This window comes from Pseudomonas sp. B424 (genome assembly GCF_055408345.1).
The window spans coordinates 1-115343 of sequence record NZ_JBUZTL010000006.1 but is presented as its reverse complement, the minus strand read 5'-3'; the positions used below and the strand labels follow the sequence as shown (position 1 = coordinate 115343).

Here is a 115343-nt window from a genome sequence, read left to right as displayed (position 1 = left end):
TCCAGCGCTGCCGTCCTTTGCTGCCCGTAGTAACAGCCAAAGCTGTAGTTGCACGAGGATACGTACTCGCGATCAAACAGGTTCTGAACGTTCAACTGAGTACTGACCCCTTTAAAACTCGGATCCAGAGCTGCCAGGTCGTAGCTGAGCGTGGCGTCGTACACGACAAATGACGGGGTTTTGAAAGTGTTGGCCGAATCGCCGAAGTTCTTGCCCGTGTAACGCGCACCGCCACCGAGGGTCACACCCTTCAACGCTTGCGCCGTAAAGTGATAATCCGCCCACACACTGGCCGCCCACGGTGCTTGCGCCTCACTGCGGTTGTCCTCGTTGCCGTAGTTGGATTTGCTGTAGAACACGTCCAGATACGACAGCGAAGCAATCAGGTCGATATTGCCCAGGCGGCTTTTACCCTCCAGTTCAATCCCCCGCGAGCTGACCTCACCTTCCTGAACTTGATACTCCAGATACACCAGGTCGCCAGTCAGGACGTTTTGCTGCTTGATCTCAAACACCGAGGCCGTGAGCAAGGTCGTGTCGTTCGGCTGGTACTTGACCCCTACTTCGTACTGCTTGCCGGTCATGGGCGCAAACGCCTTGCCCCCGCGGGCCGGCGCGCTGGTGCCCACCGAAGGCAGGAACGATTCGGTGTAGCTGATATACGGCGCCAGACCGAACGAGGTGACATAGGTCAGGCCTACCCGCCCGGTGAACTTGTTGTCGTTTTGCGTCTCCCGCGAATGGGCGAGCAAGTCATTGTTTTCAACTTTCGCCCAATCCTGGCGACCGCCAATGGTCAGGATAAAATTGTCCAGTTTGATCTGGTCCTGCACATAAAAACCGGTTTGCTTGACCCGGTTGTCCCATTTTGTGGTCAGGGTCGGTACACCCGTGGTGCGGTAGTTACTCGGGTTGTAGAGGTCGATGACCTCGCTGCCGCTCAAGTTGTAGCCCTGGTATTTGCGTATGAAGCTTCGGTAGTCCAAACCCACCAGCAAGGTGTGCTGCAACGGCCCGGTCACGAAGTCGCTTTGCAGGTGGTTGTCGAAGCTGTACGAGCTGTTCTGCTGGCGCCAGTCAAGCTTGGTGCGGCTGGCGTGGGTGTCGGTCGCGCCGTCCGGCGCCGTGACAAAGCGGTTCAGGTAAAAGCCCTTGTAGCGGTCGTCGACGTCGATGTAACTCAGGCTCTGACGGTAGGTCATGGCCTCGTTGAAGGCATGGGTAAACTGATAGCCCAGTACATATTGGTCGCGTTTGTAGTCATTCCATTTCGAGTCACCCAAAAACGTGTCTCGATCAATCTTGTTGCCCTGGGAGTTGCGGTACAGGCTGCCCACCGCCGGCAAGGCCTGGTAGTCGGCCAGGGCATCATCGCGCTGCAGTTGCGCATACAACGTCAGTTCGGTGTCGTCATTGGGTGCCCAGGTGAAGCTGGGCGCCAGCAGCATGCGCGAGTCTTCGGTGTAATCCACTTGTTCGCTGCCGGTGTTACCTACCCCGATCAGGCGATAGCCCAGGGTTTTGGCATCATCCAGCGGCCCGGTGAAATCAAAGCCCAGGTTGTAGCGGTCAAAACTGCCGGTGCCAACCTTGATCTGATGCCGCTCCTGCATGCTCGGACGCTTGGACACCATGTTGATCATGCCCCCCGGCTGGTTCTGGCCATACAGCACCGAGGACGGCCCCTTGAGCACTTCGATGCGCTCCAGGGTGTACGGGTCGATTTGCGGGGTGCCACCCAGGCTGCCCGCCGACGGCAGATATGCGCCATCGAGGTAGAGCAGGGTCGGTGCAAACCCGCGGCTGGTGATTTCGTCCGCGATGCTGTTGCGATCGGTGTAGCCATTGGTACTCAGGCCCGGCGTGTAACGCAACGCCTGGGTCAGGTCGCGGGCGCCCTGCACCTCCACTTGATCGGTGGTCACCACGTTGATGGTTTGCGGGATTTCCAGGATCGGCGTATCGGTTTTGGTGGCCGTCGCCGAACGGGTCGCGACAAAACCGTCAACATGACCACGGCCATCTTCGGCCACAAGCGCCGAGACCGTGGTCGCCCCCAGATTCAACGCGCCCGCTCCGGCCTGCGGGTAAACACTCAAGGCCCCGCTGTCGGTCACGCTCAGGCCCAGACCACTGCCCACCAGCGCGCGCTCGGCTGCCTGTTGCGGGGTGTACATGCCGTTTACCGCAGCAGAGGTTTTGCCCTGCAACAAGGCCGGCGCAATGGACAGGGTCAGGTTGCTGTCACGGGCGATGCGGCTCAGGGTCACGCCCAAAGGTGCGGGCGGCAGATCAAAAAAACGGACGGCACCCTGTTCAGTGTGCATTGCCTCGGCCACCGCGCATGGCAGGTGGCCGGCAATGCCCAGGGTGATCGTCAGTGCCAGCAGGCAGGGTTTTAGCGGGGCGTACGGCATGGGGCGTCCTTTCTCGTTGCAAGGTAGGCAGTTGTAACCTTGACCAACGAGCAAGGGTTTCCCCTCACGCTATTTGTAATTAATTCGCATTCGTTGAATTTTTACCGACGCACATCAATCAGGGTCAGCCAGGGCCCGTAACGCGTGACCTTGATCGGCAAGGTCTGCGCCAGCGCACTCAAGGTTTGCGGGGTATTGTCCAGCGGGAACACCCCGAACACCCGTACCCTGGCGGCTTCGGGGCTGATGCGCAGCACACCGCTCTGGTACGGGCGCAGCGCCTCGACCAGCGCCTGCAATGGCTCATCGTGCAACTCGACCCGGCCCTGCAACCATTCGGCCCGGGTGCGCGAGGTCGGGGTTTGCGGGTCAATCTGACTGGCCGTAAATGACACCGCCTGACCTGTGTCTATGCGCCGTTGCTGGCCGCCCAGGGTGTCCAGTTGCACGCTGTGCTGCTGCACGCTGGCCAGACTTTCGTCCGTTCCCTGACGCACCATGAAGCGCGTCCCCAGTGCCTGCACCTGGCCCTGGGCGGTGGTGACCACAAACGGGCGCCCGGGATCGGCAGCCACATCCACCTGCAACTCGCCTTCACGCAAGTGCACGCGCCGCTGGCCGTGGCTGAATTCGATATCCACCGCGCTGCGGGCGTTGAGCGTCAAACGGCTGCCATCGTCCAGCTGGATGGTTTTGCGCTCACCGGTGCCGGTGTGCTGGTCGGCCATCAGGCCTGTCAGAGGGGTAACGCGGTCAACCAGCCCCGCAGCTCCCAGCCCGAGCAGCAACAGTAACAAGCCGCCTTGCAGGCTTTTTTTGCGCGAACCTGAACTGCCGGCCAGCAGTGCCCGGCGTGCCGCCTGCAATTGCCCCGGGCTGCGCCGCTCGACCGATTGCAGGTCTGCCATCGGGGCTTGCAGCACCCCGGCCACTCGCTGCCAGGCGGCCATGTGGTCGGGATTTTCAGCCAGCCAGGCTTTGAACACCTGACGCTCCGAGGGGCAGGCATGCCCGGACTCAAGGCGCAGCATCCAGTCAATGGCGGCACGGGTGATCGGATCGACCTTGGCGGGGCTCATAGGGGCGGTACCTTGTGCGTCAGGCAATGAACAAAGGCGCGGCGCAAATCGCGTTCCACGGTCGCCAGCGAAACCCTCAAAAGGTCAGCGATGGCCTGCTGGGGCATGCCTTCGAGACGATTGAGCAAAAAGGCCCGCTTGACCCGCGACGGCAATCCATCGAGCACGCGATCAATGGCTTCAATCGCCTCGCGCACCAGCGCAATGTCTTCGGCAGAAGGTGCATGGGCCGGCGGCAATTCGGCCAGCTGGTCCAGATAGGTTTGCTCCAGCTTGCGCCGGCGCCACAGCGAACACAGCAGGCGGCGGGCAACGGTGCTCAGATAGGCGCGGGGTTCCTGGATGCGGTCCAGTTGTTGGGCGTCGTATGCGCGCAGAAAAGTGTCCTGGGCCAGATCGGCCGCGTCCTGCGGGCAACGCACCTGCCGCGACAGCCAGCCGCGCAACCACGCATGATTGTCCTGATACAGGCTGGCCAGCAGGCTTTTTGGATCCACAGGAGTAGGCACGATAGATAACCGGACTTAAATAGCAATAAGTCGCATTATCGTCGGATAAGAAGTAATTGCAAGTTACATGTTCGGGGGAAATGCACGGGTACAAGCTTGTGGGAGCCAGCTTGCCAGCCCCCGCAAAAGACCAGGTTGTATCAGCGCCCGCCGGCCAGATCCAGCAAGGTGCCGGTGGCATACGAAGCCTTGTCCGACAGCAGCCAGATAATCGCTTCGGCCACTTCTTCCGGGCGCCCGCCACGGCCCATTGGGATGATCGGTTCAAGTTTGCTGACCCGCCCGGGGTCGCCGCTCAAGGCGTGGAAATCGGTAAAAATATAGCCCGGGCGCACAGCGTTGACCCGGATGCCCTCGCCCGCCAGTTCCTTGGACAAGCCCAGGGTGAACGTATCCACCGCGCCCTTGGAGGCGGCGTAGTCGACATACTCGCCGGGCGCGCCCAGACGGGACGCCGCCGACGACACGTTGACGATATTGCCGCCCTGCCCGCCGTAACGTGGCGACATGCGCAGCACGGCATGCTTGGCGCACAGGATAGGGCCCAGCACGTTGGTTTTCAGGGTGTGCATGATGCGCAGTTCGGACAGCTCGTCCACCCGTGACTTGAGGCCCACGGTGCCTGCGTTGTTGACCAGCGCCGTGACCGGCCCCAACTGCTCGTCAACCTCGATGAACAGACGGATGATTTCCTCTTCGTCGCTCACATCCGCACGCACGGCGATGGCCTGCGCACCCACAGCGCGAACCTGTGCCAGCACCTCATGGGCCGCGGCATCATCGGTCAGGTAGTTGATGCAGATCCTGTATCCCTGTTGCGCCGCCAGCACGGCAGTGGCGGCACCGATGCCACGACTGCCACCGGTGATCACGATGACTTTATCCATAAAAACCTGCTCCCCTTCAACGATCCAAGTCTGGCGGCCAGAATAACCGCGAAGGGCCGGTCTTGTCAGGTCGGTGTCTGATTGCGATCCATACCGGGCCCGACGCGCTGTATATCGTGCATGAACTGCTCGGCAGGCAGGGGCTGGCCCAGCAGAAAACCTTGCAGGGCATCACAGCCCAGTGTGGTCAGAAAGCTTTGCTGGGTATCGGTTTCGACCCCTTCGGCTACGATGCGCAACCCCAGTGCCTGACCCAGCGCCACAATCGCCGAGACAATCGCCGCATCGTCGCTGTCATGCTCCAGATCACGCACAAAACCACGGTCGATTTTCAGCTCGTTGGCCGGCAGGCGCTTGAGGTACATCAGGCTGGAATAGCCGGTGCCGAAATCATCAATGGACAGGTCCACGCCCATCTGCGACAGGCGTTGCAGCACCACCATGCTCGCATCGGCATCGCTCATGGCAGTGGTTTCGGTGATTTCCAGGGTCAGGCTGTTGGCAGGCAAACGGTGGCGTTCCAGGGCTGCGACAACGCTGTCAACCAGCCCCGAATAGCAGAACTGCAAGGCCGACAGGTTGACCGCAATGCGCCAGTGGCTATAGCCCTCATCGAACCAGACACGCATCTGGCGGCACGCTTCGTTGAGCACCCACTCGCCGATGGGGATGATCAGGCCGGTTTTTTCTGCCAGGTCTATGAAGTTTTCCGGCAACAACAAACCCTGCTGCGGATGCTCCCAGCGCAACAGGGCTTCGGCACCCACCGGCTGGTTGTTGCTGGCGTCGAACTTGGGCTGGTAAAACAAGCGGAACTGTTGCAGCTCCAGTGCCTGACGCAAGTCTTGCAGCAGCTGCAATTGCTTGCGGGCGTTGGTGTTCATCGACGCATCGAAAAAGCTGTAGCCGTTTTTGCCCGCACCCTTGGCGTGGTACATGGCCGCATCGGCATTCATCAGCAACTCTTCGGCGGTCTGGCCGTTGCCGGGGTACAGGGCGATACCGACACTGGCAGAAATCAGCAGGTCATGGTCATCCACCCGGAACGCCTTGGACAGCAGGCCGACCTGGCGCGCCGCCACTTGCGGTGCATCGTCCGGTTCAAGCAAGCGCACCAGCAGCACAAACTCGTCGCCACCAATGCGCGCCAGGGTGTCCTGGCTGCGCAACTGCTCACGCAAGCGCAGGGCCACCTCACGCAGCAAGCGGTCGCCCAGGTGATGACCGAAGGCGTCATTCACCGGTTTAAAGCCGTCCAGGTCGATAAACATCAACGAGAAACACCCGCCCTGCTCCTGCACCTTATTCATCGCCTGGGCGATGCGGTCTGCCAGCAAAATCCGGTTGGGCAAGCCGGTCAGGGTGTCGTGCAGCGCCAGTTGTGTCAGCTCTTCATTGGCCAGGGTCAGTGAGTCCGCCAGGGCCGAGGTGCGGGCATCCAGTCGGGCATCGAAAATCGAGGTCAACAATGCGATGACCAGCACCGCCAGGCTGGACACCAGCACCAGATTATCCAGGCCATTGCCACTCAAACCGTCCACGGCGGCACCGCAAAAACTGCCGACGGGGAAGTTGGCCGCCGCCATGCCGGTGTAGTGCATGCCGACGATCGCCAGGCCCATGATGACCGCAGCTGCGCCCCGCGCCAGACGGACGTATGGGGTTTGCCGGCGAAGGTGGAAGGCGATCGACAGCGCGGCAGCCGAAGCCCCCACCGCTATCAGCAACGACAGGCCAAACAGCGTCGGGTCGTAATCGATTCCCGGCTGCATGCGCAACGCCGCCATGCCGCTGTAGTGCATGGCGCTGATGCCCGCGCCCATGATCAAGGCGCCGAACAGTAATTGCAGCCAGGGCAGGCGCGGCTGGCTGACCAGCCACAAGGCAAAGCCTGACGACAAAATGGCCACCAGCAACGACCACAGGGTCAGCCCCAGGTCATAACCCAGTGCCAGCGGCAGCTCCAGCGCAAGCATCCCGATAAAGTGCATCGACCACACGCCAAACCCCATGGCCAGGGCACCGCCACCGATCCACAGGTACACGCTCCGGCCTCGCGCCGTGGCAATACGCCCGCTCAGATCAAGGGCGGTGTACGACGCCAGAATCGCGACACACAGGGAAATAAAAACCAGTGAGGGAGAGTAACTTGCAGAAACCATGGGTCTTCTCGTGAGCGTGTGCCGAAAGCATCCATGCCCGGTAAAAAGTGCGCGATTGTACTGCTTCCAGGCTTGAACGCACGTATATGGCCGACTAAATCCTGCAGTCTTTCAGCACTATTTCGCGTCCGGCGCGGCTGTACGCGCATCACGTTTGACCTGCTCGATGTAACGGGTCACAACGGCTGACTTTTCAAATCGGCGGTAGATCAAGGACAGCCACGATTGCGCCTCACAGCCCTCGATCGGGCGGTAAAGCACATTGGGCAGGCTGATATGCCCCACCACCGACGCTGGCACCACCGCCACCCCCTGACGCAGCGAAACCAGCGCAATCACCGCCACCAGCCCGCCGGGCTGGGCCCCCAGTTTCGGAGCGTAGCCACCCTGGGCCGCCACGTGCAGGGTGCCGCTGATTTGCTCGGGGAGGATGAAGGTCTCGTTTTGCAAATGCTCGGCGCTGATGTTTTTCAGACGCGCCAGCCAAGTATCGGCGGCCAGCGCCAGTACAAAACCCTCGGCATTCAGCCCAATTGCCTCCAGCCCCTCGTGCAGGGTCATGGGCGAGCGCACATAGCCCAAGTCGAACCGGCCTTCAATGATCCGCTCCGGCAGGCTGGCCATCGGTGCTTCACGCACACTCAGACTGACTTCGCCATAGTCGCGGGCAAACTCCTGCACCTGGCGCTGCAACACCCCCGAGTACACCGCCGAGGCGACGTAGCCCAACTCGATGTGCCCTGTCTCACCGCGCCCGGCGCGCTGGGCATTGCGTTGCGCCAGCTCGAACTGGCGCACCGTGGCTTCGGCATCGGGCAACAACGCCAGCCCCGCCTCGGTCAAGCTCACTTGCCGTTGCTCGCGCACAAACAGGCGCACCCCCAGGGCGTGCTCAAGGTCCTGGATTTGCCGGCTCAGGGTCGGTGGCGCAATCCCCAGCGTTTCAGCCGCGCGGGTGAAATTGCGTTGCTGTGCAACGGCCAGAAAATAACGGAAATGGCGTATATCCATAGCAGTATTAGCTCAAAGGTAATGAAGTGCGGGCTGCCAGCTAACAAACCCCGGGTTGCGCGGCGATACCCTGTGACCACCGCCACACTAGAGAGCCGCGAGCATGCCCGTCAAATTGATTGCCTGCAAAGTAATGCGCGAGGTGCAACGATGAAAAGCGTCAGCCCGCGCCTGACCCTGCTCACCGCCAGCGGGGTGTGCTCACTTATCGTGCTCGACACCAATATCGTCGCGGTCACCCTGCCCAGCATCGCCCGTGACCTGGGGGCCAGCTTTGTCGATATCGAATGGGTGGTCAGCGCTTATATGCTGGCGTTTGCCGCCCTGCTGCTGCCGGCCGGCAGCATTGCCGACCGCTTCGGCCGCAAAAAGACCCTGCTCTGGGGTTTGAGCATTTTTATCCTTGCGTCCCTGGGATGCGGTGCGGCGCCCACCAGCCTGCTGCTGGAGATCGCCCGTGCCGTCAAAGGCGTGGGCGCGGCCCTGCTGTTGACGTCTGCACTGGCTTCCATCGGGCACGCCTTCCACGACGAAGTGGAACGGGCCAAGGCCTGGGCCTTCTGGGGCGCCTGCATGGGCGTGGCCATGACCGCCGCACCGACCCTTGGCGGGCTGATCACCGAGTACCTGGGCTGGCGCTGGATTTTCTACCTCAACCTGCCAGTGGGCCTGCTGCTGATGGTGCTGGTCAGGCATGCCATTGGCGAATCCCGCGACCCGCAATCCGCGCGGCTCGACCCCTGGGGCAGCCTGGCTTTCAGCGCCAGCTTGCTGTGTCTGATCTGGGGCCTGATCGAAGCCAACCGCATTGGCTGGAACAATCCGCTGACCTATGCCCGGGTCTGTGCCGGGGTGCTGTTGCTGGGCCTGTTCGTGCTGATCGAAGCCTTGCAGCGCCGGCCCATGATTGACCTTCAATTGTTCCGCCATCCGCGTTTTATCGGCGCTCTGCTGGGCATGTTCGCCTACGCGGGGTGCGCTCAGGTGATGATGACCCTGTTGCCGTTTTATCTGCAGAACGGCCTGGGTTTCAGCGCAGTCGCATCAGGCCTGGGAATGTTGCCGTTTGCCCTGACCATGCTGATTTGCCCGCGTATCGGCGCTCGCCTGGCGTCGCGCTTCAGCCCCGCCAGCATGATGGCCGCGGGCTTGACCCTGGTGGGTTGCGGCAACCTGCTCAGCGCCTGGGCGGTGGAGCATGGCGGCTATTTGAGTTTTGCGCTGACCACGGCGGTGACGGGAGCCGGGGCCGGACTGCTCAATGGTGACACCCAGAAAAACATCATGGCCTGCGTGCCCCGCGACCGCGTGGGAATGGCGTCCGGCATGAGCACGACCATGCGCTTCAGTGCCATTGTGCTGGCCATCGGTGTGTTCGGCGCCTTGCTGGGCAGCCATACCGAGCAGAATCTGCAGGCCAGCCTCAACGGGCAATGGCTGGAGCAGAGTCATTTTATTGCTTCGCGGGTGGTGGCCGGGGATATGCAGGGAGCGCTGAGCCAATTGCCCGAAGCGGTGCAGGCGCAGGTTCAGCCGCTGGCGACCCGGGCCTTTGTGACGGGGTTTAGCGTGGTGTTGTGGGTGGCGGGAGTGCTGGGGTTGATCGGTGCACTTGTGGTGGGGACGTTGATGCGCAAGCCTGTTCCGCCATCACGATTGGCCATAACCCCATAAGCCCTGTGGGAGCGGCGGCAGGCCTTGCTCGCGATAGCATCTCTGCGGTCAATCTGAAAGACCGCGTTGTTTGCATCGCGAGCAAGGCGTACCGCCGCTCCCACAACATCAAAATCCGAGGGGCTTTTGATCTTCAGAGCTTCAATTGAGCTCAAACAACCCCGCCGCCCCCATACCGCCGCCGATGCACATGGCAACCACCACAAACCGTGCGCCACGACGGCGGCCTTCCAGCAAGCTGTGGCCCACCATCCGGGCACCCGACATGCCGAACGGGTGACCAATGGAAATCGCCCCGCCGTTAACGTTCAAGCGGTCATTGGGGATCTGCAGGAAATCTCGGCAGTACACCACCTGGCACGCGAACGCTTCGTTGATCTCCCACAGGTCGATGTCCGAAACAGTCAGGCCAAACCGCTTGAGCAATTTGGGAATCGCGAACACCGGGCCAATGCCCATTTCTTCCGGCGCACAACCGCTCACGGCAATCCCGCGGTACACGCCCAGCGCTTCGATGCCGCGCTGTTTGGCTTCGGCACGGCTCATCAGCAGCACCGCCGATGCGCCATCGGAGAACTGCGAGGCATTACCGGCAGTGATGAACTCGCCCTGCTGCACCCATTTGCCGTCTTTCCACACCGGCTTGAGTGCGGACAGATCCTCAAGGGTGGTGGACGGCCGATTGCATTCGTCGCGATCGGCAATCACGTCCTGATAACCACTGGGCTTGCCTTCCTTGTCGAACAGCAGCTTGCGCGCTGCCAAAGGCACGATCTCGTCAGCGAACAAACCGCCAGCCTGGGCGGCAGCGGTACGCTGCTGGCTTTGCAGGGAATACTGGTCCTGCACTTCACGGCTGATGTTGTAACGCCGGGCCACGATCTCTGCGGTTTCGAGCATCGGGATATAGGCCGTGGGCATGCATGCAAGCACCGCCTCGGACTGGGCGCGGTAGGTGTTTTTATACTTGTTCTGGGTCAGTGACAGCGACTCCACGCCACCGGCCACGGCAATCGACATTTCGCCGGTCATGATGCCTTTGGCGGCCACACCGATACTCATCAGGCCCGAGGCGCACATGCGGTCAATCGCCATGCCCGGCACAGTGTCGGGCAGGCCGCCGGTGTTGGCGCACAAACGCCCGATGTTGTAGCCCTGGCTACCTTGCTGGGCGGCGGCACCCATGATCACGTCTTCCACTGAACCCGGCTCGATGCCTGCGCGCTCAACCACCGCACGCACTACGTGCCCGCCCAGTACCGGCGCTTCCGTGTCGTTGAATGAACCACGGAAGGATTTGGTCAGGGCGGTTCGGGCGGTGGATACGATCACTACGTCATTCAGATTCATGCTCAGGCTCACTTCTCAAGAGGGTTGAAGGTGTAGCGGCTGATGGTGTCCACCACGCAGCCCGGGCGATCGCTGCCCTCGATTTCGACACTGATGCGCACCACCACCTGCAATGCCTGGCCCTGTGCCTCGACCTGCATGATCTGGCCATGCCCGCGCACCCGCGAACCGACCTTGACCGCTGCCGGAAAGCGCACCCGGTCACTGCCGTAGTTGACGCCCATGGCCAGGTTTTCGAACTGCATCAGTTGCGGCATAAACAGATTGGCCAGTGACAGGGTCAGGTAACCGTGGGCGATACAGGCACCGAACGGCCCCTTTGCGGCACGTTCAGGGTCGACATGAATCCACTGATGATCGCCAGTGGCCTCGGCAAACAGGTTGATCCGCTCCTGGGTCAGCAACAGCCAGTCCGTGCGGCCCAGGTCTTGCCCTTGTGCCGCGAGCATCTGCCCGGCACTGCGAAATAGTGTACTCATGCCTGTTGCGAGCTGACGGGCAGCACTTCGCCGACCATGTACGAGGCGTAGTCGCTGGCCAGGAACACCATCACGTTGGCCACTTCCCATACTTCGGCCGCACGGCCAAAGGCTTCGCGGCTGGTCAGTTGTTCCAGCAGTTCGCTGCTGGAGGCTTTTTTCAGGAAGTCATGCAAGGCAATGGACGGCGCCACGGCATTGATGCGCACGCCGCTCTCGGCAGCTTCCAGCGCACTGCAACGGGTCAGGGCCATGACCCCGGCCTTGGCGGCAGCGTAATGGGCCTGCTCTTTCTGTGCGCGCCAACCCAGCACCGAGGCGTTGTTGACGATGGCACCGGCGCCACGGCGCTCCATGTGCGGGAGCATGGCGCGGGTCATGCGCATGGTGCCGGTCAGGGTGATATCCAGCACCGAGGACCATTGCTGATCGGTCATTTCAGTGAGGCGTACCTGACCGCCAAGCCCTGCGTTATTGATCAACACGTCGACCCCGCCCAATGCGTCTTCGGCGGCGGCGACCAGCGCCTGTACATCGGCTTCGACGGTGACGTTGCACAACTGCCCGAACACCGCCTGCAACCCGGTTTCGGCCTTGAGACGCTCCACCGCTTCTTCGAGGCGGCGCGGGTGGATATCAGAAATCATCAGGGCGCGGCAGCCCTCTTCGGCGCAGCGCTTGGCGGCGGCATAACCGATGCCGGCACCGGCAGCGGCGGTGATCAAAATCGACTTGCCGGCCAGCAACTGGTGGCCTGGCACGTAGGGGGGAGCTTGTCTCATGGTTGAATTCTCCAGTTAAAACAAAATTCCACTGTGGGAGCTGGCTTGCCAGCGATGGGATCAACCCGGTCTGGCAGGCATGCCGCGTCGCTTGAATCGCTGGCAAGCCAGCTCCAACAGGTCATTTCCATCAGTGCTCAGCTACCCCAAACCCTTTGCGGCGCGGGGGCTTCGGCCAGGATCTGACCCATGGCCACACCCACTTCTTCGGGCTGCCATTGCGCGCCCTTGTCGCGGGTCACCCCGGTGCGCCAGCCATCGCCCAGGGAAAGGCGTCCGCCCTGGCTTTCGATGATCTGCCCGGTCACATGGCCCGACAGTTCGCTGCCCAGCCACACCACCAGCGGTGCTACGTTTTCCGGAGCCCAGGCATCGAAGCCGCCGTCTTCGGGTTTCTTCACCACGTCCGGCATTGCGCTTTCCGTCATCGAGGTTCGCGCTGCCGGGGCCAGCGCATTGGCCGTCACGCCATAGCGCGCCAGCTCTGCCGCCTGCACCAGGGTCAAGGCGGCAATCCCGCCCTTGGCCGCGCTGTAGTTGGATTGCCCCACCGAGCCCTGCAAGCCGGCGCCGGAACTGGTGTTGATGATGCGTGCTGCTACCGGTTGCCCGGCCTTGGCCAGATCACGCCAGCGCTTGCCCAGAATATTGGCCAGGCAGAAGTGCCCCTTCAGATGCACGCGCATCACCGCATCCCAATCGTCTTCACTCAGGCTGATAAACATCCGGTCGCGCAAGATGCCCGCGTTGTTCACCAGCACATGCACTTCGCCAAATGCAGCCAGGGCCGCATCGACGATGTTTTGCGCCGTGGCAACGGTGGTGATGTCATCGGCATTGGCGATCGCCTGACCGCCCAGTTCGCGTATTTCGTCCACCACTTCTTCAGCGGCGTCACGGCGAATATCGTTAACCACCACGTTGGCGCCCTGCCCGGCAAAAGCCAATGCATAGGCCCGGCCCAAACCGCCGCCGGCGCCAGTAATGATGACGGTACGTCCTGCACAAATTGCCATGTCAATGCTCCTAGAGGCGCTCAATTATCGTCACGTTGGCTTGCCCGCCGCCTTCGCACATGGTCTGCAAGCCATAACGGCCGCCGGTACGCTCCAGCTGGTTGAGCAGGCTGGTCATCAAGCGTGCGCCGCTGGCGCCCAATGGATGGCCGAGAGCAATTGCACCGCCATTGGCGTTGGTTTTGGCCGGGTCGTAATCCAGTTCTTGGGCCCAGGCCATGACCACCGAGGCAAAGGCTTCGTTGATCTCCACCAGGTCGATGTCGTTCATGCTCATGCCGGCTTTCTTCAGTGCGGCACGGGTCGCGGCAATCGGTGCGGTGAGGTGCCAGATCGGGTCGTCGCCCATCACCGACAGGTGATGAATCCGCGCGCGAGGCGTAAGGTTGTAGCGTTTGAGCGCCGCTTCCGAGACCACCAGCAACGCCGCCGAGGCATCGCAGGTCTGGCTGGAAACAGCGGCGGTGATCGACGGAAATTCGGCGGCCACAGGCTCCAGCTCAGCCATTTTGGCCAGGCTGGTGTGACGCGGGGTCTCGTCGTCCCACACCCCTTCGCAGGGCACGATTTCGTTGACGAAACGGCGCCCGGCAATGGCATCCAGTGCCCGACGATGGCTTTCCAGGGCGTAGGCTTCCATCTGCTGACGGCTGATGTTCCAGTGATCGGCAATGCGCTGGGCAGCGTAGAACTGGTTCACCGGCTGGTCGCCGAAACGCGCTTTCCAGCCTTTGCTGCCGGAAAACGGATCGCTGAAACCCAGTGGCTGACCGGCCAGCATCGCGGAAGAAATCGGGATCTGGGTCATGGTTTGCACACCGCCAACCGCGATCACATCCTGGGTGCCGCTCATTACGGCTTGCGCGGCAAAGTGCAGCGCCTGCTGCGAGGAGCCGCACTGGCGATCAATCGTGGTGCCGGGCACGTTGAGCGGCAAACCGGCGGCCAGCCAACTGGTGCGGGCGATATCACCGGCCTGCGAGCCGATGGTGTCGACGCAGCCGAAAATCACGTCATCGTATTCGTCGGCCGGGATCTGGTTGCGCTCGACCAGCGCCTTGAGCACATGGGCGCCCAGGTCGATCGCATGGACATGGGCCAGGCCGCCCTTGCGCTTGCCGGTGGGGCTGCGCAGGGCATCAACAATATAGGCTTGGGGCATCAATCAATCCTCGAAGGTATGGCCAGGGCCCAAAGGCGCCGCACCGCTGAGTACATGTTCGGCCACACGATTTTTATGCAGCGCGCGATCTCCCCAGGCGTTATCCAGTGCCCAGGCGCGTTTCATGAACATTTGCAGGTCGACTTCCCACGTGTAGCCCATGGCACCGTGAACCTGAATGCCGTGGCGCGCCGCCAGCCAGCTGGCTTCGCAGCACGCCAGGCGTGCTTGCGACACCCACACCGAGGCGTTTTTCTCGCCGTGAGCCAGGGCATAAGCGGCGCGGTACAGCACCGGTTTGGCAAATTCGAGCTGGGTGGCGACGTCGGCCAGGTGATGCTTGACCGCCTGGAAGCTGCCGATCGGCTTGCCGAACTGCTTGCGCTGGGCGGCGTAGTCCACCGACAAATCCAGCATGCGCTGGGCAAGGCCAATCAGTTGCCCGGCCACCGACAGCGCGCCCCGGTCCAGGGTTTGCGCCCACAAGGCCCGGCCCTGCTCGCCCTGGGCCACCAAGGTGGCAACGCCCGGTTGCCAACTGACCTGGGCCAGACGCCGCGAGGCATCGATGCTGCTGTGCCCTTGCACATCCACCTGGCTGCGCGGCACGGCGTGAACTTCATCGCCATGGGCCAGCAGCAGCAAATTGGCGTGGGCGGCATCGGCCACCAACGGGTTCACCGGATGGCCGATGGCAATCCGCAGGCTGCCGTCGGCGATGCCTTCCAGCCATTCGCCGCGACGGACAACGCTGTCGGGCAACCCGGCGATCAGGGCGCTGGCCACATAGGCGGTATCGGCCAGGGAGTCCGGGATGGCGTAGTAACCCAGCTCCTGAGTCATCAGGGCCCAGGCCACATCGTCCATGCCCAGGCCACCGAAGGCTTCGGGCACCGACAGCGCCGTGAGGCCCTGTTCGGCAATTTTGTTGCGCAGGTCCGGGGAGCGACCCGCGTCGGTTTCCCAGATTTCACGAAGCATTTCCGGCGCCGCTTCGGTCATCAAAAAGCGGCTGATGGCTTCGCGGAAGGTTTGCTGGTCGTCAGTAAAGGTAAAGTCCATCCCCGGCCTCACTTCGGCAGGCCGAGCATGCGCTCGGCGATGATATTGCGCTGGATCTCGTTGGTTCCGGCGTAGATGGGCCCGGCCTGGGCAAACAGGAAGCCCTCCATCCAGTCGTGGCCATCCGCCGATTTTCCGGTCAGTTCGCCGCTGGCTCCGAGGATGCGCATGGCGGTTTCATGCATGCGCAAATCCAGTTCCGACCAGATGATTTTGTTGGTGCTCGATTCGGCACCAATCTGCGCCCCTCGACTCAGGCGGCCCACTGTGTGGTAGGCGGACAAGGCGTAGGCTTGCGCGTCCATCCAGGCTTTGCACACCGCCTCACCCAGGCTCGGGTCGCGGGCGGCGCTGGCGCGGTTGGCCTGGTACAGCTCGACCAACTTGCGGGCGGTGTACTGAAAGCGCGCCGGGGAACGCAGCAGCAAGCCACGCTCGAAACCGGCGGTGGCCATCGCCACGTGCCAGCCCTGCCCTTCATCACCGATGCGGTTTTCCAGGGGGATGCGCACGTCGTCGAAAAATACTTCGGCAAACGCATCCTTGCCATTGAGAGCCTTGATCGGACGCACGGTCACGCCCGGTGCATTGAGCGGCACCATGACGAACGACAGGCCGTGATGGCGGCTCGACGTGGGGTCGCTGCGAAACAGGCCGAACAGCCAGTCAGCAAAAATGGCCCGGGTCGACCAGGTTTTCTGGCCGTTGAGCACGTAGCTGTCGCCGTCGCGGGTGGCCTTGCTGGTGATCGCGGCCATGTCCGAACCGGCATTCGGCTCGGACCAGCCCTGGGCCCACATATCGGCACTGGCAGCCATGCGTGGCAGAAAGCGTTTTTTCTGTGCTTCGGTGCCGAACTCCATCAGGGTGGGACCAAGCAGTAACTGGCCGTTCTGGTTGACCCGCATCGGCGCGCCGGCCCCGTAATATTCTTCTTCGAAAATCAGCCACTCGATCAGGTCGCAACCGCGACCGCCCAGCGCCGTGGGCCACATCACCATCGACAGACGGCTGTCGAACAATTTGGCTTCCCACTGGCGGTGCTGTTCAAAACCTTCGCGGGTGTCGTAGCTGGCCAAGGGTTCGGCCGGCAGGTTGGCCGCCAACCAGTGGCGTACCTCCTGGCGAAAGGCCTTTTGTTTGGGGGAGTAAGTCAGGTCCATCGTCAGCTCCTCAGAAGGTGGCGTCGCGTTTTTCGACGAACGCGCGGCGGGTTTCAGCGGAGTCCGCGCTGGTGTACGCCTGGAGCGTGAAACCTTGCTCCCAGCGGTATTTGTCTTCCAGGTTGCCGTCTTCGATACCGTTCAACGCCTCTTTGGCGATGCGGATCATGTCCGGGCTTTTGCTGGCAATCTTGTGGGCGATCTGCAACGCGGTTTCGCGCAACTGCTCCCGCGGCACTACGCGCTCGATAAAGCCGTATTGCTGGGCCTCGACCGCACCGATCTTGTCGCCGGTAAAGAACAGGTAACGGACTTTTTGCACCGGGAACAGACGCTGCAAATGCGCACCGCCGCCCATGGCACCGCGATCGACTTCCGGCAGGGCAAAGGTGGCGCAATCCGAGGCGACCACGATGTCGGCGGCACCGGTAATACCGATCCCGCCGCCCAGCACATAACCGTGAACCGCGACGATCACCGGCACCGGATTGCGATGCACCGCCTTGAAGGTGGCGTAGTTGCCCGCGTTGACCTTGACGATGAGCTCCGGGTGGGCGTCCAGTTCCTTGATATCGACACCGGCGCAAAAACCGCGGCCTTCGGCGCGAATCACGATGACCCGCACCTGCGGGTCCTGACCCAGGGCTTCGAGGGTGTGCGCCAGATCCAGCCATTCCTGACTGTTGAGGGCATTGACAGGTGGCCTGTCGATCACCAGCTCAGCGACGCCTGCGTCGATACTGGTGTGAAATGCGGTATGAGTTGCGCTGTTCACAGGTGCTCCCGGGTTGGCAAAGGCATGGGGGCAGTATGGGAAGGCGCTGGGGGCGGATCATCGTCCGTTGAGACTAAACAAAGGCCTGTGGGAGCCGGCTTGCCAGCGACGGCATGCGCAGTGCGTCAGGCACGCAGCGGCGTCTGTATCGCTGGCAAACCAGCTCCCACAACATCACCCGTGTTTTTTGAAAAGAGTCGCCGAATCGCTCCCTGCCGGCCCGTCGACTATGGCTTTGGCGGTGTTGTTGAGCAGGTTGTGCACCCGCTCGATCTCGGTCGGGCTCCAGAGGCCACTGTGCAGTTGCAAGGCATGACGCAAGTTGTGCACCGCCTCGTGAATCTCTGCCGGCCGGTCCAGGCTGCACAACGAGCGCCTGCTGACCTCGATGCGCATGCGCACACCATCGAGGGCGACCTCTTGCTGAGCCAGGGCCGAACGCCCCGTTTCAGTGATGCTGTAGCACTTCTTGTCGCCCTGAACACAGACGTCAATCAGGTTCGCCGCTTCAAGACAGGCCAAAGTCGGATAGATGATCCCGGGGCTGGGGCTGTAAGCGCCGTCAAACAAGGCCTCGATATACTGGATCAGGCCATAGCCGTGACGCGGCTGCTCACCGATCAACTCCAGTAACAGCAGCTTCAAGTCACCGGCCGCGAACACCCGGGGGCTGCGGCTGCTGCGTTCCCGACTCTGACGTTTATCTACCCCGTCACGCCCGTCCGTTTCATACAGATAACTGTGTTGATTCATCATTTTTTATATCTTCCACATTGCAATAAAACACAACTTAAAACACAACCTAATAATCAACTCAAGCCACGTACCCCACACCATCAAAAAGATATAATGTTTTTAATTCAAAACGATATAACCCGGCCAACCATCAAGATATAACTTTTATCCGCAGCATTAAAAAAAACCATTCAATCCAACCAAGCAACACGCAAAATCATCGACCGCCCATCAAACCGACAAACTATAACCATCCAATTGATATTCTTGTGTTTTTGCTCGCGAGACCCTACAAATTGACGCGATATATGCAATTTCATCCGACACTCAACAGCCTTAGACTACACAAATAGGAGAAAAGGACTACTAGAGTTATATAGGCACAGAAAACAACTTGATGGATACTTTTGGCCGCTGAAAGTTTGCACATTTTATGCATCAATTTAATGATCAGCGCACACTCGCACTAAACTTCTTAAACAGCTCGATAAACAACACAGGTTCATATTGAGTGAGCCTGTTCAATTCAATTACACAACAGAAAAATATCATGCTCAAAAAACGGTTTATCTCATCGCAGGTTCCGTGTTGACTGTGGCCGCTGGCGCCTCCAGCGCATGGGCGGCAGGCGAATCCAGAAGTGTCATCAACATCAGCGCTTAAGTCCCTTCCCTGATATTCAATGTCCCGCGTCAACCCGGAGTCTGGCCGGGATGAAACCATGAACGACAACCCGGTCACCCTCTCTCTGAGCGGCGTGAACCAGATCTATAACGTCAAAAATACCGATGGCTCGGTCCATCCCTATATCGAATGCCGCCCTTACCCGGCGGTAATACCGTAATCATGCAAATTATTTTTGACAGCCCGCTTGCCGGGCAATCCCCAGGCACGCACCCTGCCCGAACGGACTAGTCCGGCTCAGGGATTGCACCCGTGCGGCACTCTTACATGCTCGTGCCTGACCCACCTGACAACGACGAGAGCCGCCCCATGGAGTTTGCCCTGACTGACGAGCAGCGAATGATTCAGCAGTCTGCTGAACGCTTTTTGGCCCAAGTGGCCAGCTCAAGTGCCGTGCGCGCGGCAATGGCCAGTATAAGCGGGCACGACCCGCAGACCTGGGCCCAGATCGCCGGTGAGCTCTGTTGGCCGGCCCTGGCGATTCCCGAAGCCTATGGCGGGCTGGGGCTGGGCTTTGTCGAGGTCAGTCTGCTGCAGGAACAGTTGGGCCGCTGCCTGCTGCCCACACCTTTTTTTGCCACCTGCTGCCTGGCCATCCCCGCACTGCTGCTCAGCCGCAACACCGCCCTCAAGGCCCAATGGTTGCCTCGGATTGCCGCCGGTGAAGTGACCGCCAGCCTGGCCTACACCAGCACCGCTCACTGGGATGACAGCGCGATCATGGTGTATGCCCAAAGCTGTGACGGTGGTTACCGGCTCAACGGTCATTACCAGTATGTAATTGATGGCGCTGACTGCGACCTGTTGATCATCGCCGCGCGCACCCCGGGCAGCGTCGGGGAGGCAGGCATCCGCCTGTTTGCATTGCCCGCCGATACACCGGGCATCAGTCGCCAGCATCTGCCGAGTCTGGATCAGACCCGACGCCTGGCCCGCGTGACCCTCAAGGACGTTGAACTGGGCGAAGAGCAATTGCTCAGCGAGCCGGGCCTTGGCTGGCCGCTGCTGCGCGACGTCCTGCACATCGCCTGCATTGGCCTGGCCGCCGAGCAAACCGGCGGCGCGCAACACACCCTGGACATGACCCTGGCCTACATCACCGGGCGCGAGCAGTTCGGACGCAGCATTGCCAGCTTTCAGGCGATCAAGCACCGCTGCGCCGACTTGATGCTGGCAGTTGAATGCGCCCGTTCGGCCAGTTACTACGCGGCGTGCATCGCCGATCAATGCCTGAATATCGATGGCGATCCCGGTGCCCGGCGGCAATTGGCCGAAGTGGCGGCAGTGGCAAAGATCCACGCCAGCGAAGGGTTTTACCACTGCGCGGCCGAGTCGATTCAGCTGCACGGCGGTGTTGGTTTCACCTGGGAATACGACCCGCACTTGTATTTCAAACGCGCCAGGGCCAGCGAACATCTGTTCGGTACGCCGGCCTTTCACCGCGAACAACTGGCCAGACAGATTTTCGGGGATCGCTCATGAATATTGGCTTCAGCGCAGCAGACGAGCAGTTTCGCAAACAGGTCGCGCAGTGGATGCAGCAACACCTGACAGGGGAATTTGAGGTACTGCGGTTCAGGGGCGGGCCCGGTGATGAAGACTTTGCTCCCCACCTGCGCAAGGCCTGGGAACAGGTGCTGGCCAAGGGTCGCTGGATTGGTGCTGGCTGGGCCGTGGAGCATGGTGGCCGGGGGCTGAGCATCAACCAGCAAGTGATCTTCTTCGAGGAATACGCCCGCGCCGGTGGCCCGGGACGCATGGGTCATATCGGCGAAGGGCTGGTCGGCCCGACTCTCGCGGCGTTTGGTACGCCAGAACAGCAACAGCGGTTTTTGCCACCGATTCTGGCCGGGCAACACTTTTGGTGTCAGGGCTACTCCGAGCCCGGCGCCGGGTCGGACCTGGCCAACATCAAAACCCGCGCCAGCCTGGATACCGGGACTGGGCAGTGGCAGATCAACGGGCAAAAAGTCTGGACTTCACTGGCCCACGAATCGGACTGGTGCTTTGTGCTGGCACGCACCGAGCCTGGCAGTTCGGGGCATCGCGGGCTGTCTTTCTTGCTGGTGCCGATGGATCAGCCCGGGGTTCGGGTACAGCCGATCCGGCAACTGACCGGCACCTGCGAATTCAATGAAGTGTTTTTTGACGGGGCGCTGACCTCGGCACACAACCTGATCGGCGAACCGGGTGATGGCTGGAAGATCGCCATGGCCTTGCTGGGTTTTGAGCGCGGTGTATCGACGCTGGGGCAGCAGATGCAGTTCCAGAATGAACTGGACGAGGTGGTGCGCATTGCCAGGGCCAACGGCGCCGCGCAAGACCCGATCCTGCGCCAGCGCATTGCCCAGGCCTGGAGCGGGTTGAGAGTGTTGCGCTACAACTCGTTGCGCATGCTCTCCGGCCCACAGGATGGCAGCCTGCGCCCCGAAGCCACGATCTACAAGCTGGCGTGGTCTAACTGGCATGTGGAGCTGGGCAAATTGGCGATGGACGTACTGGGCCCGGAAGCGGAGTTACTGGCCGGGGCACCGTATCAACTGACGCGGTTGCAAGCGCTGTTCCTGTTCACCCGTGCCGATACCATCTACGGTGGCAGCAGCGAGATACAGCGCAACATCATTGCCGAACGGGCCTTGGGGATGCCGCGGGAAGCGCGGTAATACCCGACTCCGCAGCGCAAGCCTGCTGGCGAAGACACTCCTGAGGTCATCCAGCCAGACCTCACCGCCTGCATCGCTGGCAAGCCAGCTCCCACACATTCAGCCTTTGCTTTCAAAACGTGTACTTGCCGTTGAACGACAGGTAATCCCTGTCCGCCATGGTCCGCCCCTGGGCGATATCTGCCGAGCTCAGGTACGCCACATAGGTCAGCCCCAATTGAAAGTTGCCCAGGTATTTGAAATCCCCGCCCAATGTCAGGCGCTTTTCCGCACGACCCAGTCCCGAGTAGGCACTGCCGTCAATGTTCTGGGTCCAGGTGGCCTTGGTGGTCAGGTCCCAGCCATTGAATACGTTGGGGTGATCAAAGTAGGCGCCGATCCCCAGCAGGCTGGAGCCCCGCGTCTGGCCGTCGTACACGTATTTGTTGAACGTGCCGTCTGTGCCCGCCCCGCCACCGGTAATGGTCAGGTCATCCACGCCCTGGATCCGCTGGTGCACGACTTCGGTCATCAACGTGGTTTGTTGGGCCATGAACGTCGGCCCGATCATGTACACCGCGTTCAGGTTGCCTTGCCACACCTGGCCACGGGCCGGAGCGCCATTGCTCAGGTACACCGCCGCACCGTCGCGGTAACTCAGGTCGCCGGCAAACTGCACCGAATCCCCCGCTTTGGTGGTGAAGCTCATGCCGGTCAGTTTGATGTTGTCAAAGTAGCCCAGCTGGTAACTCGGGCCGTTGCCATTGCCGCCCACCTTGTTCAGCGAGGAATAGTGGGTCTGCCCGGTAAAGTCGAAAAACAGCGCCGGCACACGGTCGTGGTAACGGTAATGGAACAGGCCGATTTCGGTGTTTTGCGTCACCCGGTAACGGGTACCAAGGCCCCACTCGCCACTGTTTCCCGGTTTGACCGAGCCGCCATACCCCACGGCGGATGCGTCCGGCAGGTTGTCGATGATGCCCGGTGCCAGACGAAAGAACTCGGCGCCCGGGCCAAATGTGTCGCTGCCAAAGTAGTCGCCCACAGGGTTGAGTTGGGTCTCTTCCCACTTGTATTGGTAGAAGCCAAGCAAGGCCAGGTCTTCATTCACCGACCACGAGCCCGAAACCTGCCCCACCGGCAGGTAGGCATCCTTGGCTTCTGTGCCCGGTACGTTGAATTTGGTCGAGTCCACAGGTGCCTGGCCCTGGCTGATGTTGGGCCAGAACAGGCTCTCGCCCCAGGCCACCAGATGCCGCCCCGCCTTGAGGGACACATACTGATCGTCATTGACGGTGAAGTCGCCGTACACGTAGGCGTCCAGCAGGCGCGCCTTGCTGCCGCTGAGTTTGCGCGTGTCCCGGCTGAAGTCGTTGTAGCGACCGGTCTTGTTCACCGTGTCCGGTGAGTCGTTGTCGTTGCGCTGGTGGTAGACCTCGTCATAGAAATGACTGCCGCGCATCACCGCGCCGAGGTTGTCGTGCTTGAGCATTAATTCGCCAAACACACTGACCCGGTTGTTGATCAACGAACCGCGCTTGAAGTTGCGTGTGGCATCGTCGTAGTTGATGTTGTTGAGGTATTCATGATCCGGCTTTTCGGTCCGCATCGAGGCGGTGTAGTTGACGGTCAGCGACGAATCGAGGGTGGTGTTTTCACCCAGTTCGAGAGTCGGCGCCCCCACCGCCAGTGTGCTCAGCACCGACAGCAAACCGGTGCCCACAAAACGTGTGTAGTGCTTGAACATGCCTTGCTCCTTTTTATTGTTTTTTTTGCTTCGCCCAGCCCTCTGCACACAGGCAGGGCCTGTGGCAGTTGGCGTAGGGCAAAGTCAGGGAGTTACAGGATTACTTGCCGGCCCGGCGTGCCGCTTCGGGGCCAAAATCCCCCGGAGCAAAACCGCCCTTGTTCAGGACATAGCCGTTGCGCTGCTCGTTGATCAGGTTGAAGGCCAGGTAGCTGCCGGCGTTCAAGTCGTGATACAGCCCGACACCGGCCTGCCAGCTCTGGGTTTCCGGGGCGTAGAAGTAGTTGACCATGGAGGTGCGCCACAGCTCGCCACGGTTGTCGTAGTTGTCGCCCATGATCGGGAACCAGCTGTCTTCGTCGATGTACATCGTGCGCTTGCCATACAGGTGGCGGTTGCCGGGCTTGAGTACGCCTTCAAGCACCCACACACGGTGCAGCTCGTAACGCATGCTGTCCGGGTTGATATGGCCGGGGGTCAGCAGGTTGGCGTATTTCAGGTCGTTGGCGTGCAGGCGCGCGGTGTTGTAGGGGATATACAGCTCTTTTTTACCGACGATGTTCCAGTTGTAGCGCTGGGCAGAGCCGTTGAAGATCCGGACTTCGTCGACAGTGATCGAGCCGCCGGAGCCCGGGAATGCCATATCAAAACCATAACCGGGGGACTGGCGCACGCGGCGTGTGCCCGGGTCGTAGCGCCAGCTCTGGCGCGGCTCGGTCTTGTCGTTCCAGTATTCGGTACCGGTGTTGATTTCGCCCTTGTCACGTTGTGGCAGCAGGGTTTCGTTGAGGTAGAACGAGGAGTTGCCGGTAGTGTCGCCAATCTTGCCCGGTTCCAGCCCCGGCGCCATGTTGCGTGAGTGCACGCGGCCCCAGTTGATATTGCCGTCCTTGAGCACATAGGCGTTGTCGGAGGTGTATTCCTCGGTCCAGGCGCGCACGGTAAACAGCGAGGCGTTTTTCAGCAGTTCAATGCCGTTTTGCGGGATCGGGAATGCCACACCACCGGTGCGCGCGACCACGCCTTCGCCGTCGTCAACCAGCTTGGCGACCGATGCGTTTTCAAGGGTGGCCTTGCACACCGTGTCAGAGAAGCGGAAGTCACGGTGCGACGGGTAAATCGGCATGCGGAAGCTTTGCGGGTAGAGCTTGAACAGGGCTTTTTGCCCCTCGGACAGATGCGCGGCGTACTGGTCAAGATTTTGCGCAGTGATCACAAACAACGGTTTTTCGCCGGGGTAAGGATCAATCGGGTGCTTGCCCGTACCCTCGAACTTCATCCCCGGCGCCGCGCCCAGCCATTGCCCGCCAAACGCCGGGATGGTGCCTTCGGCATTGCCTTCCTTTTGCGCCCCGACGCAGGTCAGGTCCTTGCCCAGCCGGGCGATCTGGTCGGCGGGAGCCTGGGCTGCTGCCAGCCCGCTGTAACCGTGCAAAACGAGAGCAACTGACAGCCAGCCGCCCATCTGTGTGATACGTCGCATGCGGGGGTTCTCCTTCTTATTGTATGAATCCAAAACCTCGTAGCCGCTGCCGAAGGCTGCGCTGGAGCGCGAACCGGTCCTGACAGGGGCCACTCAATCTGTCTGAACAGTTGCATCAAGGGGTTTACGACCGCTTCGCGGCCGGACGCAACCTTCGGCAGCTGCTACAGGGGATCTGTCAGCCACCAACGGTTTGCCCAGGTTGAACCAGGCGGCCAGCGCCGGCAGCAGGAAGATCGCGCCCAGCACGTTGACCATAAACATGAAGGCCAGCAGCAGGCCCATGTCGGCCTGGAACTTGAGGGGCGCAAACACCCAGGTGCACACCCCCAGCGACATGGTGACCGCAGTAAAGACCGCCGCCGTGCCGCGCTGGCACATGGCGCGGTAAAAGGCTTCGCGCAGGTCTTGCCCTGCTGCCATTTCATGTTCGATGCGCTCGTACAGGTAGATGCCGTAATCCACCCCCACCCCGACACCCAGCGCCATCACCGGCAGGGTCGCGACTTTGAGGCCTATGCCCAGCAGCGCCATGAGTGCATTGCACAGCACCGCGACTATCGCCAGCGGCACCAGAATGCACAGCACCGCACGCACTGAACGGAAGGTCAGCAGACAGAACAGCGCGACCGAGAAGAACAGCGCCGCGAGCATCACCACCTCGGCGTGCTTGACCGCTTCGTTGGACGCGGCCATGACGCCGATATTGCCGCCCGCCAGTTTGAACTCCACCCCCGGCACCTGAATCCCGGCGATGATGCGTTTGGCCTCGTCCAATACATGGGCCACGGTGGAGCCTTCGTGATCGGTCAGAAACACCAGGATTTGCATCTGCTGGCAGCCGTCAGTCACCAGCCCCGAATCCGGCGAATAGGCGTAGGCGCCCTGCTGCAAACCCTGGGCAGAACCGGGGATGGCCGCCCAGCGCGGGTTGCCTTCGTTGTTGCCGGCAATCACTTGCTTGCTCATGCCTGCCACGCTTTGCACCGACTGCACGCCGGGCACTTCGCGCATCTTGAAGTCGAAGGTTTCCACCGCCCGCATCACGGCCGGGTCGAGGCAGGCCTCACTTCGGTCGCGAATGGTCAGGAACACCGAAAGCACATCGAGGCCGATGGAGTAGTTGCCGATGATCTTCTGGTTGTCCTGGTTGTAGCGCGAGTCGGCGCGCAGTTCCGGGGCGCCGGAGCCGATGTCGCCGATCGCCAGCTCTCGGGCCTTGATCGCTCCCACTGCCAAGAGCACCAGGCTGATGGCGAACACCCAGAGGGCCGGCCCCGGCGTGGCGAGCGCGGACAGCCGCCACCACAGCGGGTGGCGGGCATCATCGGCACGGGCCTTGACCGTCATCAGTCGTGGTTCAAGTTGCAGGTGCGCGATGATCAGGGGCAGCATGATTTTGTTGGTGATGATCATCAGCATGACGCCAATGCAGGCCGTAACCCCCAGCTCGTGAACGATGGGGATATCGATCAGCATGATCACCCCGAACCCCAGGGCGTTCATCAGCAGCGCCAGGGCGCCGGGGATAAAAATCTTGCTGAACGCCGCCTTGGCGGCACTGACCGAATCACTGCCGGCCAGCACTTCCTGCTTCCAGGCATTGGTCATTTGCACGGCGTGGGATACGCCAATGGAGAAAATCAGGAACGGTACCAGAATCGACATCGGGTCGATCCCCAGGCCCAGCAATGGCAACAGGCCCAGCAGCCAGACCACCGGCAGCAAGGCGACAAACAGCGCCACCAGGGTCAGGCGCAACGAGCGTGAGTACACCCACAGCAAGGCACCGGTGATCAGGAACGCGATGGCGAAAAAGCCCATCACCGTGTTCAGCCCCTCCACCACGTCGCCCACCAGTTTGGCGAAGCCGACGATGTTGATTTCGATGTTGGCGTTGCTGTATTTGGTGCGGATAGTTTCCAGGCGCTGGGCGATTTGCACATAGCTCACCGGCTGCCCGGTCTTGGGGTCCACGTCCTGTAGATCGGCACGAACCATGGCCGATTTCAGGTCGTTGGCCAGCAAGCGGCCGATCTGCCCGGACCGTGCGGCATTGCTGCGCACTTGCTGTAAATCTTCGGGGGTGGCGGCGTATTGAGGCGGCACCACCAGATCACCGACATACCCGTCTTCGGTGATTTCGATGTAGCGCACATTGGGGGTAAACAGCGAGGTCACACTGGGGCGGCTGACCCCGGAGATAAAGAACACATCATCCGTGACCTGTTGCAGGGTCTGGAGGAACTCGGGGTTGTAGATATCGCCATCGCCCTTCCAGTGCACGCTCACCAGCAGACGATTGGCGCCGGTAAACACCCGGCTGAAATCCAGAAAGTTGAGCATGTAGGCATGACGCACCGGGATCTGTTTGTTGAACCCCGGGTCCAGCCGTACCTGGGTGGCGCTATAGCCCAGCGCCAGGGTGACCAGCAGAAAAAAGCCGAGCAGGACCTTGCGCCGGGCCATCAATTGCCCGGCACAGCGGTTGACAAAGCGCTGCATGGCGGTGAGTTCAGATGCGTTGGTCATTACGACCTCGCACAGCAACAGTAATGACGATAACGCCCATGCTGACGATCCCTCGCACACTTGTTGTAAGTGATCGCGATAATCAAACGCCCCCGCCCCCTGAACATCGTCCATTGGGGTTAGGCTGTTTGAGGGATAGACACCTGTTGAACCTTTAGCCGCTGCCGAGGCGCGAGGCTGCGCCGGGCAGCGTAGCGCCCCCCGATCTTCTGAAGGCCCTTGGGCCCTTATCGCAGCCCCGTGCCGCGGCAGCGATTACAGGGGCTGGCTGGCCTGCAACATTTGCAGTTCGCGGCGCACCATGCCGGCGTATTCGGCGGGGCGCAAGCTGTACAGCTGCCCCGCGCACCAGTTGAGCCAAGCGCCTTGCAGGACTGCCTTGTGTGCAAACAGCTCAGCCGCCTGAGCCCGGGCCTGCTCAAGGTGCTGCTGGTGAAACGCGTGGCGCGTCAGGGTCACTCTTTGCTGGCCTTGAACGTCAGCTCGCCCTTGGGCCATTTGGCGGCTTTGGCGGTGACGGCCTTCAGGGTTTTGCTCAGGCCTTCTTTCAACTGTTCCTGGGCCGCGAAGATCAGCATCACGGTCTGGCCTTCCTTGAACACGATGCCTTCGCCCAGAGGCGAGCTGACATAGGCGTACTCGCCAATGCCGTAGATGGTCATTTTGATATCGCGGAACTTTATTTCGAGCTTGCCGCCTTCACGGCTGGGCAAGACAGCGGCACGAAAATGATCGCCGACCTTGAGCCCAAGGCCCGGTTTGTCATCTACCACCATCGCTGTTTCTGTATCGATCTCAGCGATGTAAATACCTTCTGAGGTCTGCTCTGTGATGTACACAAAACGGGACTGGAACAACTTGACCAAGCGTGCCCGCAAGTCACCCAGAACAAACAACGCATGCATCTCCAAATTGCTGACTGCCAACGAAAAACCCTCGAAAACTTGAAGTGGGACTGCCAGAAAAAAGACAGGCAGCTGAAAAAGGCCGCAGCCACTTGTTGAAGTAAAAAACCGAGTACAACAAGGCCTCCTGACTGTTCGAGTCAGAAGTGACATATGACATCAGGACTAACGAGTCACGCCATGATTAACCCGGCGAACAGGTACCCGCAATTGAAGGGCATCAACCTGGGCCCGCAACAGCGAAAACTGGCTAAAAAATACTGCCGGGGCGCCATTCTACCGGCTCAAACCTGAACTTGGGTATACACAACCGCCCCTCTATCAGGCAATACCTGTATTTTTTGCTGCATTTGGGCCCCGTTCGGCAGGGCTTTCGTCGCACGAATGCGTTAACTGCGCCGCTGGCAGTCAACAACTGCCATACTGACGAAAAATCGACCTGGCCCATGCCGCCGGGTTGTCTGGCTCCATTACCTCGAAGGGAAAGTGACACGTGACGGAATTTGATATTGGCGAATTTTTTATCCGCGGCGAGTCCAAAGAAGTCGACGGTGAGTTTCAGGCAGTGATTGTGATGCGGGCCAAACCACCGCTAAAAACCGTGACCTACCACCAGGTCGAGAAAGACCGCTGGTTCAAGACAGCCGAACAGGCAGAAATCGCGGCCAAGGGTTCGGCTCAGGAACTGAAGCTCGCCGTGGACGCTGGTGCCCTCAACGCCTGAACCGCAGCCCCGCAACATCCCCCCCTGATCCCGTCTCAAGCACGCTGAGCCCGAACCTGCATTGCGCAATGGTTGGCGCTCAGCTGCGCCAGCCAGGCTGCGCGGCACTCTTCAGCTTCCAGACGACTGGAAAACGCCGTACCGCGCTGTTCGCCATTGACCAGCACCACCCAGCACACCTTTTGCCCTGTGGCTCGCAAGCCCTTGGGTACACCGCTACCGATCATTACGGCGACATCAACCTGATTGGACATGATGGTCATTCCACCTATTTAGTTAGTCACCTAACGATGTCCGCCATATTAGAGAGTAAACACAACCGGAAAAAGCTATGTACTGCATAGATCCATTGCATCAGCGGTAACAATGCCCGGAGTTATGCCGGGGCCTTCTGATCGTACACAGAGCGCCCGCCCTCTTGCGGTATGTTGAAAAAAGCCTTGTCCAGCATGCCAAGACCCTCGCCCACATTGGCATTCCAGTTGGCCGACTGGTGAACGTAGCGCTGGCGCAACAGGCGCTCTTCGGCAACGCTCAACCGGATGCTCCCCTGGCGCACCTGTTCCTGTAGCCGGGCCGCAACGGGCAGCAACTCATCGGGCAACCCGGCCTGTGCATCGCTCAACCCGCCCAAAGGCACACCGTTCTCACACGCCAACCCGTGCATGATGCGCAAGTACACCCGTGAAAGCTGACCCTGTACCCGGCGCTGCATAAAGACGGCAGCCTGCACGCGCTTCATCGGGTCTTCGCGGCTACCCTCGGGTTGCTCGCGGGTGCGAATTTCCATCACGGCATCCGGGTCCAGGGGGTCGATCAAGTCTTCGGCCTGCCATGCCAGCAGCTGCGCGTGAGTAAACTTCCAGGCCCGGGTGTGCTTGATCGAGGTGGAGGTGCTGACCAGATTGCTTTGCCAGCGGGTAAGGAACACCTGCTCCTGCATTTCGTCGGGATAGCCGCCGCCCACATCGGCATGGGCTCCGGGCACCGCCACATCCATCGGCCATTGCGGGGCGATACGGTTCAACGAGAAATTGCGCCGCAGCTCATCACGGGCATTCAACTGCACGACCTGCCGTGCGCACTTGGGCCCCAGGTACAGATTGAGCCCCGGGTTGATCTCGTCGCCGACATCCCCAAGATCCTCCAGCCCGCCCATTGCCGCGACGGTATCGAACAGGCCCACAAACTGGATGACGCATTCAAAATCCGGGGCCAGCTCAAATTGCGTTTTGAAGGGGATGCGGGCGACCTGATTGACGAAATGCCGGGCCGCCGCTGCGCCGCGACTGAAACCGAAAATATCCAGTTGCACGCGGGTAATGGGATGAGCTGCATCCAGGCTCACAAAGTGGCGCAGGCACTCAATCAACTGCGCCCGGGCCTGATCGGCCTTGCCCAGTACGCCCGTGCGGCCACGGCCGTAGGTCAGGCCGGGGAAAGGCGTGTCGACCGCCCCGGTGGTGGTGCCGATGCCGCTGACATAGAGCGAGGCCAGCGCCCGGCCGGCGCCGTCAAACCCTGCCTGCGTCGGGTAGCACTGGTACAGCTTGGCGATATTGGTCGCAACGCCGGCATAGCTGCTGCCAGCATCCACTCTAAGGCCCTGGGCCTGACGCACTTGTCCGGTGAGGGTATTGAACGCGTTATTGGCTGTGCCATCGAAAAAAATGCCGACACGCAATACGCGCGCCGTCTTGCTTGAGTGACTCATGACACTGGCCCTCGATAAATTCCGCTTCGCGCAAAAACGCCGTGCCGAATATAAGGGGACACAACCGAAACACTCAGCTCAACGTCTACATTAAATTTTAGCGGGGATTACAACAGGCTGTATGGCCGGCAGTGCGAATGACTGCGGGGCCCGGCAAGCTGCCGGAGCCGCATGGTGCGGCCCCGGCAAGGTCAAACGCTTAGGCTTGACGCTGATGCTTGTCGATTTGCTCGTGACGCTCTTGAGCTTCGATGCAGTACTTGGTGGTCGGGCTGATCAGCAGGCGCTTAAGGCCGATTGCGTCGCCACTGTCATCACACCAGCCGAAGCTGTCGTCCTTGATACGTTCCAGAGCCTGTTCCAGCTGAGGCAACATGCGCTGATCACGATCAATTGCGTTCACCAGCCAGGTGCGCTCTTCTTCAACCGAAGCGGCGTCCGCAGGGTCGGCAGGAGTATCCAGGCTCTCGATCGCGATGCGGTTCTGCTCAATACGCTCGTGGGTTTCGACCTTCATGTTTTGCAACAGCTCACTGAAAAAAGCATGTTGCTCGGCATTCATGTAGTCATCCGCCGGCATGGCCAGCAACTTATCCTTTGTCATTGATTTCTCTATAAAAAATACGTGCATTAAGGCGAATTAGGGAGCGTCCTGACCGTTCTTCATCCCAACCAGTTAGGTGCCATCTATTTCAAGCGCCACCCGGCACTCAATTTACGAGGGGCGGCAGTCTAAGGCCGACTTATCGACTCAGCAACCGAAAAGACAGCTATTTGTCCAGCAAAACCTGGAAAGTGACGAAAAACGTGCTCAGCAGGGGCTAATGGAGTGCGTTTATAGCAAGAAATTCCATGACGGGGCTGAAAATGAAACACCACGCCCTAGGGCGTGGTGTGGTGAACGATTAAAACGCGGGCTGGATTCGCCCGTTGAACAACGCTCAGGGGCGCCGAATGACCGTCAGCAGCCAAGTCCCCGCTACATAGGCCGCACCTGTGGCGACCAGCCCCGCCACAGCGTTCCAGTTACTGAAAAAAGTGTTCAAGGCGCTGATCGTAGCCGGAATGTCGCTGGTACTGGCCGTGAGAGTGATGTTGGCCGTAATGGTCGGATCAGCCTTCAGATTGCCGCTGGCCTCCCCTGCCACCGTGCCAACTTGCACTAACCAGTAACCGGGAGCCGACTCTTTTGCCTGCGCTTGCACCCGCTGCTTCTTCAAGACATCGACGATACCCAGAGAAATGTCTTTGGCATTTTTATTGACGGTCGTGCAGAACAGTTTGACGTCCGCGGCGCTGACGTTATTGGCCGGTGTAAAAGCCAAAGAGCCCGTTTGGGTCAGGGTTTCAGCATTCACATGCGTATTCATAAAGAAATGTCCTTTTCTAGCGGGCATGCCGCGACAGGCACCCCCAATGATAAAAACCTGCGTACCACTATCTCCCGCCGGGAGAAGAGCGCCGGGCAAACAGGCCGGACTGATCAGCACCTGTTTGCCCGGCGAACAGGGCTTGGCGGTTAGCTGCGTTCGAGCAGAATGCCGGAGCGTTCATGCTGAATGGACAGCAACCGGTCGAGCACTTCACGAGAGACCTGAGAGACCTGGGAGTAGGTCACAGCCACCCTGATATTGTTGCCGCTCATGGTGGCGTTCAACGTGGCGCAGTTCATGCCGTCCGGAAATACAATTTTCTGCGGCCCCACCGCCACGTTGCTGGAGATCACCTCGCCGAGCACCAGGTTATTGAACAGACCTGCAAAGTAGGTCGGCGTGACCTGGAACTGGGCGCTGGCGCCACTGACGACACCTTTTTTGAAGATCGAACCTTGACCGCTCATGCCAATCCCCAGATTGGCCAGTTGGTTGGAGGTATTCTTGATGATGATCGAATCGCCCGGTGCCGACCCGCTACTGCGCACCAATTGCTGTACGTTGTCTTTAAACACACACTCCCACACCGTACCCAATTCAGAACCCAGGGTCTGACTTGACTTGTATACGCCAATGCCGCCGACCTGCTGGTAATTGGCGATTGCAACGTTGTAATCCACTTCCCACTCAACACCGCTATTACCACTTATGGGAACAGTCGTCTGCTTCCAGGAAACACTCTCCAACCCGATTGAGTTAGGCAGTTGTTGAAAAACGCCCATTGTCCAGGTGGCCTCGGTGTTGTTATTGAAGTCGATGTAATAAGCACTCATCTGTCATTGCTCCATTAGTTGCGTAGATGTTGCGTAGGTACCGCACTCAGACCGTCAAGGTACGAAGTATCAGATCGACCTCATGTACAACTCCCGCCAGGAGAGTTCAGCCTGCGCACTGGAGATAGCAACCTCCGTGCCAGGCAAAAAACTTGTTATTTATCAACATGAAAGTGTTTTTCCAGAGGATCTGGCCGGGCGTTATCGGCCAACTCGGTGAAACCGGGTGGACGAATTCGTCCGGCGCAAAATCAACAGGCGACCACCCACAGCAAAACTGCCGGATCGCAATGATCCGGCAGCAGTTATCGTCGACATGAGGGGTATGAGGGACGCAGCGGGCATACCGTCACTGCTGCCCTCCTTTCACGCTACGCGCCGGGTAGCGCGACCTTGCTGTAACACAGCCGGCTGGGGCGCAAACGCATCCGCACCAGTGAGACCAGAAAGCTGAACCCGCACTGGTTCGGGTCGAGCACCGGCACGTAGCAGCCCAATGACGCTTCAAGCAATGCGCCAACGCGCTCAGCCACACCGACAAAGCCGGTACAACCCAACAGGATTGATTGCGCACCATCCTGCTCGACAGCTTGCAGCGCTACCTCAAATGCCCTGGCGACCACGACATCCAGGTTCGACAATTGCTCCACCGGGCAATCCACCGAGCGGATCGAGGCGAATGACTGTGACAAACCATAGGTGGCCACATGTTCGCGCTGCATGGCCAACGTGCTGGGCATGATCGTGATGATGGAAAAGCGCTGGCAGAGGTTCAAGGCGCTGAAGGCAGAGGTCGGGAAACCACCCACAATGGGGATGTCGATCACTTCGCGGGCGGCCTCCACCCCGCACATATCGAAATCGCTGAGCCAGATACCGTCAAAGCCTTCCTGCTCCAGTGCGTGCGCCGCCGTCACAACGGCCATGGCATTTTCGGTCAGGTTGAATCGACTCTCGATATACGGGTTGCCCTCACGGATATTGCGCACTTCGACCTGCACGTCCGCGGGTATCACCGGCCTCACAGCGTCCATCAGCAGCGCGTTATAGGCATCGGTATTGACGGGCGCCAGGATGCAGACACGAAGAGCGCTCATCGCCCACCTTCCAGGCGATCCAACTGGCCAGGCCCCACTGATCGGTAGGGTCCGGTGTAGCCTGACGCCTGCAACCGTTGCATGAAGCTCCAGAGAATCAGCCCGTTCTCCTCAAGCAATGGCGCTTCGGCCTGCCAGGCGAGCAGCGTGACTTTGCGTTGCCGCAACTCGGGGCTGATGCCTCCTTGTTCTTGCACCACATCGCCATTGGAAAAGACCGCGGTACCCGGCCCCTCGACGAAGTAGGCAATACTGTCCGGTGCCATGGCCAGAGGCTCAGGCAACCGGCTGTCGTACACCAGCAACGATTCATTTTCATAGATCACGCTGATGCGGGCGTCCCCATCGCTGATACAAACCTTGCCAACATCGAAGCCGCCGCCGGTACTGGTTTCAGCCGAGACAAAGCGGCCGGGGCCTGCAATGGCATAAGCGGTCAGGCCCAATTGCTGCAAAAAGACGATCATGGCCTCGGCTGTTTCGATCTTGCCGTCTTGCAAAGCCCTGCCCACGGTCAGCGCACGGGACAAGGTGCCGCGAATGGGCAGCGCCCGGGCCAATTCGTCCGGTGTCATGACCCACATGGCCAAACCACCGAACTGGCCAAATTGGGGCTGGGAAACAATCGGGCGCATCATCTGTTCGATGATGACTGCGGCATTGTTTGAGTGCCCCGCGGCCTCGTCCAGGTCTGGTTGCGGCGTGACATTGAGCTCCACGCCAAGGCCCGAATGGCTGACCAGAAATGCCGGGCGCGCAATCACCCCAGCGGCGGCAAATGTCAGCATGGGCAATGACGGCACTGCCCGGCCGGCACCGTCGCCATCAATCACCGCCAGCCCCAGCCGTGCGGCCACCAGGCAGGCCACCAAGAAACCCAGGGCACCACTCTCGGGGGGCACCACATAGGCCAGCTCACGCCCCTGAGCGGCCAGGCGTTCCTGTACCAGCTGCACAGCCCGAACCGGCCCGTGCGGATACTTGCAACCCGCAATGGCCGCTGGAGACCCCAGATAAGCCAGCATGACGCACTCGCCGTTCACCGCCTCGGCGACAGTGACCACCCGGATCTTGTCGCTGGGGTAGTAATCGCCCCGATGAAAATGCGCCACCATATTGCGTGCCGAAAGCAACGTACCGCCACCGCCGCAGCCGAAGAAACAGCCACCTAACAGCAAGGGCTCCAGATCGTTGCGGCCAAGTTCATAGCTCATGTCAAAACTCCCTTTATAGACGAGGTATTTCTATCCAGGCGAGCAACTCCAGCGCCCGATTCAGACCCGCATGCGCGACTTTTGGCTCTACGCCCCGTACAGCCCGGGAGAGGACCTCCACAGCCTGTTCGCAGCGGTTGGTGCGATTCAACAACAGAGCCAGTTGCGTGGCGGCACTGATCCCGGCGGGGACGGAGCCGAGCGCCTGCGCTGTGGACAGAGCGTTGCGCAAACCGCTTTCAGCACCATCGAAATCCCCCGTTGCCAGCACACCACAGGCCTTGAGCACCATCAGCTCACTGACATACACGCGGTCCTGATGATCGAGCGCGATGTCCAGCGCATGGGAGACCAAACTGATGGATTCGCGGATGCGACCTGCCTGCAGGAGAATCTCGCCACGTTTCCAGGCCTGAAACGAATGGAACAAGCGCCCACCATTGCGCACCACATGGTTCTCGAAACCCTCGGCAATGATCCGTTCGGCGTCATTGAACAAACCCTGCGAGCCCATATAACAGCCGCGAAACACCTGACCTATCCCTTGATAGAAAGAGAATTCGTGCTCCCGGGAAAGCGTTTCCAGCTCCAGGGCCAGAGGTTTGAGCGCTATATGCTCTTCAAACAGGCAAGCCAGCCAGGCCGCCCCTTGAAGCGCAACCAGTCGATTGAAGGTGTTGCTTTGCGGCTCCAGAGTGCGCCTGATCAAACGCTCCATCGCGTCCCTGGCGGACTGAAAAAAACCCAGTTCGAAGGCAGCCAGGCCCTCCAGGGTAATCGCCAATCCAACCAGATCCAGCCCCTGGGCTTGCGGCCAGTCGGGGTGAAATTCGCTCGTCAGCCCGGCACGGGACAGGCAGGCCAGCGTCTCGTCTTTGTCCCCCAGCCAGAAGAGGGTATTGGCCATGGCCACATGGGCTTGCACCTGCATGCTGATGAAGTCGCAACCCTGTGCCCGCTGCAACAATTCCTGGGCCGTGGCACGGGCATTGACCAGGTTCAGGCTCATCAACTGTGTGGTCCAGATCCCGAACTGGATCGAGGACAACTCCATGGCATTACACAGCCCATGACCCACTTGCCGGGCCGACTCATAACAGGCGCTGCCCGCCCTGCTCAGCCAGCCCTCGATGCTGCTGTAGCTGACGCCGAGCAGGCAGTAGAGTTCGAACTGCAAGTGCCAGATGTCCTTGCACTCATAGACTTCACTGGCCACCGCCAGACCTTTTTGCAAAACCGTCAGCGCCTCACGAAAGTTGGCGCCGGCTACCAGGGCGCGGCCCGTTCCCAGATAGCGTTCAACTTCCAGGTGTTTGTCCTGGCGCAACTTCAGGCGCCGCTCTATGACCTTTCTATTCACTCCCAGCAAGTGAGCCGCCGCCGTCTTGTTGCCCTGACACATCTGCAGTGCATGATCGATCAACAATTGCTCCGCCGCGGCCAATTTGTCCTCGCCGGCCATTCTCAACAGGGCTTGAGCCAAGTCGCCGTGATTCTGCGTTACCGGCTGTTCATGGCAAAGAAAGGGCTCCAGCAGCGTCACGTCTATCAGTGAGACTTCCGCCAACACGCCGATCCGATCAATGAGGTTTCGCAGCTGCCGTACATTGCCAGGCCAGGCCTGACGACACAGCAAGGCCAGCGCCTCGGGGGCAAAACAGAACTGTCGGGGCTGAAGGCGGCAAAAATACTCGACGAGATCGGGAATATCCTCCCGACGCTGCTCAAGGCCAGGCAACTCCAGCTCAACGACGGCCAGGCGATAGTACAAATCCTCTCTGAATCGCTCTTGGCGCACCAGCAGCTTCAGGTCGTGGTGAGTGGCCGCAATGACTCGCCCGTCAAAACGCTGCGCCTCGCTTGAGCCCAGCGGACGGTAGGAGCGGGTTTCCAGTACCCGCAACAACTTGGGTTGCAGCGACAGCGGCAGCTCGCCGATTTCATCGAGGAACAAAGTACCGTGCCCGACCATGTTCAAGTAGCCCGCCCGGTTGCTGGTCGCACCCGTAAAAGCACCTTTGACGCAGCCGAACAATTCAGATTCGAGCAAGTTCTCGGGGATGGCACCGCAATTCAAGTCGATAAAGGGCAGGTCCGGGGAACCCAACCGATGCACCATCTGCGCAACGATCTCCTTGCCTGCCCCCGTGGGACCACTGATCAGGACAGTGCGATCAGTGCTGGCCACCCGATGGATAAGCCGATGCAAATGCTGGAAAGCCTTCGACTTACCGATTACCACGGGTTCGACAGGGGCGGGCTGTAGAGCAACACCACCTTCAGGGCCGGTTGGGCGCATCGCGTTGATAGTCCTTTACGAATACGAGCGGACACTGATTCGACCCCGATGTGTACGAGTCAGCCCAGTATTGCGATGCATGCGCTGCGCCAAATAGACCTCTGGCACTGAAGCGCATGACAACTATCATCTCTCACACTTTAGCGGTGATCGCGGAATGTGAGAGGTGATTCGCGCTTTTCCCGTAAACGACCGATCGACGGCAATGTGCCACCTACCCCTGTGCGCCTTAACGCTTGAGTTTGCGCTTGTTGCGGTACTGGTCGATAACCACCGCAGCGACGATGATCAGGCCCTTGATGATGTCCTGGATGTAGGCATCGACCCCCACGAAGGTAAAGCCGCTGGCCATGACCCCGAGGATCAACGCACCGATCACGGTGCCGGTGATGCGCCCTACCCCGCCCGCCAGGCTGGTGCCGCCGATGACCGCCGCGGCAATCGCGTCCAGTTCATAGGACATGCCCATGCCCGCCTGCCCGGTGGCAGCCCGTGCCGAAGCAACGACCCCGGCCAAACCTGCAAGCAGGCCGGCGATGCTGTAGACGATGATCAGGTGGCGTTTGACGTTGATTCCCGAAGTGCGCGCCGCCTGCATGTTGCCGCCGATGGCGTAGGTGTATTTGCCGTACTTGGTGTAGCGCAGGGCGATATGGAAAATCAGCGCCACCACCAGAAAGATGATGACCGGCATCGCGCCGTGGCCGATGGCGGTGTAGGAGTCCGAGAGCATGCTCACCGGCTGGCCTTCGGTGTAGTAACGCGCCAGGCCGCGGGCCGACACCATCATGCCCAGGGTCGCAATAAACGGCGGGATGCCGGTGATCGCAATGATGCTGCCGTTGATCGCACCCGCCAGCAGCCCCACCCCAAGCCCGGCAATCACCGGGATCCACACCGGCAGGTCGGTCAGTGACGGGAACACCGCGCGGGTGAAGTCCGAGGTTTGCGCCAGACTGGCAGCGATCATCGCCGACAGCGCCAGCACCGAACCCGATGACAGGTCGATACCGGTGGTAATGATCACCTGGGTGACGCCAATCGCCAGCAGGCCAATGACCGAGACTTGCAGGATCATCAGAACCAGACGCTGGGAGTTCATCAAAAAGCTCTGGTCACGCACGATCCAGCCAAACACTTCAAACACCAGACCGATGCCGATCAGCACCAGGAAGATGCTCAGCTCAGTGGGAAACCGGCGGCGCTGTTTGGGCTTGGACGGGACTACGGCAGGCTTGTTATCTGTGACTGCGTTCATGGACGTTTACTCTCTTGTTCTGCTGCGCCAGCGGCCCTGTTACGGCTGCGGCGAAATCGTTAATGAATCGCCGTGATACCGGACGCCAGTTGCATGACCCGTTCCTGGGTCGCCTCGCTGCGATCCAGGGTGCCCATCAGCTCGCCTTCGTGCATCACCATCACCCGGTCGCTCATGCCCAGCACTTCGGGCAGTTCCGACGAGATCATGATCACTGCCATGCCTTCGCTGGCCAGAAAGGAGATCAGCCGGTAAATCTCGACCTTGGCGCCGACGTCGATACCCCGGGTCGGCTCGTCCAGGATCAGCACCCGCGGGTTGGTCATCAGCCAGCGGGCCAGCAGGGCTTTTTGCTGATTGCCGCCCGACAGGGTGTCGATGCACTGCTCCAGCGACGGGGTTTTGACCCGCAGCTTTTTGCACATGTCTTCGCACAGGGCGCGCAGGGCTTTTTGCTGGATAAAACCGTTGCCGGCGTAGTGCGGCAAGATCGCCATTTCCATGTTTTCCAGCACCGACAGGCACGGGAACAGCCCGGTCAACTTGCGGTCCTCGGTGAGCAGCGCAAAACCCTTTTCAATCGCCTGATTCGGGCTGCTGATCCGCACCGGCAGGCCATCGAGCTGGATCACGCCGCCGTCGCTCGGGGTGATGCCGAAAATGGTTTCGGCAATGTTGGTGCGCCCCGACCCCATCAACCCGGCAATGCCCAGAATCTCGCCGGCATGCAGGTCGAATGAGACATCCTCGAACACCCCGTCCAGGCGCAAGTCGCGCACCGACAGCAGCAAATCGCCAATCGGGGTTTCACGCACCGGGAACAGCTGGGTCAGCTCGCGGCCCACCATCATCGAAATCAGGCTGTCGCCGTTCATGCTGTCAGCGCGTTGCAGGCCGATGTAGGCACCGTCGCGAAACACCGCCACTTCATCGGCAATGCTGAACACTTCATTCATTTTGTGGGTGATGTAGATGATGCCTTTGCCCTGGGACTTGAGGTCGGCAATGATCGAAAACAGGTGGGCGACTTCCTTGTCGGTAATGGCCGAGGTCGGTTCGTCCATGATCAGGATGTCCGAGTCATAGGACACGGCCTTGGCGATTTCGACCATCTGGCGCTCGGCAATGCTCAGATTGCCCACCAGCTCCTGGGGATCAAGGTCGATGCGCAGGCGCTCCAGCAGTTGCGCGGTGCAGCGGAACATCGCCTTGTGGTCGATCATGTGCAGCCCGTTGAGCTGCTCGCGGCCGATCCAGATGTTCTCGGCGATGCTCATGTGCGGCATCAGGTTGAGTTCCTGGTGGATCATCGCGATCCCGGCCTGCAACGCCGCCAGGGGGCCGGCGAAAGTGACCGGCTTGCCCCGCAGGCGCAGCTCACCGGAATCGGGCTGGTAAATACCGGCAATGATCTTCATCAGGGTCGACTTGCCGGCGCCATTTTCACCCATCAGGGCCAGCACCGAACCCGGACGTACCCGCAGTTGCACGTCATCAAGCGCCACCACGCCGGGGAAGCCCTTGGTGACGTTGATCACTTCCAGCAGATAAGGCGCATCTTCAGTGATGGCCGTGGAGGTGGGGGCCACCGCCGGGGTGCTTGAAACCGTCGCTGACGCGAGCATAGCCAGTACTCCTCAGATGCCCAGGTCAGAGCCCGGGACAGTGGGCAAGGCTTGAGCCTTGCCGCCTATTGTTGTTATTGGATCGAGCTGACGATTACTTGTAATCCTTTGCGTTCTCTTGAGTGATCAACTGGAAAGGCACCCAGACCGCCTGTTCAACCGGCTGCTTGTTGATCATTTTCATCACGGTATCGACCGAGCCGTAGGCCTGGCCCTTGGCATCCTGGAACACCGAAATCGCCAGTTCGCCCTTCTCCACCGCACGTACCCCGTCCGGGGTGCCGTCGACGCCCGCAATCAGCACGGTGCCCGGTTTTACCCCGGCCTGTTTCAGGGCCATGGCCGCGCCGATGGCCATCTCGTCATTGTTCGAGACCACGGCATCGAACTTGCGGCCCTGGGTGATCCAGTCGTTGGTCAGGGTCATGCCCTTGTCACGCAACCAGATACCGGTCTGTTCTTGATCGATCTTGATATCCGGGTACTTGGCCAGCACCTGCTTGATGCCTTTGGTGCGGTTGGTGGTGGAGTTGTTGGCCAGGTCGCCCAGCAGAATCACGATGTCGCCCTTGCCGCCCATTTTGTCGGCCAGGTACTGCATCTGCATGATGCCCGCTTCCAGGTCGTTGGAGGCCACAGTGGCCACACCCGGCGGCAGGTTGGTGTCGTCGGGGCGGCGGTTGACATACACCAGCGGGATCCCGGCCTTGACCGCCGCCTCGGTGATTTTTTTGGTCGCGGCAGTGTCCACCGGGTTGACCACGATGGCATCGACTTTTTGACTGATGAAGTTCTCGACCTGACTCAGTTGCTTGACCACGTCAGCCCGCGCATCTTCGAACTGCAACTGCACGCCTTCAGGGTAAGTTTTGGCTTTGTCGTTCATCGACTCGCGCAGGTAAGTCAGGTAGGTGTCATCGAACTGCGACATGCTCACGCCGATTTTGGTATCGGCCAGGGCCACGCCGCTGGCAAGCATCATCGACAGTGCCAGGGAAGCAAAAGGCAGGCGGTTTTTCATTGGGGCAGTCTCCACATTCTTGTTGGTTTTATAGATGCGGTACTTGTGTGACATGGGGTTGCAGCAATCTGGAATCGACTCTATTGGAAAATAATTTCCATATCAACCAGATTTAGAATTTATTCGAAAAGTAATTCTATTTTAAGCGTTCAGGCCGATCCTGATGACTTGCTGGCGTTCAGCACTCAAGCGCGCCGCGTCCAGCACCTGCAGGGCCTGCAGCACATCGCAGGGGTCGACGGGCACGGCGCCCTGCCCTTTGACTGCTGCGATCATTTGCAGATAAAACTGCTGCCAGCGGCCATGTTCGGTGGGCACTCGCTCACGCTCATCGCCCTGTTCAAACCAGCCCCAGCGCCGATGCTCCTCCGCGCCCCAGCGATCGCCTTCGGTTTTGGGCGACAAACCGGCGAGCACAGCGGCTTCCTGCCCGTCGAACCCTTCGACGCTGTAACAGCCCAGGGTACCGCTGACCCGAAATCTTGGCCGGGGGCTGCTTTGCAGGCAACTGCCGCCCAGGTGAGAGATCACGCCATTGGCGTGGGTCAGGGCCATAAAAAAGCTGTGGTCGATATCCGGATGCTGCGGGCTGCAAGTACGCTCGGCGTAAACCGACTGCACCGGGCCGAACAGTTGCAGCGCCTGATCCACCAGGTGGCTGCCCAGGTCGCGCATCCAGCCACCGCCGCTGGCATCGCCCACTGCGCCGGGTGAAAAGCGTTCGACGAAGGATTCAAATCGGGCGACCTGCCCCAACGCACCGGCATCCATCAGTTTGCGTACGGTCAGAAAGTCCGAATCCCAACGCCGGTTCTGATACACGCTCAACAGCACGCCTTGACGCCGGGCCGCCTCCACCAGTTGCCGGGCCTGGGCGGTATCGGCGGCGAAGGGTTTGTCACTGACCACCGGCACGCCCAGCTCGATGGCCTGCAGCACCAATTGCGGGCGCCCCTGGAGGGTGGTCGAGATCACCAGCAGGTCCACACCGGCTTCGACCAGTTGGCCGAGGCTGTCATAGGCTTTGACGCCGGGGTATTCATTTGCCAGTAGCTGCCGGCGTTCAGGGGAACGGGTGACCACCCCGGCAAACGTGACACCGGGCAAGCTGGCGATAAGCGGAGCATGAAAAAAGCGGCCACCGTGGCCGAAGCCGACGAGTCCAATACGCATAAAACCTCCTGTTAACACTCAATCCCTGTGGGAGCCAGCCTGCTGGTGAAGACATCACTGCGATGTGCCTCAAACACCTCGGGGCCTGCATCGCTGGCAGGCCGGCGCCCACAGAAGATCAATCAAACCCGGCTATTGCGGGACCGGATCAACCGTAGAACCGCGGCCGCTCAGGCAACTCAACCTTCACAATCGCCCCGCTCTGCTGCGCTTCGATGCAGGCATCCGCCGCGACCGCTGCGGCAAACCCGTCCCATGCCGAAGGCCCGCCAACGCTCCCGGCCCGTACCGCGTCGATAAAGGCCTGCAGTTCGACGTCATAGGCCCCGATAAAGCGATCCTTCCAGTCCATCAAAATGGCGTTGGACAGCTTGGCCTCGCTGCGCAGTTGCACTTGTGACGGCTCCGGCAATTTGGCAATCCCGGTCTCCCCCACCACTTCACATTGAATGTCGTAGCCGTACTGGCAGTTCACAAACACTTCAACGTCGATCCGCGTGCCCTTGACGGTTTCCAGCAACACGATTTGCGGGTCGCGCAAGTGCGCCAGCGCCTTGCTGGTTTTTCGCGGGAACACCACTTGCACCGACACGTAATCGTCGTCGAGCAACCAGCGCAACACGTCCAGTTCATGGATCAGGGTGTCGGTGATCGCCATGTCGGTCTTGTAGTTTTCACCCACCCGCGGATTGCGGTGCGCGCAGTGCAGCATCAACGGCTCGCCGATCTGGCCGCTGTCGATCACGGCTTTGAGTGCACGATAGCCTTCGTCATACGGGCGCATAAAGCCGACCTGAACCAGACGCTTGCCATGGGCAACCTCAGCATCAACGATGGCCCGGCACCCGGCAGCCGTGACCGCCAGGGGCTTTTCACAGAACACCGGTTTGCCCGCCTTGATGGCCGCCAGCACAAACTCTTCGTGGCTCGGGCCCCAGGACGTCACCAGTACTGCGTCGACTTCTGGCGCATTGATCAGTGCATGACCGTCCGGATACACCTCGGCTGTCAGCCCCAACTCGGCCACGACCTGGGCCGCTTGCTGCAGATTGATATCGGTCACCGCCACGACCGTGCTGTTAAGCAAGGTCTGGCTGCAACGGCGAATGTGATCACGGCCGATGGCGCCCGTACCGATCACGCCCAGCTTCAAGGTTTGAGTGTTCAACGACATGTGCCTGCTCCTGTTGGATTTCTTGTCAGAGTTGGGTGATCAGTACTGCCGGGCTTTGGTCAGTGCCAGATTGGATTTCTGTGCCGCCGCATCGGTGCGGGCGCTGGTGGACACCTGCGCCACACCGACCCGCCACCAGGTCAGGTAGCTGTGGATCATGGTTTTGGGCAGCACCTTGATGTCGATCAGGGTCGATACCGTCTGCAAACGCGCATCGGCCAGGGCCGCGTGCAATTGTTCAAGGGTGCTGACCTTGTAGGTCTTGCAGCCGTAGGCCGCCGCGCTCATGGCGAAATCCACGGGCACAAAACCACCGTCCAGCTTGCCGGTTTCAGGGTTGCGGAAACGGAACTCGGTGCCGAAGCTGTCCATCCCGTTGCCCATCTGCAAGTTGTTGATGCAGCCGAAGGTCATGTTGTCGAACAGCACCACGTTGATCTTGCGCCGCTCCTGGATCGAGGTCGCCAGTTCGGAGTGCAGCATCATGTACGAACCGTCGCCCACCAGCGCGTACACCTCACGTGCGGGTTCGGCGAGTTTGACCCCGAGCGCGGCGTTCACCTCGTAGCCCATGCAGGAGTAGCCATACTCCAGGTGATAGGTGTTCACCCCCTTGCTGCGCCACGCCCGCTGCAGGTCGCCAGGCAGGCTGCCCGCGGCCGCCACGATCACCGCATCGTCAGCCAGGGTGTGATTGAGCACGCCCAGCACCTGACTCTGGGTCAGGCACGAGCCGGTCAGCTCGATAAACTCGCGCAGCACTGCCGGGTCCAGGTGGTCGGTGATTTCGGGAGCAAAGTCCGGTTGCTGATAATCGACCTGGTACACCCGGTCCACTTCGGCGTCCAGCAGGGCCTTGGCCTGTTGCGGGGCATCGCCCCAGCTTGAGCGATAACCGCTGTTTTCGAGGGTCTCGGCCAGCGCCTCAAGCCCGGCTTTGGCATCGGCCAGCAACTGCACGCCGTCAAGTTTGAGCGCATCGCAAGGGCTGATATTGAGGTTGAGAAACTCCACCTGCGGGTGCTGAAACAGCGACTTGGACGAGGTGGTGAAATCGGTGTAGCGGGTACCGATACCGATAATCAGGTCTGCGTCCCGGGCCAGCATATTGGCGGCCAGGCAGCCGGTTTCGCCAATGCCGCCGACGTTCAGCGGGTGCGCGGAAACGATGGCGCTTTTACCGGCCTGGGTTTCGGCAAACGGAATATCAAAGCGCTCGGCAAACGCCTGCAACGCTGCATTGGCAGCGGAGTACTTGACCCCGCCGCCACAGATGATCAGCGGTTTGCGCTTGCGCTCAACGATGGCCCGGGCATCCGCCAGCATGGCCCGGGTCGGTAAACGCCGGTCGATGCGGTGCACGCGCTTTTGCAGAAAGTAATCGGGGTAGTCGTAGGCTTCGGCCTGTACGTCTTGCGGCAGGGCCAGGGTCACGGCGCCGGTTTCAGCCGGATCGGTGAGTACACGCATGGCCTGGATCGCCGCGCTCATCAATTGCTCGGGGCGGTTGATGCGATCCCAGTATTTGCTCACGGCCTTGAACGCATCGTTGGTACTGATGCTCAGGTCGTGGAACTGCTCGATCTGCTGCAACACGGGGTCGGGCTGGCGGCTGGCATACACATCGCCCGGCAACAGCAACAACGGGATCCGGTTAGCCGTGGCGGTGGCTGCGGCGGTGAGCATATTGGCTGCACCCGGCCCCACCGATGAGGTGCAGGCGTAGATCTTGCGGCGCAGGTTCTGCTTGGCAAAACCGATGGCAGCGTGGGCCATGCCCTGCTCGTTGCGGCCCTGGTGCACCACCAGGTCACCGCTGTCCTGCTCCAGCGCCTGGCCCAGCCCCAGCACGTTGCCGTGGCCAAAAATGGTGAAGATACCGGCAATGAACTTGCTCTGAACCCCATCGACTTCGACGTACTGGTTGTCGAGGAATTTCACCAGGGCCTGGGCCATGGTCAGTCGTGTCGTGCTCATGTTTGCACCTTGTTTTGTAGGGTGTGCCCGCCGGTTACTTGGCGGTCGGCATGCTGAATTCCGGGCCTTTGGCGATGCTGTCAGGCCAGCGCTGCATCACGCTTTTATAGCGGCTGTAAAAGCGGATGCCTTCTTCGCCATAGGCGTGGTGATCGCCGAACAGCGAACGCTTCCAGCCGCCAAACGAATGCCAGGCCATCGGCACCGGAATCGGCACGTTGATGCCCACCATGCCGACCTTGATCGTTCGCGCAAAGGCCCGGGCCACACCGCCGTCGCTGGTAAAGCAGGACACGCCGTTACCGAATTCATGGGCGTTGATCAGCGCCACGGCACTGGCGAAATCAGCCACGCGGACAATCCCCAGCACCGGGCCGAAAATTTCCTGCTGGTAGATGCTCATTTCCGGCGTGACGTTATCGAACAGCGTTGCGCCGACAAAAAAGCCCTCCTCGGCCCCCGGCACTTTGAGGTCGCGCCCATCGACAATCAGGTCTGCACCCTGCTCCACGCCCTGGTCAATAAAGCCGATGACCTTGGCCTTGTGCTCGGCAGTCACCAGCGGCCCCATTTCACTGTCGGGCAGCAAGCCATTGCCAACCTTGAGCCGATCAATCCGTGGCAGCAGTTTTTCGATCAGCTTGTCTGCGACGTCGCCCACGGTCACGGCAATCGAAATCGCCATGCAACGCTCGCCCGCTGAACCATAGGCTGCGCCGATCAGCGCATCCGCCGCCTGGTCGAGGTCGGCGTCGGGCATCACGATCATGTGGTTCTTCGCCCCGCCCAGTGCCTGCACGCGTTTGCCGCGGGCCGTGCCCTGCTGGTAGATGTACTCGGCAATCGGGGTGGAGCCGACAAACGAAATGGCTTCGATATCCGGGTGCTGCAACAGGCCGTCCACCGCGCTCTTGTCGCCCTGCACCACGTTGAACACGCCATCCGGCAGACCGGCTTCGGTCAGCAGGCGGGCCATCAGCAAACTGGCCGACGGATCACGCTCGGACGGTTTGAGGATGAAGCAGTTGCCCGTCACCAGCGCCAGCGGAATCATCCACAGCGGCACCATGACCGGGAAGTTGAACGGGGTCACACCGGCGCACACGCCCAGGGGCTGGCGCAGGTTCCAGTTGTCGATGCCGCCGCCGATGTTGTCGCTGAAGTCGGTCTTGAGCAACGCCGGCGCGCCACAGGCGTACTCGACGATTTCGATGCCGCGCGTCACTTCGCCCTTGGCATCGGAGAACACTTTGCCGTGCTCGCGGCAGATGATTTCGGCCAGCTCATCATGGTGCTCGTCGAGCAGTTGCTTGAACTTGAACATCACCCGCGCACGGCGCAAGGAAGACTGTTCGGACCACGCCGGGAACGCCTTGAGCGCCGAGGCCACGGCCTCGTCTACCGTCTGCTGGCTGGCCAGTGCCACCCGTGCCTGCACGGCACCGGTAGCCGGGTTGAATACATTGCTGAAACGCTCGGCGCCTGAATCCTGAACCTGGCCGTTGAGGTAGTGGCCGATGACCGGGGTAGTGCTCATTCTTGTTGTTCTCCGAAAAAGGTTAAAGATCCATCAGCCAGCTGTGCTGAGGGTCGTTGTGAAATTGCCAGACGCGTTTGGGCCCCGCCATGACGTTCAGGTAGTAAGACTCATAGCCATACGGCACGCTGACCGGGTGATACCCCTTGGGCACCACCACCAGGTCGCTGTTTTCCACGGCCATGGCCTGGTCGAGGCTGCGGTCATCGGTGTAGACCCGCTGAAACACAAAGCCCTGGGGCGGGTTGATCTGGTGGTAATAGGTCTCTTCGAGAAAGCTCTGGTGCGGCAGGTCGTCGGTGTCGTGCTTGTGCGGCGGGTAGCTGGAGGAGTGACCGGACGGCGTGCGGACTTCGACCACCAGCAGCGAATGCGCAGGCTGGGTATCAGGCAGGATGTCGCACACATAGCGGGTGTTGGCGCCTTTGCCACGCACGCTGCGCTTCATCGTCTCGGGCCTGATCAAACGCGGGGGCAGCTCGGCGCTGTCTGAGCCGGGTGCAGCGCACACGGCGATTTGCACATCGCTCAAGGCCAGTACCTGGGCCTGACTGCCCGGGGGCAGGTAGACCGCGAACGGTGATTTGTCTTCGAAGACGCTGGTACGTTCGCCGATGTTTTCCCAGCTGAATAAACCGCTGGCCGCTTCACCACTGACCGTGACCCGGCCACTGAGCAGCACCAGACACAGTTCATGCCCGTCACTGCTCACCGGCAACAGTTCGCCCGGAGCCAGGCGATAAGCACCAAAACCCACATAGTCCAATGCCCCTTGCGGCAACTCGACCATGGTTTGCCCCGCGGCCTTGCTTTTGATTAGCAGATTCATTGGGCAACCCTCGCATCCAGCAACCCGCGCAGGGTCTGATAACCCTTTTGCGCATAGGCAAAACTCGGGGCTACGGCCGGGTCCTGTTCGGCTTCGACCACCAGCCAGCCGTGGTAATCGGCCGCCAGCAGCACGTCGAGCAAAGCGGCGAAATCGATATCGCCATCCCCCGGCACGGTGAAGGTGCCGTTGATGATGCAGTCCGGGAAACTCCACAGGTTATTGCGCGCCAGTTGCACCACGGCTTTGCGCACATCCTTGAAGTGCACGTGGCAGATGCGGTCGATGTGTTTGCGCAGCACCTCGATCGGCTCGCCACCGCCCATGTAGCAGTGGCCCGCGTCGAACAGCAGGCCCACATCGGGGCTGGTCAGGCGCATCAGGGTGTCGATGTCGGATGGCGATTCGACGTAGGCGCCCATGTGGTGGTGATAGGCCAGACGCACGCCTTGGGACAAGGTAAACGCCGCCAATTCGTTGAGTTTGTCGGCGTAGGTTTGCCAGGCCTGTTCGGTGTGAAAACGCGGGCGCTCCACCAGCGGGATGCGCTGGCCCTGAATCGAGTCGGCCACTTCGCCGTACACCAGCACCCTGGCGCCGTTTTCTGCCAGCAAATGCACGTGACTGGCTATGGCGTCGATTTCTTCAGCCGCCGAGCGCCGTGCCAGTCGGCTGGAATACCAGCCTGAAACCAGCGCCAGATCGTAGGGCCGCAGTACATCCCCGACGCCCTTGGCGTCCTTGGGAAATTTGCCGTTGAGCTCGAAACCTTCGTAACCGATTTGCTTGCCTTCAGTGAGTGCAGTGCTCAACGGCGTTTCGCCGCCCAATGACGGCAAGTCATCGTTGCTCCAGGAAATCGGGTTGATGCCAATACGGATTGCGGGCATGGCTGCACCTATTATTGTTTTCTAAATTAAACCTTTGATGACTTGTGGGAGCGAGCCTGCTCGCGATGCAGCCAACGCGGGGTGTCTGACACACCGCAGCGCCCCATCGCGAGCAGGCTCGCTCCCGCACAAGGGACTTACCTGCGGGCCACTTGCCAGGATTCGATCAACTGCACAAAGGTCCCTTGCACACGCTCGATCAGCGTCTGGTCGTCTATCTCGCCAGCCAGCCAGGCGCGGCTCGGCTCCTGGAAGATCGTGCGGCCCACGGCAAAGCCGCGACAGGTGGTGCTCTGGCGTGCCTGCCTGAAGCCTTCGGCCAGCACCGTGGCGGGCGCATTCAGACCCAACAGCACCACGCCCCGGCAATACGGGTCGCGCTCGTTGATCAGCGCGTCGAGTTGCTCCCACACCTGTGCGGTCTGCGCTTCGATTTTCCACCAGGCCGGGAAAATGCCCAGGTTGTACAACCGCTTGATGGCGCGGTACAGCACGTCCGGGTGGGTCGAGGGATGGTCTTTGGGCGGGATGATTTCCAGCAGCAGTTCATGCCCGCTGATCAGTGATGCGTCATACAGCCCCTTGATCTGTGCTTCCTGCTCAAGGCGCAGCAGCGGCTCGTCATCGGGGTGGAATTGCACCAGGCATTTGATGATGTGTTCTTGTGGCCAGGCAATCAGGTTGCTGCCGATCGAGCGGCCATGCTCAAAGGCCAATGGCCGTGAGCCTTGCACCTCTACCGGGCGGGCAATCCACCAGCCGCGACCGGTGGCGGCGTTCAGTGAGTCCTGCCCGAAACGCTGGTCGGCCAGCAACCCGATATCGGCGTCGATGCCCTGGCGGCGCAAGTCGGTTTCGACCCGTTCCACCGCACGGATAAACAGCTGCTTGAGGGCGCAGATGCTGTCGTGATCGCGCCCGTACTGCTGGGCAACTTCAACCAGTTGCCAGCGGTGATCGAAGGCGAACACAAACAGCTGCTTCCACTGCTTGCGCGGCACACTGACCTGATGCAAACGCTGCAACGCTACATCCTGATCAGGACGGGTAATCGGCACCGGGCTGTTGAACAGGTAATCGAGTTCGGCGCGGGTCGGCATGGCCGGGGCGCAGGCATGGCGCGACACCACCAGCCCGCCGCAGGCATTGGCCAACTGGCAGCAACGCTCATCGCTCGCGTCCTCCAGCCAGCCGCTGAGAAAGCCGGACATAAAGGCATCACCCGCGCCCAGCACGTTGAGCACCTCCACCTGCACCCCCGGGTAAATGGCGCCGTCTTCCAGCCGTGCCGGGATTTCGCCGTGGATCACGGTGCACCCCTGGGGCCCCAGCTTGACCACCAGCGTGGCGGCGGTCAGGCCGCGTACAGCGCGCAATGCAGCCAGCAAGTCAGTGCCGCCGCCGGCAATCAGAAACTCTTCTTCGGTACCCACGATCAGGTCAAAGCGCGGCAAAATCGACTGCACGTGGGCAGTGACCTTGTGGTCTTCGACAAAGCGGGTCTCGCCATCGGCCTTGCCCGCCAGCCCCCACAGGACCGGGCGGTAGTCGATATCCAGCACCCGCCGTACGTTGTGCTGCCGGGCATAGTCCAGCGCCTGAATGCTGGCCTGGTACACACCTTCGGTGGAAAAGTGGGTACCGGTAATCAGCAGCGCCTTGCTTGAGGCGATAAAGGCCGGGTTGATGTCCTCTGCCCGCAGCGCCATGTCGGCACAGTTTTCGCGGTAGAACACCAGCGGGAAGGTTTCCCGGTCCTTGAGGCCCAGCAGCACCAGGGCGGTCAGGCGCTGCGCATCGATGGTGATGGCGCTGACGTCACAGCCTTCACGGGCCAGGGATTCGGTCAGGAAGCGGCCCATGTGGTCATCGCCCACCCGGCTCAGCATGGCTGAGCGCAAGCCCAGGCGCGCAGTACCGAAGGCGATATTGGCCGATGAGCCGCCAAGGTATTTGGCAAAACTGCTGACGTCCTCCAGGCGCGCCCCTACTTGCTGCGAGTAGAGGTCGACGCCCAGGCGTCCAAGGCAGATCAAATCCAAATCACGCCCTGTGGCAAAACGAGTCTGTCCCATGCTGGCTCCTGTTATTTTTATCAGCCTGCACTCATCGCACCTACTGCCTGAGCGCTCTTTGTGGAATGAAGACTAAAACGTCCGCACACAATAAACAATATTTATTCCATAAATATTTAATGTAGAATTTTTGTTCCATATCCGTCGGCGGGCTGCGTTTTTCGCCCCTGTATCGATTCAGCGATCGGGCCATTGAACGGCTGGTCAGGATTTTATTAGCGCCTACGCTGTAGACTGCGCACGCCAATCCGCTACCTGCCCTACAAGAGCCATCTATAAGGACTCATCTATGCCATCCACTGATCAGCCGGCCCACACGCCAGAGAGCGAACAGGTCAGCCCACCGATCAATGCCGAACGCCTTCTGCAGCTGATAACCGAGGAATACGAGAGCCTGCCGCGTCAGCTCAAACGTATTGCCAGTTACATGAGCCAGCAGAGCGACCGGATCATGGTCGACCGGATCAGTGATATCGCCCGTGAGTGCGAGGTGCATCCTTCGGCCATCGTGCGTTTCTCGCAACGTTTTGGTTTCAGTGGTTTCAGTGAAATGCAGGCGCTGTTTCGCGAGGCTTATACCCACAAGGCAACGCCGGTTCAGAACTATCAGCAGCGCATTCGCAGCATGATCGCCAACAAGTCGCAAAAGGCCAGTGGCGGCGACCTGGCGCGTGAATGCATCAATGCCACGCTGTCAGGCATCGAGCGCCTGGGGCTGGAGCTCGACGATCAGGCGTTCGACAAGGCGGTGGACCTGGTGGTCAACGCCGACAACATTTATGTGGTCGGGGTGCGGCGCTCTTTCGCCGTCGCCGATTACCTGGTGTACAACCTGCAGCACACCAACAAGCGTATTCACCTGGTGTCCGGGCTGGGCGGCAGTTATCGCGAGCAGATGCGCAGCGTGCGTGCCAATGACCTGGTAATCGCCATCAGCTTTACCCCCTATGGCAAGGAAACCCAGCATTGCTTGCGCATCGCGCAGTTGCATCAGGCCAAAACCCTGATCATCACCGACAGCAACCTGTCGCCCCTGGCCAAGCGGGCCAACAGCGTGTTGCTGGTCAATGAGGGCAGTTCGTTCGCGTTTCGCTCATTGAGCGCCACGCTGTGCCTGTGCCAGGCGCTGTTTATCGCCGTGGCGTATCGGCTGGAACTCAAAGTGGATGAAATTCACGAGCAAGTAGGGTTTGACGACTAGGGTCTGTTGACGTTTGGTTGTGGCTCGCAACCAGGCGTCCACAAACCCTGGCCGCCCAAAGTATTTCAGCGCTTATCCGCTGATGTAAATTCCAGTAAGACGTTACATCAGCACTCATGCGCTTATGCCCTTATAGCGGCATGATTTATCCCTACCGCGACGCCCACCATTTACGCTGAACACTCCTACGAACTTCTCCGTAAATCTTATCTATAGCTGCGCATTTCCTGACAACACCTCGTTGTTTTGGCACTTTACAATCACCGGCGCAGATCCTATATCCCTTGCCGAGTAAATGGCCGATATGTCACCTCTTGTATCGAAATGCTCGGCATGACGACAGCGTCGCCATGCATCCATCCCATTGCTTTCAAGGATCTGAACACCCTCCCCATACCCTTCATTTATGGAGCACGACGTCATGAGTTATGCCTTGTTGGCCAAGTGTGGACCCTCCCCGGAGCAACGTCCCTGTGCCCATCCCCCGGCCCGTGCAGAGGTGATCTGCATGCCGGAGCTCAACACGTTGATGAAATTGCGTGATGCCTTGCTCGTGCTGAAGGGGCCGCTGGCCAACAGCCCAGGCGTGCGCGACCTTTTGGAGCAGCGGCTGTTGAGCAATGAGGTACATGAGCGTGTATTGGGCAAGCTGGCCAGACCGGTTTCGTCCCCGTAAAACCACTGCCTTACGGGCCAGGCGTCATCTTCCATCAAAATTATTGCAGTTAAACAGCATTATTATGCATTTGCGGACTGCTTCATGACGGGGCACACTGCGCCCGTTCCTCCCCCAAATGAAGGGACATTTTCAAGGGCTTGCCGGGAAACCCGCAGGCCCTTTTTTTATCGGCTACGCCTACAAAACCGGATTGTCCTTACCATGCAAACCCGCTGGATCAGCCGCCTATTGCCTGCGGCTACGAACACCCGCCCTGCCGAATGGAGCCGTGCCGCCATTGGTGTATCCCTTGGCACCCTGTTCAGTGTCTGGGTGTGCAGCCTGATATTCGGCCTGCCCGTGGCCATGCACTTGATCGGCCCGTTGGGGGCTTCGGCCATTTTGTTGTTTGCCGTGTCGTCAGGGGCCCTGGCGCAACCCTGGTCGATTGTCGGCGGCTACCTGTGCGCAACGCTGGTCTCGCTGGGGGTGGTGCACTTTTTCGGGCGCACCCTCGACACCGCGTGCCTGGCCGTCGGCCTGGCCCTGGTTTGCATGTGCCTGTTGCGCTGCCTGCATCCGCCTGCCGGTGCGCTGGCGTTGCTGGTGGTGCTCGCCGATCCGGACAGCGCCCGTCTGGGCTGGGGCCTGCTGGCACCGGTGATGCTCAGCGCGGTGTGCATGCTGCTCGCGGCACTGGCCTATAACAATCTGACCCGGGTGCGTTACCCGAAAAAAGCAGCCGGGCCGAACCCGGCACTCGTCACCCCACCCGTCCCCGGTGATCCCGGCATTACCGCCGAAGACTTGCAAAAGGCCCTGGAGCAGATGGACGCGTTCATAGACGTAACCCCCGAAGACCTTGAAGCCTTGATTCGGTCCAGCGAACACTATGCGCGCCGGCGCAGTGTCGGCGAAGTGTTCACCCACAGTGGCTGAGCCAGACACGTGCGGCGGGCTCGATCCGCATCGATAAGCCGCCAACTCCTGCTAGGGTTAGTCATGTGTAACCCGGGCAGGGAAGGTGTTTAAAGGTCTTTGCGCGCCCGGGTCCCGTCATCCGACCGTGACCCAGGCTCGCAATGCTCAAGACCATTGAAAAAGAGATTTCGAAACAAGCCGCGCCACCTGCCTTGCAAGCCGAATTTGCCCAATATGATTTCGAAAAACTGCGCAACTTTTGCCGGCTGACCTACATTTCGAGCATTGCCATCTGGCTGCTGTTCAACCTTATTGTCAGCATCAAGGGCGGTCAGGGCTTGACCGTCCTGTCCTTGCTGTTTATCAGCACCATGGTGGTGCTGACCATCATTCTTGGCTTTATTCATAACTACCGGCACTTCGACGTACTCAACCTGATGTTCGTCGTGGTCATCACGCTCGGCTTGCGCCTGATCATCTTCGGCTTGCCCGCAGATACACAGCCCATCTGGCTGGCACTAGCAAGCTCCAGCATCCTCTACAGCGCATCGATTTTGCCCCTCAGCCGCTGGGCCTTCCTGAGTGTTGCGGCTATCGACTGCGTGGTGCTCAACCCTTTCCTGATGACCCAGGCGTCGATCATGGATCTGCGCGGCCTCTTGATCCTGTGCTACTTCGCCTTTCTGTGCAGCCTGACGATTTACAGCTTTTTCAAATTGCGCCGGGTCAAACTGCACAACTTCACCATGTCCAAGTTGCTGGTGGCCCAGGCTTACATCGACGCGCTGACCGAGATCCCCAACCGGCGCTCATTCATGAGCCTGGCCGGCGACGTGTTGCGCACAAGGCCCAGGGAGTACGACCACTACCTGGCGATGATCGACATCGACAACTTCAAGAAAGTGAACGACCTGTACGGCCACGACATAGGCGATGAAGTACTCAAACGCACTGCCGCCAACATCAAGGCGGTGATGACGGGCTATGAATACGCGCGGTTGGGGGGCGAGGAATTTGCGGTGTATTTGTCGGGTGTGCGCCGCTCGGACGTCGGGGCCCTGATGGACACCCTGTGCCGCCGGGTGCGCGAAGATCCGGACGAACACCCGGTGACCATCAGCATCGGGCTGACCCGTGTCGAAGAGGAAGACAGCCTCAACCAGGCCCTGGCCAAGGCCGACAAGGCGCTGTACCGGTCCAAGCGCAGTGGCAAGGACCGGTTCAGTTTTTATCAGTAGAGACCTGTGGGAGCGAGCCTGCTCGCGATTCTGGCCCCGCGGTGGATCCGAACAATCGCAGTGATGCCATCGCGAGCAGGCTCGCTCCCACAAAGGCGCTGCAACCATCAGGATGGGTGAGCACCCGCGGGGCAGGATTTATTGTTCCCGGGCACTCAGGTCGGTGTTGCCATCCCAACCACCGCCCAGCGCTGCGATCAGTTGCACGCTGGCGATCAGGCGGCTTTGCAGCAGGGTCAGCACACTGCGCTCGGTGCTCAGGGCCGTGGTTTGCACCGACACCACATCCAGATAAGCAATCAAGCCCGCCTTGTACTGGTTGGTGGTCAAGCGCAGCGACTCGCGGGCCGATTCCAGCGCCTGCTCTTGCACCACCGATTCATCGCCCAGCACTTTCAACTGCACCATGTAGTTTTCCACTTCACGCAAACCATCAAGCACGGTCTGCCGGTACTTGGCCACGGTCTGGTCATACAGCGCCTCGTTACGATCAACCTCCGCCGAGCGCTGGCCACCATCGAACAACGGCAAGGAAATTTTCGGCCCCACCGACCAGAAACGGTTCGGCACACTGATCCAGTCCTGATACTGGCTGCTGCTGTAGCCGCCGGAGAGGCTCAAGCTGAAGTCGGGGTAGTACGCCGCCTTGGCCACGCCAATGTTGGCGTTGGCGGCCATGATCGAGCGCTCCGCCGAGGCGATGTCCGGGCGCCGCTCCAGCAGTTGCGACGGCAAGCGGGCAGGGATTTGCGGCAGCGCCGGCACGTTTGTGGTTTCCGCCAGGCCGAACCCGGCAGGTGCTTGCCCGGTGAGAACTGCAATTGCGTTTTCAAATTGCGCGCGCTGCCAGATGAGGTCGATCAGGCTGGCCTGGGTATTGCGCAACTGAGTTTGCGCCTGAGCCACTGCGTCCTTGCCGGAAATGCCCGCACGGTACTGGTTTTCGCTCATTTTCAGTGAGCGCTGATAGGCCTCGACCGTGGCCTCCAGCAAGCGTTTTTGCTCATCAATCACCCGCAGTTGCAGGTAGTTCTGCACCAGTTCCGATTGTTGGCTCAACCGCATCGCCGCCAAATCGGCAAAGCTGGCCTCGGCACTGGCTTCGTTGGCTTCCAGGCCGCGACGCAACTTGCCCCATACATCGGCTTCCCAACTCACACCGACCTGGGCGTTCAAGGTGTCTCGAATCCCGCTGCTGGAGCTGGTCAAACTTGAGTTGGAGCTGCCAGTGCCCTGGCTGGAGCGGGTTTTACCCACGCTCAAGTCGGCGCTCGGCAAGAAAGCCCCGCGCGCACTGCGCACCAGGGCTTGCGCCTGGCGAAACTGCGCTTCGGACTGGGCCACGCTCTGGTTGGCACTGTTGAGTTGCTCCACCAGCCCGTTGAGCTGCGGGTCGCCATACAGCTCCCACCACGCGCCACGCTCCAGTGCATCGCTTGGGTTGGCCTGGGTCCAGCCTGCGGCTTCTTTATATTGGGCGGGCGACGCTGCCTCCGGGCGCTGGTAGTCGGGGCCAATCGCGCACGCGCTGAGCAACAGGCCTGATAACGCCAGGCCCAGCAAGCGCGAGCCGCGGGCAAGCGCCCAGCGTTGGGACGACAAGGCCGGGGCAAAATCAAGCAAACGAGAGGTCATAGCGGAGTTTCCAGAGCAGCATCAGTGCGCACGCCGCGCCATTTGTTGAAGCGATGGCGCATGCGGTCGAGATAGAGGTAAACCACCGGGGTGGTGTAAAGGGTCAGGATCTGGCTCAGGAGCAGCCCGCCAATAATGGTCAGGCCCAGGGGCTGGCGCATTTCCGCGCCTTCGGCGGTACTGAGCATCAACGGCAAGGCGCCGAGCATGGCGGCCAGGGTAGTCATCAGGATCGGCCGCAAGCGTTGCAGGCACGCGCTGCGGATCGACTCTTGCGGGCCAAGGCCCGAATGCCGTTCCAGTTGCAGCGCGAGGTCGATCATCAGAATCGCGTTTTTCTTCACCACGCCAATCAGCAGGAACAGCCCCAACAGCGAAATCAGGCTGAACTCGCCCCCCGTCAGGTAGATGCTGAGCAAGGCACCCACCCCCGCCGAGGGCAAGGTGGAGAGAATGGTCAGCGGGTGGATGTAGCTCTCATAGAGAATCCCCAGCACCAGATACACCGCCACCAACGCCCCCAAAATCATGAACGGCTGACTCTTTTGAGTGGCGGCAAAGGCATCTCCGGTACCGGCCATTTTCACAATCACCTCTTCGGGCAAGCCGAGTTTGGCGATGGCGTGCTCAATGGCCGTGGTGCCCTGCTCCACCGTTACTCCGGGGGCCATGTCAAACGAAATGGTCTCCGATGCAAACTGGCCTTCGTGCTCCACCCGGTCGTTCTGCAAACTGTTTTCGTAGTGGGCGATGGCCGACAACGGAATCCGCTGGCCATCGGCCGTGATGACCTGCACCTGATTCAGGGTTTCGGGGTCCTGGGCGTATTTGGGGTTGACCTCCATCACCACTTGATACTGGTTCAGGCTGTCGTAGATGGTGGAAATCTGCCGCTGGCTGTACGCGTTGTTCAGCACGGCAGTGACCATGTCCATGTCCACGCCCAGGCGCTTGGCCTGATCGCGGTCAACCACCAGTGTCACTTGCTGCGCGCCACGGCCTTCGCGGGCGTCGATGGCTGTCAACTCGGGCAGGGCTTTAAGCGCAGCCACCACTTTCGGGTACCAGGTGCGCAGTTCGCCGAGGTCGCCGCTTTGCAGGATGTAGGAGTATTGCGAACTGGTCTGCTCGCGTCCGCCGCCAAACTGCAAGTCCTGGTCGGCCATCAGCATCAGGCGGCCACCGGGCACCTTGGGCATGTTTTCGCGCAGGCGCTCAATGACCTTTTGCGAAGACACCTTGCGCTCCGATACCGGCTTGAGGCGCACGATCATAAAGGCGTTGTTGGTGCCGCCGTTGCCGCCGATAAAGCCGGCAACGCTCTCGACCGCAGGATCGGCCAGCACCGCCTTGCGGAAAATCTCCATCTTGGGCTGCATTACGCTGAACGACAGGCCGTCATCACCGCGCACAAAACCGATCAGTTGCCCGGTGTCCTGTTGCGGCATAAAGGTTTTGGGCACCACCACGTACAGCGCCACGTTGACGCCAATGGTCACCAGCAGGCTGAACAGCGTCAGGCGCTGGTGGCGCAATACCCAGTCCAGGCTGCGGGCATAACCGCTGACCATGCGTTCGTTAAGACGCATGCTCCAGCGTTGCATGGCGTTTTCGGTGCCCGGCACATGGGGTTTGAGCCAGCGCGCGCAGAGCATCGGGGTCAGGGTCAGCGACACCACCAGCGACACCACAATCGAGGCCGCCAGGGTGATGGAAAACTCGCGGAACAGGCTTTCGACGATCCCGCCCATAAACAGGATCGAGAGGAACACCGCCACCAGCGAGACGTTCATCGACAGCAGGGTAAAGCCGACTTCCTTGGCGCCCAGCAGCGCCGCTTTCATCGGGGCGATACCGTCATCGATATGCCGCGAGATGTTCTCCAGCACCACGATGGCATCGTCCACCACCAGACCGGTGGCCAGGATCAGGGCCATCAGCGACAGGTTGTTCAGCGAGAACCCGTACAGGTACATGATGGCGAAAGTGCCAACCAGGGAAACCGGAACTGCCAGGGTCGGGATCAACGAAGCACGCCAGTTCCCCAGGAACAGGAACACCACCAGAATCACCAGCGCCACGGCAATCAGCAGGGTCATCTCGGCTTCGTGCAGCGTGGCCTTGATCACCGGCGAACGGTCCATCGCCAGGTTCAGTTGCACGCTGGCCGGCAGTACCGCCTGCAAGACCGGCAACTGGGCCTTGATCGCGTTCACGGTTTCAATGATGTTGGCCCCGGCCTGGCGGTTGACCACCAGCAACACGGCCGCATCGTTGTTGAAAAAACCACTGTTGTAGCGGTCTTCAACGCTGTCCTTTACCTTGGCCACATGGCTCAGGCGCAGGGCCGCGCCATCCTGGTAACGGATGATCAGCGGTTCGTAATCCTTGGCTTTTTCCAGCTGGTCGTTGGCCTGGATCTGCCAGTTGCGATCGCCGTCGGACACCGCCCCCTTGGGGCGGCGCACGTTGGCATTGGCGATGGTGTTGCGCACGTCATCCAGGGACACGCCGTACTGGTTGAGCAGTTGCGGTTCCAGCTCGATACGCACCGCCGGCAGCGAACTGCCGCCGATTTGCACTTCACCCACCCCCGGCACCTGGGACAGGCTTTGGGACAGAATGGTCGAGGCCAGGTCGTAAAGCTCGCCCTTGGACAGGACATCGGAGGTCAGCGACAGCACCATGATCGGCGCTTGTGACGGGTTGACCTTTTTGTAGGTCGGCATGCTTTTCATGCCGCTGGGCAACAGGTTGCGCGAAGCGTTGATCGCTGCCTGCACTTCCCGGGCCGCGCCATTGATGTCGCGGTCCTGATCGAACTGCAAAATCACCCGCGTCGAGCCCTGGCTCGAACGGCTGCTCATGGTGTTGACCCCGGCAATCGCGCCGAAGGAACGCTCCAGCGGCGTGGCAACGGTGGACGCCATGACCTCGGGGCTGGCCCCCGGCAAACTGGCCGAAACCACGATCACCGGAAAGTCCATTTGCGGCAAAGGCGACACCGGCAGCAAACCAAAGCTCACCCCGCCCAGCAACATGATTGCCAGGCTCAGGAGCATGGTCGCTACCGGGCGTTTGATGAAAGGGCCGGACAGGTTCATACCGGGGCCTGCTCAGCGCTGGCTGCGTCACCCCGCCAGCGGCGGCCCAGTCGATCGAAGTACAGATAGATCACCGGCGTGGTGAACAGGGTCAACACCTGGCTCACCAGCAAACCGCCGACCATCACCAGGCCCAACGGCTGGCGCAGTTCAGCGCCGGAACCGGTGGCCAGCATCAGCGGCACGGCACCAAACAGCGCGGCCAGGGTGGTCATCAAGATCGGACGGAAACGCAGCAGCGCCGCCTGATAAATGGCCTGCTCGGGCGCCATGCCCTGATTGCGTTCAGCATCGAGGGCGAAGTCGATCATCATGATCGCGTTCTTTTTCACGATACCGATCAGCAGGATGATGCCGATAATCGCGATCATCCCCAGGTCATTGCCACTGAGGATCAGCGCGAGCAAGGCACCGACCGCCGCCGAGGGCAGGGTCGAGAGAATGGTGATCGGGTGGATGTAGCTCTCGTAGAGCACACCAAGCACGATGTACATGGTGACCACCGCCGCCAGGATCAGCAGCAAGGTGCTCGACAGCGAAGCCTGGAACGCCTGGGCCGCGCCCTGGAATTCGGTCTTGACCCCCACCGGCATGCCGATGTCCTTTTGCACCTGATCAATCAGCTCCACCGCTTGCCCCAGGGCAACGCCGGGAGCCAGGTTGAACGACACCATCACCGAGGGGAACTGGCCGATATGGGAGATTGCCAGTTGCGCCTGACGCTCTTCGACCCGGGCCAGGCTCGACAAGCGCACCTGGCCGCCATCGGTGGTTTTGACGTGAATCTGGTCAAGGGCCTGGGGGCCGATTTTCTCGCCATCCCTGGCCTGCAAGACCACGCGGTACTGGCTGGCCTGGGTGTAGATGGTCGAGATCTGTCGCTGGCCGAACGCGTCGTACAGCGCGTCGGTGATATTGGCCACCGACACCCCAAGGCGCGAGGCAGCATCACGGTCAATCACCAGATACACCTGCAAGCCCTTGTCTTGCAGGTCGCTGGCCACGTCGGCCAGCTCAGGCTGGTTGGACAGCGCCGTGACCAGTTTCTGGCTCCAGGTGTTGAGCAGGTCGGCATCCGGCGATGACAGGCTGAACTGATACTGGGTACGGCTCACGCGGTCTTCGATGGTCAGGTCCTGCACCGGCTGCATGAACAGACGAATGCCCACCAGCTTGTCGAGTTGCGGTTGCAGGCGCGCAATCACCTCAGAGGCACTGTCGCTGCGCTCGGCGTGGGGTTTGAGGTTGATCAGCATGCGCCCGCTGTTGAGCGTCGGGTTATCACCGTCCACCCCGATATAAGACGACAGGCTTTCCACATCCGGGTCTTTCAGGATGATCTGGCCCAGCTCCTGCTGACGCTGGCTCATGGCGCTGAACGAAATCGACTGCGGCGCTTCGGAAATGCCCTGGATCACCCCGGTGTCCTGCACCGGAAAGAAGCCCTTGGGCACCGCGATGTACAGCACCACGGTCAGCGCCAACGTACCGATGGCCACCAGCAAGGTCAGCGGCTGGTGCTTGAGCACCCACTGCAACATGCGGCCGTACTCGGCGATCATCCAGTCAATGACCGCGCCGCTGGCCCGGTAAAAACGCCCCTGCTCTTCTTCCTTGGGCTCGGCCTTGAGCAAGCGGGCGCACATCATCGGCGTCAGGGTCAGCGAAACCACCAGCGAGATCAGGATCGCCACCGCCAGGGTGATCGCAAACTCGCGAAACAGGCGCCCTACCACGTCGGCCATAAACAGCAGCGGGATCAGTACCGCAATCAGCGACAGGGTCAGCGAGATCAGGGTAAAGCCGATTTGCCTGGCGCCCTTGAGTGCCGCCTGCATCGGGGTGTCACCCTTCTCGATATAGCGCGAGATGTTTTCCAGCATGACGATGGCGTCATCCACCACAAAGCCGGTGGCGATGGTCAGGGCCATCAGGGTCAGGTTGTTGATCGAGAACCCGGCCAGGTACATCACCCCAAAAGTGCCCACCAGTGACAACGGCACGGCAATCGACGGAATGAGGGTGGCGCTGGCCCGACGCAGAAACAGGAAGGTCACCATCACCACCAGCGCGATGGCGATCAGCAGTTCATGCTGCACATCGCGCACCGAGGCGCGGATGGTTTGCGTACGGTCAGTCAGTACCGTGACGTCGATACCTGCCGGCAGGTTGTCGGTGATGCTCGGCAGCAGCGCCTTGATCCGGTCCACCACCTCAATCACGTTGGCGCCGGGCTGGCGCTGGATATTGAGCAACACGGCCTGGTTTTCATTGGCCCACGCGGCGAGACGTTCGTTCTCGGCGCCGTCGACGATTTCGGCCACATCCTTGAGCCGCAGTGGCGCGCCGTTGTTGTAGGCCAGGATCAGCTCAGCGTATTCCTCGGGGGTTTTGAGCTGGTCGTTGGCGTCGAGCATCGACACCCGGGTCGGACCGTCAAAGTTGCCCTTGGGCTGGTTAACGTTGGACGCACCGATCAGCGTGCGCACGTCCGCCAGGTTCAGGCCATTGGCGGCAAGCGCTTCGGGGTTGACCTTGATCCGCACTGCCTGGCGTTGACCGCCGGCAATGCTGACCATGCCCACGCCGCTGATCTGGGCAATTTTTTGCGCCATGCGGGTGTCGACCAAATCATTGAGCTTGGGCAGCAGCATGGTTTTTGACGTAATGGCCAGGGTCAGCACCGGGGTATCGGCCGGGTTGACCTTGTTGTACACCGGCGGTGCCGGCAAATCCTTGGGCAGCAAGTTGCTGGCGGCGTTGATCGCGGCCTGCACCTGTTGCTCGGCGACATCCATGTTGATGTCGAGGTTAAAGCGCAGGGTGAGCACCGATGCGCCACCGGAACTGGTCGAGGCCATTTGTGTCAGCCCCGGCATTTGCCCGAACTGGCGCTCAAGCGGCGCCGTGACCGCACTGGTCATCACATCCGGGCTGGCACCGGGGTACAGCGTCATCACGCGGATAGTCGGGTAGTCGACCTGGGGCAAAGCCGAAACGGGCAGCAGGCGATAGGCGATGATCCCGGACAACACGATGGCCAGCATGCACAGCGTGGTTGCGACCGGGCGCAGGATAAACAGCCGCGACAGATTCATTCGTTCGCCTTGGCCTTGGCCTTCTCGGGGGCGGAGGCAGGCGTCGCATCATCGTCGACGCCTTGCAGTTGCTCAGCAGCGGTTTCAGGCATCTGGACGCTGTCGTTGACCACTTCCACCGCGCCACCGTCACGCAGACGGTCAGTGCCTTCGAGCACCACACGATCGCCCGGCGCCAGGCCGTCTTCGATCACGGTGATGTCGCCGTCGGTGGCACCCACCTTGACGCTGCGGATCTTGACCTTTTTGTCGCCGTCCAGCGCATACACAAACGAGCCGTTGGTGCCGTACTGAATGGCCGCTGTCGGCGCCAGCACGACGTCTTTGAGCGTGTCGGCCAGCATGTGCACATTGACGAACTGGTTGGGGAACAGTGCCTGATCACGGTTCTCGAACAGCGCCTTGAACTTCAGGGTGCCGGTGGTGATATCGATCTGGTTATCGATGCTGCTCAACACACCCACTGCCAGCTCTTTGGTGTCGCCACGGTTCCAGGCTTGCACCGGCAATTTGGCGCCGCTGCGATAACGCTCAAGCACCAGGGCCAGGTTGTTCTCGGGCAGGGTGAAACTGACCACGATCGGCTCGGTCTGGGTGATGACCACCAGAGCCGTGGTGTCATTGGCTGCCACCAGGTTGCCGACGTCCAGTTGACGCAAGCCCACACGGCCACTGATGGGCGCGCGGATCTTGGTGAATTCCAGGTTCAGCTTGGCGTCGTTGACCGCTGCCTGATTGGTCTTGACCGTGCCCTGGTACTGGCTGACCAAGGCTTCGGCGGTGTCCAGGGTTTGCTTGGCGATACTGTCTTCGGCATACAGGCCGCGATAACGTTGCACATCGACCTGGGCGTTTTTCAACTGGGCCTGGTTTTGCATCAAGGTGCCTTCGGCTTGCAGCAGCGCGTTCTGATAGCTGCGCGGGTCGATCTCAGCCAGCAACTCGCCCGCCTTGACCATCTGCCCTTCCTTGAAATAGACCTTGACCAGCTCCCCTCCCACCCGGCTGCGCACATTGATGGTGTTGAGTGCTGTCACAGTGCCCAGGGCCTTGAAATACACCGCAAAATCACCCCGCGTCACTTCTGACACCCGCACCGGCACCGCTTGCGTCGAGCCACCAAAGCCGGGACGCATCATCCCGGAGCGGCTGGTGTGCCCGGCGGGCTGCTCGGCCCCTGCCTGTTTCGAGGCCGACGGCCATAGCCACCAGCACAGGCCGAGAATAATCAGCAAGACCAGCAAGCCAATTGGCCAGAGACGGGATTTGTGGGAAACAGAGGATTGCATGGAGTGATCAACCATTAGGCGCGAGCGATTATTAACAGGAGGGGGAACGATAAGCAGTGTGGACGGTTATGAAAAGGTTCTTTACCGGCTATTTACGTTATAGGGGTGAGATGAGCGAAAGATGACCGCAATTAATCTTCACCCCCAGCTCGAATCCGGCTTTGTGGGCGAAACAAAACCTGCAGGAGCTGGCTTGCCTGCGATGCAGGCGGCGCGGTCTGTCAGGCAAACCGCTGCGTTGCAATCCCGAGTGGGGGTAACGCAGACAAAAAAAACGGCCTGGCACCTATCGGGGCCAGGCCGTTTCGATATTGCTGTACGACTTACTTCAAAACAGCCAGCGCTGCTTCATAGTTCGGCTCTTCAGCGATTTCTTTAACCAGCTCGCTGTGCAGCACGTTGTCGTTTTCGTCCAGTACCACGACCGCGCGGGCAGTCAGGCCAGCCAACGGGCCATCAGCGATTGCCACGCCGTAGTTTTCGATGAACTCACGGCCGCGCAGGGTCGACAGGTTCTGTACGTTTTCCAGGCCTTCTGCGCCGCAGAAGCGTGCCTGGGCAAACGGCAGGTCAGCCGAGATGCACAGTACAACGGTGTTGGCCAGTTCGTTGGCCTGGGCGTTGAACGTACGTACCGAGGTGGCGCACGTCGGGGTATCAACGCTTGGGAAGATGTTCAGCACTTTGCGCTTGCCGGCAAAGCTGGACAGGGTTACGTCGGACAAATTACCCGCAACCAGCGAAAACGCTGGCGCCTTGGAGCCTACTGCTGGCAGTTCGCCGTTGACTTGAACAGGATTGCCTTTAAGCGTCACTTGAGCCATGAACGATGTCCTTCTTAACAGTTTTTGAAGAGGCCGAAGTTAAACATGAATCACTCGCACGACCTACGGTCCGAGCACAAAATCACATGCGACCCATTACAAAAAGACTATTCCTACATCTCTTCCACTTTTAGATAGATTACTAACTACCCAAACCCTGTACTTTTTCTGTGCAGTCCTGCGCAAATAAGCCACAAATACCGCCCCCCAAACTGGCTAAGCCTCAAGGTGCAGCTAGCGTTCATGCCTACATTCCGAGATCTGGACAATCATGAACATCAGCCAAATTGCTCCGGGGCTCTTACTGACGCTCGCCCTTTGCCCCTTCACCGGTGCTCAGGCGGATAACGCCGAGACAGCCAACAAAAGTAACAACCCCCTCAGCTTGGCACCCGGCGTGAACCTGCAGGACTATTACACGCCACAGGTTTACGACAGCAACATCCACACCAACGACGCCCTGCTGCGCGGTGCATTGCCCATGGCGCCGAACGACTTTATCGGGGTGCCGCAACTGCTGCGCGCAACCCTGCCGATCAGCACCCGCCCTGATCCGCGCAGTGGCTACAGCACCGGGATTGGCGACCTCAACCTGTTCGATATTTTCCTGCTCAAGACCGAAGGCGTGCAGCTGGGCATCGGCCCGCAAATCACTGCGCCGACCGCCGAACATGACGAACTGGGCACCGGCAAGTGGCAAGCCGGGCTGGCGGCAATCGCCATCGACGCCTCACCCCGGGGCTTGCTCGGCGCGCTGGTGCAATACCAAAGCTCGTTCGCCGGTGACAGCGATCGCCAGCATGTCGAAAGCGCCACCTTTCAGCCGTTCATCATCCACAACTTGCCCAAGGGCTGGTACCTGCGCTCCACCGGCACCTGGACCTACGACCTGAAAAACAACACCCACTACATCCCCGTCGGCCTGGGTGTCGGCAAAGCCTGGAAGGCCGGGACCAACATCCTCAACGCCTTTGTTGAACCCCAGTGGACCGTGGAGCGCAAGGGCGACGACCTGCCGCAATTCACTCTGTTTGCCGGTATCAATGTCACCTTCGGAAAATAAGAAGTACCCATGAATCCGTTACTTCTGGCGGCGGGCAATGATCGACATGGGCCAAACCGGGCCCGACAAAGGCAAAGGCGACAAGTGGGGAATACCGTTACTGACGCCGCTTGGCGGGTAATCAAACAGCTTGTGCAGCCGCTGCCGAAGGCTGCGATAAGACCCGAAGGGCCTTCAAAATACCGGGGCTGCTGCGCAGCCCATCGCAACTTCGTATTTCGTCAGCGGCTACACGACGCTTACTTCTTCAGTTTCAGATACGACTGGTGCATGTCCGAGGCCCAGCTATCAATGACCTTTTTCACGTCATCGGCCTTCATCACCTGTTTGTCGTTATCCAGCGGCTTGCCGATGCCTTTGCGCACCACCTGGGCCACGACGTCCTGACTTTTGCCATCGATAAACACGGCTTCAGTGGCCAGCTGGGTTTCCTGATCGCGGATACCCGACGCCGTACTCACCGCCGCAGCCACCAGGGCAACCGGAATATATTCATACGGTGCCAGGCTCTCGGTCTCACTGCTGACTGCCGTGATGGCAGCCCGCACCACAATCACGCCCGGCCCCGGGGCGCTGGCCAGCGGCAATGATTTGCTCATTTCCCGCTTAAGGGCCTGGTCGTAGTAGTTGGTAATGCCGTTCAAGGTGCTTTGCGGGATTTTTTCCGTCGGCTTGGGCGCCGGGTAGAGCTGGGTTGGCTCGATATATACGCTGGTGTATTGGTTCAGGTTGAGTTTAGGGTCAATCCAGCGCATTACCTCGACGCCGGAGGGTGACTTGCCCTCTTTGAGACGGCTGTAATCTTTCAAAAACCCGGAGTATTCATTCGGTTGCTGAACCTTGCTCGCACAACCGACCATCCCGATAGAGGCGACGCACAACGTACCAATCATTAAGCCAAGCTTCATGCTGTAACTCCTGTAGGGGGTGCAACCGTAGGTACACGGAAGTATAGGTATAGCCAAACCGCAGGAAATCACCGCAGGTCGCGCTTTTATTCAGCGTTTATTGTGATCGGGCGCCCAATACAGAATGTAGAAAACCGCACAGCTCAGTTTTATATAAATTTTTAACGACACCGAAAAACCATATCAGATTCAACAATAGAGCCTTGAATCAGCGATTAAATCTGATCCGTATAATTTATGGTTTTCTGAATCTGTTTTGTTTCCCTCAAGCTTCCTAGAGTTCACCCTGCGCCAGACCACGAGGCCTGGCAGGACTTTGAACCGTGGAAGACTTGAGCATGAGCACAGCACTAAACGGGCAGGCCTATAACTATAAGGTCGTCCGCCAATTCGCCATCATGACCGTGGTATGGGGGGTTATCGGCATGGCCATGGGCGTGTGGATCGCCTCGCAACTGGCCTGGCCGCAAATGAACCTCGACCTGCCCTGGACCACTTTCGGCCGCCTGCGACCGCTGCACACCAGCCTGGTGATTTTCGGCTTTGCCGGCAGCGCGCAATTTGCCGCCAGCTACTACGCCGTGCAACGCACCTGCCAGGTCCGGCTGTACTCGGACAAGCTGGCAGCCTTTACCTTTTGGGGCTGGCAATCGGTGATTGTGATCATGCTGGTCACCCTGCCCCTGGGCTACACCACCACCAAGGAATACGCCGAAATCGAGTTCACCGGCGCCGTCTGGCTGACCGTGGTCTGGGTGGCTTATGCCATCGTGTTTTTCACCACCGTGGTGCGGCGCAAAACCAAACACATTTACGTCGGCAACTGGTTCTTCGGTGCCTTCATTCTGGTGATCGCCATGCTCCACGTGGTCAACCATCTGGCAATCCCCGTGGACTGGTTCAAGTCATATCCGGTGTACTCCGGAGCCACCGACGCCATGGTGCAGTGGTGGTACGGGCATAACGCCGTAGGTTTCTTCCTGACCACCGGCTTTCTCGGAATGATGTATTACTTCGTGCCGAAACAAGTCGGCAAGCCGATTTACTCCTATCGCTTGTCCATCGTGCACTTCTGGGCCCTGATCACGCTGTACATCTGGGCAGGCCCACACCACTTGCACTACACCGCTTTGCCGGACTGGGCGCAATCGCTGGGCATGGCGATGTCGATCATCCTGCTGGCACCCAGCTGGGGCGGCATGATCAACGGCATGATGACCCTCTCGGGCGCCTGGCATAAATTGCGCACCGACCCGATCCTGCGTTTTCTGGTGCTGTCGCTGGCGTTCTACGGCATGTCGACCTTTGAAGGCCCGATGATGGCGATCAAGACCGTCAACGCCCTCTCCCACTACACCGACTGGACCATCGGCCACGTCCACGCCGGCGCCCTGGGCTGGGTGGCGATGATTACCTTCGGCGCTCTGTACCACATGATCCCGAAAATCTTCGGCCGCGAGCAGATGCACAGCATTGCGCTGATCAACCTGCATTTCTGGCTGGCCACCATCGGCACCGTGCTCTACATCGCCTCCATGTGGGTCAACGGCATCACCCAGGGCCTGATGTGGCGCGCCATCAACGACGACGGCACCCTGACCTACTCGTTTGTCGAGTCGTTGCAGGCCAGCCACCCGGGTTTCGTCGTGCGTCTGGCAGGCGGTATTTTCTTCCTCAGCGGCATGCTGCTGATGGCCTGGAACGTGTGGCGCACGGTCCGTGTCGCCAACCTCAAGCAAGCCGAACTGACGGCACAGATTGCCTGACCCCCGCAAAGCGCAAGCCTTGGGCTTGCGCTTTATTCAGCAAGGAGCTGTGGCACATGTACGAAATAGCCCTGAACAGCATGGCGGTAATGAGCCTTTACTTCGCCATCGGCTGGTGCTTAAGGCATAAAACCGACGAAGACATCGACGACGCCAGCCTCATTCCCTTTGCCGATGATCCTGAGGTGGCGCGCCGGGTTGAGCATGCCACGGGCAAAAAGATCAACGCGGTACAGATAAGCGAACATCCGGCCTGGGACACACTGGAGCTTTGAATCAAAGGTATGGCGCTGCCCGAAGATTAAATCGCCTCAAGAGTTGCACAATGAACGTGTTCGGCGGCATTCTGCCATCCTAAGCAGAACCGAACTATTGATCGACGACGCAATCAATCTGTACTGCCATTAATACCTTTTCGACAGAGACGCTCATGACTTCCAAGCTGGAACAACTCAAGCAGTTCACCACCGTGGTCGCAGACACCGGCGACCTCGACGCGATTACCCGTCTCAAACCTGTGGATGCAACCACCAACCCTTCGCTGCTGCTCAAGGCCGCAGCGATGCCCGGTTATGCCGACCTGCTGCAAAACGCCATCAGCCACGCCAAAGGCGATGTGGGCCTGGCCTGCGATCATTTCGCGGTGTCTGTGGGTAGCGGTATCTTGAAGGTGATCCCGGGACGCATTTCGACTGAAGTCGACGCCCGTTTGTCATTCGACGAACCGGCCCTTCTGCAAAAAGCCAACCAGCTGATCGAGCTTTACGACAAGGCCGGCGTAGGCCGCGACCGCGTATTGATCAAGCTGGCTTCGACGTGGGAAGGCATCCGCGCCGCCGAGAAACTGGAAAAAGCCGGTATCCAGACCAACCTGACCCTGCTGTTCTCGTTTGCCCAGGCAGCTGCCTGTGCCGATGCCGGGGTGTTTCTGATCTCGCCGTTCGTGGGCCGGATCTACGACTGGTACAAGAAATCCACCGGCATCGACTACACCGGTTCCGATGATCCGGGCGTGCAGTCCGTAACCCGCATCTACAACTACTACAAAGCCAATGCCTACAACACCGTGGTAATGGGCGCCAGCTTCCGCAACCTCAACCAGATCGAGCAACTGGCCGGCTGCGACCGCCTGACCATCAGCCCCGATCTGCTGGAAAAACTGGCACTGGACGACGGCAAACTGGAGCGCAAACTGGCTCCGGGCAACGCTGGCGAACCACGCCTGGTGCTGGACGAGTCGCAATTCCGCTGGGCGTCCAACGAGGATGCAATGGCCACCGAGAAACTGGCTGAAGGCATTCGCCAGTTCGCCCGTGACCAGGAAAAACTGGAAGCACTGCTGTCGGGTAAATAACCACTCAACTGTGGGAGCGAGCCTGCTCGCTCCCACAGGCGTTCAAGAGGCAAGAAGCCCTGCGCAATACCGCTCCACCCCCTCCTCAAGCTCCAGCATCGGCTCCCGATACCCCGCCTCGCGCAACTGCCCCAAATCGGCGCAGGTGTAGACCTGATACTTGTGTTTAAGCCCGTCCGGGAACTCGCAATAGCGCAACACACCTTCCAGAATGGCTGTTTCCAGGGTCAAGGGCGGCCGGTCTTCGGCACTGCGCACGCAGTTGATCGTCGCCAGCGCCAAGTCATTGTATGAACGTGCGCGCCCGGTACCCAGGTTGAAGATGCCGCTGGTTTGCGGGTGATCCAGCCAGTGCAGGTTGACCTTGACCACGTCCTCTACCGACACAAAGTCGCGTTCATGCCCGCCTGCCGGGTAGCCGCCGTACTCGCCGAACAGTTCAACATGGCCATGATCGCGGTACTGGTTGAAACAGTGCCAGACCATCGAGGCCATCCGCCCTTTATGCTGCTCGCGCGGGCCATACACATTGAAATAACGCAGGCCGACAATCTGGCTGCGTGTTTTGGGCAATAACTGGCGCACGCGCTGGTCAAACAGGAATTTGGAGTAAGCGTATACATTCAAAGGCTGCTCGTATTCGCGAGCTTCCCGAAACTCCCGGTTGGCACCGTAGACCGCCGCCGATGAGGCATACAGCAAAGGCACCGAATGCTCCTGGCAGGCCTGCAGCAGATCGCAGCTGTAACGGTAGTTGTTGTCCATCATCAACCGGCCGTCACTTTCCACCGTGCTGGAACAGGCGCCCTGATGCAGCACGGCACGCACTTCGCCCAACTGATGGGTGGAAAAGCGCTGAACAAACTCGTGCCTGTCGAAGTAGTCGGCGATATCGCAGTCCGCCAGGTTGCGGCACTTGTCGCCTTCGGTCAGATCGTCCACGGCGATGATGTCGCGCTCGCCGCGCCGGTTAAGTGCCTTCACCAGATTGCTGCCGATAAACCCGGCAGCCCCGGTCACGATGATGCTCATCTATGACAACCTCCTGGAACATGGATTGAGCTCAGGCTATGCCTGTCACGCCACACAGCATTGATGCAGGTCAAGCGTCCTTGCGCGGAACCAAGAAATGCCGATCCTTATTATTGTCTGCCCGGGATTCGCTGGTTTTTAACCATAGTCGACGCAAGACAGGCACAACATGTCAGAGGGGTCAGAAACGGTACTTCATCCCCACCATCAGATTGCGCGGATCGCCGTAAAAATAAGTTGAATACAAGCCATAACCACTCAGGTACTCACGATCGCCGGTCAGTTGATAGTGGGTGGCCAGTTTGAATAGCTGCTCGGGATGGTTGCTGCTGATCCGCTTGCCGTCCTTGTCCCTCGGCCGGGCGTAGGTGTAGCCCGCAAGCAATTGCCAGCCGGTCATGATCTCGCCAGAAATTTCTGCTTCAAAGCCTTTGGTCTTGGTGCCGCTCACGGCTTTGCAGGCATCTTCGCCATTAGCGCGCATGCCATCGTATTCGGCGTAGTTGTCCGCTTGATCATAAACAGCGCGAAGCTGGTGTTCAGCGCGCCTACGCCTGAATGCACTATCGATGGGTGCGGCAGGGATGACGACACGGGAACCCTCGGGACGTGCTGGGAGCGCGCCTCGAATAGGAATGGGTCGCAATAACATTCGCAGCACTGGCCAGACTCAAGCCCTGGACGGCTTGCGAGGGACAATCAGCGCCGTGTCGCCGCGCAGAAAGGCGGCGACACGGGCAAGGATCAAGGAATCAGGGAGTAAACCAGCGACGAAATCGCGATCAGGCCAACAACTGTGACGAACACATTGGAGATCTGGCCCGAATACTGACGCATGGCCGGCACCCGGCGAATCGCGTACATCGGCATCAGGAACAGGATGGCAGCAATCACCGGCCCGCCCATGGTTTCGATCATGCCCAGGATGCTTGGGTTAAGCGTTGCCACCGCCCAGCACACCACCAGCATGAACGCGGCCGTCATGCGGTCGAGGTTTTTTGCACCCGGACGCTTGCCGGTTTTCAGCACCAGACCTTTAAGGCCTTCGCTGGCGCCGATGTAGTGGCCCAGGAAAGACTTGGCAATGGCCACAAACGCAATCAGCGGCGCGGCAAAAGCGATGGTCGGGTTGTCGAAGTGGTTGGCCAGGTACGACAGGATCGACAGGTTCTGGGCCTTGGCTTCGGCCAGTTGCTCTGGCGACAGGGTGAGCACGCAACTGAAGACGAAGAACAGCACCATCACTACCATAAGCAGGTGGGCGCGGGACAGGATCTGCGAGCTGCGCTCATCGGCGTTGGTGCCGTAACGGCGCTTTTGATCAACGGCGAAGGCCGAGATGATCGGCGAATGGTTAAAGGAGAACACCATCACCGGAATCGCCAGCCACAAGGTATGCAACAGGGCAGAAGGCTCGGGCAGCGTGCTCGCGGTGCTCAGGATGCCGCCGTTCCAGTGCGGGATCAGAAACACCGCCAAAAACAGCAACGCGACGATAAACGGATAGACCATCATGCTCATGGCCTTGACGATCACTTGTTCGCCGCAGCGCACCACGATCAACAGGCCCAGAATCAGCACCAGCGACAGCAGTGCCCGTGGTGGCGGGGTGATATGCATCTGGTTGAGCATAAAGCTGCCGACCGTGTTGGTCAGCGCTACGCTGTAGATCAGCAGGATCGGAAAAATAGCCAGGAAGTACAGCAGCGTGATCACGGCACCGGCGCGCAGGCCGAAATGTTCTTCAACCACATCAGTGATATCCGAGCCTTCGCGTCCGGAGAGTACGAAGCGGGTCAGGCCACGGTGTGCGTAAAAGGTCATCGGGAACGCCAACAGCGCCAGGATCAGTAACGGCCAAAAGCCGCCCAGCCCTGCGTTGATCGGCAAAAACAAGGTACCTGCGCCAATCGCTGTGCCGAACAGGCCCAGCATCCAGGTGGTGTCATGACGGTTCCAGCGACTGAGGGTCGCGGGTGTCTCGTCGAAGCGTTCGTCGACGCTGTTAGCCTGGTCATTCATCCGGTCGAATCTCCGCTAGCCGGTCGTTACCACGCAGCCGGAGCGGACAAGAAACACCTTGCTGACATCGCCCCGGCCATAAGAGGGGCGCGATTGTCCGGGATTAGACATAAGAAGCAAAGGTTTAGCTGAGCAATGGTCGAAAATGATGTCACGCTGCAAAGCAATACTTCGACACCTGTTGATACACTATTACGGTCAAAACACCGTCAAAAAGGTCAGAAATCCATGGGTTTTGCTCGCCGTTTACCTGTTTTTATCGGCTTCTGCCTGGTCGCAGCAGTGCCCGTGGCCAGTGCCGACGCGCTGATGATTACCTGGCCCGGAGGCTGGGAAGTTCAAGCGGTACCCCCTGCGCCCGACGACAGCAGCGTGCGCCAGCGGGCGGTGAAAAACGACGCCAACGGCGATCCGCAAATGGTCATGGAGCTGACCCAGTCGACCCTGACGCCCGAGCACAAGGTCAATATGGAGGCGGTTTTGTTGCAGATGCGCAAAACCCTGCAGCAGAATTTCGCCAAAGGCGGTTACCAGAGCGCCTGCAACAAAATCCGCAGCAGCACCCTGGGCGGCCTGGACGCACTGGAGACCACCTGCAAGATCACCCAGAACGGCAACCACGTCATCACTCAGACCCTGGTCGCCGCAACCCGTGACAACAGCGCGTATGCCCTTTCCTACGCCGGCCCTGCAGACGGGTATAAAGCCAACGAGGCCGAAGTACAGGGCATTCGGGCCAGTTTGCGGCTCACGCCTTGAGGGCCCGGAACCCGGCTGGCACAACTCTTGAACGAGCCCGGAACGCCCCAACCTGACAGCTTTGTCATCTCGCCATCAGTTGCCTGACAGCCCTTGTCGCTCAGGCTGACATTTTCTACGTAAAGAGGAACTCGATGAAAACCCCATTGCGCCTTGCCGCTCTCTCGGCCCTGTTGCTGACTTCGATGGCCCAGGCCGCCGAACAACTGACCATTGATGTGCATCGCGATGCCAACTGCGGTTGCTGCAAAGCCTGGATCTCGCACCTCGAAACCAACGGTTTCAAGGTCAATGACCATGTGGAAGACGACATGAGCAGTGTCAAGCAGCGCCTCGGCGTCCAGCCGCGACTGGCTTCGTGCCACACCGGTGTGATCAACGGCAAATTCGTTGAAGGCCATGTGCCGGCCGACCAGGTGGTTGCACTGAGTAAACGCAGCGACCTTAAAGGGATCGCCGTACCGGGCATGCCGATGGGCTCCCCGGGAATGGAAATGGGTGATCGCAAAGATGCGTACCAGGTAATCGGCCTGCGCAACGACGGCAGCGACCAGGTCATTGCCGAGTACCCCGGCAACTGAGATTCCAGCACCGAACGCACCGCAACGGTGCGTTCGGCGTGCAATTGAGGGTCATCGGGCCGGCCGGCAGCCTGTGGGAGCCGGCCTGGCGATGCAGGCCTACCGGGGCGTCAGCCACTCCCGACCAACGGCCATAGTCTTTCAGTCATGGTCGAAATATCAGTGACACATTACGTGTGACATATTGCCCACGTAGAAAACACTCTTTCGTCCTACAAATTACCCATTTCGCATACAAACTTGAACTATCTCTCCTACACTCAACGCTGTCGTGTCTGCGGCATCTAAACGTCGTAATTAAATAAACGAATCTTCTGCACCCGTGATAGGTCGAATTCATACAAGGTCGCCGCTTTTGGTGCATTCCTTGCAGTGCCTTACTTACCCTCTGTGTATCGATGCAAGGGTGGCTGGCGGATTAGCAAGTGGGGACGTACAGGCCGGGTGGCCGTAAGGGGATCTATAAATACAACGGGAGAGATTCATGATCAGTGCTGCTGCGCCAAATCAAGAAGAACGTCTGCACCCGCAAGTTATTAGTGAGCTGATATCACTGACAGGTCTGGCCCCGGCCGGGAAGCCCTTGCTGCCGCTGGCCAGTGCCAACCCCAATAAAAAGAAAGTGCTGTTTGTCACTTCCGAACTGGCCGATCTGGTTAAAACCGGTGGCCTGGGCGATGTGTCGGCCGCACTGCCGCGGGCCATGCGCCACTTGCATGATGTACGAGTGCTGATCCCGGGCTATCCGCAAGTGCTCAATAGTGACAATCCGATTCATATCATCGGCGAACTTGGCGGCCATGCCGCCCTGCCCGCCTGCAAGATCGGGCGCATGGACCTCAAGGACGGGCTGGTCATCTATGTTCTGATTTGCCCCGAGCTGTATGAGCGCGAAGGCACCCCCTACGGCGCCAATAACGGCCGCGACTGGCCTGACAACCATATTCGCTTCGCCCGCCTGGGCCTGGCTGCGGCCGATATTGCGGCCAACCTGGCGCAGATCCACTGGCAGCCCGATCTGGTGCACGCTCACGACTGGCCTGCCGGGCTGGCACCGGCCTATATGCATTGGCGCGGTCAACGCACACCTACGCTGTTTACCATCCACAACCTGGCCTACCAGGGTGTATTCAGCCGCGCCTGCTGCCCGGAACTGGGCATCCCGCACCATGCCCTGCAACAGGACGGCATGGAGTTTTATGGCAAGTTGTCGTTCCTCAAGGCCGGCATGGCCTACGCCAGCCATATCACGACAGTCAGTGCGACCTATGCCGCCGAAATCACCACTCCGGCTTTTGGCTGCGGACTGGATGGCTTTCTGGCCAGCAAAACCCAGCAAGGGCTGTTGAGCGGTATCCCCAATGGCATCGATGAAAGCTGGGAGGCGACAACCGACCCGCATCTGGTTGCCCCGTTCAGCATCGGCGACTGGAAAGCCAGGGGCCTGAACACCGCCCATGTCCGCACCCTGTTCGGCCTCAAGCCGTCCAAAGGCCCGTTGTTTGCCGTGGTTTCGCGCCTGGTGTACCAAAAAGGCCTGGACCTGACCGAAGCCGTGGCCGCTTTTATCGTCGCCTCGGGTGGGCAGATTGCGATTATTGGTCGCGGGGAACCCGAAGAAGAACACGCCATGCGTGAACTGGCCCTGCGCTTCCCGGGGCAGATCGGGGTGCGCATCGGGTTCAACGAAACCGATGCACGGCGCATGTTCGCGGGCAGTGATTTCCTGTTGATGCCCTCGCGCTACGAACCCTGCGGTTTGAGCCAGATGTATGCGCAACGCTTTGGCTCGCTGCCTGTGGCACGCAACACCGGCGGCCTGGCCGACACCATTGAAAATGGCGTTACCGGCTTTTTGTTCGATGAGTCCACCGTGGCCAGTTACGAGCAAGCGTTGCAGCGGGCGTTCAAGGTGTTTGCCTACCCCCGGCTGCTCAACGCCATGCGCTGCCGCGCCATGGCCGCACCTTTCAACTGGTGCAAGGCGGTTGAACCCTACGCCGAGCTATATGAACAACTGGTTGCCAAGTCACTGCTTCGTAGCGTCAAGTCTTGAATCACGCAACCTGCGGATCTGCCTGACGCTCGATCGTTTAACGCCACGGGAGCCCGCCAATGAGCGAAGCGCAACTTGAAATACTTGCCGGTCGAGCCGGGCTGGCCGTTGACTGGATTGATGCCAACGGCCAGCCACAAAGGGTCAAGCCCCAGGTACTGGAAGCCGTGCTGGCGGGGCTGGGCCTGCCTGCCAACAGCGCCGAAGCCATTGAAACCAGCTTGCTTAACCTGCAGCTGGAGCAACAGAACAAGCGTCTGCCGCCATTGCTGACCGCAGACGTTGGCAAGGCCCTGGATTTATCACGCTATTTCCACCCCCACAGTCACTGCGTGGTGCATCTTGAAAACGGCCAGTCGCTGGCGATCCAGCTCGACGCCGACGCCATGCTGCCGGGCATGATTCCCGTGGGCTACCACCGGGCGCAGCTGGACGACCAGTATTTCACCCTGGCCGTGGCCCCGGCCAAGTGCTTCAGCATCGGTGATGCCTTGCACCAGTCGGCCCCCCGGGCCTGGGGCCTGAGCGCTCAACTGTACTCGTTGCGCCGCCACGGCGATGGCGGCTTCGGTGATACCCGGGCTCTGGAAACCCTGTTGCAGGCCGCCGGCGAGCGAGGCGCCGATGCACTGGCGATCAGCCCCGTGCACGCCATGTTCAGCAGCGCGCCAAAACACTACAGCCCGTACTCACCGTCCAGCCGCCTGTTCCTCAACAGCCTGTATGCCGCACCGGCCAGCATTCTGGGCAAAGAGGCGCTCGGCAAGGCCATTGAGGCCACGGGCCTTAAAGAGGAACTGGAGCGTCTGGAACAGCTGCCCCTGATCGACTGGCCTGCCGCAACCCGGGCCAAACAGACTCTGCTGCGCCAGCTCTACGAACACTTCGTCCAGGACGAGCACCCGCTGCTGGCCGACTTCCGGCAGTTTCGCGAACAGGGTGGCGAGGCGCTGGAGAACCATTGCCGCTTCGAAGCCGTACAGGAAACCTGTGTGGCCGATAATCACAGCCTCGACTGGCGCGACTGGCCCGAGCAATGGCGCGATCCTGACAGCCCGGCGCTGCTGCACTTCGCCGAAAAAAACCGGCATGTCATCGCTTTTTACGCCTTTTGTCAGTGGTTGATGGACCGCTGCCTGGCGCGCGCCCAGGCCACCGCCCGGGCCAGCGGCATGGCCGTCGGCCTGATCGCCGACCTCGCCGTGGGGGCCGATGGTGCGGGCAGCCAGGCCTGGTGCCGGCAGGATGAGCTGCTGGCACAGCTGACCGTGGGCGCCCCGCCCGACCAGCTCAACCGCGCTGGCCAGGGGTGGGGCATTTCCGCGTTCTCGCCCGAAGGGCTCAAGCGCAACGGTTTCCGTGCGTTTATCGAAATGTTGCGCGCCAACTTCGCCCACGCCGGCGGGCTGCGCATTGACCATGTGCTGGGCTTGCAACGCCTGTGGCTGATCCCATTGGGGGCGTCGCCCAACGAAGGGGCCTACGTGTATTACCCGGTGGATGACCTGCTGCGCCTTGTCGCCCTCGAATCCGTGCGTAACCAGGCTATCGTCCTGGGCGAAGACCTCGGCACCGTGCCCGACGGGCTGCGGGAAAAACTCAGCGAACGGGCGATCCTCGGCATTCGCGTGCTGCTGTTCGAACAGGACTATGGCGCCCGTTTCAAACCGATTCTGGATTGGCCGGATGACGCACTGGCCACCACCAGCACCCACGACTTGCCGCCCCTCACTGGCTGGCTCCACGGGCGCGACATCGACTGGAACGAGCGCCTGGGCCTGATCGATCCCGTTACCGCGCAGCGCTGGCGCGAAAATCGTCAGATCGAGTGCGAAGGCCTGCACCGCGCCTTGAGCCAGGACCCGCAAAACTTTCAGGAAGAAGCCCAGGGCAATGCGCCGACGCTCGACGCCAGCATCCGCTTTCTGGGGCATACCCGTGCGCCACTGGTGCTGCTGCCCATAGAGGACGCGCTGGGTCTTGAAGAACAAGTCAATTTGCCGGGCACCATCAGCGGCCACCCCAACTGGTGCCGACGGCTGCCAGGTGATTGCAACACGTTGCTGGAAGCTATTGATGCCACGCAACGCCTCCAATTGCTGGCCTGTGCCCGCCAGCAAGCCCACGAACGCGACCGCTAACTCACCCAAGAGCAAGGAGCTTTACCATGAGTAATGACGACAAACACATTCGTGAATTTGCCTACCAAATCTGGGAATCCGAGGGGCGGCCTGACGGCCAGGAGAAACGCCACTGGGAAATGGCCCACAAACTGGCCCAGGCTCAGGCCCTTGCCCCTGCCAAGGCCGGGCCGCGTGTGACCAAATCCAAGACGGCGGCAAAACCGGCCGCCGAGAAAAAACCCCGGGCACCGCGCAAACCTGCTTCGTCTTGAACGCGCAGGTACACCCGCAGTGGGAGCGGCGGTTCGACGAGCCGGCTTGCCCGCGACTCAAGCACTGATCGCGAGCCCGATCCCACAGTACATTCACACCTCAAAACCCGGTTGAGCAGGAGCAGGTCATGAGCAAACGTACGTCAGCACCTCCCACTGGCGATGCCTTGCGCATCCGCGAAGGGCTGCCCTTTCCGTTGGGCGCCACATGGGATGGCCTGGGTGTCAACTTCGCCCTGTTTTCCGCCCATGCCACCAAGGTCGAGCTGTGCCTGTTCGACCCCACGGGTGAAGTCGAACTGGAGCGTATCGAGCTCCCCGAGTACACCGACGAGACATTTCACGGCTACCTGCCCGACGCCCACCCCGGGCAGGTTTATGGTTATCGCGTCTATGGCCCTTATGAACCCGAGAACGGCCATCGCTTCAACCACCACAAATTGCTGATCGACCCTTATGCCAAACAACTGGTGGGGGAACTCAAATGGTCGGAGGCGCTGTTTGGCTACACCATCGGCCATCCGGATGCCGACCTGAGCTTTGACGAACGCGACAGCGCACCGTTTGTGCCCAAGTGCAAAGTGATCGACCCGGCCCACACCTGGGGCCATGACCAGCGCGTGACCGTGCCGTGGGAACGCACCATTTTCTATGAGACCCATGTCCGTGGCATCAGCATGCGCCACCCGGCAGTGCCGGATGAGGTGCGGGGCACTTTTTCGGGCTTGATGGTCGATGAAGTGATCGGGCACATCAAGGATCTGGGCGTGACCAGCATCGAACTGCTGCCGGTGCACGCATTCGTCAACGACCAGCACCTGCTGCAAAAAGGCATGACCAATTACTGGGGCTACAACAGCATCGCCTTTTTCGCCCCGGACCCGCGCTACCTGGCCAGCGGCAAGATTGCCGAGTTCAAGGAAATGGTCGCGCACCTGCACAACGCCGGGCTGGAGGTGATCCTTGATGTGGTCTACAACCACACCGCCGAAGGCAACGAACAAGGCCCCACCCTCTCCATGCGCGGCATCGACAACGCCTCGTACTATCGGCTGATGCCCGACGACAAGCGCTTTTACATCAACGATTCCGGCACCGGCAACACCCTGGACCTGAGCCACCCGTGCGTCTTGCAGATGGTCACCGACTCCTTGCGCTACTGGGCACAGGAGATGCACGTCGACGGTTTCCGCTTTGACCTGGCAACCATTCTGGGGCGCTATCACGACGGGTTTGACGAGCGTCACAGCTTTTTGGTGGCCTGCCGCCAGGACCCGCTGTTGCGCCAGGTCAAAATGATCGCCGAACCCTGGGACTGTGGCCCCGGAGGCTATCAAGTGGGGAGGTTCCCGCCCGGCTGGGCAGAATGGAACGACCGCTTTCGCGACACCGTACGGGCCTTCTGGAAAGGCGACGAAGGCCAGCTGGCCGACTTTGCCGGGCGCATGACCGCCTCTGCCGACCTGTTCAACCATCGCGGCAGACGGCCCTATGCCTCGGTCAACTTCATCACCGCCCATGACGGCTTCACCCTGCATGACCTGGTGTCGTACAACGACAAGCACAACGAAGCCAACGAGGAGGACAACCAGGACGGCAGCAACAACAATATTTCGTGGAACCATGGGGTCGAAGGCCCCACCGATGATCCCGACATCAATGCCTTGCGCCAGCGCCAGATGCGCAACTTCATGGCCACCCTGTTTCTGGCCCAGGGCACGCCGATGCTGGTGGCCGGGGACGAGTTCGCCCGCACCCAGCACGGCAATAACAACGCCTACTGCCAGGACAGCGAAATCGGCTGGGTCAACTGGGAGCTCGACAAACCGGCCAAAACCCTGCTCGCGTTTGTCAAACGCCTGATCAAGTTGCGCCTGCAGTACCCCATCTTGCGACGCGGCCTGTTTCTGGTTGGCCACTGCAACGAGAACCCCGAGGTCAAGGACGTGACCTGGCTGGCGGCGGACGGCAACGAGATGACCACCGAGCAGTGGCATGACCCCGAGGAGCGGTGCCTGGGCATGTTGCTCGACGGTCGCACCCAGGTGTCCGGGGTACAGCGGGCTGGCGCCGACGCCACCCTGCTGATCGTGGTGAACGCGAACTTCGACAACCTCAACTTCAACTTGCCCAAAGTCCCCCACGGCATCAGCTGGTCATGCAAGCTCGACACCACCGACCCGTCTATAAAAGGCCCGCAACACCTGCCCTTCAACAAACCCTACAGCGTCACCGGGCGCTCGCTGGTGTTGTTTGAGCTGCAACACACCGAGGTGTCGTGAATGTATTGATAAGCATCAAGCGCGCCCCCATAAAAAGCTGCAAGCTGCCAGAGTAAAGCTCTGACTTGCAGCTTGCAGCTTGAAGCCAAAAACGGCCCCAACACAGGAGTGACCCTAACCATGGCTGTTGTCGGTACCCCCCTCGCGCCTGCCACACCCGCGACGGCGCCTGCCGTGCACCAGATCAAAGTGCTGACGGTCAATACGCACAAGGGGTTCACGGTTTTTAATCGACGCTTCATCCTCCCCGAACTGCGTGAGGCAGTACGCAGTACCGGCGCCGACCTGGTGTTTTTGCAGGAGGTGCTTGGCGAACACGAAAAATACGCATCGCGCTACGAAGACTGGCCGGCAACTTCGCAGTACGAGTTCCTTGCCGACAGCATGTGGAGCGACTTCGCCTACGGCCGCAACGCGGTGTACCCCGACGGCCACCACGGCAATGCGCTGCTGTCCAAATACCCGATCAGGTCCTGGCGCAACCTGGATGTTTCCATCACCGGCCCGGAACGGCGTGGCCTGCTGCATTGCGTACTGGACGTCCCCGGGCACGACAATGTGCATGCCATTTGCGTGCATTTGAGCCTGCTGGAAAGCCACCGCCAGCTGCAGATCGTACTGCTGAACCAATTGCTCAAATCCTTGCCGCCTGACGACCCGGTGATCATTGCCGGTGACTTCAACGACTGGAAACAGCAAGGCAACACCGCCCTCTGCCAACGGGACGACCTGCACGAAGTGTTTGCCCGGCATCACGGGCGACTGGCCAAGACCTACCCCGCACGCTGGCCGCTGCTGCGTCTGGACCGCATCTACCTGCGCAACGCCAGCAGTCACAACCCCGAAATCCTCGGCAACAAACCGTGGACGCATTTATCGGATCACTTGCCGCTGGCGGTTGAGGTGCATTTGTAGCGCGCCTGTGGGAGCGGCCCCGCTCCCACAAAGCACAGGTTTACGCCGGCCGCAGTATCAACACCCCCAACGGCGGCAGATTCAATGCCAGGGACACACTCTGCCCGTGGCTGGGCAGCTCATCGGCCACCACCCCGCCACCATTGCCGTAGTCAGAACCGGCATAGGTGGCCGAGTCACTGTTGATCACCTCTTGCCAGGTACCGGAAAACGGCACACCGATGCGGTAGCCCTCCCGTGGCACCGGGGTAAAATTGGCCACCACCAGCAATGGCGAACCGTCCTTGCTCCAGCGCAGCCAGGCATAAACGCTGTTGGCGGCGTCGTCCCCAATCAACCACTGGAACCCTTGCGCAACGTCGTCCTGCTCATACAGCGCAGGTTGCTCGCGGTACAAGCGGTTCAAATCGCCCACCAGTTTTTGCACGCCACGGTGCTCGGGGTATTGCAGCAAATACCAGTCCAGCTGCTGGTCATGATTCCACTCGCGCCACTGCCCGAATTCGCAGCCCATGAACAGCAGTTTCTTGCCCGGATGGGCCCACATAAAACTCAGATAAGCCCGCAGGTTGGCGAATTTCTGCCAGCGATCGCCGGGCATTTTGTCGATCAGCGAGTGCTTGCCGTGCACCACTTCATCGTGGGAAATCGGCAGGATAAAACGCTCGGTCCAGGCGTACACCAGGCCAAAGCTCAACTCGTTGTGATGATGGGCGCGGTACACCGGGTCTTGCTGGATGTAGTGCAGCGAATCGTGCATCCAGCCCATGTTCCACTTGTACGAAAACCCCAGCCCGCCCTGTTCGGTACTTTGGCTGACCCCCGGCCAGGCCGTGGATTCTTCGGCAATCACCAGCGCCCCGGGAACTTCGTGGGCAACCACGTCATTGAGATGGCGCAAAAACTCGATGGCTTCGAGGTTTTCCCGACCGCCATGGCGATTGGGTACCCACTCACCGGATTTGCGTGAGTAGTCGCGGTACAGCATGGACGCCACCGCATCGACCCGCAGCCCGTCGATATGGAAGTGCTTGAGCCAGTGCAGGGCCGAGGCCAGCATAAATCCATGCACTTCGGTGCGGCCAAGGTTGTAAATCAGCGTATTCCAGTCCTGGTGAAAGCCTTCAAGCGGGTTGGCGTATTCGTACAACGCAGTGCCATCAAATTGCGCCAGCCCGTGTGCATCGTTGGGGAAGTGCGCGGGCACCCAGTCCAGAATCACCCCGATACCGGCGATATGGCAGGCATTGACGAACGCCGCAAAATCATCGGGCGAGCCGTAACGGGCAGTGGGGGCAAATTGCGACAAGGGTTGATAGCCCCAGGAACCGCCGAACGGATGCTCCATGATCGGCATCAGCTCGATATGGGTGAAGCCCAATTGCTGCACATAGGGGATCAGGCGGTCCGCCAGCTCAGGCCAGGTGTACTGACGCGCGATCTCGCCGACATCATCGGCCTCGCACTGCCAGGAGCCCACATGCAGCTCGTAGATGGACAACGGCCGATCATGGCGCTGGAACTGCGCACGGGCTTGCATCCACTCGCCGTCCTGCCAGTCGACGGTCAGGGGCGAGGCGACTCTCGAGGCGGTGTCGGGCGGCAACTGCGTGGCCAGGGCCACCGGGTCAGCCTTGAGCGGCAAAATGCCTTGAGCCCCGAGAATTTCATACTTGTAGGCCTCACCGGCTTGCAGACGCGGTACAAACAGCTCCCACACCCCGCTCGGATGGCGCAGGCGCATGGGGTGCCGACGGCCGTCCCAGCCATTGAAGTCGCCGACCACCGAAACCCGCCGTGCATTGGGCGCCCATACCGCAAAGCGCACACCGGGCACGCCATCAACGTGGGTCAACTGCGCGCCAAAGCAACTGCTCAAATCGCGATGATTGCCTTCTGCAAACAGGTACAGATCCATTTCACCCAGCAGCGGGCCAAAACTGTAGGGATCCTCGCTGATCTGGACAACATCCCCCCAATCAACCTGCAGCACATAGCCACTGGCCTGCGGGAAATGCCCGACAAAGAAGCCGGGCACCTGTGAATGCTCAAGACTGCCAAGCACTTGACCGTCAACACGGGCCAGTACATTGACGCTCACCGCTCCCGGCAAAAATGCCCGAATATACTGCCCGCCCTCGCCATCTCCGTGAGGGCCCAACACCGAAAACGGATCGGAGTGCTCTGCCCGTGTCAACGCCTCGATATCCGAGTCTGCGGGTAACAACGAGTCTTTTCCTTTACCCGTTTGCTTGCTCGAAATCATGCTGTTCTCCATCCGGTAAAGGTTACGTCTAACCCAGCACGCGTTTTAGCCCTCGCCTTGAGCTGTGTCCTGTCACTCAAAGACAGAGCAAAGACTAGCTGTTGTCAGACAATCTGTATCCATTCATGACTAACCCGTGACGCGCATCAAGTACTCGGCGCAGAACACTGTCGAATGCACTCTTTTCGCACATTAACAGTGCAATGTGTTGCTTTAAGGTCACTCTGGCCCCCCAGGCATGGGCTAGAAGGGTTGATAGGGATTGCTGCAGGGATCACTGCAAAACACGTGCACATTGTGTGTGGGTGGCCAACCGTAGCTGATCCATAGACCGCAAGAGACCCGGCTGGCAAAGGGCAACAAAAAGATCGGGCAATAAAATTAGTATTCTCGACGGTTTATCGGCTCACACAGAATATACCGCTCGTCGTTTTCCCACATCGCCGGAAACTTTCGTCTTACAAAAAAAGACTACAAAACTCGAGACTGACCTAAACAAGATCTCATTAAAACAACACCACTATGCTTATGAAAAAACTAGAAATTTAATACGACAATGATATTCAAAACTTACCAAGCCAAATTAATGCACCTATATAGCTGCACACAACCAACAATATGCATCTTCAAAGACCACAAGAAAACACCTACGCAGACGTGAGAAATGTCATAAACAACACCATAATAATTTTGACAGATTACAATCTGCGAATTATATAAAAACAACCCGAACTGACGGGAAACTTAAAACAGAAGCATCACAATGAATAATGCATTTGGCGAAGTTGTTTTCAACTTCAACAATGGGTTTGACTCAAACTTCAACCCTCAATCTAACAATGGCGGATCTGGCAGTGCCGGCGGTTGTGGAGGTAGTGGGGGATGCGGAGGGGGGGGCGGGTGTAATGGTGGTAGCGGAGGAAGCGGTGGTTGTGGTGGTGGAAATGCGATAACTCCACTGGAAAAACAATCTTAACCCATCACAGGTTTCTGGCTCTCAACCAGAAACCTCACTACCCAGTGACCCCAGCATGGACCTATACATATCCGACTTCCAAATAATCAAACTTCTTGATCAGTCTATTGTTGTTTCAGAAAAAGGAGTAGCACTTATACACTCCCCCCAGTTGCTTCAAGCGCTTTACAAGCTACGCGCACTGACCTCGGCACCTCAAGCCAAAACTGATATCTATACGATCCTCGAGGAGTACGGTCTTGATGCCAACGAGGCCTTTGAATTTTTAGAGCGCGTTTTGAAATTAAGAAAGACAACATTAAATCTATATTTTAAACAAATCATAATTGCTCACGACTGGAGTTCAGATTTCGAAAAAACCCTAACCGCTGAATTACCAATCACATTCGAAACCCACCCTATCAACGAGCAACTTATTGAAAACATTGCAACCCCCCATGCATTCCTCATGATCATAACCAAACACTACAACCACCAAAAACTGAAGACTATTTATTTCGAAATAGCCAACACATTCCCGCAAAGCGCAATCTGTATGGCTCTGCGCGTTGGCGATTATTTTTATGTGAGTCAACCCTATCTATCTGAGGCTGGCACCCCTTGCCATTTTTGTAATTTTGACAAAACTGCTTATACAGAACAGGTTCGCCCAACGCCTGGCAATTGGTCAAGACTACTGAACTTCTGCACCGACAATAACTTACCCATACCAGAACAACCTCTCACACCATTGCAAACGGCATTGGCGACTGGCTTATTGCTTGAAACGATAAAACAGTGGGTGTGTGCTGACTACGGGCGCCGAACTCAGGACTGCATGATGCTTGCCTCTTATATTCACTTATCCAGCGGACAAATAACTGAAGAGCATGTTAGTCACTGGAGCATGTGTGACTGCTTGGGACTCCCCTCATGAAAACATTACCCCACGACTATTATCTAAAATTCACGGACGGAACAGTCCTTTCCGAAATATTGGAGTTTCACAACAAAGGAAACTACACGCTTCACCATGCATTCAAACACATCAGCTACTTACACAACATATGCCCAACCGACCTAGACACATTGACAGGCAAAGAAATAAATCTATACCCAGACATGCACCTGTCAGTACCCGTAAATTGCAAAAACAAAACACCCACTTCACTCGCACGAAATGAGTCATTTGAATTTTTTAAAAAAGTTGAGATCCCGTTCCCAACAATTGAAAACCTGATACTACCTCTTCTCAGCAGGAAAAAAGACAGCCACAAAAGAGGATATCCTAGTGGCGGCGCGCTTTACCCAATAGAGATATTTATTTGCTCGCTGAACGAAGACTCAACGAGCTGGCCATTTTCAGAAAAAATACTTCATCTTCTGCCTCATTCGCGAGCATTTGAAAAAGTACAAAACAGCTTCACTTCCAGAGTACTCAAAGACGCCATTCTGCCTATAGGCTCAGACATAGGCACACCTGACATAGCCATTATTTATATTGCCTATTTACCCAAGACCATCTTCAAATATAGATATCGAGGCTACAGATTAGCACTTATGGAGGCAGGCTCTATTTATATGCTTATTGAGCTGCAAGCAAAACGGCTTAACCTTAGATGTCGCCTTTGGTCTGGATTCACGGACACGATGCTTTGTAAAGCAATTGGATTAAATCCAGCAATTTTTACCCCTCTTTGTGTGCATTTTATTGGTCAACAAGCATGAATATAAGCCCTCTCCCTTTAAGCCCAACATTTCCAAGCAGGCTTCACTGGCAGCCGGCATGCACGCAGGGATTTCCTTTCGTGACTGAAATCAGTGATGCGTGGTCAGTTGTTGGATCCGGTATTGGCAGCGGATCCAATTCGCTTAAAACTGCCATGGGCGAGTATTTTGAAAGAAAACACTTCTACACAGATATAATGGTCGATATAAAAAACACACTCGACTACTCTTTGAATCCGAACGAAGTCGATTATTTCACTGTAGCATTCGCACAGACGTCCCTCCTTCAACACTCATCAGACACATTGCAAAGCCATACCTACAACTTAACAAAAACCCTACGAGTCTCAAGCCTTACTGAGTGCTACATTCCAACCGCTTGCATTTCCTTAAACCACTACAAACTGGAAGACGATAACTCAATTTATCCCTCAAAAGACACCTGCGGATGTAGTTTTCACTGGAATACAGAAAAAGCCGTATTCGGATCGATAAAAGAATGCCTGGAACGTCAATTCCTCACCCGTTTTTGGCTCACAGGCCAACACATGGAACGCTTGGACTCAGAGCATGTAACCAATTTACTAAAACATAGTCGCTCGCGACATTTGGCCGATGCATTAAATAAAGCGGGAGACATAACTGCTTTTGATATTTGCGACCCTGCTTTCCCAGGAAGTTGCATCATCGTATTCTACGGGCAAAACAACAAACATCGCCACGTCAAATACTGCACGGGCATGGCCTATGCTGATACAACAACACGAGGATTGGAAAAAGCCCTAGAAGAACTATGGCAAACATTTAGATTCATTGACTTGTTTTCAAGCTGCAGAGGAAACCCCAACACGCTTAACGATCCTTATCTAAAGCACTTCCTGAACTGCAACACATACCCGTGCTACACAGAAGCAACCACCACCATAAAAATGGTATCGCCCCAGAAAAAAGTCCTCCACCCTTTCAGCCTTGATGGATTACTACTATCGCTAAAGGGTATAAAAATTGACGGCTATCTTTATATAAAACTCACACGCATCGGGAACAAAACCTGCACCTTTAGCAAATACCTCTCACCTCAACTATTCATGCACATGGACAACTCAACATGTATAAACATGCACAACGACTACTCAGCAAGCTTCAAAAAATACATCAGACCTGAACGCCAAAAAATAATGGTCCCATTCCCATAAAAGGCACACCATGCATACCCTCACCCGCGCCACACTACTCGCCCAATTATTAATCAAGGAACAACTTAAGGAGCCTATTGCATTATTCTGGATACTGCTCTCACCTGGCGCTATCTTTTACTTACTGGCTTTCTCAAAAGGACATATTTACTTTCAACAAGACTATCGTAGCGCAACCGCATGGTTTTACGCATATATTGCACTCAGCATTGCATTTTTTGGATTTTCTTTTTACATTGTTGGCAGAAGAGAAAGTGGGTTTATGCGGTCATTTATTTACACCCCGCATGCCAAATTCGTTTTTTTGTCAGCGCAGTTCATGGCCTACTCCAGCATTGCTTTTATTTACTGCCTGGTTTTTTACCTCATTACCCGGCTACCTTTCGGCGCTTATTCAATACATGAAATACTTATTATCGCTGCCCGTTTCTACTGTTGCTTCATTGTGTTTTGTATTCCGGGCCTGTTACTCACATTGCTACCTCTGAATTTTCAGACCGCCAACACTGTCTTTTCCATCGCATCCTTTTTTATGCTTGCGCTGGGCATCGCTCAGAGCGCATTCCCCGAGAACACCAGGGCACTTTTTAATACACTGAACCTCTTAAGTCTTGGAAAGGCTATCATGGCCGACGGTATTCAAACTTACCGTATTACGATTATAAGCGCCTTTATCATATTCGTCATTACCATGAAATCAGTGTGTAAGCACTTGCGCATCAATCCTGTCTGGAGTCGATACTAATGACTGTATTGCAAGCCACATGCATTGACTTCAAATACCCGTCCAAACAACTATTCAACCGCGCTTCTTTACGTGTCGAGTCAGGAGCCATCGTCGGGCTCCTGGGCCCTAACGGCTCGGGGAAAACCACTTTTTTCGATATTATCTGTGGTTTGAAACACCTCGACGGCGGCTCTTTAACTAACCCTTTCACTAACCCGCTGTATTTATCCCAAACCGTAATGACCCCTCCAGCATTACGCATGTTTGATATTTTCAAAATGACGACATTGATCTGCTCCCCCTCGCCCATGGACAAGCATCATGTGCTGGCCAAATTGGCCGCCTGGAGCCCTCCTGTTCTGGAACGCTACAAAGAAATATGGGGGAAAAAATCTTCCCTGTGCAGCTATGGTGAAAAACGCTGGTTTTTTACCGTGTCATTACTGTCGATAGAGGCCGATCTTTATATTCTTGATGAGCCCACCGCTGGCGTAGACCCAGAGTTTCGCTTTTATATCTGGCAATGCTTGCGTGGTGCAGCGAAGGACGGTGCGGCCATTCTGGTTTCTTCGCACAACGTCGAAGAAATCTGTGAAAACTGCGACGGCTTTTACATGATCAGCCAACAAAAATTCAAACACTTTGAACACGGAGAGTCTTTCAAAAACCATTACCAGGCCACCACTCTGGATCAAGCATTTATCCGTGCCGCAGCAGGATCTTGAATACCTTGGTCGCGATCACGTTTCGTGATTCGGTGGTTTACCTGACTCCGGTCACATTCCCTCCGGCGCGCCTGGAGTAATGGGGCTCAAAGCCCGCACCAACGGGGATTGACCGGGGTGCAGCACATTGTCGCAGGCAGGCCTCAAAATCCGTCTGATCCGGTTTTAATTCAAATAACTGAGTCTGTTATGCAAACAGTTCGCTGGGCATAGTGCACATGCCTGATGGAGGCTGATGAGCGAAAGACCATGAGCGAACAAATTCCCGTCCAGATACTTGAGTCATTTGAGGCTTCTCGACCCAGAGCCGCAAAAAATAAAAACAAGTCCAGCGACACCATGATTCACACCCGCAGCTTCACTGGCCTGTACCGCACACTCCGGATAGTGGGCACAGGCTTTTTGTTTTTGCTGTTCTTTGGCACGGTTTGGCTGAATTGGGATGGCCGCCAGGCGGTCCTGTGGGACTTGTCTGAAAGCAAGTTTCACATCTTTGGAGCCACCTTCTGGCCCCAGGACTTCATTCTGCTGTCGGCCTTGCTGATCATTGCCGCCTTTGGCCTGTTTGCAATCACGGTCTTTGCCGGCCGGGTGTGGTGCGGTTACACCTGCCCGCAAAGCACGTGGACCTGGCTGTTTATGTGGTGCGAAAAGATCACCGAAGGTGACAGAAACCAGCGCATAAAACTGCAAGCCGCCCCCTGGCGCGTGAACAAGGTCCTGCGCCGTACGGCCAAGCACACGCTGTGGCTAGCCATCAGTGTGATGACCGCACTGACGTTCGTCGGTTACTTCACCCCGGTGCGGCCGCTGGCCACGGAATTGCTGACCCTGGAAATTGCCGGCATCAGCCTGTTCTGGATGCTGTTTTTCACCGGTGCCACCTACATCAGCGCCGGCTGGCTGCGTGAAGCGGTGTGCATGCATATGTGCCCTTATGCCCGCTTCCAGAGCGTGATGTTCGACAAGGACACACTGGCCATTTCCTATGACGTGGCCCGTGGCGAAAGCCGGGGCCCGCGCAAACGCGGGGTTGAGCCCAAGCAGGAAGGTTTGGGCGACTGCATCGACTGCTACATGTGCGTGCAGGTGTGCCCGACCGGGATCGATATCCGCGATGGCTTGCAGATGGAGTGCATCGGTTGCGCGGCCTGTATCGATGCCTGTGATTCGGTGATGGAAAAAATGGGCTACGCCCCCGGCCTGGTGCGCTATACCTCGGAACACGAGTTGCAAGGCGGCAAGACCCACCTGCTGCGCCCCCGCCTGATCGGCTACGCCGTGGTTCTGGTAGTGATGATCGGAGCGCTGGTGGTGGCCCTTAACCAGCGCACCATGGTGTCGCTGGATGTGATCAAGGACCGTGGGCTGTTCCGCGAGAACAGCCAGGGCCAGATCGAGAACATCTACAGCCTTAAAATCATCAACAAGACCCAGGAACCACAGAACTATCGGGTGTCCCTGCAAGACAGCGAAGACTTCCAGCTGCAGGGCAAAACCGAACTGGCCCTGGCCCCCGGCGAGATTGTCGATGTGCCGGTGTCTGTTGCCCTGCTGGCCGACCGCCCGAAAAGCAGCTCGCAGACCATCGAATTTGTGGTCACCGACACCGATGAGCCGGATGTGCGCAGCGTGGCCAAAAGCCGTTTCGTTGCCCCATTGAATCGTTAGACTGCACATTTTCCGGGTGGGAGCGGGCTTGCTCGCGACAGGATCACTGCGGCTTATCAGAAACACCGCAGCGCCTGTATCGCCAGCAAGCCCGCTCCCACAATCACAGCAAGCAGTGCCGCAAGCCCCTTCGGACCGAGCCTTATCCCATGAAACGCTACGAAAAATTCGCCGACGATATTGCTGAACTGATCCGCTCAGGGGTGCTCGGGCCCGGTCAGCGCGTGCCTTCGGTGCGCTATGCCAGCCAGACCTACGGCGTCAGCCCCTCGACGGTGTTTCAGGCCTATTACCTGCTGGAGCGTCGAGGCCTGATTCGGGCCAAGCCGCGTTCGGGCTATTTCGTCAATGTGCATGCGCCAACGCCTTTTTCCGAACCGGTGTTCAGCAGCCATGTCACCGAGTCCACCCAGGTGGATGTCAGCGCCCTGGTTTTTTCGGTGCTGGACTCGATCAAAGACCCCCACACGGTACCGTTCGGCTCGGCCTTCCCCAGCCCGATGCTGTTTCCTCTGCAACGTCTGGCCCGCTCGATGGCCACCGCCAGTCGCGAAATGGACCCGCGCATGGTGGTCACCGACATGTCCCCCGGCAACCCGCAGCTGCGGCGGCAAATCGCCCTGCGCTACATGGTCGGCGGGCTGATGCTGCCCATGGAGGAACTGCTGATTACCAATGGCGCGCTGGAGGCCCTGAACCTGTGCCTGCAAGCCGTCACCGAGCCCGGCGACCTGGTGGCCATTGAAGCCCCGGCGTTTTACGCCTGCCTGCAAGTGCTGGAACGGCTCAAGCTCAAGGCGGTGGAAATTCCGGTGCATCCCCGTGATGGCATCGACCTCGGGGTACTGGCACAAACCCTGGAGCGCCATCCGATCAAGGCTGTGTGGTGCATGACCAGCTTTCAGAACCCCATTGGCGCGACCATGCCCGAGGCCAAAAAGCAGGCCCTGGTCGAGCTGCTGCGCGGCCATCAGGTACCGTTGATCGAAGACGATGTGTACGCCGAGCTGTATTACGGCCAGCACGCGCCGAAGCCGGCCAAGGCGTTTGATACCGAAGGGCTGGTGATGCATTGCGGCTCGTTTGCCAAAAGCCTGGCCCCGGGGTACCGCATTGGCTGGGTGGCTGCGGGGCGTTACGCGCAGAAAATCGAGCGGCTCAAACTGATGACTTCGCTGTGCGCGTCGATGCCGGCCCAGGCCGCCATCGCAGACTACTTGCAGCACGGCGGTTACGACCGCCACCTGCGCAAACTGCGCTATGCCCTGGAGGAGCAACAGAGCGCGATGCTGGCCGCAATTGCCCGCTACTTCCCGGCCCAGACCCGGGTCAGCCAGCCCTCGGGCGGCTACTTCCTGTGGCTGGAACTGCCGGAGCAAATGGACTCGCTAAAGCTGTTCCAGATGGCCCTGGCCCAGGGCATCAGCATTGCGCCGGGCCCGATCTTCTCGGCCACCCAGCGCTTTCGCAATTGCATCCGCCTGAACTACGGCAGCCCGTGGGACGAGGCCAGCGAGAAAGCCATGGAAACCCTGGGCAAGATTGTGCGTTCGTTTTAGACAAACGCCAAACTCTCTGTGGGAGCGAGCCTGCTCGCGATGGCCTCACCTCGGTCGGCCTGCCAGACCGTGTCGTCTGCATCGCGAGCAAGCCCGCTGCCACAAGGGAATGAGGAGTGATTCAAAACTTAGCCCGGCATACAGGTGAAATCCGCCGTGCGGGCCACTTCCTTGCCGTGGCCGTCGACCAGGGTCGCGCTGATCTCTGGCCCAAGGCTCGACTCGATCAGCTCGTAACGCTCACCGGCCTTGAACCCGCTGTAGTTGACCTTGCCCTGGCAATCCACCTCGTTTTCATCCCCCGTGGCGCCTTCGAACAAGGTCACGTCCAGGCGGTGGGCGCCGGGAGTGACTTCAAAGTAACGGCCATCGTTAATGTTTTTACCGTCTACCCGTTCCGCCATCAGGTCACTGTTGCCCTCCTCTTTAAGGCCGATCCAGGCTTCGCCCGCATCTTGTTTTGGCATGGGCCCGGCACAGGCCGACAGCAACAGCACCAGGCTCAGGGACGGGAGCAGCAGCAGGGGTTTAAGAGTCATCGCAAGTACGCCTCGCAGGGAGAACCAAAAAGTACGACAGGTACACAGAGCGGGCCCGTCGAATTGGCTTCAAGCTTGGCGCTGGTTGGCCATTGGGCCAAATGAATGAAAGTGAAGGGAATTTCAGGCCATTACTAAAGGATCCTTCACGTTGCTGAAAGCGGATCGTTAGGTTCGGACGGTAAGACTGCCGGGGTTTGCAATTCCACTCCCCGGAGGTTCAGGCATGCTCGGGCTGGTAAAGACCGCACTGCACAAGCCCTACACGTTTATCGTGCTGGCGATTTTCATCTGCATCATTGGGCCGCTGGCGGCTGTGCACACCCCCACGGATGTGTTCCCTGACATTGGTATTCCGGTGGTCGCCGTGGTGTGGCAATACACCGGCCTGGCGCCTGCCGATATGGCGGGCCGGGTGATTTATACCTACGAGCGCTCGCTCAGTACCACGGTCAACGACATCGAACATATCGAGTCGCAGTCCTTGCCTGGCATGGGCATCGTGAAAATCTTCTTCCAGCCCGGCGTGGATATCCGCACCGCAAACGCGCAAGTGACCGCCGTGTCACAAACGGTGCTCAAGCAGATGCCGCCGGGCATCACGCCACCGCTGATCCTCAATTACAGCGCGTCCACGGTACCGATCCTGCAGCTGGCGTTCTCCAGCCCTACCCTCTCGGAAGCCAAAATCCGCGACCTGGTGCAGAACAATATCCGTCTGCCCCTCAGTGCACTGCCGGGCCTGGCCATGCCGACGCCCATGGGCGGCAAGCAACGCCAGATCACCCTCGACCTCGACCCCCAGGCACTGGCGGCCAAAGGCCTGTCGGCCCAGGACGTCGGTGCGGCACTGGCGGCGCAAAACCAGATCATCCCGGTGGGCACGGCCAAGCTCGGCACCTACGAATACACAGTGCTGCTCAATAACAGCCCCAAAGCCATCGACGAGCTGAACGACCTGCCGATCAAGACGGTCGACGGCGCGCTGATCACCATCGGCCAGGTAGCCCACGTGCGTGACGGTTCGCCGCCGCAAACCAATATCGTGCGGGTTGACGGTCATCGCGCGGTGCTGATGCCGGCGTTGAAGAACGGCAATATCTCGACCCTGTCCATCGTCGACGGCATTCGCGCAATGTTGCCGCGCATCAATGAAACCTTGCCACCGTCCCTCAAAACTTCCTTGCTGGGCGACGCTTCGGTGTTCGTCAAACAGTCGGTGGGCAGCGTGGCGCAGGAAGGGATCATTGCCGCCCTGCTCACCAGTGCCATGATCTTGCTGTTCCTCGGCAGCTGGCGCTCGACCCTGATTATTGCGGTATCGATCCCGCTGGCGGTGCTGGCGGCCATCGCCCTGCTGGCCCTCAGCGGGCAAACCCTCAACGTCATGACCCTGGGCGGGCTGGCGTTGGCGGTGGGGATTCTGGTGGACGATGCCACGGTGACCATCGAGAACATCAACTGGCACCTGGAACAGGGCAAGTCGGTGCGCGATGCGATTCTCGACGGGGCCAAGCAGATTGTCGGCCCGGCGTTCGTGTCGCTGCTGTGCATCTGCATCGTGTTTGTGCCGATGTTCATGCTGCAGGGGATCGCCGGTTACCTGTTCCGTCCGATGGCGCTGTCGGTGATTTTCGCCATGGGCAGCTCGTTCATTCTGTCCCGCACTCTGGTGCCGACCCTGGCGATGTTTCTGCTCAAGCCACATGTGCCCGAGCAAGGTGCCGGGCATCACCCGGAAGATGCCTACATCAACCATCACGAGGGCGATCAACCCACCCAACAGCATTCGGCCCCGGTGCGCGCCTTGCTGCGTTTTCAGCAAGGGTTCGAGCGGCGTTTCTCGGCAGTACGCGATGCCTATTACGCTGTGCTGGAACTGGTGCTGGCCCATCGCAAGCGCTTCTTGCTCGGCTTTTTAGCCTGCGTGCTGGCCTCGTTTGCGTTACTCCCAAGCCTGGGCCAGGACTTCTTCCCGGCCACCGATGCCGGGGCGCTGGCCCTGCATGTGCGGCTGCCATTGGGAACTCGTATCGAAGAAAGCGCCGCCGCGTTCGACAGAATCGAGTCACGCATTCGCGAGATCATTCCTGCCGACCAACTGGATACCGTCATCGACAACATCGGTATTCCGTTGAGTGGTATCGACATGGCCTACAGCAGCAGCGGCACTATCGGCCCGCAGGACGGCGATATTCAGGTCATCCTCAAGGCGGATCACAGCCCTACCGCCGATTACGTGAAACGCCTGCGCGAAGCCCTGCCGGAGAGCTTCCCCGGCAGTCAGTTTGCCTTTATGCCGGCGGACATCAGCACCCAGATCCTCAATTTCGGCGCCCCGGCGCCGCTGGACGTGAAAATCTCCGGCCGCGACGACGCCGCCAACCGCGCCTATGCCCTGGAATTGCAACGGCGCCTGCAACACGTGCCCGGCATTGCCGATCTGCGGATTCAGCAGTCGGTGGGCTACCCGTCCCTCGAAGTCAAAGTCGATCGCCTGCGGGCCAATGGCCTTGGGATTACCGAGCGCGACGTGACCAACAGCATGGTCGCGTCCCTGGCGGGCAGTTCCCAAGTGGCACCGACCTTCTGGCTCAACCCGCAAAACGGCGTGTCTTATGGCGTGGTTGCCGCAACCCCGCAATACCGTCTGGACAGCCTGCCAGCACTGGAAGCCTTGCCCGTCACCGGGAGTAACGGCCAGTCGCAGATCCTTGGCGCGCTGGCCACCATCCGCCGGGTGCAGAGCCCGGCGGTGGTCAGCCACTACAACATCCAGCCCACCCTGGACCTGTACGCCAACATTCAGGGGCGTGATCTGGGCTCCGTGGCTGCCGATGTGCAAAAGGTGATTGATGGCGCATCCGATCTGCGGCCCAAAGGCGCAATCATCAGCCTGCACGGCCAGATCGACGCCCTGCATGAAGCCTTCAGCGGCTTGAGCTTCGGCCTGCTGGGCGCGGTGGTGCTGATCTACCTGCTGATCGTGGTCAACTTCCAGTCCTGGGTCGATCCGTTCGTGATCATCACCGCCCTGCCCGCCGCCCTGGCCGGGATCGTGTGGATGCTGTTCCTCAGTGGCACCTCGTTGTCGGTGCCGGCCCTGACCGGGGCCATCCTGTGCATGGGCGTGGCCACGGCCAACTCGATTCTTGTGGTGAGCTTTTGCCGCGAACGGCTGGCCGAGCATGGCGACGCACTCAAAGCCGCACTCGAAGCAGGCTACACACGCTTCAGACCTGTGTGCATGACCGCACTGGCAATGATGATCGGCATGTTGCCGCTGGCCTTGTCAGAAGAACAGAACGCCCCGCTGGGACGCGCCGTGATTGGCGGTCTGATGCTGGCCACCGTTGCCACCCTGCTGTTCGTGCCCGTGGTGTTCAGCCTGGTGCACGGCCGTGCAAAAAATCGCGCTGCTGCTGGATCTTCTGTTGGAGAAACGTCTCATGTCATCTGATCAAAAACCTTCGCGCAAGCGCTTGCTGTATCTGGGCATCGGCGGCCTGACCCTGGCCGCATTGCTGGTGGCCAACGGCCTGGCGGCGCGCAGCCGCCACGCACAGGCGGTCACCCAATGGACCGAAGCCGCGGCACTGCCGATTGTCAGCGTGTTTCAACCCCTGCAAAACGCCCACGGCGACACCCTGCGTTTGCCCGCGCACCTGGAGGCCTGGAGCAAGGCGCCGATCCACGCCCGGGTCAGCGGCTACCTGAAAAGCTGGCAAACCGACATCGGCAGCAAGGTACAAGCGGGACAGATACTGGCCGTCATCGACAGCCCGGATCTGGACCAGCAACTGGCGCAAACCCGCGCCCATATGCTGCAGGAACAAGCCAACGCCAGGCTGGCGGCCACCACTGCAACGCGCTGGCAAAACCTGCTGGCCAGCCATTCGGTGTCACGTCAGGAGACTGACGAAAAATCCTCTAATGCCGCCGCAGCCCGGGCCAATGCCCAGGCCGCCGAAGCTGATTACGCACGTCTCTGGACCCTGGAAAACTACAAGACTATTCGCGCGCCTTTTGCCGGGACCATCACCGCGCGCAACACCGACATCGGACAGTTGATCAAGGCCGATACCGACAGCGACACCGAGCTGTTCGACATCGCCGACACCCACCAACTGCGGCTCTACGTACCCGTGCCGCAAAACTACGCCAGCGTGATTCGCCCTGGCATGCAGGTGCAGCTCAGCGTACCGGAACACCCGGGGCAAACCTTCAGCGCCCGATTGATCGGCAACTCGGCGGCGATTGATCAGCGCTCTGGCACCCTGATGGCGCAGTTCGTCGCCCTCAACCCCGGCGACACGCTGATGCCCGGGGACTACGCCGAAGCCGTGCTGGCGATCCCGGCGGACACCCACGGCGTCAGCATCCCGGCCAGTGCGTTGATCTTCCGCGCCCAGGGCACCCAGGTTGCGGTGCTCGACAGTGCGCAGCATGTGCACTTGCAGAGCATCCATATCGGCCTGGATCTGGGTGAGCATCTGGTGATCGATCAGGGCCTCAAACCCGCCGACACGGTGATCGACAACCCGCCTGACGCCCTGCGCGAAGGCGACGCGGTAAAACTGGCCGACGCGGGAGCCACCCATGCAGCCAAGGCTTAAACCCTGCGCCCTGCTACTGGCCCTGGCCTTGCAGGGCTGCTCGCTGGCACCGGTCTACAGCACGCCCGACCTGAACCTGCCCGCGCATTACCGCGAGCAAAGCAGCGACGGCCCGTGGCACAGCGCACAACCCGCCGATCAGCTCTCGCCCCAGTGGTGGCGGGTGTATCAGGACGAACGCCTGAACACCCTGCAACAACATTTGCTCAGCGCCAACCCGAACCTGGCTGCCGCCCTTGCGCACTTCGACGCGGCGCAGGCCTATGCCAGCCAGTTGCATGGGGGGTTGTTCCCGCAAATCACCGCCAGCGGGCAACCGATGCGTCAGCGTCAATCAGACAGCCGCCCGTTGCGCGGTACGACACAACCGGCGGTGTACAACAGCAACACAGCTGTCTTTGCGCTGAATTTCGACCTCGACCTGTGGGGCAAAATTCGCAACCAGGTGGCGGCGGGAGATGCCCAGGCGCAGGCCTCGGCGGACGACCTGGCCGTGGCGCGCTTGAGTTTGCAACGCCAGCTGGCCAGCCTGTACGTGCAACTCGACGGTCTGGATGCGCAGCAGCGGATTTTGTCCAGCTCCCTGGATGAGTACAACCAGGCCTTGCAACTGACCCGCGCCCGTTATCAGGGGCAGATTGCCTCCGAACTTGACCTGACCCGCGCCCAAAGCCAGCTGGCCGAAGCCGAAGCCCAGCTGGACGACGTGCGGGGCCAGCGCAACCTGACCGAACACGCGATTGGCGAGCTGGTGGGCGAACCGGCCAGCCGCTTTGAGCTGGCGGCCAGCACGCACACCTTGAACCTGCCACTGCAACCCGCCGCGTTGCCCAGTACCTTGCTGCAACGGCGGCCCGACATCGCCGCCGCCGAGCGCCGGGTGTTTGCCGCCAATGCACAAATCGGCGTGGCCAAAGCGGCCTGGTACCCCGACTTCAGCCTGAACGGCCTGCTGGGCGGTCAGACCCAGGGCAGCGGCAACGTACTGTCGGCCAGCAATCGCTTTTGGGCGTTGGGGCCGCTGGTCAGCCTGCCGATTTTTGACGGAGGCCGCCTTGATGGCCAGGAGCGCCAGGCCAGGGCCGAATTTGAAGAAGCATCGGCCCATTACCGCAGCCAGGTGCTGCAGGCGGTACGCGAAGTCGAAGACAACCTGGGGCAACTGCGCGACCTGCAACAGCAGAGCCTGGACGAACAGGCGGCGGCCAACGCTGCACAACACACCCGGACCCTGGCCACCAACAGTTACGAGGCCGGGGCCGTGAGTTATCTGGATGTGGTGACGGCGCAAACGGCAGCGCTACAGGCCCAACGTCAGGTACAAGCCCTGCGCACCCGGCAGTTGCAGGCCAGCGTGGGTTTGCTGACGGCGTTGGGGGGTGGTTGGGAGGGTTGACGCACGCATCAAAAATATTTGTGGGAGCGGGCCAGCTCGCGGTGAAGTCGATGCGGTCTGTCTTTTAAACCGCGCGGATACCATCGCGAGCAGCCCGCTCCCACAGATAGATTGCCAATCAGCGCCCCCGCGCCACGGTCTCCGAAGCCGCCAACATCGCCTTGAGCAACACCGCGCACCCTGCCGCCAGATCCTTCGGATCGGCGTTTTCGATTTCGTTATGGCTGATGCCGCCTTCGCACGGCACAAAAATCATGCCCGCCGGGCCCAGCTCGGCGAGAAAGATGGCGTCGTGCCCTGCCCCGCTGACGATATCCATATTGGATAACCCCAGGCCATTGGCCGCTTCACGTACCGCATTCACGCAATCGTCATTGAAATACAGCGGCGGAAAATCCGCCGTCGGGGTGAGTTCGAACGTCAGGCCATGTTTCGCACACGTGGCTTCGATCACCCCGCGCACTTCGCTGATCATCGAGTCCAGCCGCTCCGGCAGCAGGTGACGGAAATCCAGGGTCATGCGCACTTCCCCAGGAATCACGTTGCGCGAACCGGGGTAGGCTTGCAGGCAACCCACGGTGCCGCAGGCGTGGGGTTGATGGCTCAGGGCGGCGTAATTGACCGCTGCCACTACCGCAGCAGCTCCCACCAGTGCGTCCTTGCGCAGGTGCATGGGGGTCGGCCCGGCGTGGGCTTCAACGCCGCGCAGGTTGAGGTCGAACCATTTCTGCCCGAGAGCGCCCAGTACCACGCCAATGGTTTTGCGTTCGTCTTCAAGGATCGGCCCCTGCTCGATGTGGGCTTCAAAGTAGGCCCCCACCGGGTGGCCGCTGACTTTTCGATTGCCCGCATAGCCAATCGCATCCAGGGCTTGCCCGACCGTCACGCCCTGGGCATCGGTTTTGGCCAGGGTTTCTTCCAGGGTGAATTTTTCGGCAAAAACCCCGGAGCCCATCATGCACGGGGCAAATCGCGAGCCCTCCTCGTTGGTCCACACCACCACTTCGAGCGGCGCCTCGGTCTCGATGTTCAGATCGTTGAGGGTGCGCAGCACTTCAACCCCGGCCAGCACGCCAAAACAGCCATCAAATTTGCCGCCGGTGGGTTGGGTGTCGATGTGGCTGCCGGTCATCACCGGCGGCAAGTCGGGATTGCGCCCGGGGCGACGGGCAAAAATGTTGCCCACCGCGTCAACGCTGACGGTACAGCCCGCGTCTTCGCACCAGCGCACAAAGATGTCCCGGGCCTGGCGGTCGAGATCGGTCAGGGCCAGGCGACACACGCCGCCTTTTACCGTGGCCCCCAGTTGCGCCAGTTCCATTAAAGAGGCCCACAGGCGCTCGCTGTTGATCAAGGCTGCGCGTTGCTGCTGAAGGTCTTGTATGGCGTTCATGGAGGTATCCTCAGACAGGTTTTTATAAGAATTCATGTCAAGCCGCGTTGTTGGCGATGGCCGTCTGCGGGCTGCTCAGGCGGCACAGGGCGTAGTAAATCGCGGCGCCGAGCAACGACCCGGTGAACCAGCCGAAGTCATAGAACCAGCTGAAAGCGCTGCTGCCCAATGACAGCAAAGTCAGTACCACCGGTACGCCAAAAGCGATGAATCCATTCCAGTTCCAGGCCGGGTACACGCCGTCGTGGTACAGCCCGGCAAGGTCGAGTTTTTGCTGACGGATGATGAAATAGTCCACCACCATGATTCCCGCGATGGGGCCCAGCAGGCTGGAGTAGCCCAGCAGCCAGTTGGAATACACGGTTTCCAGACTCACGTCGGACACCAGCAGGCCGAGCTTTTTCAGCAGCTCATGGCCCATCAGCACCAGGCCCACCAGGCCGGTCAGCATCACGGCCTTGGTGCGGTTGATCAGTTTGGGGGCGATGTTCTGGAAGTCATTGGTGGGCGACACGATGTTGGCCGCGGTGTTGGTCGACAGAGTGGCAATGATGATCAGAGCCATGGCCAGCGCCACCCAGCCCGGGCTCTGAATGTGACCGATCAGGCTTACCGGATCGGACACGGTAACTCCTACCAGTTTTTCGGACGCTGCCGTCATCACCACGCCCAATGCAGCAAACAGGAACATGGTCAGCGGCAGGCCAAAAATCTGCCCCAGAATCTGGTCTTTCTGGCTTTTGGCGTAGCGGCTGAAGTCCGGAATATTCAGCGACAAGGTAGCCCAGAACCCCACCATCGCGGTCAGGCCGGCAAAGAAGTAGCCGTACACGCTGGCGCCTTCGGGGCGTTTGGCAGGCTGGGCCAGCAGTTCTGTCATCGACACATTGGGCAGCGCCCACACCAGCAGGCCGACGCCAACCAGTACCAGCAGCGGCGCAGACAGGGTTTCGAGCCACTTGATCGACTCGGCGCCGCGCAACACCACCCACAGGTTAAGCGCCCAGAACAGCATGAAGCCGATCACTTCACCGGTGCCGCCAAGGCTTTTCCAGCCTTCGAACACCGAGCCCAGAAACAGGTGAATGGCCAGACCGCCGAACAGCGTCTGAATCCCGAACCAGCCGCAGGCCACCAGGGCGCGGATCAGGCACGGGACGTTTGAACCGATAATGCCGAAAGAAGAACGCAGCAACACCGGAAAGGGAATGCCGTATTTGGTGCCAGCGAAAGCGTTAAGGGTCAGCGGGATCAAAACCACGATATTGGCCAGCAAAATCGCCAGCAACGCCTCGCCGACCGAAAGCCCGAAGTAGGCCGTCAGCACCCCTCCCAAGGTGTAGGTGGGTACGCAAATCGACATGCCGATCCACAACGCAGTGATATGCCATTTGTTCCAGGTGCGCTCATGGACTTTGGTGGGGGCAATATCGTGGTTATAGCGGGGACTATCGAGGACTTCAGGCCCTGCTTCCAATTCGTACAAGCCGTTACGTTCAGTGACGTGGGATCTGCTCGCTTGCATGTTCGCTCACTCTCTTGTTGTGGTGACAAGCCCCGCGCATTGGCGCAGAGCAACTCCCTTGCCTGGACTTGTACTTGTCTACGTCGGCCCGTCCGGTCATGGCAGCAACAATCAAGAACTGTGCCGTGTTACTTGCCTCGTCCCCGCACACTGGCTTTCACTCCTTGCAACTGCCTGCTTTACAACTGTTTTAACCGCCCCTTGCAAATGACTCGCATTCCCATAAGTCTGCCAAAAGGGCCTGCATTGATTATTTGATATAACAAAACGAAACAACTCGGTGCACGCTTATTTATTTTTACTGCTTTGTCTCCCTTCGCCCAGAGACTCAAGCACCTGATTTAGCATAAGAAACTTCGCCTATATTTGAATCCTGTCAAGTGCGTCAAAATGGTGAGTGCGTGCATCATTTTGGTGATTTATTATTAAACTTCTTATAAATCATGTAGTTATATTAGAATTACCGTATTAAAAATAAAGTTTGATCATTCACTAACAACCCTCTAGATTTCATTCCTGACACCAGTGACAGGAATTAAAACTGTACGCTAGTCTTAATAACAACATTGAGAACCGGTTATAGCCGGTCTGCCTGCGAGGAACTCGGCATGTCACTGTTAATCCGTGGCGCTACGCTTGTGACCCATGATGAAAGTTATTGTGCTGATGTTTATTGTGCGGACGGTCTCATCCGCGCTATTGGCACTGACCTCGATGTTCCGGCCGGCTGCGAAGTTCTGGATGGCTGCGGTCAATATCTAATGCCCGGGGGGATCGACCCCCACACTCATATGCAACTTCCGTTTATGGGCACCGTGGCCAGTGAAGACTTTTTCAGTGGCACGGCAGCCGGTCTGGCAGGCGGCACAACGTCGATTATTGATTTTGTGATTCCCAATCCTCAGCAGTCCTTGCTGGAGGCGTTTCACCAGTGGCGCGGCTGGGCCGAGAAGTCCGCTTCGGACTACGGTTTTCACGTCGCCATTACCTGGTGGAGCGAGCAGGTGCGTGAAGAAATGGCCGAACTGGTCAGCCAGCACGGCGTCAACAGCTTCAAACATTTCATGGCTTACAAAAACGCGATCATGGCCGCCGACGACACCCTGGTGGCCAGCTTTGAGCGTTGCCTGGAACTGGGCGCGGTGCCCACGGTGCATGCCGAAAACGGTGAGCTGGTGTACCACTTGCAGCGCAAACTCATGGCCCAGGGCATGACCGGCCCGGAGGCGCACCCGCTGTCACGCCCGTCCCAAGTTGAGGGCGAGGCGGCCAGCCGGGCAATTCGTATCGCGCAGACCATCGGCACGCCGCTGTACCTGGTGCATGTTTCGACCCGGGAAGCCCTGGATGAGATCACCTACGCCCGCAGCCAGGGCCAGCCGGTGTATGGCGAGGTGCTGGCCGGGCATCTGCTGCTCGATGACAGCGTGTATCAACACCCCGACTGGCAGACCGCCGCCGGCTACGTGATGAGCCCGCCCTTCCGCCCTCGCGGGCATCAGGAGGCGCTGTGGCACGGCTTGCAATCGGGCAACCTGCACACCACCGCCACCGACCACTGCTGCTTCTGTGCCGAGCAAAAAGCCGCCGGGCGCGACGATTTCAGCAAGATCCCCAACGGCACGGCGGGTATCGAGGACCGCATGGCGCTGCTGTGGGATGAAGGCGTGAACACCGGGCGTTTGTCGATGCAGGAGTTTGTCGCTCTGACCTCCACCAACAGCGCCAAGATTTTCAATATGTACCCGCGCAAAGGCACGATCAGGGTCGGTGCCGATGCTGATCTGGTGCTGTGGGACCCGCTGGGCACACGCACCATCAGCGCCAAAACCCACCATCAAAAAGTCGACTTCAACATTTTCGAAGGCAAGACCGTGCGTGGCATCCCCAGCCACACCATCAGCCAGGGCCGCGTGGTGTGGGCCGACGGTGACCTGCGGGCAGAGCGCGGCGCCGGGCGCTATATCGAACGCCCGGCCTACCCCGCCGTGTTCGACCTGCTGAAAAAACGCGCCGAGCAACACAAGCCGATAGCCGTCAAGCGCTGAGCGTAAAGCACTGCCCACAGAGGCAGGACGATCCCCACAACCGTGAGGCAATCCCGTGATCAAGTCCCTGAACCATTTGCCGCATCCCCATGACAATGCGCAGGTGCTGGCGAGTCATTTCACCGATCTGGCGCCGCCCCTCAGCGCCCGCCAGGCCGAGCTGGAAAGTTCGCGCTGCCTGTATTGCTACGACGCGCCTTGTATCAATGCGTGCCCCAGCGACATCGATATCCCTTCGTTTATTCGCAATATCCAGCAGGAAAACATCCAAGGTGCGGCACAGAAAATTCTCTCGGCCAATATCCTCGGCGGCAGTTGTGCCCGGGTATGTCCGACCGAGGTGCTGTGCCAGCAGGCCTGTGTGCGCAACAACGCCCAGGAATGCGCCCCGGTGCTGATTGGTTTGCTGCAGCGTTATGCGATCGATCATGCGCAGTTCAGCGAACACCCCTTCAGACGTGCGGCGCCCACAGGCAAACGTATTGCCGTGGTCGGGGCGGGCCCGGCCGGGTTGGCATGCGCCCATCGCCTGGCCTTGCTCGGGCATGAGGTGGTGATTTTCGAAGCCCGGGAAAAATCCGGCGGGCTCAATGAATACGGGATCGCCAAATACAAGCTGGTGGATGATTTTGCCCAGAGGGAAGTGGATTTCGTGCTGGATATCGGCGGCATCGAGGTGCGCCATGGCCAGAAACTGGGCGACAACCTGAGCCTGAGCGAGCTGCATCAGCAGTTCGATTCGGTGTTTCTGGGGCTGGGGCTGGCCGCCAGCCGGCTGCTGGGCCTGCCCCACGAAGACGCGCCGGGGCTGCTGGCCGCCACCGATTACATCCGCGAACTGCGCCAGAGCGATGACCTGACGCAATTACCGCTGGCCGAACGCTGCATTGTGCTGGGCGCGGGCAATACCGCGATCGATATGGCGGTGCAAATGGCCCGCCTGGGCGCACGGGAGGTAAACCTGGTGTACCGCCGGGGGCTGGAGGACATGGGCGCCACCGGGCACGAACAGGACATTGCCAAGGCCAATCAGGTACGGCTCATGACCTGGGCCCAGCCACAAGAATTGTTACTGGATGAACACGGTCACGTGCGCGGCATGCGCTTTGCCCGCACCCGCCTGGAGGGCGGGCGCCTGACGAACACCGGCGAGTCCTTCGAGCTGGCAGCTGATGCGGTGTTCAAAGCCATCGGCCAGACCTTTGATGAGGCTGCGCTGAGCGATCCGCTGGCCCAGGCACTCAAGCGGGTCGGCGACCGGATCGAGGTTGACGATCAGCTGCGCACCAGCGTCCCCGGGGTCTATGCCGGGGGCGATTGCACCTCCCTGGGTCAGGACCTGACCGTACAAGCCGTGCAGCACGGAAAACTGGCCGCAGAAGCCATTCATGCCCAACTGAATCAGGAGGCCGCGTAAATGGCCGATCTCTCGATTGTTTTCGCCGGTATCAAATCGCCCAACCCTTTCTGGCTCGCGTCTGCGCCACCCACCGACAAGGCCTACAACGTGGTGCGTGCCTATGAGGCGGGCTGGGGCGGCGTGGTCTGGAAAACCCTGGGTGAAGACCCGGCCGCGGTCAACGTGTCCTCGCGCTACTCGGCGCATTTCGGGCCTAACCGCGAAGTCATGGGTATCAACAATATCGAACTGATTACCGACCGCTCCCTGGAAATCAACCTGCGGGAAATTACCCAGGTCAAAAAGGACTGGCCGGACCGGGCGCTGATTGTGTCGTTGATGGTGCCTTGCGAAGAAGCGGCCTGGAAGTTCATCCTGCCGCTGGTGGAGGCTACGGGCGCCGATGGCATCGAGCTGAATTTCGGCTGCCCCCACGGCATGCCGGAACGCGGCATGGGGGCGGCGGTGGGTCAGGTACCTGAATACGTCGAGATGGTGACGCGCTGGTGCAAGACCTATTGCTCGCTGCCGGTGATCGTCAAGCTGACGCCCAACATCACCGACGTGCGCCTCAGTGCCCGCGCAGCACACCGCGGCGGGGCCGATGCGGTGTCGTTGATCAACACCATCAATTCCATCACCAGCGTCGATCTTGAGCGCATGGTGGCGTTACCGACAGTGGGCAGCCAGAGCACGCACGGTGGTTATTGCGGGTCCGCAGTCAAGCCGATTGCGCTGAACATGGTGGCCGAAATCGCCCGTGATCCGTTGACCAAAGGCTTGCCGATCAGCGGGATTGGCGGCATTGGCAGCTGGCGCGACGCAGCGGAATTCATTGCCCTGGGCTGTGGCTCGGTTCAGGTATGCACCGCCGCCATGCTCCATGGGTTTCGGATAGTTGATGAGATGAAGGACGGTTTGTCGCGCTGGATGGACAGCCAAGGCTATACCTGCCTGGACGACTTTTCTGGCCGGGCTGTAGGCAACACCACCGACTGGAAGTATCTGGATATCAACTATCAGGTAATCGCCAAAATCGACCAAGAGGCCTGTATTGGCTGCGGGCGCTGCCACATTGCGTGCGAGGACACTTCGCACCAGGCCATTGCCAGCCTGAAGCAGCCCGACGGAACACACCGGTATGAAGTGATCGACGACGAATGCGTAGGCTGCAACCTCTGCCAGATCACGTGCCCGGTGGAGGACTGCATCGAGATGGTGCCGCATAACAATGGCCTGCCGTTCCTGGACTGGAACCATGATCCGCGCAACCCGTACCGGGTGGCTTCGTAGGGTTTTAACCAAGCCACACAACAACGTGGGAGCGGGCTTGCTCGCGATGACATCACCGCGGTCATTCAGACAGACCGAGTTGACTGCATCGCGAGCAAGCCCGCTCCCACGGAACGTGTAGTTGTTTGATCTACGGCTCCAGCCCTATCCCCCGCAGGATGATGCTGGTAACCGTCTGCACCGCCCGTTCAAACTGGATATCGGACAATGGCTGATGATCGTTGATGATCGTCACCTGATGGTCGAAGTCGGCGTAATGCTGGGTTGAGGCCCAGATCATGTACAACAGGCTGGACGGCTCTACCGGCAATATCCGCTTGTCCTGCACCCATTGGCGGATTTTGGCCTCTTTCATCTTCGCCCAGTCATACAGGCTGGCATCCAGCGCCTGACCCAGGGTCGGGGCGCCATGGATCAATTCATTGGCCCAGACTTTCGAGCCAAATGGCCGTGTACGCGAGTGGTTCATTTTGGCGCGGATGTAGCTGCTGAGCACCAGACGCGGGTCGTCGTAGGTTTCGAAGCACAGCGCATCCTGCTTCCAGACCTCGAGCAGCCCGAGCAACACAGCACTGTACAGCTCGGTCTTGGTGCTGAAGTAGTAGTGCAGGTTGGAGCGTGGCAACCGGACTTCTGCTGCAATGTCCGCCATTGCCGTTCCGGCAAAGCCCTTTTCAGCAAAAATCTTTTCGGCGCCGAGGAGGATTTTTTCGACATTGCTGCGCCGAATTTCGATCTTGTGATTGCTCATGGCTATTGCCCTTGCCGTCGTGCTTCTTCGAGGTCCGTCGAGTGAGCAAATATTTCCAGCACAATGCGTCGAATATCGCCTGTTGCGGCTACGCTTAGGCAACTACGCGACGCTGTACCGGATTAATTCGCGGCGGGTAGTTCAATCACGTTGGTTTCGATGCCGTCGAGTTTTGGCTTGAGCTTCATTTTTGCCTGCGCTTCAAGCGCTTGAGCCTCAGAGGCAAACGGTCCGATCAAGAAGTGCTGAACACCGGCGTTTTCGAAAATGTAAGGGGTGAAACCGTTGTCAAGAAGCCTTCCGGTGGTGTCAGTAATTGTTGCTCTCTGACCCTCGGTGATCTCCAGCGCCCATTGAGCAACCGGCGCCTGGGCCACTGTTGATTCAGAAGCTGCTTTAGCCCGCTGGATTTTATCGTTAGACTCCTGACCGCAAGCCGTCAAGGCCAAAATTGCCGTCATCACGATGACTTTACGCACTGCGTTTCCCCTGTCTGTTTGAATGGGTTGATTTTATCACTGGGACAACGGCCTTTGCTCTCCTTGAACAAATCCGATGCGCCCCAATTTAAGGCTCAGACGCCAGAATTTTCCCCTTGCAGGGAATCAATCCTCTGGCCATGTCGTCTGTAATGAGCGGCGCATTTATACGCACTAAGCAGTATTCTGTAGTCATGACCGAAGCCGCACCGTCTCAGAGACGTGCCTTACAAAGCCATCAAGGAGAAAAAAATGCTGATACTCACCCGTAAAGTTGGTGAAAGCATAAACATCGGTGACGATATTACGATCACTATTTTAGGTGTCAGCGGACAACAGGTCAGAATCGGCATCAACGCGCCGAAGGATGTTGCCGTACACCGTGAAGAAATTTACCAACGTATCCAGGCCGGATTGAATGCACCGGAAAAAAACGATCAGCCATAAGCCTGTGAGGTATCAGCCCTAGGCTTGAGTATCAGGGCTGCCCAGCCAGCCCTCCTCAATTCATTCGATACCCGCGCCTGAAACAGCATTGCCCCCCTTGCTGAACCTTCTCTTTGTTAAGAGATATGTCCCATCGACTTGACCGTTTCAAGGTTAGCGACCACGCTCCTTTCTCGCAGAAGGCTTGCAAGGCCTGATTACTGCGCACCAAGGCGTTTAAGCATTGTTACGCCTTGAGAGACTCCTCCTCAATTCAGCCTGTCGCCGGGCTGGACCTGTACCGTCAAGGAATGAAAGACATGTCCGATTTAATCGTAGTGGGATTTTCAGACACCGAGAAAGCAGATCGCGCCCTCACCAAGATGGTTTCGCTGAGCAAAGAGCACCTGGTGGAGCTGGAAGATGCGGTCATTGTGGTGCGCAATGCCGAAGGCAAGATCCATATCAAGCAAAGCGTCAACCTGACAGCTCTGGGGGCTACTTCCGGCCTGGTCACCGGCGGCCTGTGGGGCGCACTGGTGGGGCTGCTGTTCCTCAACCCTCTGGCAGGCTTTGCCATTGGTGGCGCACTGGGTGCTGGCACCGGCGCACTGTCCGGTTCGTTGAGCGATTACGGGATCGATGACTCGTTTATCAAGTCATTGAGCGAAACCATCCCGAACGATTCGTCGGCCCTGTTTGTGCTGCTACGCAAGTTCCAGCCGGAAAAAGTCCTGAAAGAACTTGAAGACTCGGACTTCAAAGGCAAGGTTCTGCGCACCTCCCTGTCTCCGGAACAAGAACAGAAACTTCAGGACGCGCTGTCCAAAACCACTGCCCGCGCACCGGTAGCCACAACGATCTGAATCTGTTTGTCGTGGGTATTCGACCGCTTGAACGGCGGTCGAATTCTGCGCGCGTCAGTTCAAACGCACCGCTGTGCCTGTGGCGAATACCACCAGCATCCCGCCACGCCCTGACGGCATGCTGATTTCAAAGTTCAACCCTACAATCGCATCGGCCCGCAAGCCGCCTGCCCGCTCACGGATTTCATCCGTGACTTCTGCCCGCGCTTCCTTCAAGGCCCGTTCCAGCGTCTGGGAGCGTCCGCCAAAAAAATCGCGCACCCCGGTAAAGAAATCCCGTACCACGTTGATACCGTGTACCGACTCGGCACTGACCACTCCCAGATATTCAGTGATTTTGCGGCCATCAATCGTGTGCGTCGTGGTAACAATCATCAGTGTGTCCTTGTGTAAACCCGTCTCAATAGGGCCGCAGATTAACCCATTCCTGCCGACTTTCGGCCGCGCTCAATGATCGAAAAAGCGCTGCACTGGTCTTATGCACCGCCAGTGTTACTGTAGCCAGTGGCAATATAGCCCACGGGCAGGCTCTTCTTTATGCCTGCCCAAAGGCTACTATGCTTACAGCAAATGAATCTAAAGACGTAAGAGTTGGGACGCCTCGCTCGGCAAATCTGCATTGCTGACATGAACTCAATGGCTGCGCCAAGCAACTTTTCGACCCCGCTCAAGGAAGCCCGCTATGGTCCAAAGACACGTCATCAACGCTTCAGTAAGCCCTAAAGGCAGCCTGGAGACGCTATCGCAACGTGAAGTGCAGCAACTGAGCGAAGTTGGCTCGGGCAGCAGCTACACGCTGTTTCGCCAGTGCGTACTGGCAATCCTGAACACCGGTGCCCACGTCGATAACGCCAAAACCATCCTTGAGGCCTATCAGGATTTCGAGGTGCGAATCCACCAGCAAGACCGCGGCGTGCGTCTTGAACTGCTTAACGCCCCCGCCGATGCATTTGTTGATGGCGAAATGATCGCCAGCACCCGGGAAATGCTGTTCAGTGCCCTGCGTGACATCGTGTACAACCAGGGCAGTCTCGACAGCGCGCGCATCGACCTGAGCAGCTCTGCCGGCATCACTGACTACGTGTTCCACCTGTTGCGCAACGCCCGCACGCTGCGCCCTGGGGTTGATCCGAAAATTGTCGTGTGCTGGGGTGGCCACTCGATCAATACCGAAGAGTACAAGTACACCAAAAAGGTGGGCCACGAACTGGGCTTGCGCAGTCTGGACATCTGCACCGGCTGCGGCCCGGGCGTGATGAAGGGGCCAATGAAAGGCGCCACCATTTCCCACGCAAAACAGCGCCTGACTGGCGGGCGTTATTTGGGGCTAACCGAACCCGGCATCATCGCCGCCGAAGCGCCGAACCCGATCGTCAACGAACTGGTGATCCTGCCGGACATCGAGAAGCGCCTTGAGGCCTTTGTTCGGGTGGGTCATGGCGTGATCATCTTCCCGGGCGGGGCCGGTACCGCCGAAGAATTCCTGTACCTGCTGGGTATTTTGATGCACCCGGAAAACAGCGATGTGCCGTTCCCGGTGATCTTGACCGGCCCTAAAGAGGCCGCTCCCTACCTGCAGCAACTGCATGAGTTTGTAGGGGCCACCCTGGGTGAAGAGGCGCAGCAGCACTACCAGATCATTATCGACAACCCGGCCGAAGTGGCCCGCCACATGACCGCAGGGCTCAAGGCGGTGAAGCAGTTCCGTCGCGAGCGCAACGACGCCTTCCACTTCAACTGGCTATTGAAAATCGATGAAGGCTTCCAGCGCCCGTTCGACCCGACCCACGCCAATATGGCAAGTCTGAAACTGCGCAGTGACATGCCGGCACACGAACTGGCAATCAACCTGCGTCAGGCCTTTTCCGGGATTGTGTCGGGCAACGTAAAAGAGAAAGGCATCCAGCTGATCGAGCAGCACGGGCCTTATGTGATCAATGGCGATGCTGCCGTGATGAAGCCTCTGGACAAGTTGCTGCAAGCGTTCGTTGAACAACACCGCATGAAACTGCCTGGCGGCGCGGCCTATGTGCCGTGCTATCGAGTCGTGAGCTAAAACCCCATCGAAGGGCTTGCCAAGCGATACGCGCAGTGTCACCACGCACCTCGCCTGGCTCGCCCGTCAAGACATCACGTCAGAGGTGCGAATTTCTTTACGGCATCAATCCAGGCCGGATCGAGACGGGTCTGTTCGGTGTCGATGCCCAATGCTTCAAGGCGCGCCTTATGCAGGTCGATCTCGCGGACCATCTGGCTCAACCCACTGGAGTTGGCATCCAGCTGGTACATCTGGGTCACGCCCAGGTGGTAGAAGCGCAACAGCTTCATCGCACTCACATCACCCGCCATGATCCCTGCCGTCACATGGTGCATGACGTTGGTCACCTTCATCAGGCTGCGCTTGAGCTGCCATCCGTAGACCGCCGCAGCCATCCACGGCTGTGACCAGAACAGGTAGCGCACCAGCAGAAGGGTCGTGACCAGCGCAACCAGGACACCCACCAGGTTCAAGCGGAAATTATCCCCGCCCGGAACACCCAGCGCCATGACCGCCAACCCGGACAGCAGCAGCGCAAGCAAGATAAAAGTCAGTGCGATGTAAACCGTGCTGCGTCGCGTTTGCTGGCGGTACTGCTCGGGGTTCATCGGCTTGATTTCAAACATCACGGGGGCGTGACTCCTGAAGGACGGGGGAAAAGTGCGCGGGCATTATGGCCTGATAAAACCGCTGGCTGTTGCTGACAGAAATAAAACCCTCAGGACCGCAATAAACCCAGCGCCTGGCGGTACAGTTCCAGACGATGCGCCTGGCCATTGAGGCCGCCGTTGATGGCTCTGGTGACACGCTCAAAGTCATCACCGTCCGCCAGGGCATTAAGGTTACGCAAGTTCCAGTACCAGCCTGCCGACTCAACGGCCCAGTGCCATTGATGCAACAGTTCCGGGCTGGTCAGCAGCCGCTCATCGCCAAACAATCCAAGGCTGCACTGGCGGTAATTGGTCTTGCCGGTCACTTGAATCAGCCCCCTGCCCCGATACAGCCAACCCTCGCCCGACGCCTCTGATCCATTGCCAAGACGGTCACTGTAAACCCGGTTGGCAATGGCCTCAGGTCGGCGATGGAGCTTCTGCGCATCGTTATTGGGCAGACGCCGCAAGCGCCCTCCATCCATCACTGTGATGTATTGGCCAGCCGTATTTTTTTGCGCAAAACGTGAGCCCCAGGTCGCGGCCAGGCCGTCTGCACTGTAATTGAGATTTTCGACAAGTACGGTGAACCCCGCACTTTCATGGCCGACCTGAGCTAAAAAAGCGGCCAGGCGCCGGGGGGTACTGATCAATCGCCGGTGAGTCACCGCCTGCACAAAAGGCAGGTATATATCGATAAACGCTGCGCTCTTCGGGAACAACTGGAGCATGATTTCACGGGTCAACATGGTTATTAACTCTTAATAAATGAAATTAAAAGTGAACCACTTAAAACACTTGCTGCCTGTCAAAAGCCCGGTAAAAAGACCGGGCCTACCCTTTTAACAGAGCGTTCTCACACCGCCATACTTCCAGACTTCCCCCTCGTTATTTATATAACGGGCGGGCTCCATTTAAATGATCGATGGCCCTCAACCCAAGACGGGAATCACCCGCCGTGGCTTGACCGACTTATATGAAAAGCTCGAATAGATCTCCTTGACCGCAGGCAAGGTTTGCAGCACTTCACGGGCAAATTCACCAAAGGACTCCAGGTCCGTGGCGACCACTTCCAACAAAAAGTCATAACGCCCAGACACGTTATGACAGGCAACGATTTCAGGGATTTCCAGCAAGCGCTGTTCAAAGCTTCTGGCCACTTCTTGCGAGTGAGACGCCATCATCACGCTGACAAAAGCCGTGACCCCATACCCCAGTTCCTTTGAAGAGAGAATGGCCTGATAGCCAGTAATAACGCCGCTTTCTTCCAGGATTTTCACCCGCCGCCAACAGGGCGAAGTGGTCAGCGAAACACTCTCCGCCAACTCTGCAACGGTTAAGCGGGCATTACCTTGCAGAGCGGCAAGCAAGGCTTTATCGGTTCTATCCAGAGTGTTGGGCATAGATTGCCTCGAAAGCTCATCGTGACTGTTTTTTGTTCTAATAAGGCTTGCAATTGCAGGCAAATTTAGAATTTACCGTACTGGTTTTAAGCATAGCATTGTAGGAAATATCGGAGAGTTCGCCATGAACGATAAACATAAGAACTTCGGCTTTTCTACCCGTGCGATTCACTACGGTTACAACGCACTGGAAAACAACGGTGCGCTCATTCCGCCTGTTTATCTGACGTCGACCTTTGCCTTTGCCACGGTTGAATACGGTGCAGGTTGTTTTGCCGGAGAGGAAAGCGGGCATTTTTATACCCGTATTTCCAATCCGACCCTGGCCCTGCTGGAGTCGCGCATGGCGGCACTGGAAAACGGCGAGGCCGGCGTAGCGTTCAGCTCCGGCATGGGCGCCATTGCCGCGACTTTCTGGACGCTGCTCAGGCCCGGCGATGAAATCATCGTCAACCGCACGTTGTATGGCTGCACGTTCGCCCTGCTGCACCACGGCATCGGCGAATTCGGGGTTGTGGTCAAACACGTGGACATGTCGAACCTGACCGAACTGGAAGCCGCCATCACCCCGGCCACACGCATGATCTACTTCGAAACCCCGGCCAACCCGAACATGCAACTGGTGGACATCGCGGCCGTCTCGGCCATTGCCCACACACACAACGACCTGATCGTGGTGATCGACAACACCTACTGCACCCCCTACTTGCAGCGCCCCCTGGAACTGGGGGCCGACGTGGTGGTGCATTCCGCCACCAAGTACCTGAGCGGGCACAGCGATATCACCGCCGGCGTGGTGGTTACCCGCCAAAGCCTGGCCGACCGGATCCGCCTGCAAGGCCTCAAGGACCTGACCGGTGCGGTCCTGTCGCCCCATGACGCCCACCTGCTGATGCGGGGTATCAAAACCCTGGCATTGCGCATGGATCGGCATTGCAGCAACGCCCGGGTCATCGCGCAGATGCTGCAGGACCACCCCGCCGTGGAGTGGGTGGCCTACCCCGGCCTGCCCTCCTTCGCGCAGTACGCTTTGGCCTGCCGGCAAATGAAATTGCCGGGGGGCATGATTGCCTTTGAACTCAAAGGGGGGATGGCTGCGGGGCAGCGTTTTATGAATGCCCTGCAACTGTTCAGCCGGGCGGTCAGCCTGGGGGGGGCCGAATCACTGGCGCAACACCCGGCGAGCATGACCCACTCCACCTACACCCTGGAAGAACGGGCAAAACACGGCATCAGTGAAGGGCTGGTGAGGCTGGCGGTGGGGCTGGAGGATATTGAGGATTTGCTGGCGGATATAGAGCAGGCGATGAACGTCAATGTTTGAGCTCGCACACTGTAGATACTCGGTTCCCGGTCAAGCACTGGCGAAGTGTTGCTCGCTAAACGGCTTGGCCGGATCAAAGGCGTCCGGGGCGGCAGGCCGGTCTGTTTGGCGGCGAGGTCTGCGAGACTCGCACATCTCCTCTGTGGGAGCGGGCTTGCTCGCGATGCAAGCGGCGCGGTATTTGAGTTGAATCGCGCCGA

General features: G+C 59.3%; 94 protein-coding genes (1 of these 94 running past the window's edge). 37 read left to right on the top strand and 57 right to left on the bottom strand.

The features are described 5' to 3' along the window. From ACZRMS_RS09780 to ACZRMS_RS09755, 6 genes are all read right to left on the bottom strand, one after another. Window positions 1-2417, bottom strand: partial view of a TonB-dependent siderophore receptor gene (locus ACZRMS_RS09780; RefSeq protein WP_463995164.1) — the 5' portion only. 19 nt of this gene lie to the left of the window's left edge; 2417 of the gene's 2436 nt are visible here — the first part of the coding sequence; its start codon is at window positions 2415-2417; the stop codon falls past the left edge of the window. A gap of 101 nt (window positions 2418-2518) precedes the next feature. Next, entirely contained in the window at window positions 2519-3496 is a 978-nt protein-coding gene (locus ACZRMS_RS09775; RefSeq protein ID WP_463995163.1) for a FecR family protein, read from the bottom strand. Continuing rightward, window positions 3493-4005 (bottom strand): sigma-70 family RNA polymerase sigma factor, encoded by a 513-nt coding sequence (locus ACZRMS_RS09770; RefSeq protein WP_463995162.1) that lies wholly within the window; start codon window positions 4003-4005, stop codon window positions 3493-3495. Before ACZRMS_RS09770 ends, ACZRMS_RS09775 begins: the two co-directional genes overlap by 4 nt. A gap of 140 nt (window positions 4006-4145) precedes the next feature. Next, the gene (locus ACZRMS_RS09765) at window positions 4146-4892 is read right to left on the bottom strand and encodes an SDR family oxidoreductase (protein WP_463995161.1); all 747 of its coding nucleotides are present in this window, start codon (window positions 4890-4892) and stop codon (window positions 4146-4148) included. 65 nt (window positions 4893-4957) lie between these two features. Next, window positions 4958-7054 carry a putative bifunctional diguanylate cyclase/phosphodiesterase gene (locus tag ACZRMS_RS09760; RefSeq protein ID WP_463995160.1) on the bottom strand — a complete coding sequence of 699 codons (2097 nt, stop codon included), beginning with the start codon at window positions 7052-7054 and terminating at the stop codon, window positions 4958-4960. A gap of 117 nt (window positions 7055-7171) precedes the next feature. Beyond that, entirely contained in the window at window positions 7172-8065 is an 894-nt protein-coding gene (locus ACZRMS_RS09755) for a LysR family transcriptional regulator (RefSeq protein WP_463995159.1), read from the bottom strand. A 150-nt stretch (window positions 8066-8215) separates the two neighbouring features. Between ACZRMS_RS09755 and ACZRMS_RS09750 the strand changes: the two genes are divergently transcribed. Then, entirely contained in the window at window positions 8216-9739 is a 1524-nt protein-coding gene (locus tag ACZRMS_RS09750) for an MFS transporter (RefSeq protein WP_463995158.1), read from the top strand. Window positions 9740-9880: 141 nt separating this feature from the next. On the opposite strand, the gene ACZRMS_RS09745 is transcribed toward ACZRMS_RS09750, so the two are convergent. From ACZRMS_RS09745 to ACZRMS_RS09705, 9 genes are all read right to left on the bottom strand, one after another. Then, the gene (locus ACZRMS_RS09745; protein ID WP_463995157.1) at window positions 9881-11089 is read right to left on the bottom strand and encodes an acetyl-CoA C-acyltransferase; all 1209 of its coding nucleotides are present in this window, start codon (window positions 11087-11089) and stop codon (window positions 9881-9883) included. An 8-nt stretch (window positions 11090-11097) separates the two neighbouring features. Further along, window positions 11098-11568: a MaoC family dehydratase gene (locus ACZRMS_RS09740; protein WP_463995156.1), complete on the bottom strand. Its 471-nt coding sequence runs from the start codon at window positions 11566-11568 to the stop codon at window positions 11098-11100. Further along, window positions 11565-12350: an SDR family oxidoreductase gene (locus ACZRMS_RS09735; protein ID WP_122783647.1), complete on the bottom strand. Its 786-nt coding sequence runs from the start codon at window positions 12348-12350 to the stop codon at window positions 11565-11567. Before ACZRMS_RS09735 ends, ACZRMS_RS09740 begins: the two co-directional genes overlap by 4 nt. Before the next feature lie 137 nt (window positions 12351-12487). After that, window positions 12488-13366: an SDR family oxidoreductase gene (locus tag ACZRMS_RS09730; protein ID WP_463995155.1), complete on the bottom strand. Its 879-nt coding sequence runs from the start codon at window positions 13364-13366 to the stop codon at window positions 12488-12490. Window positions 13367-13376: 10 nt separating this feature from the next. Then, window positions 13377-14528, bottom strand: a complete 1152-nt coding sequence (locus ACZRMS_RS09725) for an acetyl-CoA C-acetyltransferase (protein WP_463995154.1) — start codon at window positions 14526-14528, stop codon at window positions 13377-13379. Between the two features lie 3 nt (window positions 14529-14531). Beyond that, entirely contained in the window at window positions 14532-15590 is a 1059-nt protein-coding gene (locus tag ACZRMS_RS09720; RefSeq protein WP_463995153.1) for an acyl-CoA dehydrogenase family protein, read from the bottom strand. A gap of 8 nt (window positions 15591-15598) precedes the next feature. Beyond that, the gene (locus ACZRMS_RS09715; RefSeq protein WP_463995152.1) at window positions 15599-16753 is read right to left on the bottom strand and encodes an acyl-CoA dehydrogenase family protein; all 1155 of its coding nucleotides are present in this window, start codon (window positions 16751-16753) and stop codon (window positions 15599-15601) included. 10 nt (window positions 16754-16763) lie between these two features. Then, entirely contained in the window at window positions 16764-17528 is a 765-nt protein-coding gene (locus ACZRMS_RS09710) for an enoyl-CoA hydratase family protein (protein WP_048358321.1), read from the bottom strand. Between the two features lie 174 nt (window positions 17529-17702). After that, window positions 17703-18284 (bottom strand): PadR family transcriptional regulator, encoded by a 582-nt coding sequence (locus tag ACZRMS_RS09705; RefSeq protein ID WP_463995151.1) that lies wholly within the window; start codon window positions 18282-18284, stop codon window positions 17703-17705. 700 nt (window positions 18285-18984) lie between these two features. Between ACZRMS_RS09705 and ACZRMS_RS09700 the strand changes: the two genes are divergently transcribed. The 3 genes from ACZRMS_RS09700 (at window position 18985) to ACZRMS_RS09690 (ending at window position 21610) form a co-directional block, all read left to right on the top strand. Beyond that, entirely contained in the window at window positions 18985-19107 is a 123-nt protein-coding gene (locus ACZRMS_RS09700; RefSeq protein ID WP_463995150.1) for a hypothetical protein, read from the top strand. A 149-nt stretch (window positions 19108-19256) separates the two neighbouring features. Next, on the top strand, window positions 19257-20429 hold the full coding sequence (locus tag ACZRMS_RS09695; RefSeq protein ID WP_463995274.1) for an acyl-CoA dehydrogenase family protein: 1173 nt from the start codon (window positions 19257-19259) through the stop codon (window positions 20427-20429). Then, window positions 20426-21610, top strand: coding sequence for an acyl-CoA dehydrogenase family protein (locus ACZRMS_RS09690; RefSeq protein ID WP_463995149.1), 1185 nt, complete (start codon window positions 20426-20428; stop codon window positions 21608-21610). The genes ACZRMS_RS09695 and ACZRMS_RS09690 overlap by 4 nt, the downstream gene beginning before the upstream one ends. 112 nt (window positions 21611-21722) lie before the next feature. On the opposite strand, the gene ACZRMS_RS09685 is transcribed toward ACZRMS_RS09690, so the two are convergent. The 5 genes from ACZRMS_RS09685 to ACZRMS_RS09665 form a co-directional block, all read right to left on the bottom strand. After that, a complete protein-coding gene (locus tag ACZRMS_RS09685) occupies window positions 21723-23336 on the bottom strand; it encodes a DUF1302 domain-containing protein (protein ID WP_463995148.1) in 1614 nt (537 codons plus the stop codon). Between the two features lie 100 nt (window positions 23337-23436). Continuing rightward, window positions 23437-24819, bottom strand: a complete 1383-nt coding sequence (locus ACZRMS_RS09680) for a DUF1329 domain-containing protein (protein WP_463995147.1) — start codon at window positions 24817-24819, stop codon at window positions 23437-23439. A 93-nt stretch (window positions 24820-24912) separates the two neighbouring features. Then, complete coding sequence (locus ACZRMS_RS09675) at window positions 24913-27324, bottom strand: efflux RND transporter permease subunit (RefSeq protein WP_463995273.1); 2412 nt, start codon at window positions 27322-27324, stop codon at window positions 24913-24915. Window positions 27325-27606: 282 nt separating this feature from the next. Beyond that, window positions 27607-27804 carry a hypothetical protein gene (locus ACZRMS_RS09670; protein ID WP_463995272.1) on the bottom strand — a complete coding sequence of 66 codons (198 nt, stop codon included), beginning with the start codon at window positions 27802-27804 and terminating at the stop codon, window positions 27607-27609. Window positions 27805-27806: 2 nt separating this feature from the next. After that, window positions 27807-28277, bottom strand: coding sequence for a hypothetical protein (locus ACZRMS_RS09665; protein ID WP_463995146.1), 471 nt, complete (start codon window positions 28275-28277; stop codon window positions 27807-27809). A gap of 472 nt (window positions 28278-28749) precedes the next feature. On the opposite strand from ACZRMS_RS09665, the gene ACZRMS_RS09660 reads away from it, so the two are divergent. Continuing rightward, a complete protein-coding gene (locus ACZRMS_RS09660; RefSeq protein WP_048358333.1) occupies window positions 28750-28980 on the top strand; it encodes a hypothetical protein in 231 nt (76 codons plus the stop codon). A 35-nt stretch (window positions 28981-29015) separates the two neighbouring features. On the opposite strand, the gene ACZRMS_RS09655 is transcribed toward ACZRMS_RS09660, so the two are convergent. The 18 genes from ACZRMS_RS09655 to ACZRMS_RS09570 form a co-directional block, all read right to left on the bottom strand. After that, window positions 29016-29234, bottom strand: a complete 219-nt coding sequence (locus ACZRMS_RS09655; protein WP_463995145.1) for a hypothetical protein — start codon at window positions 29232-29234, stop codon at window positions 29016-29018. 122 nt (window positions 29235-29356) lie between these two features. Next, on the bottom strand, window positions 29357-30694 hold the full coding sequence (locus ACZRMS_RS09650; RefSeq protein ID WP_463995144.1) for a phospholipase effector Tle1 domain-containing protein: 1338 nt from the start codon (window positions 30692-30694) through the stop codon (window positions 29357-29359). Between the two features lie 199 nt (window positions 30695-30893). Next, window positions 30894-31298 carry a TraR/DksA family transcriptional regulator gene (locus tag ACZRMS_RS09645; protein ID WP_016780464.1) on the bottom strand — a complete coding sequence of 135 codons (405 nt, stop codon included), beginning with the start codon at window positions 31296-31298 and terminating at the stop codon, window positions 30894-30896. Window positions 31299-31635: 337 nt separating this feature from the next. Then, window positions 31636-32064 carry a hypothetical protein gene (locus ACZRMS_RS09640; RefSeq protein WP_463995143.1) on the bottom strand — a complete coding sequence of 143 codons (429 nt, stop codon included), beginning with the start codon at window positions 32062-32064 and terminating at the stop codon, window positions 31636-31638. 149 nt (window positions 32065-32213) lie between these two features. After that, window positions 32214-32900, bottom strand: coding sequence for a hypothetical protein (locus ACZRMS_RS09635; RefSeq protein ID WP_463995142.1), 687 nt, complete (start codon window positions 32898-32900; stop codon window positions 32214-32216). A 371-nt stretch (window positions 32901-33271) separates the two neighbouring features. After that, a complete protein-coding gene (locus tag ACZRMS_RS09630) occupies window positions 33272-33997 on the bottom strand; it encodes an aspartate/glutamate racemase family protein (protein WP_463995141.1) in 726 nt (241 codons plus the stop codon). Continuing rightward, window positions 33994-35211, bottom strand: a complete 1218-nt coding sequence (locus ACZRMS_RS09625; protein WP_463995140.1) for an S-methyl thiohydantoin desulfurase domain-containing protein — start codon at window positions 35209-35211, stop codon at window positions 33994-33996. The genes ACZRMS_RS09630 and ACZRMS_RS09625 overlap by 4 nt, the downstream gene beginning before the upstream one ends. Window positions 35212-35224: 13 nt before the next feature. Then, window positions 35225-37510 carry a sigma 54-interacting transcriptional regulator gene (locus tag ACZRMS_RS09620; protein ID WP_463995139.1) on the bottom strand — a complete coding sequence of 762 codons (2286 nt, stop codon included), beginning with the start codon at window positions 37508-37510 and terminating at the stop codon, window positions 35225-35227. 229 nt (window positions 37511-37739) lie between these two features. Next, window positions 37740-38768, bottom strand: coding sequence for an ABC transporter permease (locus ACZRMS_RS09615; RefSeq protein ID WP_463995138.1), 1029 nt, complete (start codon window positions 38766-38768; stop codon window positions 37740-37742). Between the two features lie 59 nt (window positions 38769-38827). Continuing rightward, a complete protein-coding gene (locus ACZRMS_RS09610; protein ID WP_463995137.1) occupies window positions 38828-40393 on the bottom strand; it encodes a sugar ABC transporter ATP-binding protein in 1566 nt (521 codons plus the stop codon). A 94-nt stretch (window positions 40394-40487) separates the two neighbouring features. Next, window positions 40488-41414, bottom strand: coding sequence for a sugar ABC transporter substrate-binding protein (locus ACZRMS_RS09605; protein ID WP_463995136.1), 927 nt, complete (start codon window positions 41412-41414; stop codon window positions 40488-40490). A 141-nt stretch (window positions 41415-41555) separates the two neighbouring features. Further along, entirely contained in the window at window positions 41556-42587 is a 1032-nt protein-coding gene (locus ACZRMS_RS09600; RefSeq protein WP_463995135.1) for a Gfo/Idh/MocA family protein, read from the bottom strand. Window positions 42588-42735: 148 nt separating this feature from the next. Then, window positions 42736-43761, bottom strand: coding sequence for a bifunctional inositol 2-dehydrogenase/D-chiro-inositol 1-dehydrogenase (gene iolG, locus ACZRMS_RS09595; protein WP_463995134.1), 1026 nt, complete (start codon window positions 43759-43761; stop codon window positions 42736-42738). Window positions 43762-43800: 39 nt separating this feature from the next. Further along, window positions 43801-45738 carry a 3D-(3,5/4)-trihydroxycyclohexane-1,2-dione acylhydrolase (decyclizing) gene (gene iolD / locus ACZRMS_RS09590; RefSeq protein WP_463995133.1) on the bottom strand — a complete coding sequence of 646 codons (1938 nt, stop codon included), beginning with the start codon at window positions 45736-45738 and terminating at the stop codon, window positions 43801-43803. Window positions 45739-45772: 34 nt separating this feature from the next. Continuing rightward, window positions 45773-47275, bottom strand: a complete 1503-nt coding sequence (locus tag ACZRMS_RS09585) for a CoA-acylating methylmalonate-semialdehyde dehydrogenase (protein ID WP_463995132.1) — start codon at window positions 47273-47275, stop codon at window positions 45773-45775. A gap of 22 nt (window positions 47276-47297) precedes the next feature. Beyond that, entirely contained in the window at window positions 47298-48104 is an 807-nt protein-coding gene (gene iolB / locus ACZRMS_RS09580) for a 5-deoxy-glucuronate isomerase (protein WP_463995131.1), read from the bottom strand. Continuing rightward, window positions 48101-48994: a myo-inosose-2 dehydratase gene (iolE, locus tag ACZRMS_RS09575; protein WP_463995130.1), complete on the bottom strand. Its 894-nt coding sequence runs from the start codon at window positions 48992-48994 to the stop codon at window positions 48101-48103. Before iolE ends, iolB begins: the two co-directional genes overlap by 4 nt. Window positions 48995-49131: 137 nt before the next feature. Next, complete coding sequence (locus ACZRMS_RS09570; protein WP_463995129.1) at window positions 49132-51069, bottom strand: bifunctional 5-dehydro-2-deoxygluconokinase/5-dehydro-2-deoxyphosphogluconate aldolase; 1938 nt, start codon at window positions 51067-51069, stop codon at window positions 49132-49134. Between the two features lie 289 nt (window positions 51070-51358). Here ACZRMS_RS09570 and ACZRMS_RS09565 point away from each other — a divergent pair, with 289 nt between their 5' ends. The 4 genes from ACZRMS_RS09565 (at window position 51359) to ACZRMS_RS09550 (ending at window position 55087) form a co-directional block, all read left to right on the top strand. Continuing rightward, on the top strand, window positions 51359-52270 hold the full coding sequence (locus tag ACZRMS_RS09565) for a MurR/RpiR family transcriptional regulator (RefSeq protein WP_463945401.1): 912 nt from the start codon (window positions 51359-51361) through the stop codon (window positions 52268-52270). A gap of 421 nt (window positions 52271-52691) precedes the next feature. Further along, window positions 52692-52946, top strand: a complete 255-nt coding sequence (locus ACZRMS_RS09560; protein ID WP_463995128.1) for a hypothetical protein — start codon at window positions 52692-52694, stop codon at window positions 52944-52946. Window positions 52947-53150: 204 nt separating this feature from the next. Next, window positions 53151-53867 carry an HPP family protein gene (locus ACZRMS_RS09555; protein ID WP_463995127.1) on the top strand — a complete coding sequence of 239 codons (717 nt, stop codon included), beginning with the start codon at window positions 53151-53153 and terminating at the stop codon, window positions 53865-53867. A 143-nt stretch (window positions 53868-54010) separates the two neighbouring features. After that, window positions 54011-55087 carry a GGDEF domain-containing protein gene (locus ACZRMS_RS09550; RefSeq protein ID WP_463995126.1) on the top strand — a complete coding sequence of 359 codons (1077 nt, stop codon included), beginning with the start codon at window positions 54011-54013 and terminating at the stop codon, window positions 55085-55087. 138 nt (window positions 55088-55225) lie between these two features. Here the strand turns inward: ACZRMS_RS09550 and ACZRMS_RS09545 are convergent, their stop codons facing one another. From ACZRMS_RS09545 to tpx, 5 genes are all read right to left on the bottom strand, one after another. Continuing rightward, the gene (locus ACZRMS_RS09545; RefSeq protein ID WP_463995125.1) at window positions 55226-56722 is read right to left on the bottom strand and encodes an efflux transporter outer membrane subunit; all 1497 of its coding nucleotides are present in this window, start codon (window positions 56720-56722) and stop codon (window positions 55226-55228) included. Beyond that, window positions 56719-59826, bottom strand: coding sequence for an efflux RND transporter permease subunit (locus ACZRMS_RS09540; protein WP_463995124.1), 3108 nt, complete (start codon window positions 59824-59826; stop codon window positions 56719-56721). Before ACZRMS_RS09540 ends, ACZRMS_RS09545 begins: the two co-directional genes overlap by 4 nt. Next, the gene (locus tag ACZRMS_RS09535; protein ID WP_463995123.1) at window positions 59823-62924 is read right to left on the bottom strand and encodes an MdtB/MuxB family multidrug efflux RND transporter permease subunit; all 3102 of its coding nucleotides are present in this window, start codon (window positions 62922-62924) and stop codon (window positions 59823-59825) included. Before ACZRMS_RS09535 ends, ACZRMS_RS09540 begins: the two co-directional genes overlap by 4 nt. Then, window positions 62921-64228, bottom strand: a complete 1308-nt coding sequence (locus ACZRMS_RS09530) for an MdtA/MuxA family multidrug efflux RND transporter periplasmic adaptor subunit (RefSeq protein ID WP_463995122.1) — start codon at window positions 64226-64228, stop codon at window positions 62921-62923. Before ACZRMS_RS09530 ends, ACZRMS_RS09535 begins: the two co-directional genes overlap by 4 nt. Before the next feature lie 308 nt (window positions 64229-64536). Next, a complete protein-coding gene (tpx, locus tag ACZRMS_RS09525) occupies window positions 64537-65037 on the bottom strand; it encodes a thiol peroxidase (protein ID WP_048358354.1) in 501 nt (166 codons plus the stop codon). A 271-nt stretch (window positions 65038-65308) separates the two neighbouring features. On the opposite strand from tpx, the gene ACZRMS_RS09520 reads away from it, so the two are divergent. Next, entirely contained in the window at window positions 65309-66100 is a 792-nt protein-coding gene (locus ACZRMS_RS09520) for a hypothetical protein (RefSeq protein WP_463995121.1), read from the top strand. A 239-nt stretch (window positions 66101-66339) separates the two neighbouring features. Here the strand turns inward: ACZRMS_RS09520 and ACZRMS_RS09515 are convergent, their stop codons facing one another. Then, window positions 66340-67008 carry a DUF3313 domain-containing protein gene (locus tag ACZRMS_RS09515; RefSeq protein WP_463995120.1) on the bottom strand — a complete coding sequence of 223 codons (669 nt, stop codon included), beginning with the start codon at window positions 67006-67008 and terminating at the stop codon, window positions 66340-66342. A 338-nt stretch (window positions 67009-67346) separates the two neighbouring features. Here ACZRMS_RS09515 and ccoN point away from each other — a divergent pair, with 338 nt between their 5' ends. The 3 genes from ccoN (at window position 67347) to tal (ending at window position 70128) form a co-directional block, all read left to right on the top strand. Then, window positions 67347-68774, top strand: a complete 1428-nt coding sequence (gene ccoN, locus ACZRMS_RS09510) for a cytochrome-c oxidase, cbb3-type subunit I (RefSeq protein ID WP_463995119.1) — start codon at window positions 67347-67349, stop codon at window positions 68772-68774. A gap of 56 nt (window positions 68775-68830) precedes the next feature. Further along, window positions 68831-69049: a hypothetical protein gene (locus ACZRMS_RS09505; protein ID WP_463995118.1), complete on the top strand. Its 219-nt coding sequence runs from the start codon at window positions 68831-68833 to the stop codon at window positions 69047-69049. A 155-nt stretch (window positions 69050-69204) separates the two neighbouring features. Then, window positions 69205-70128 (top strand): transaldolase, encoded by a 924-nt coding sequence (gene tal / locus ACZRMS_RS09500; RefSeq protein ID WP_048358359.1) that lies wholly within the window; start codon window positions 69205-69207, stop codon window positions 70126-70128. A gap of 42 nt (window positions 70129-70170) precedes the next feature. Here the strand turns inward: tal and rfaD are convergent, their stop codons facing one another. The 3 genes from rfaD to ACZRMS_RS09485 form a co-directional block, all read right to left on the bottom strand. After that, a complete protein-coding gene (rfaD, locus tag ACZRMS_RS09495; RefSeq protein ID WP_463995117.1) occupies window positions 70171-71160 on the bottom strand; it encodes an ADP-glyceromanno-heptose 6-epimerase in 990 nt (329 codons plus the stop codon). A gap of 181 nt (window positions 71161-71341) precedes the next feature. Continuing rightward, entirely contained in the window at window positions 71342-71644 is a 303-nt protein-coding gene (locus tag ACZRMS_RS09490) for a hypothetical protein (protein WP_463995116.1), read from the bottom strand. 260 nt (window positions 71645-71904) lie between these two features. Further along, the gene (locus ACZRMS_RS09485; RefSeq protein ID WP_463995115.1) at window positions 71905-73182 is read right to left on the bottom strand and encodes a serine/threonine transporter; all 1278 of its coding nucleotides are present in this window, start codon (window positions 73180-73182) and stop codon (window positions 71905-71907) included. A 228-nt stretch (window positions 73183-73410) separates the two neighbouring features. Here ACZRMS_RS09485 and ACZRMS_RS09480 point away from each other — a divergent pair, with 228 nt between their 5' ends. The 7 genes from ACZRMS_RS09480 (at window position 73411) to ACZRMS_RS09450 (ending at window position 82170) form a co-directional block, all read left to right on the top strand. After that, complete coding sequence (locus ACZRMS_RS09480) at window positions 73411-73941, top strand: DUF4946 domain-containing protein (RefSeq protein WP_463995114.1); 531 nt, start codon at window positions 73411-73413, stop codon at window positions 73939-73941. Between the two features lie 134 nt (window positions 73942-74075). Next, a complete protein-coding gene (locus ACZRMS_RS09475; RefSeq protein ID WP_463995113.1) occupies window positions 74076-74522 on the top strand; it encodes a DUF411 domain-containing protein in 447 nt (148 codons plus the stop codon). A gap of 484 nt (window positions 74523-75006) precedes the next feature. Further along, window positions 75007-76578, top strand: coding sequence for a glycogen synthase GlgA (glgA, locus tag ACZRMS_RS09470; protein ID WP_463995112.1), 1572 nt, complete (start codon window positions 75007-75009; stop codon window positions 76576-76578). Window positions 76579-76637: 59 nt separating this feature from the next. Next, entirely contained in the window at window positions 76638-78719 is a 2082-nt protein-coding gene (gene malQ / locus ACZRMS_RS09465; RefSeq protein ID WP_463995111.1) for a 4-alpha-glucanotransferase, read from the top strand. 26 nt (window positions 78720-78745) lie between these two features. Further along, window positions 78746-78973, top strand: coding sequence for a DUF2934 domain-containing protein (locus tag ACZRMS_RS09460; protein ID WP_463995110.1), 228 nt, complete (start codon window positions 78746-78748; stop codon window positions 78971-78973). Window positions 78974-79101: 128 nt separating this feature from the next. Beyond that, entirely contained in the window at window positions 79102-81255 is a 2154-nt protein-coding gene (gene glgX, locus ACZRMS_RS09455; RefSeq protein WP_463995109.1) for a glycogen debranching protein GlgX, read from the top strand. 120 nt (window positions 81256-81375) lie between these two features. Then, window positions 81376-82170, top strand: coding sequence for an endonuclease/exonuclease/phosphatase family protein (locus ACZRMS_RS09450; protein ID WP_463995108.1), 795 nt, complete (start codon window positions 81376-81378; stop codon window positions 82168-82170). Between the two features lie 40 nt (window positions 82171-82210). Here the strand turns inward: ACZRMS_RS09450 and glgB are convergent, their stop codons facing one another. Further along, window positions 82211-84436: a 1,4-alpha-glucan branching protein GlgB gene (glgB, locus tag ACZRMS_RS09445; protein ID WP_463995107.1), complete on the bottom strand. Its 2226-nt coding sequence runs from the start codon at window positions 84434-84436 to the stop codon at window positions 82211-82213. A 1031-nt stretch (window positions 84437-85467) separates the two neighbouring features. Between glgB and ACZRMS_RS09440 the strand changes: the two genes are divergently transcribed. The 7 genes from ACZRMS_RS09440 (at window position 85468) to mapR (ending at window position 92997) form a co-directional block, all read left to right on the top strand. Then, window positions 85468-86328, top strand: a complete 861-nt coding sequence (locus ACZRMS_RS09440) for an McbB family protein (RefSeq protein WP_463995106.1) — start codon at window positions 85468-85470, stop codon at window positions 86326-86328. Beyond that, window positions 86325-87119, top strand: a complete 795-nt coding sequence (locus ACZRMS_RS09435; protein WP_463995105.1) for a SagB/ThcOx family dehydrogenase — start codon at window positions 86325-86327, stop codon at window positions 87117-87119. The genes ACZRMS_RS09440 and ACZRMS_RS09435 overlap by 4 nt, the downstream gene beginning before the upstream one ends. 80 nt (window positions 87120-87199) lie before the next feature. Next, window positions 87200-88315 (top strand): YcaO-like family protein, encoded by a 1116-nt coding sequence (locus ACZRMS_RS09430; protein ID WP_463995104.1) that lies wholly within the window; start codon window positions 87200-87202, stop codon window positions 88313-88315. 10 nt (window positions 88316-88325) lie between these two features. Next, the gene (locus tag ACZRMS_RS09425) at window positions 88326-89060 is read left to right on the top strand and encodes an ABC transporter permease (protein ID WP_463995103.1); all 735 of its coding nucleotides are present in this window, start codon (window positions 88326-88328) and stop codon (window positions 89058-89060) included. Beyond that, the gene (locus tag ACZRMS_RS09420) at window positions 89060-89767 is read left to right on the top strand and encodes an ATP-binding cassette domain-containing protein (RefSeq protein WP_463995102.1); all 708 of its coding nucleotides are present in this window, start codon (window positions 89060-89062) and stop codon (window positions 89765-89767) included. Before ACZRMS_RS09425 ends, ACZRMS_RS09420 begins: the two co-directional genes overlap by 1 nt. Window positions 89768-90016: 249 nt before the next feature. Then, window positions 90017-91438, top strand: a complete 1422-nt coding sequence (gene ccoG, locus ACZRMS_RS09415; RefSeq protein ID WP_463995101.1) for a cytochrome c oxidase accessory protein CcoG — start codon at window positions 90017-90019, stop codon at window positions 91436-91438. 149 nt (window positions 91439-91587) lie between these two features. Beyond that, window positions 91588-92997: a GntR family transcriptional regulator MpaR gene (mapR, locus tag ACZRMS_RS09410; protein WP_048358374.1), complete on the top strand. Its 1410-nt coding sequence runs from the start codon at window positions 91588-91590 to the stop codon at window positions 92995-92997. A gap of 128 nt (window positions 92998-93125) precedes the next feature. On the opposite strand, the gene ACZRMS_RS09405 is transcribed toward mapR, so the two are convergent. Further along, the gene (locus tag ACZRMS_RS09405) at window positions 93126-93536 is read right to left on the bottom strand and encodes a PA0061/PA0062 family lipoprotein (RefSeq protein ID WP_463995100.1); all 411 of its coding nucleotides are present in this window, start codon (window positions 93534-93536) and stop codon (window positions 93126-93128) included. Window positions 93537-93762: 226 nt separating this feature from the next. On the opposite strand from ACZRMS_RS09405, the gene ACZRMS_RS09400 reads away from it, so the two are divergent. From ACZRMS_RS09400 to ACZRMS_RS09390, 3 genes are read left to right on the top strand one after another with little or no spacing between them, the layout of a single operon-like run. Then, window positions 93763-96996 (top strand): efflux RND transporter permease subunit, encoded by a 3234-nt coding sequence (locus ACZRMS_RS09400; RefSeq protein ID WP_463995099.1) that lies wholly within the window; start codon window positions 93763-93765, stop codon window positions 96994-96996. Then, complete coding sequence (locus ACZRMS_RS09395; protein WP_463995098.1) at window positions 96986-98152, top strand: efflux RND transporter periplasmic adaptor subunit; 1167 nt, start codon at window positions 96986-96988, stop codon at window positions 98150-98152. The genes ACZRMS_RS09400 and ACZRMS_RS09395 overlap by 11 nt, the downstream gene beginning before the upstream one ends. After that, complete coding sequence (locus tag ACZRMS_RS09390) at window positions 98136-99548, top strand: efflux transporter outer membrane subunit (RefSeq protein WP_463995097.1); 1413 nt, start codon at window positions 98136-98138, stop codon at window positions 99546-99548. The genes ACZRMS_RS09395 and ACZRMS_RS09390 overlap by 17 nt, the downstream gene beginning before the upstream one ends. Window positions 99549-99666: 118 nt before the next feature. On the opposite strand, the gene ACZRMS_RS09385 is transcribed toward ACZRMS_RS09390, so the two are convergent. Continuing rightward, window positions 99667-100941 (bottom strand): Zn-dependent hydrolase, encoded by a 1275-nt coding sequence (locus ACZRMS_RS09385; RefSeq protein WP_463995096.1) that lies wholly within the window; start codon window positions 100939-100941, stop codon window positions 99667-99669. Window positions 100942-100978: 37 nt separating this feature from the next. Beyond that, window positions 100979-102466 carry an NCS1 family nucleobase:cation symporter-1 gene (locus tag ACZRMS_RS09380; protein WP_463995095.1) on the bottom strand — a complete coding sequence of 496 codons (1488 nt, stop codon included), beginning with the start codon at window positions 102464-102466 and terminating at the stop codon, window positions 100979-100981. A 608-nt stretch (window positions 102467-103074) separates the two neighbouring features. Here ACZRMS_RS09380 and hydA point away from each other — a divergent pair. Genes hydA through preA form a run of 3 tightly spaced genes read left to right on the top strand, consistent with a single transcriptional unit; the run spans window position 103075 to window position 107206 of the window. Next, window positions 103075-104514 (top strand): dihydropyrimidinase, encoded by a 1440-nt coding sequence (gene hydA, locus ACZRMS_RS09375; RefSeq protein ID WP_463995094.1) that lies wholly within the window; start codon window positions 103075-103077, stop codon window positions 104512-104514. Between the two features lie 55 nt (window positions 104515-104569). After that, window positions 104570-105931 (top strand): NAD(P)-dependent oxidoreductase, encoded by a 1362-nt coding sequence (locus ACZRMS_RS09370; RefSeq protein WP_463995093.1) that lies wholly within the window; start codon window positions 104570-104572, stop codon window positions 105929-105931. After that, window positions 105932-107206, top strand: a complete 1275-nt coding sequence (gene preA / locus ACZRMS_RS09365) for an NAD-dependent dihydropyrimidine dehydrogenase subunit PreA (RefSeq protein ID WP_463995092.1) — start codon at window positions 105932-105934, stop codon at window positions 107204-107206. It begins immediately after the preceding gene. 130 nt (window positions 107207-107336) lie between these two features. On the opposite strand, the gene ACZRMS_RS09360 is transcribed toward preA, so the two are convergent. Both ACZRMS_RS09360 and ACZRMS_RS09355 read right to left on the bottom strand, forming a co-directional pair. Further along, complete coding sequence (locus ACZRMS_RS09360) at window positions 107337-107957, bottom strand: TetR family transcriptional regulator C-terminal domain-containing protein (protein WP_463995091.1); 621 nt, start codon at window positions 107955-107957, stop codon at window positions 107337-107339. Between the two features lie 122 nt (window positions 107958-108079). Next, entirely contained in the window at window positions 108080-108436 is a 357-nt protein-coding gene (locus tag ACZRMS_RS09355; protein WP_463995090.1) for a hypothetical protein, read from the bottom strand. 252 nt (window positions 108437-108688) lie between these two features. On the opposite strand from ACZRMS_RS09355, the gene csrA reads away from it, so the two are divergent. Both csrA and ACZRMS_RS09345 read left to right on the top strand, forming a co-directional pair. Continuing rightward, entirely contained in the window at window positions 108689-108883 is a 195-nt protein-coding gene (gene csrA / locus ACZRMS_RS09350; protein WP_019828915.1) for a carbon storage regulator CsrA, read from the top strand. Window positions 108884-109182: 299 nt separating this feature from the next. Beyond that, complete coding sequence (locus ACZRMS_RS09345) at window positions 109183-109728, top strand: DUF1269 domain-containing protein (RefSeq protein ID WP_463995089.1); 546 nt, start codon at window positions 109183-109185, stop codon at window positions 109726-109728. A gap of 54 nt (window positions 109729-109782) precedes the next feature. Here the strand turns inward: ACZRMS_RS09345 and ACZRMS_RS09340 are convergent, their stop codons facing one another. Then, a complete protein-coding gene (locus tag ACZRMS_RS09340) occupies window positions 109783-110103 on the bottom strand; it encodes a YbjQ family protein (protein ID WP_048358386.1) in 321 nt (106 codons plus the stop codon). A gap of 307 nt (window positions 110104-110410) precedes the next feature. Here ACZRMS_RS09340 and ppnN point away from each other — a divergent pair, with 307 nt between their 5' ends. Continuing rightward, window positions 110411-111784 carry a nucleotide 5'-monophosphate nucleosidase PpnN gene (gene ppnN / locus ACZRMS_RS09335; RefSeq protein ID WP_463995088.1) on the top strand — a complete coding sequence of 458 codons (1374 nt, stop codon included), beginning with the start codon at window positions 110411-110413 and terminating at the stop codon, window positions 111782-111784. A gap of 74 nt (window positions 111785-111858) precedes the next feature. On the opposite strand, the gene ACZRMS_RS09330 is transcribed toward ppnN, so the two are convergent. From ACZRMS_RS09330 to ACZRMS_RS09320, 3 genes are all read right to left on the bottom strand, one after another. Further along, window positions 111859-112392: a DUF3087 family protein gene (locus ACZRMS_RS09330; RefSeq protein ID WP_463995271.1), complete on the bottom strand. Its 534-nt coding sequence runs from the start codon at window positions 112390-112392 to the stop codon at window positions 111859-111861. A gap of 92 nt (window positions 112393-112484) precedes the next feature. Continuing rightward, window positions 112485-113165: a glycoside hydrolase family 19 protein gene (locus ACZRMS_RS09325; RefSeq protein ID WP_463995087.1), complete on the bottom strand. Its 681-nt coding sequence runs from the start codon at window positions 113163-113165 to the stop codon at window positions 112485-112487. A 183-nt stretch (window positions 113166-113348) separates the two neighbouring features. Continuing rightward, window positions 113349-113819, bottom strand: coding sequence for an Lrp/AsnC family transcriptional regulator (locus ACZRMS_RS09320; protein ID WP_463995086.1), 471 nt, complete (start codon window positions 113817-113819; stop codon window positions 113349-113351). Window positions 113820-113943: 124 nt separating this feature from the next. On the opposite strand from ACZRMS_RS09320, the gene ACZRMS_RS09315 reads away from it, so the two are divergent. Next, the gene (locus ACZRMS_RS09315; RefSeq protein ID WP_463995085.1) at window positions 113944-115143 is read left to right on the top strand and encodes a methionine gamma-lyase; all 1200 of its coding nucleotides are present in this window, start codon (window positions 113944-113946) and stop codon (window positions 115141-115143) included. The last annotated feature ends 200 nt before the right edge of the window (window positions 115144-115343 follow it).

Excerpts from the sequence above, each read along its gene's own strand:
- ACZRMS_RS09775 (WP_463995163.1), bottom strand. The coding sequence starts at position 3,496 with ATGAGCCCCGCCAAGGTCGATCCGATCACCCGTGCCGCCATTGACTGG.
- ACZRMS_RS09765 (WP_463995161.1), bottom strand. The coding sequence starts at position 4,892 with ATGGATAAAGTCATCGTGATCACCGGTGGCAGTCGTGGCATCGGTGCC.
- ACZRMS_RS09760 (WP_463995160.1), bottom strand. The coding sequence starts at position 7,054 with ATGGTTTCTGCAAGTTACTCTCCCTCACTGGTTTTTATTTCCCTGTGT.
- ACZRMS_RS09755 (WP_463995159.1), bottom strand. The coding sequence starts at position 8,065 with ATGGATATACGCCATTTCCGTTATTTTCTGGCCGTTGCACAGCAACGC.
- ACZRMS_RS09750 (WP_463995158.1), top strand. The coding sequence starts at position 8,216 with ATGAAAAGCGTCAGCCCGCGCCTGACCCTGCTCACCGCCAGCGGGGTG.
- ACZRMS_RS09745 (WP_463995157.1), bottom strand. The coding sequence starts at position 11,089 with ATGAATCTGAATGACGTAGTGATCGTATCCACCGCCCGAACCGCCCTG.
- ACZRMS_RS09740 (WP_463995156.1), bottom strand. The coding sequence starts at position 11,568 with ATGAGTACACTATTTCGCAGTGCCGGGCAGATGCTCGCGGCACAAGGG.
- ACZRMS_RS09735 (WP_122783647.1), bottom strand. The coding sequence starts at position 12,350 with ATGAGACAAGCTCCCCCCTACGTGCCAGGCCACCAGTTGCTGGCCGGC.
- ACZRMS_RS09730 (WP_463995155.1), bottom strand. The coding sequence starts at position 13,366 with ATGGCAATTTGTGCAGGACGTACCGTCATCATTACTGGCGCCGGCGGC.
- ACZRMS_RS09725 (WP_463995154.1), bottom strand. The coding sequence starts at position 14,528 with ATGCCCCAAGCCTATATTGTTGATGCCCTGCGCAGCCCCACCGGCAAG.
- ACZRMS_RS09720 (WP_463995153.1), bottom strand. The coding sequence starts at position 15,590 with ATGGACTTTACCTTTACTGACGACCAGCAAACCTTCCGCGAAGCCATC.
- ACZRMS_RS09715 (WP_463995152.1), bottom strand. The coding sequence starts at position 16,753 with ATGGACCTGACTTACTCCCCCAAACAAAAGGCCTTTCGCCAGGAGGTA.
- ACZRMS_RS09705 (WP_463995151.1), bottom strand. The coding sequence starts at position 18,284 with ATGATGAATCAACACAGTTATCTGTATGAAACGGACGGGCGTGACGGG.
- ACZRMS_RS09700 (WP_463995150.1), top strand. The coding sequence starts at position 18,985 with ATGAACGACAACCCGGTCACCCTCTCTCTGAGCGGCGTGAACCAGATC.
- ACZRMS_RS09695 (WP_463995274.1), top strand. The coding sequence starts at position 19,257 with ATGGAGTTTGCCCTGACTGACGAGCAGCGAATGATTCAGCAGTCTGCT.
- ACZRMS_RS09690 (WP_463995149.1), top strand. The coding sequence starts at position 20,426 with ATGAATATTGGCTTCAGCGCAGCAGACGAGCAGTTTCGCAAACAGGTC.
- ACZRMS_RS09685 (WP_463995148.1), bottom strand. The coding sequence starts at position 23,336 with ATGTTCAAGCACTACACACGTTTTGTGGGCACCGGTTTGCTGTCGGTG.
- ACZRMS_RS09680 (WP_463995147.1), bottom strand. The coding sequence starts at position 24,819 with ATGCGACGTATCACACAGATGGGCGGCTGGCTGTCAGTTGCTCTCGTT.
- ACZRMS_RS09675 (WP_463995273.1), bottom strand. The coding sequence starts at position 27,324 with ATGCAGCGCTTTGTCAACCGCTGTGCCGGGCAATTGATGGCCCGGCGC.
- ACZRMS_RS09655 (WP_463995145.1), bottom strand. The coding sequence starts at position 29,234 with ATGTCCAATCAGGTTGATGTCGCCGTAATGATCGGTAGCGGTGTACCC.
- ACZRMS_RS09650 (WP_463995144.1), bottom strand. The coding sequence starts at position 30,694 with ATGAGTCACTCAAGCAAGACGGCGCGCGTATTGCGTGTCGGCATTTTT.
- ACZRMS_RS09645 (WP_016780464.1), bottom strand. The coding sequence starts at position 31,298 with ATGACAAAGGATAAGTTGCTGGCCATGCCGGCGGATGACTACATGAAT.
- ACZRMS_RS09640 (WP_463995143.1), bottom strand. The coding sequence starts at position 32,064 with ATGAATACGCATGTGAATGCTGAAACCCTGACCCAAACGGGCTCTTTG.
- ACZRMS_RS09635 (WP_463995142.1), bottom strand. The coding sequence starts at position 32,900 with ATGAGTGCTTATTACATCGACTTCAATAACAACACCGAGGCCACCTGG.
- ACZRMS_RS09630 (WP_463995141.1), bottom strand. The coding sequence starts at position 33,997 with ATGAGCGCTCTTCGTGTCTGCATCCTGGCGCCCGTCAATACCGATGCC.
- ACZRMS_RS09625 (WP_463995140.1), bottom strand. The coding sequence starts at position 35,211 with ATGAGCTATGAACTTGGCCGCAACGATCTGGAGCCCTTGCTGTTAGGT.
- ACZRMS_RS09620 (WP_463995139.1), bottom strand. The coding sequence starts at position 37,510 with ATGCGCCCAACCGGCCCTGAAGGTGGTGTTGCTCTACAGCCCGCCCCT.
- ACZRMS_RS09615 (WP_463995138.1), bottom strand. The coding sequence starts at position 38,768 with ATGAACGCAGTCACAGATAACAAGCCTGCCGTAGTCCCGTCCAAGCCC.
- ACZRMS_RS09610 (WP_463995137.1), bottom strand. The coding sequence starts at position 40,393 with ATGCTCGCGTCAGCGACGGTTTCAAGCACCCCGGCGGTGGCCCCCACC.
- ACZRMS_RS09605 (WP_463995136.1), bottom strand. The coding sequence starts at position 41,414 with ATGAAAAACCGCCTGCCTTTTGCTTCCCTGGCACTGTCGATGATGCTT.
- ACZRMS_RS09600 (WP_463995135.1), bottom strand. The coding sequence starts at position 42,587 with ATGCGTATTGGACTCGTCGGCTTCGGCCACGGTGGCCGCTTTTTTCAT.
- iolG (WP_463995134.1), bottom strand. The coding sequence starts at position 43,761 with ATGTCGTTGAACACTCAAACCTTGAAGCTGGGCGTGATCGGTACGGGC.
- iolD (WP_463995133.1), bottom strand. The coding sequence starts at position 45,738 with ATGAGCACGACACGACTGACCATGGCCCAGGCCCTGGTGAAATTCCTC.
- ACZRMS_RS09585 (WP_463995132.1), bottom strand. The coding sequence starts at position 47,275 with ATGAGCACTACCCCGGTCATCGGCCACTACCTCAACGGCCAGGTTCAG.
- iolB (WP_463995131.1), bottom strand. The coding sequence starts at position 48,104 with ATGAATCTGCTAATCAAAAGCAAGGCCGCGGGGCAAACCATGGTCGAG.
- iolE (WP_463995130.1), bottom strand. The coding sequence starts at position 48,994 with ATGCCCGCAATCCGTATTGGCATCAACCCGATTTCCTGGAGCAACGAT.
- ACZRMS_RS09570 (WP_463995129.1), bottom strand. The coding sequence starts at position 51,069 with ATGGGACAGACTCGTTTTGCCACAGGGCGTGATTTGGATTTGATCTGC.
- ACZRMS_RS09565 (WP_463945401.1), top strand. The coding sequence starts at position 51,359 with ATGCCATCCACTGATCAGCCGGCCCACACGCCAGAGAGCGAACAGGTC.
- ACZRMS_RS09560 (WP_463995128.1), top strand. The coding sequence starts at position 52,692 with ATGAGTTATGCCTTGTTGGCCAAGTGTGGACCCTCCCCGGAGCAACGT.
- ACZRMS_RS09555 (WP_463995127.1), top strand. The coding sequence starts at position 53,151 with ATGCAAACCCGCTGGATCAGCCGCCTATTGCCTGCGGCTACGAACACC.
- ACZRMS_RS09550 (WP_463995126.1), top strand. The coding sequence starts at position 54,011 with ATGCTCAAGACCATTGAAAAAGAGATTTCGAAACAAGCCGCGCCACCT.
- ACZRMS_RS09545 (WP_463995125.1), bottom strand. The coding sequence starts at position 56,722 with ATGACCTCTCGTTTGCTTGATTTTGCCCCGGCCTTGTCGTCCCAACGC.
- ACZRMS_RS09540 (WP_463995124.1), bottom strand. The coding sequence starts at position 59,826 with ATGAACCTGTCCGGCCCTTTCATCAAACGCCCGGTAGCGACCATGCTC.
- ACZRMS_RS09535 (WP_463995123.1), bottom strand. The coding sequence starts at position 62,924 with ATGAATCTGTCGCGGCTGTTTATCCTGCGCCCGGTCGCAACCACGCTG.
- ACZRMS_RS09530 (WP_463995122.1), bottom strand. The coding sequence starts at position 64,228 with ATGGTTGATCACTCCATGCAATCCTCTGTTTCCCACAAATCCCGTCTC.
- tpx (WP_048358354.1), bottom strand. The coding sequence starts at position 65,037 with ATGGCTCAAGTGACGCTTAAAGGCAATCCTGTTCAAGTCAACGGCGAA.
- ACZRMS_RS09520 (WP_463995121.1), top strand. The coding sequence starts at position 65,309 with ATGAACATCAGCCAAATTGCTCCGGGGCTCTTACTGACGCTCGCCCTT.
- ACZRMS_RS09515 (WP_463995120.1), bottom strand. The coding sequence starts at position 67,008 with ATGAAGCTTGGCTTAATGATTGGTACGTTGTGCGTCGCCTCTATCGGG.
- ccoN (WP_463995119.1), top strand. The coding sequence starts at position 67,347 with ATGAGCACAGCACTAAACGGGCAGGCCTATAACTATAAGGTCGTCCGC.
- ACZRMS_RS09505 (WP_463995118.1), top strand. The coding sequence starts at position 68,831 with ATGTACGAAATAGCCCTGAACAGCATGGCGGTAATGAGCCTTTACTTC.
- tal (WP_048358359.1), top strand. The coding sequence starts at position 69,205 with ATGACTTCCAAGCTGGAACAACTCAAGCAGTTCACCACCGTGGTCGCA.
- rfaD (WP_463995117.1), bottom strand. The coding sequence starts at position 71,160 with ATGAGCATCATCGTGACCGGGGCTGCCGGGTTTATCGGCAGCAATCTG.
- ACZRMS_RS09490 (WP_463995116.1), bottom strand. The coding sequence starts at position 71,644 with ATGCGCGCTAATGGCGAAGATGCCTGCAAAGCCGTGAGCGGCACCAAG.
- ACZRMS_RS09485 (WP_463995115.1), bottom strand. The coding sequence starts at position 73,182 with ATGAATGACCAGGCTAACAGCGTCGACGAACGCTTCGACGAGACACCC.
- ACZRMS_RS09480 (WP_463995114.1), top strand. The coding sequence starts at position 73,411 with ATGGGTTTTGCTCGCCGTTTACCTGTTTTTATCGGCTTCTGCCTGGTC.
- ACZRMS_RS09475 (WP_463995113.1), top strand. The coding sequence starts at position 74,076 with ATGAAAACCCCATTGCGCCTTGCCGCTCTCTCGGCCCTGTTGCTGACT.
- glgA (WP_463995112.1), top strand. The coding sequence starts at position 75,007 with ATGATCAGTGCTGCTGCGCCAAATCAAGAAGAACGTCTGCACCCGCAA.
- malQ (WP_463995111.1), top strand. The coding sequence starts at position 76,638 with ATGAGCGAAGCGCAACTTGAAATACTTGCCGGTCGAGCCGGGCTGGCC.
- ACZRMS_RS09460 (WP_463995110.1), top strand. The coding sequence starts at position 78,746 with ATGAGTAATGACGACAAACACATTCGTGAATTTGCCTACCAAATCTGG.
- glgX (WP_463995109.1), top strand. The coding sequence starts at position 79,102 with ATGAGCAAACGTACGTCAGCACCTCCCACTGGCGATGCCTTGCGCATC.
- ACZRMS_RS09450 (WP_463995108.1), top strand. The coding sequence starts at position 81,376 with ATGGCTGTTGTCGGTACCCCCCTCGCGCCTGCCACACCCGCGACGGCG.
- glgB (WP_463995107.1), bottom strand. The coding sequence starts at position 84,436 with ATGATTTCGAGCAAGCAAACGGGTAAAGGAAAAGACTCGTTGTTACCC.
- ACZRMS_RS09440 (WP_463995106.1), top strand. The coding sequence starts at position 85,468 with ATGGACCTATACATATCCGACTTCCAAATAATCAAACTTCTTGATCAG.
- ACZRMS_RS09435 (WP_463995105.1), top strand. The coding sequence starts at position 86,325 with ATGAAAACATTACCCCACGACTATTATCTAAAATTCACGGACGGAACA.
- ACZRMS_RS09425 (WP_463995103.1), top strand. The coding sequence starts at position 88,326 with ATGCATACCCTCACCCGCGCCACACTACTCGCCCAATTATTAATCAAG.
- ACZRMS_RS09420 (WP_463995102.1), top strand. The coding sequence starts at position 89,060 with ATGACTGTATTGCAAGCCACATGCATTGACTTCAAATACCCGTCCAAA.
- ccoG (WP_463995101.1), top strand. The coding sequence starts at position 90,017 with ATGAGCGAACAAATTCCCGTCCAGATACTTGAGTCATTTGAGGCTTCT.
- mapR (WP_048358374.1), top strand. The coding sequence starts at position 91,588 with ATGAAACGCTACGAAAAATTCGCCGACGATATTGCTGAACTGATCCGC.
- ACZRMS_RS09405 (WP_463995100.1), bottom strand. The coding sequence starts at position 93,536 with ATGACTCTTAAACCCCTGCTGCTGCTCCCGTCCCTGAGCCTGGTGCTG.
- ACZRMS_RS09400 (WP_463995099.1), top strand. The coding sequence starts at position 93,763 with ATGCTCGGGCTGGTAAAGACCGCACTGCACAAGCCCTACACGTTTATC.
- ACZRMS_RS09395 (WP_463995098.1), top strand. The coding sequence starts at position 96,986 with ATGTCATCTGATCAAAAACCTTCGCGCAAGCGCTTGCTGTATCTGGGC.
- ACZRMS_RS09390 (WP_463995097.1), top strand. The coding sequence starts at position 98,136 with ATGCAGCCAAGGCTTAAACCCTGCGCCCTGCTACTGGCCCTGGCCTTG.
- ACZRMS_RS09385 (WP_463995096.1), bottom strand. The coding sequence starts at position 100,941 with ATGAACGCCATACAAGACCTTCAGCAGCAACGCGCAGCCTTGATCAAC.
- ACZRMS_RS09380 (WP_463995095.1), bottom strand. The coding sequence starts at position 102,466 with ATGCAAGCGAGCAGATCCCACGTCACTGAACGTAACGGCTTGTACGAA.
- hydA (WP_463995094.1), top strand. The coding sequence starts at position 103,075 with ATGTCACTGTTAATCCGTGGCGCTACGCTTGTGACCCATGATGAAAGT.
- preA (WP_463995092.1), top strand. The coding sequence starts at position 105,932 with ATGGCCGATCTCTCGATTGTTTTCGCCGGTATCAAATCGCCCAACCCT.
- ACZRMS_RS09360 (WP_463995091.1), bottom strand. The coding sequence starts at position 107,957 with ATGAGCAATCACAAGATCGAAATTCGGCGCAGCAATGTCGAAAAAATC.
- csrA (WP_019828915.1), top strand. The coding sequence starts at position 108,689 with ATGCTGATACTCACCCGTAAAGTTGGTGAAAGCATAAACATCGGTGAC.
- ACZRMS_RS09345 (WP_463995089.1), top strand. The coding sequence starts at position 109,183 with ATGTCCGATTTAATCGTAGTGGGATTTTCAGACACCGAGAAAGCAGAT.
- ACZRMS_RS09340 (WP_048358386.1), bottom strand. The coding sequence starts at position 110,103 with ATGATTGTTACCACGACGCACACGATTGATGGCCGCAAAATCACTGAA.
- ppnN (WP_463995088.1), top strand. The coding sequence starts at position 110,411 with ATGGTCCAAAGACACGTCATCAACGCTTCAGTAAGCCCTAAAGGCAGC.
- ACZRMS_RS09330 (WP_463995271.1), bottom strand. The coding sequence starts at position 112,392 with ATGTTTGAAATCAAGCCGATGAACCCCGAGCAGTACCGCCAGCAAACG.
- ACZRMS_RS09325 (WP_463995087.1), bottom strand. The coding sequence starts at position 113,165 with ATGTTGACCCGTGAAATCATGCTCCAGTTGTTCCCGAAGAGCGCAGCG.
- ACZRMS_RS09320 (WP_463995086.1), bottom strand. The coding sequence starts at position 113,819 with ATGCCCAACACTCTGGATAGAACCGATAAAGCCTTGCTTGCCGCTCTG.
- ACZRMS_RS09315 (WP_463995085.1), top strand. The coding sequence starts at position 113,944 with ATGAACGATAAACATAAGAACTTCGGCTTTTCTACCCGTGCGATTCAC.